Source organism: uncultured Rossellomorea sp., assembly GCF_947488365.1.
Taxonomy (GTDB): Bacteria; Bacillota; Bacilli; order Bacillales; family Bacillaceae_B; genus Rossellomorea.
This window is the reverse complement of record NZ_CANKZT010000002.1, coordinates 230,430-345,772: the sequence shown is the minus strand read 5'-3', so window position 1 is coordinate 345,772 and position 115,343 is coordinate 230,430. Positions and strand designations below refer to the sequence as shown.

Annotated in this window: 118 protein-coding genes, 1 tRNA gene, 2 riboswitches and 1 other annotated feature (2 of these 122 cut by a window edge); of the genes, 38 read left to right on the top strand and 81 right to left on the bottom strand. The window is 40.2% G+C overall.

Going from position 1 to position 115,343, the window contains the following annotated elements:
- From sigI to Q1B03_RS08640, 6 genes are all read right to left on the bottom strand, one after another.
- Positions 1-159, bottom strand: the start of a protein-coding gene (gene sigI / locus Q1B03_RS08665) for an RNA polymerase sigma factor SigI (RefSeq protein WP_299740413.1). Its footprint begins 597 nt before the window's first position; the window shows 159 of its 756 coding nt (coding positions 1-159); it begins with the start codon at positions 157-159; its stop codon lies off the left edge, out of view.
- A 200-nt stretch (positions 160-359) separates the two neighbouring features.
- Positions 360-1,532, bottom strand: coding sequence for a hypothetical protein (locus tag Q1B03_RS08660; protein WP_299740411.1), 1,173 nt, complete (start codon positions 1,530-1,532; stop codon positions 360-362).
- A 207-nt stretch (positions 1,533-1,739) separates the two neighbouring features.
- Entirely contained in the window at positions 1,740-2,531 is a 792-nt protein-coding gene (locus Q1B03_RS08655) for a TerC family protein (protein ID WP_299740409.1), read from the bottom strand.
- Between the two features lie 99 nt (positions 2,532-2,630).
- A riboswitch (yybP-ykoY riboswitch) is annotated at positions 2,631-2,727 on the bottom strand.
- 63 nt (positions 2,728-2,790) lie between these two features.
- Positions 2,791-3,252, bottom strand: coding sequence for a hypothetical protein (locus Q1B03_RS08650; RefSeq protein ID WP_299740407.1), 462 nt, complete (start codon positions 3,250-3,252; stop codon positions 2,791-2,793).
- A gap of 185 nt (positions 3,253-3,437) precedes the next feature.
- Positions 3,438-4,526, bottom strand: a complete 1,089-nt coding sequence (locus Q1B03_RS08645) for an SDR family oxidoreductase (RefSeq protein WP_299740405.1) — start codon at positions 4,524-4,526, stop codon at positions 3,438-3,440.
- Positions 4,527-4,657: 131 nt separating this feature from the next.
- Positions 4,658-7,747, bottom strand: a complete 3,090-nt coding sequence (locus Q1B03_RS08640; RefSeq protein ID WP_299740403.1) for an efflux RND transporter permease subunit — start codon at positions 7,745-7,747, stop codon at positions 4,658-4,660.
- Positions 7,748-7,940: 193 nt separating this feature from the next.
- Between Q1B03_RS08640 and Q1B03_RS08635 the strand changes: the two genes are divergently transcribed.
- Positions 7,941-8,813 carry a hypothetical protein gene (locus Q1B03_RS08635; RefSeq protein WP_299740401.1) on the top strand — a complete coding sequence of 291 codons (873 nt, stop codon included), beginning with the start codon at positions 7,941-7,943 and terminating at the stop codon, positions 8,811-8,813.
- Positions 8,814-8,879: 66 nt separating this feature from the next.
- Here the strand turns inward: Q1B03_RS08635 and nhaC are convergent, their stop codons facing one another.
- The 4 genes from nhaC to Q1B03_RS08615 form a co-directional block, all read right to left on the bottom strand.
- On the bottom strand, positions 8,880-10,286 hold the full coding sequence (gene nhaC, locus Q1B03_RS08630; protein ID WP_299740399.1) for a Na+/H+ antiporter NhaC: 1,407 nt from the start codon (positions 10,284-10,286) through the stop codon (positions 8,880-8,882).
- A gap of 512 nt (positions 10,287-10,798) precedes the next feature.
- Positions 10,799-11,827 (bottom strand): EAL domain-containing protein, encoded by a 1,029-nt coding sequence (locus tag Q1B03_RS08625; RefSeq protein ID WP_299740397.1) that lies wholly within the window; start codon positions 11,825-11,827, stop codon positions 10,799-10,801.
- A gap of 210 nt (positions 11,828-12,037) precedes the next feature.
- The gene (locus Q1B03_RS08620) at positions 12,038-13,606 is read right to left on the bottom strand and encodes a peptide chain release factor 3 (protein ID WP_299740395.1); all 1,569 of its coding nucleotides are present in this window, start codon (positions 13,604-13,606) and stop codon (positions 12,038-12,040) included.
- A 151-nt stretch (positions 13,607-13,757) separates the two neighbouring features.
- Positions 13,758-13,991, bottom strand: a complete 234-nt coding sequence (locus Q1B03_RS08615) for a YueH family protein (RefSeq protein WP_299740393.1) — start codon at positions 13,989-13,991, stop codon at positions 13,758-13,760.
- Positions 13,992-14,163: 172 nt separating this feature from the next.
- Here Q1B03_RS08615 and Q1B03_RS08610 point away from each other — a divergent pair, with 172 nt between their 5' ends.
- Complete coding sequence (locus tag Q1B03_RS08610; protein ID WP_299740391.1) at positions 14,164-15,381, top strand: NupC/NupG family nucleoside CNT transporter; 1,218 nt, start codon at positions 14,164-14,166, stop codon at positions 15,379-15,381.
- Positions 15,382-15,433: 52 nt separating this feature from the next.
- On the opposite strand, the gene Q1B03_RS08605 is transcribed toward Q1B03_RS08610, so the two are convergent.
- From Q1B03_RS08605 to Q1B03_RS08590, 4 genes are all read right to left on the bottom strand, one after another.
- A complete protein-coding gene (locus Q1B03_RS08605) occupies positions 15,434-16,486 on the bottom strand; it encodes a GGDEF domain-containing protein (protein ID WP_299740389.1) in 1,053 nt (350 codons plus the stop codon).
- Between the two features lie 121 nt (positions 16,487-16,607).
- Positions 16,608-18,083: a UDP-N-acetylmuramoyl-L-alanyl-D-glutamate--2,6-diaminopimelate ligase gene (locus Q1B03_RS08600; protein WP_299740388.1), complete on the bottom strand. Its 1,476-nt coding sequence runs from the start codon at positions 18,081-18,083 to the stop codon at positions 16,608-16,610.
- A 186-nt stretch (positions 18,084-18,269) separates the two neighbouring features.
- The gene (locus tag Q1B03_RS08595) at positions 18,270-19,325 is read right to left on the bottom strand and encodes a M42 family metallopeptidase (protein ID WP_299740386.1); all 1,056 of its coding nucleotides are present in this window, start codon (positions 19,323-19,325) and stop codon (positions 18,270-18,272) included.
- Between the two features lie 57 nt (positions 19,326-19,382).
- Entirely contained in the window at positions 19,383-19,625 is a 243-nt protein-coding gene (locus Q1B03_RS08590; protein WP_299740383.1) for a hypothetical protein, read from the bottom strand.
- 131 nt (positions 19,626-19,756) lie between these two features.
- On the opposite strand from Q1B03_RS08590, the gene Q1B03_RS08585 reads away from it, so the two are divergent.
- Entirely contained in the window at positions 19,757-21,148 is a 1,392-nt protein-coding gene (locus tag Q1B03_RS08585; RefSeq protein WP_299740382.1) for a peptide MFS transporter, read from the top strand.
- Between the two features lie 39 nt (positions 21,149-21,187).
- On the opposite strand, the gene Q1B03_RS08580 is transcribed toward Q1B03_RS08585, so the two are convergent.
- Together Q1B03_RS08580 and Q1B03_RS08575 are read right to left on the bottom strand one after the other, a co-directional pair.
- Entirely contained in the window at positions 21,188-22,000 is an 813-nt protein-coding gene (locus Q1B03_RS08580) for a YihY/virulence factor BrkB family protein (protein WP_299740380.1), read from the bottom strand.
- A gap of 169 nt (positions 22,001-22,169) precedes the next feature.
- Complete coding sequence (locus Q1B03_RS08575) at positions 22,170-22,724, bottom strand: GNAT family N-acetyltransferase (protein ID WP_299740378.1); 555 nt, start codon at positions 22,722-22,724, stop codon at positions 22,170-22,172.
- Positions 22,725-22,973: 249 nt separating this feature from the next.
- Here Q1B03_RS08575 and kynA point away from each other — a divergent pair, with 249 nt between their 5' ends.
- The 3 genes from kynA to Q1B03_RS08560 all read left to right on the top strand — a co-directional run bounded on the left by kynA (position 22,974) and on the right by Q1B03_RS08560 (position 24,778).
- Positions 22,974-23,813 carry a tryptophan 2,3-dioxygenase gene (gene kynA / locus Q1B03_RS08570; RefSeq protein WP_299740375.1) on the top strand — a complete coding sequence of 280 codons (840 nt, stop codon included), beginning with the start codon at positions 22,974-22,976 and terminating at the stop codon, positions 23,811-23,813.
- A gap of 215 nt (positions 23,814-24,028) precedes the next feature.
- Complete coding sequence (locus Q1B03_RS08565) at positions 24,029-24,229, top strand: cold-shock protein (RefSeq protein ID WP_034763568.1); 201 nt, start codon at positions 24,029-24,031, stop codon at positions 24,227-24,229.
- Positions 24,230-24,334: 105 nt separating this feature from the next.
- Positions 24,335-24,778: an SACOL1771 family peroxiredoxin gene (locus tag Q1B03_RS08560; RefSeq protein ID WP_299740371.1), complete on the top strand. Its 444-nt coding sequence runs from the start codon at positions 24,335-24,337 to the stop codon at positions 24,776-24,778.
- A gap of 52 nt (positions 24,779-24,830) precedes the next feature.
- Here the strand turns inward: Q1B03_RS08560 and Q1B03_RS08555 are convergent, their stop codons facing one another.
- Entirely contained in the window at positions 24,831-25,160 is a 330-nt protein-coding gene (locus Q1B03_RS08555; protein ID WP_299740369.1) for a DUF3243 domain-containing protein, read from the bottom strand.
- 171 nt (positions 25,161-25,331) lie between these two features.
- On the opposite strand from Q1B03_RS08555, the gene Q1B03_RS08550 reads away from it, so the two are divergent.
- Positions 25,332-26,798 (top strand): aldehyde dehydrogenase family protein, encoded by a 1,467-nt coding sequence (locus tag Q1B03_RS08550; RefSeq protein WP_299740367.1) that lies wholly within the window; start codon positions 25,332-25,334, stop codon positions 26,796-26,798.
- 37 nt (positions 26,799-26,835) lie between these two features.
- Here the strand turns inward: Q1B03_RS08550 and Q1B03_RS08545 are convergent, their stop codons facing one another.
- Together Q1B03_RS08545 and Q1B03_RS08540 are read right to left on the bottom strand one after the other, a co-directional pair.
- Complete coding sequence (locus tag Q1B03_RS08545; protein WP_299740365.1) at positions 26,836-27,873, bottom strand: ribonucleotide-diphosphate reductase subunit beta; 1,038 nt, start codon at positions 27,871-27,873, stop codon at positions 26,836-26,838.
- Between the two features lie 19 nt (positions 27,874-27,892).
- Entirely contained in the window at positions 27,893-30,139 is a 2,247-nt protein-coding gene (locus Q1B03_RS08540) for a ribonucleoside-diphosphate reductase subunit alpha (protein ID WP_299740363.1), read from the bottom strand.
- Between the two features lie 145 nt (positions 30,140-30,284).
- Positions 30,285-30,466: riboswitch (cobalamin riboswitch) on the bottom strand.
- A 668-nt stretch (positions 30,467-31,134) separates the two neighbouring features.
- Here Q1B03_RS08540 and Q1B03_RS08535 point away from each other — a divergent pair.
- Positions 31,135-31,911 carry a SurA N-terminal domain-containing protein gene (locus Q1B03_RS08535; RefSeq protein ID WP_299740361.1) on the top strand — a complete coding sequence of 259 codons (777 nt, stop codon included), beginning with the start codon at positions 31,135-31,137 and terminating at the stop codon, positions 31,909-31,911.
- 126 nt (positions 31,912-32,037) lie between these two features.
- A complete protein-coding gene (locus tag Q1B03_RS08530; protein ID WP_181778144.1) occupies positions 32,038-32,214 on the top strand; it encodes a hypothetical protein in 177 nt (58 codons plus the stop codon).
- Between the two features lie 44 nt (positions 32,215-32,258).
- On the opposite strand, the gene gndA is transcribed toward Q1B03_RS08530, so the two are convergent.
- On the bottom strand, positions 32,259-33,671 hold the full coding sequence (gene gndA / locus Q1B03_RS08525; protein ID WP_299740358.1) for an NADP-dependent phosphogluconate dehydrogenase: 1,413 nt from the start codon (positions 33,669-33,671) through the stop codon (positions 32,259-32,261).
- Positions 33,672-33,833: 162 nt separating this feature from the next.
- Here gndA and Q1B03_RS08520 point away from each other — a divergent pair, with 162 nt between their 5' ends.
- A complete protein-coding gene (locus tag Q1B03_RS08520; protein WP_299740356.1) occupies positions 33,834-34,694 on the top strand; it encodes a MurR/RpiR family transcriptional regulator in 861 nt (286 codons plus the stop codon).
- 46 nt (positions 34,695-34,740) lie between these two features.
- Here the strand turns inward: Q1B03_RS08520 and Q1B03_RS08515 are convergent, their stop codons facing one another.
- The 4 genes from Q1B03_RS08515 to Q1B03_RS08500 all read right to left on the bottom strand — a co-directional run bounded on the left by Q1B03_RS08515 (position 34,741) and on the right by Q1B03_RS08500 (position 38,323).
- Complete coding sequence (locus Q1B03_RS08515; protein ID WP_299740355.1) at positions 34,741-35,031, bottom strand: nucleotide pyrophosphohydrolase; 291 nt, start codon at positions 35,029-35,031, stop codon at positions 34,741-34,743.
- Positions 35,032-35,126: 95 nt separating this feature from the next.
- The gene (locus Q1B03_RS08510; RefSeq protein WP_299740353.1) at positions 35,127-36,281 is read right to left on the bottom strand and encodes a thiolase family protein; all 1,155 of its coding nucleotides are present in this window, start codon (positions 36,279-36,281) and stop codon (positions 35,127-35,129) included.
- A 14-nt stretch (positions 36,282-36,295) separates the two neighbouring features.
- On the bottom strand, positions 36,296-37,441 hold the full coding sequence (locus tag Q1B03_RS08505; protein WP_299740351.1) for an acyl-CoA dehydrogenase family protein: 1,146 nt from the start codon (positions 37,439-37,441) through the stop codon (positions 36,296-36,298).
- 114 nt (positions 37,442-37,555) lie between these two features.
- Complete coding sequence (locus Q1B03_RS08500; protein ID WP_299740349.1) at positions 37,556-38,323, bottom strand: 3-hydroxyacyl-CoA dehydrogenase; 768 nt, start codon at positions 38,321-38,323, stop codon at positions 37,556-37,558.
- 183 nt (positions 38,324-38,506) lie between these two features.
- Between Q1B03_RS08500 and Q1B03_RS08495 the strand changes: the two genes are divergently transcribed.
- Positions 38,507-38,632: a hypothetical protein gene (locus tag Q1B03_RS08495; RefSeq protein ID WP_299740347.1), complete on the top strand. Its 126-nt coding sequence runs from the start codon at positions 38,507-38,509 to the stop codon at positions 38,630-38,632.
- A 162-nt stretch (positions 38,633-38,794) separates the two neighbouring features.
- Here Q1B03_RS08495 and Q1B03_RS08490 read toward each other — a convergent pair whose 3' ends face one another.
- From Q1B03_RS08490 to Q1B03_RS08465, 6 genes are all read right to left on the bottom strand, one after another.
- A complete protein-coding gene (locus Q1B03_RS08490) occupies positions 38,795-38,995 on the bottom strand; it encodes a cold-shock protein (protein WP_034763533.1) in 201 nt (66 codons plus the stop codon).
- Between the two features lie 745 nt (positions 38,996-39,740).
- Positions 39,741-39,812, bottom strand: a tRNA-Val gene (locus Q1B03_RS08485).
- Positions 39,813-40,240: 428 nt separating this feature from the next.
- Positions 40,241-42,226 carry a TRAP transporter permease gene (locus tag Q1B03_RS08480; RefSeq protein ID WP_299740343.1) on the bottom strand — a complete coding sequence of 662 codons (1,986 nt, stop codon included), beginning with the start codon at positions 42,224-42,226 and terminating at the stop codon, positions 40,241-40,243.
- Complete coding sequence (locus Q1B03_RS08475; protein WP_299740341.1) at positions 42,213-42,731, bottom strand: DUF1850 domain-containing protein; 519 nt, start codon at positions 42,729-42,731, stop codon at positions 42,213-42,215. Before Q1B03_RS08475 ends, Q1B03_RS08480 begins: the two co-directional genes overlap by 14 nt.
- Before the next feature lie 120 nt (positions 42,732-42,851).
- Positions 42,852-43,844, bottom strand: a complete 993-nt coding sequence (locus Q1B03_RS08470) for a TAXI family TRAP transporter solute-binding subunit (protein WP_299740339.1) — start codon at positions 43,842-43,844, stop codon at positions 42,852-42,854.
- Between the two features lie 314 nt (positions 43,845-44,158).
- Positions 44,159-44,713: a phosphatidylglycerophosphatase A gene (locus Q1B03_RS08465; protein ID WP_299740337.1), complete on the bottom strand. Its 555-nt coding sequence runs from the start codon at positions 44,711-44,713 to the stop codon at positions 44,159-44,161.
- 151 nt (positions 44,714-44,864) lie between these two features.
- Between Q1B03_RS08465 and Q1B03_RS08460 the strand changes: the two genes are divergently transcribed.
- The 4 genes from Q1B03_RS08460 to Q1B03_RS08445 all read left to right on the top strand — a co-directional run bounded on the left by Q1B03_RS08460 (position 44,865) and on the right by Q1B03_RS08445 (position 47,512).
- Positions 44,865-45,590 carry an esterase family protein gene (locus Q1B03_RS08460; protein ID WP_299740335.1) on the top strand — a complete coding sequence of 242 codons (726 nt, stop codon included), beginning with the start codon at positions 44,865-44,867 and terminating at the stop codon, positions 45,588-45,590.
- 172 nt (positions 45,591-45,762) lie between these two features.
- Positions 45,763-46,281, top strand: a complete 519-nt coding sequence (locus Q1B03_RS08455; RefSeq protein ID WP_299740333.1) for a YjcG family protein — start codon at positions 45,763-45,765, stop codon at positions 46,279-46,281.
- A 3-nt stretch (positions 46,282-46,284) separates the two neighbouring features.
- Positions 46,285-46,707: a GNAT family N-acetyltransferase gene (locus Q1B03_RS08450; RefSeq protein WP_299740331.1), complete on the top strand. Its 423-nt coding sequence runs from the start codon at positions 46,285-46,287 to the stop codon at positions 46,705-46,707.
- 130 nt (positions 46,708-46,837) lie between these two features.
- Entirely contained in the window at positions 46,838-47,512 is a 675-nt protein-coding gene (locus tag Q1B03_RS08445; protein WP_299740329.1) for a DUF421 domain-containing protein, read from the top strand.
- Here the strand turns inward: Q1B03_RS08445 and Q1B03_RS08440 are convergent.
- From Q1B03_RS08440 to Q1B03_RS08395, 10 genes are all read right to left on the bottom strand, one after another.
- A complete protein-coding gene (locus tag Q1B03_RS08440; protein ID WP_299740327.1) occupies positions 47,509-48,405 on the bottom strand; it encodes an MBL fold metallo-hydrolase in 897 nt (298 codons plus the stop codon). The two genes, Q1B03_RS08445 and Q1B03_RS08440, sit on opposite strands and share 4 nt — an antisense overlap.
- Positions 48,406-48,520: 115 nt before the next feature.
- Positions 48,521-48,799, bottom strand: coding sequence for a hypothetical protein (locus Q1B03_RS08435; protein ID WP_299740325.1), 279 nt, complete (start codon positions 48,797-48,799; stop codon positions 48,521-48,523).
- 217 nt (positions 48,800-49,016) lie between these two features.
- A complete protein-coding gene (locus Q1B03_RS08430) occupies positions 49,017-49,277 on the bottom strand; it encodes a stage VI sporulation protein F (RefSeq protein WP_113970022.1) in 261 nt (86 codons plus the stop codon).
- Positions 49,278-49,680: 403 nt separating this feature from the next.
- Entirely contained in the window at positions 49,681-49,797 is a 117-nt protein-coding gene (locus Q1B03_RS08425) for a YjcZ family sporulation protein (RefSeq protein WP_082051146.1), read from the bottom strand.
- 80 nt (positions 49,798-49,877) lie between these two features.
- Complete coding sequence (locus Q1B03_RS08420) at positions 49,878-50,570, bottom strand: DUF421 domain-containing protein (protein ID WP_299740322.1); 693 nt, start codon at positions 50,568-50,570, stop codon at positions 49,878-49,880.
- 15 nt (positions 50,571-50,585) lie between these two features.
- Positions 50,586-50,942 carry a stage V sporulation protein AE gene (gene spoVAE, locus Q1B03_RS08415; protein WP_044337663.1) on the bottom strand — a complete coding sequence of 119 codons (357 nt, stop codon included), beginning with the start codon at positions 50,940-50,942 and terminating at the stop codon, positions 50,586-50,588.
- A gap of 18 nt (positions 50,943-50,960) precedes the next feature.
- Positions 50,961-51,977, bottom strand: a complete 1,017-nt coding sequence (gene spoVAD / locus Q1B03_RS08410; RefSeq protein ID WP_299740318.1) for a stage V sporulation protein AD — start codon at positions 51,975-51,977, stop codon at positions 50,961-50,963.
- Entirely contained in the window at positions 51,977-52,447 is a 471-nt protein-coding gene (spoVAC, locus tag Q1B03_RS08405; protein ID WP_299740316.1) for a stage V sporulation protein AC, read from the bottom strand. Before spoVAC ends, spoVAD begins: the two co-directional genes overlap by 1 nt.
- Positions 52,448-52,459: 12 nt before the next feature.
- Complete coding sequence (locus tag Q1B03_RS08400; RefSeq protein WP_299740314.1) at positions 52,460-52,927, bottom strand: sporulation protein; 468 nt, start codon at positions 52,925-52,927, stop codon at positions 52,460-52,462.
- Positions 52,928-53,191: 264 nt separating this feature from the next.
- A complete protein-coding gene (locus tag Q1B03_RS08395; RefSeq protein WP_299740312.1) occupies positions 53,192-53,542 on the bottom strand; it encodes a DUF1360 domain-containing protein in 351 nt (116 codons plus the stop codon).
- A 128-nt stretch (positions 53,543-53,670) separates the two neighbouring features.
- Between Q1B03_RS08395 and Q1B03_RS08390 the strand changes: the two genes are divergently transcribed.
- Positions 53,671-54,156 (top strand): CotY/CotZ family spore coat protein, encoded by a 486-nt coding sequence (locus tag Q1B03_RS08390; RefSeq protein ID WP_299740310.1) that lies wholly within the window; start codon positions 53,671-53,673, stop codon positions 54,154-54,156.
- 47 nt (positions 54,157-54,203) lie between these two features.
- Here the strand turns inward: Q1B03_RS08390 and Q1B03_RS08385 are convergent, their stop codons facing one another.
- The 5 genes from Q1B03_RS08385 to mgtE all read right to left on the bottom strand — a co-directional run bounded on the left by Q1B03_RS08385 (position 54,204) and on the right by mgtE (position 59,590).
- Positions 54,204-54,758 carry a CotO family spore coat protein gene (locus Q1B03_RS08385; RefSeq protein WP_299740308.1) on the bottom strand — a complete coding sequence of 185 codons (555 nt, stop codon included), beginning with the start codon at positions 54,756-54,758 and terminating at the stop codon, positions 54,204-54,206.
- A gap of 148 nt (positions 54,759-54,906) precedes the next feature.
- Positions 54,907-55,683 carry an enoyl-ACP reductase FabI gene (gene fabI, locus Q1B03_RS08380; RefSeq protein ID WP_113969974.1) on the bottom strand — a complete coding sequence of 259 codons (777 nt, stop codon included), beginning with the start codon at positions 55,681-55,683 and terminating at the stop codon, positions 54,907-54,909.
- Between the two features lie 81 nt (positions 55,684-55,764).
- Positions 55,765-56,250, bottom strand: coding sequence for a DinB family protein (locus tag Q1B03_RS08375; RefSeq protein WP_299740305.1), 486 nt, complete (start codon positions 56,248-56,250; stop codon positions 55,765-55,767).
- 112 nt (positions 56,251-56,362) lie between these two features.
- Entirely contained in the window at positions 56,363-58,225 is a 1,863-nt protein-coding gene (locus tag Q1B03_RS08370) for a monovalent cation:proton antiporter family protein (protein WP_299740303.1), read from the bottom strand.
- A gap of 21 nt (positions 58,226-58,246) precedes the next feature.
- Complete coding sequence (mgtE, locus tag Q1B03_RS08365; RefSeq protein ID WP_299741279.1) at positions 58,247-59,590, bottom strand: magnesium transporter; 1,344 nt, start codon at positions 59,588-59,590, stop codon at positions 58,247-58,249.
- Positions 59,591-59,869: 279 nt separating this feature from the next.
- On the opposite strand from mgtE, the gene prpE reads away from it, so the two are divergent.
- Positions 59,870-60,607 carry a bis(5'-nucleosyl)-tetraphosphatase PrpE gene (gene prpE, locus Q1B03_RS08360; RefSeq protein ID WP_299740301.1) on the top strand — a complete coding sequence of 246 codons (738 nt, stop codon included), beginning with the start codon at positions 59,870-59,872 and terminating at the stop codon, positions 60,605-60,607.
- Between the two features lie 82 nt (positions 60,608-60,689).
- Here the strand turns inward: prpE and Q1B03_RS08355 are convergent, their stop codons facing one another.
- Genes Q1B03_RS08355 through Q1B03_RS08340 form a run of 4 tightly spaced genes read right to left on the bottom strand, consistent with a single transcriptional unit; the run spans position 60,690 to position 63,471 of the window.
- Positions 60,690-61,583: an RluA family pseudouridine synthase gene (locus Q1B03_RS08355; RefSeq protein ID WP_299740299.1), complete on the bottom strand. Its 894-nt coding sequence runs from the start codon at positions 61,581-61,583 to the stop codon at positions 60,690-60,692.
- 21 nt (positions 61,584-61,604) lie between these two features.
- On the bottom strand, positions 61,605-62,402 hold the full coding sequence (locus Q1B03_RS08350; protein WP_034763479.1) for an NAD kinase: 798 nt from the start codon (positions 62,400-62,402) through the stop codon (positions 61,605-61,607).
- A gap of 21 nt (positions 62,403-62,423) precedes the next feature.
- Positions 62,424-63,077 carry a GTP pyrophosphokinase family protein gene (locus Q1B03_RS08345; RefSeq protein ID WP_299740294.1) on the bottom strand — a complete coding sequence of 218 codons (654 nt, stop codon included), beginning with the start codon at positions 63,075-63,077 and terminating at the stop codon, positions 62,424-62,426.
- Positions 63,078-63,096: 19 nt separating this feature from the next.
- Positions 63,097-63,471 carry a hypothetical protein gene (locus tag Q1B03_RS08340; protein WP_299740291.1) on the bottom strand — a complete coding sequence of 125 codons (375 nt, stop codon included), beginning with the start codon at positions 63,469-63,471 and terminating at the stop codon, positions 63,097-63,099.
- A gap of 653 nt (positions 63,472-64,124) precedes the next feature.
- On the opposite strand from Q1B03_RS08340, the gene Q1B03_RS08335 reads away from it, so the two are divergent.
- The 5 genes from Q1B03_RS08335 to Q1B03_RS08315 all read left to right on the top strand — a co-directional run bounded on the left by Q1B03_RS08335 (position 64,125) and on the right by Q1B03_RS08315 (position 67,408).
- Complete coding sequence (locus Q1B03_RS08335; protein ID WP_299740289.1) at positions 64,125-64,706, top strand: CYTH domain-containing protein; 582 nt, start codon at positions 64,125-64,127, stop codon at positions 64,704-64,706.
- Positions 64,707-64,759: 53 nt separating this feature from the next.
- Positions 64,760-65,401, top strand: a complete 642-nt coding sequence (locus Q1B03_RS08330; RefSeq protein WP_299740287.1) for a lytic transglycosylase domain-containing protein — start codon at positions 64,760-64,762, stop codon at positions 65,399-65,401.
- 273 nt (positions 65,402-65,674) lie between these two features.
- A complete protein-coding gene (locus Q1B03_RS08325; protein WP_299740286.1) occupies positions 65,675-66,076 on the top strand; it encodes a globin in 402 nt (133 codons plus the stop codon).
- Positions 66,069-66,935 carry a ClpXP adapter SpxH family protein gene (locus Q1B03_RS08320; protein ID WP_299740284.1) on the top strand — a complete coding sequence of 289 codons (867 nt, stop codon included), beginning with the start codon at positions 66,069-66,071 and terminating at the stop codon, positions 66,933-66,935. Before Q1B03_RS08325 ends, Q1B03_RS08320 begins: the two co-directional genes overlap by 8 nt.
- A gap of 284 nt (positions 66,936-67,219) precedes the next feature.
- A complete protein-coding gene (locus tag Q1B03_RS08315) occupies positions 67,220-67,408 on the top strand; it encodes a hypothetical protein (protein WP_299740282.1) in 189 nt (62 codons plus the stop codon).
- Positions 67,409-67,521: 113 nt separating this feature from the next.
- Here the strand turns inward: Q1B03_RS08315 and pepF are convergent, their stop codons facing one another.
- The 12 genes from pepF to Q1B03_RS08255 form a co-directional block, all read right to left on the bottom strand.
- Positions 67,522-69,345 carry an oligoendopeptidase F gene (pepF, locus tag Q1B03_RS08310; RefSeq protein ID WP_299740280.1) on the bottom strand — a complete coding sequence of 608 codons (1,824 nt, stop codon included), beginning with the start codon at positions 69,343-69,345 and terminating at the stop codon, positions 67,522-67,524.
- An 88-nt stretch (positions 69,346-69,433) separates the two neighbouring features.
- Entirely contained in the window at positions 69,434-70,621 is a 1,188-nt protein-coding gene (locus Q1B03_RS08305; RefSeq protein WP_299740279.1) for a competence protein CoiA, read from the bottom strand.
- Between the two features lie 89 nt (positions 70,622-70,710).
- Positions 70,711-72,216 (bottom strand): cardiolipin synthase, encoded by a 1,506-nt coding sequence (gene cls, locus Q1B03_RS08300; RefSeq protein ID WP_299740277.1) that lies wholly within the window; start codon positions 72,214-72,216, stop codon positions 70,711-70,713.
- A gap of 78 nt (positions 72,217-72,294) precedes the next feature.
- A complete protein-coding gene (gene mecA / locus Q1B03_RS08295) occupies positions 72,295-72,966 on the bottom strand; it encodes an adaptor protein MecA (RefSeq protein ID WP_299740275.1) in 672 nt (223 codons plus the stop codon).
- Positions 72,967-73,322: 356 nt separating this feature from the next.
- Positions 73,323-73,718 (bottom strand): transcriptional regulator SpxA, encoded by a 396-nt coding sequence (gene spxA / locus Q1B03_RS08290; protein WP_032089161.1) that lies wholly within the window; start codon positions 73,716-73,718, stop codon positions 73,323-73,325.
- Between the two features lie 302 nt (positions 73,719-74,020).
- Positions 74,021-74,593, bottom strand: coding sequence for a GNAT family N-acetyltransferase (locus tag Q1B03_RS08285; RefSeq protein WP_299740263.1), 573 nt, complete (start codon positions 74,591-74,593; stop codon positions 74,021-74,023).
- Between the two features lie 291 nt (positions 74,594-74,884).
- Complete coding sequence (locus Q1B03_RS08280) at positions 74,885-76,036, bottom strand: putative glycoside hydrolase (protein ID WP_299741278.1); 1,152 nt, start codon at positions 76,034-76,036, stop codon at positions 74,885-74,887.
- A gap of 271 nt (positions 76,037-76,307) precedes the next feature.
- A complete protein-coding gene (locus Q1B03_RS08275) occupies positions 76,308-77,243 on the bottom strand; it encodes an ABC transporter ATP-binding protein (RefSeq protein WP_299740261.1) in 936 nt (311 codons plus the stop codon).
- Positions 77,243-78,322 (bottom strand): ABC transporter ATP-binding protein, encoded by a 1,080-nt coding sequence (locus Q1B03_RS08270; RefSeq protein ID WP_299741277.1) that lies wholly within the window; start codon positions 78,320-78,322, stop codon positions 77,243-77,245. Before Q1B03_RS08270 ends, Q1B03_RS08275 begins: the two co-directional genes overlap by 1 nt.
- A gap of 10 nt (positions 78,323-78,332) precedes the next feature.
- Complete coding sequence (gene opp3C / locus Q1B03_RS08265) at positions 78,333-79,358, bottom strand: oligopeptide ABC transporter permease (RefSeq protein WP_299740259.1); 1,026 nt, start codon at positions 79,356-79,358, stop codon at positions 78,333-78,335.
- On the bottom strand, positions 79,358-80,287 hold the full coding sequence (opp3b, locus tag Q1B03_RS08260) for an oligopeptide ABC transporter permease (protein WP_299740257.1): 930 nt from the start codon (positions 80,285-80,287) through the stop codon (positions 79,358-79,360). The genes opp3C and opp3b overlap by 1 nt, the downstream gene beginning before the upstream one ends.
- A gap of 172 nt (positions 80,288-80,459) precedes the next feature.
- Complete coding sequence (locus Q1B03_RS08255; protein ID WP_299740255.1) at positions 80,460-82,115, bottom strand: peptide ABC transporter substrate-binding protein; 1,656 nt, start codon at positions 82,113-82,115, stop codon at positions 80,460-80,462.
- 509 nt (positions 82,116-82,624) lie between these two features.
- Here Q1B03_RS08255 and Q1B03_RS08250 point away from each other — a divergent pair.
- Together Q1B03_RS08250 and trpS are read left to right on the top strand one after the other, a co-directional pair.
- Entirely contained in the window at positions 82,625-83,008 is a 384-nt protein-coding gene (locus Q1B03_RS08250) for a DUF3899 domain-containing protein (RefSeq protein ID WP_299740253.1), read from the top strand.
- Between the two features lie 43 nt (positions 83,009-83,051).
- Positions 83,052-83,283 (top strand) — a binding site (T-box leader).
- 51 nt (positions 83,284-83,334) lie between these two features.
- A complete protein-coding gene (gene trpS, locus Q1B03_RS08245; protein WP_299740251.1) occupies positions 83,335-84,333 on the top strand; it encodes a tryptophan--tRNA ligase in 999 nt (332 codons plus the stop codon).
- Positions 84,334-84,459: 126 nt separating this feature from the next.
- Here the strand turns inward: trpS and Q1B03_RS08240 are convergent, their stop codons facing one another.
- From Q1B03_RS08240 to Q1B03_RS08220, 5 genes are all read right to left on the bottom strand, one after another.
- Positions 84,460-85,209 (bottom strand): YjbA family protein, encoded by a 750-nt coding sequence (locus Q1B03_RS08240; RefSeq protein ID WP_299740249.1) that lies wholly within the window; start codon positions 85,207-85,209, stop codon positions 84,460-84,462.
- Positions 85,210-85,293: 84 nt separating this feature from the next.
- Positions 85,294-85,515, bottom strand: coding sequence for a hypothetical protein (locus Q1B03_RS08235; RefSeq protein WP_299740246.1), 222 nt, complete (start codon positions 85,513-85,515; stop codon positions 85,294-85,296).
- A 150-nt stretch (positions 85,516-85,665) separates the two neighbouring features.
- Positions 85,666-86,427: a DUF2268 domain-containing protein gene (locus Q1B03_RS08230; RefSeq protein ID WP_299740244.1), complete on the bottom strand. Its 762-nt coding sequence runs from the start codon at positions 86,425-86,427 to the stop codon at positions 85,666-85,668.
- Between the two features lie 102 nt (positions 86,428-86,529).
- Positions 86,530-87,774, bottom strand: coding sequence for a beta-ketoacyl-ACP synthase II (fabF, locus tag Q1B03_RS08225; protein ID WP_299740243.1), 1,245 nt, complete (start codon positions 87,772-87,774; stop codon positions 86,530-86,532).
- A gap of 44 nt (positions 87,775-87,818) precedes the next feature.
- Positions 87,819-88,751, bottom strand: coding sequence for a beta-ketoacyl-ACP synthase III (locus tag Q1B03_RS08220; RefSeq protein ID WP_299740242.1), 933 nt, complete (start codon positions 88,749-88,751; stop codon positions 87,819-87,821).
- A 201-nt stretch (positions 88,752-88,952) separates the two neighbouring features.
- On the opposite strand from Q1B03_RS08220, the gene Q1B03_RS08215 reads away from it, so the two are divergent.
- The gene (locus tag Q1B03_RS08215; RefSeq protein WP_299740240.1) at positions 88,953-89,168 is read left to right on the top strand and encodes a hypothetical protein; all 216 of its coding nucleotides are present in this window, start codon (positions 88,953-88,955) and stop codon (positions 89,166-89,168) included.
- Between the two features lie 48 nt (positions 89,169-89,216).
- Here the strand turns inward: Q1B03_RS08215 and Q1B03_RS08210 are convergent, their stop codons facing one another.
- The 4 genes from Q1B03_RS08210 to Q1B03_RS08195 all read right to left on the bottom strand — a co-directional run bounded on the left by Q1B03_RS08210 (position 89,217) and on the right by Q1B03_RS08195 (position 91,966).
- Positions 89,217-89,405 (bottom strand): ComZ family protein, encoded by a 189-nt coding sequence (locus tag Q1B03_RS08210; protein WP_299740238.1) that lies wholly within the window; start codon positions 89,403-89,405, stop codon positions 89,217-89,219.
- Positions 89,402-90,370, bottom strand: a complete 969-nt coding sequence (locus Q1B03_RS08205; RefSeq protein WP_299740236.1) for a BMP family ABC transporter substrate-binding protein — start codon at positions 90,368-90,370, stop codon at positions 89,402-89,404. The genes Q1B03_RS08210 and Q1B03_RS08205 overlap by 4 nt, the downstream gene beginning before the upstream one ends.
- Positions 90,371-90,483: 113 nt before the next feature.
- Positions 90,484-91,200 (bottom strand): hypothetical protein, encoded by a 717-nt coding sequence (locus tag Q1B03_RS08200; protein WP_299740234.1) that lies wholly within the window; start codon positions 91,198-91,200, stop codon positions 90,484-90,486.
- A gap of 22 nt (positions 91,201-91,222) precedes the next feature.
- A complete protein-coding gene (locus Q1B03_RS08195; protein ID WP_299740232.1) occupies positions 91,223-91,966 on the bottom strand; it encodes a hydrolase in 744 nt (247 codons plus the stop codon).
- Between the two features lie 270 nt (positions 91,967-92,236).
- Here Q1B03_RS08195 and Q1B03_RS08190 point away from each other — a divergent pair, with 270 nt between their 5' ends.
- Positions 92,237-92,419 carry a DUF2929 family protein gene (locus Q1B03_RS08190; RefSeq protein WP_299740230.1) on the top strand — a complete coding sequence of 61 codons (183 nt, stop codon included), beginning with the start codon at positions 92,237-92,239 and terminating at the stop codon, positions 92,417-92,419.
- A gap of 38 nt (positions 92,420-92,457) precedes the next feature.
- On the opposite strand, the gene clpB is transcribed toward Q1B03_RS08190, so the two are convergent.
- On the bottom strand, positions 92,458-95,049 hold the full coding sequence (gene clpB, locus Q1B03_RS08185; RefSeq protein ID WP_299740228.1) for an ATP-dependent chaperone ClpB: 2,592 nt from the start codon (positions 95,047-95,049) through the stop codon (positions 92,458-92,460).
- 161 nt (positions 95,050-95,210) lie between these two features.
- A complete protein-coding gene (locus tag Q1B03_RS08180; protein WP_044337703.1) occupies positions 95,211-95,390 on the bottom strand; it encodes a YjzC family protein in 180 nt (59 codons plus the stop codon).
- Between the two features lie 204 nt (positions 95,391-95,594).
- Between Q1B03_RS08180 and Q1B03_RS08175 the strand changes: the two genes are divergently transcribed.
- Entirely contained in the window at positions 95,595-96,404 is an 810-nt protein-coding gene (locus Q1B03_RS08175) for an undecaprenyl-diphosphate phosphatase (RefSeq protein ID WP_299740225.1), read from the top strand.
- Positions 96,405-96,476: 72 nt separating this feature from the next.
- Positions 96,477-97,169, top strand: a complete 693-nt coding sequence (locus Q1B03_RS08170) for a Crp/Fnr family transcriptional regulator (protein ID WP_299740223.1) — start codon at positions 96,477-96,479, stop codon at positions 97,167-97,169.
- A 64-nt stretch (positions 97,170-97,233) separates the two neighbouring features.
- Here Q1B03_RS08170 and Q1B03_RS08165 read toward each other — a convergent pair whose 3' ends face one another.
- Together Q1B03_RS08165 and Q1B03_RS08160 are read right to left on the bottom strand one after the other, a co-directional pair.
- Positions 97,234-97,542 (bottom strand): metal-sulfur cluster assembly factor, encoded by a 309-nt coding sequence (locus Q1B03_RS08165; protein WP_044337705.1) that lies wholly within the window; start codon positions 97,540-97,542, stop codon positions 97,234-97,236.
- A gap of 85 nt (positions 97,543-97,627) precedes the next feature.
- Complete coding sequence (locus Q1B03_RS08160) at positions 97,628-98,401, bottom strand: prolyl oligopeptidase family serine peptidase (protein WP_299740221.1); 774 nt, start codon at positions 98,399-98,401, stop codon at positions 97,628-97,630.
- Positions 98,402-98,590: 189 nt separating this feature from the next.
- Between Q1B03_RS08160 and Q1B03_RS08155 the strand changes: the two genes are divergently transcribed.
- The 3 genes from Q1B03_RS08155 (at position 98,591) to Q1B03_RS08145 (ending at position 99,861) form a co-directional block, all read left to right on the top strand.
- Positions 98,591-99,406 carry a Cof-type HAD-IIB family hydrolase gene (locus Q1B03_RS08155; protein WP_299740219.1) on the top strand — a complete coding sequence of 272 codons (816 nt, stop codon included), beginning with the start codon at positions 98,591-98,593 and terminating at the stop codon, positions 99,404-99,406.
- A gap of 114 nt (positions 99,407-99,520) precedes the next feature.
- Positions 99,521-99,670, top strand: a complete 150-nt coding sequence (locus Q1B03_RS08150) for a hypothetical protein (RefSeq protein WP_181778135.1) — start codon at positions 99,521-99,523, stop codon at positions 99,668-99,670.
- Positions 99,670-99,861 (top strand): DUF3813 domain-containing protein, encoded by a 192-nt coding sequence (locus Q1B03_RS08145; protein WP_044337708.1) that lies wholly within the window; start codon positions 99,670-99,672, stop codon positions 99,859-99,861. Before Q1B03_RS08150 ends, Q1B03_RS08145 begins: the two co-directional genes overlap by 1 nt.
- Positions 99,862-99,904: 43 nt before the next feature.
- On the opposite strand, the gene Q1B03_RS08140 is transcribed toward Q1B03_RS08145, so the two are convergent.
- Positions 99,905-100,642, bottom strand: coding sequence for a BsuPI-related putative proteinase inhibitor (locus Q1B03_RS08140; protein WP_299740214.1), 738 nt, complete (start codon positions 100,640-100,642; stop codon positions 99,905-99,907).
- A gap of 54 nt (positions 100,643-100,696) precedes the next feature.
- On the bottom strand, positions 100,697-101,551 hold the full coding sequence (locus Q1B03_RS08135) for a YitT family protein (protein WP_299740212.1): 855 nt from the start codon (positions 101,549-101,551) through the stop codon (positions 100,697-100,699).
- Positions 101,552-101,738: 187 nt separating this feature from the next.
- On the opposite strand from Q1B03_RS08135, the gene Q1B03_RS08130 reads away from it, so the two are divergent.
- The 5 genes from Q1B03_RS08130 (at position 101,739) to Q1B03_RS08110 (ending at position 106,170) form a co-directional block, all read left to right on the top strand.
- On the top strand, positions 101,739-102,596 hold the full coding sequence (locus Q1B03_RS08130; protein WP_299740210.1) for a DegV family protein: 858 nt from the start codon (positions 101,739-101,741) through the stop codon (positions 102,594-102,596).
- Between the two features lie 57 nt (positions 102,597-102,653).
- Entirely contained in the window at positions 102,654-102,785 is a 132-nt protein-coding gene (locus tag Q1B03_RS08125; RefSeq protein ID WP_098353057.1) for a DUF3941 domain-containing protein, read from the top strand.
- A gap of 234 nt (positions 102,786-103,019) precedes the next feature.
- The gene (locus tag Q1B03_RS08120) at positions 103,020-103,511 is read left to right on the top strand and encodes a YajQ family cyclic di-GMP-binding protein (protein WP_299740206.1); all 492 of its coding nucleotides are present in this window, start codon (positions 103,020-103,022) and stop codon (positions 103,509-103,511) included.
- Between the two features lie 69 nt (positions 103,512-103,580).
- On the top strand, positions 103,581-104,933 hold the full coding sequence (locus Q1B03_RS08115; protein ID WP_299740204.1) for a CoA-disulfide reductase: 1,353 nt from the start codon (positions 103,581-103,583) through the stop codon (positions 104,931-104,933).
- A 367-nt stretch (positions 104,934-105,300) separates the two neighbouring features.
- Complete coding sequence (locus Q1B03_RS08110) at positions 105,301-106,170, top strand: SDR family oxidoreductase (protein ID WP_299740202.1); 870 nt, start codon at positions 105,301-105,303, stop codon at positions 106,168-106,170.
- Positions 106,171-106,236: 66 nt separating this feature from the next.
- Here Q1B03_RS08110 and Q1B03_RS08105 read toward each other — a convergent pair whose 3' ends face one another.
- The 5 genes from Q1B03_RS08105 to Q1B03_RS08085 all read right to left on the bottom strand — a co-directional run bounded on the left by Q1B03_RS08105 (position 106,237) and on the right by Q1B03_RS08085 (position 112,553).
- Positions 106,237-107,268 (bottom strand): LacI family DNA-binding transcriptional regulator, encoded by a 1,032-nt coding sequence (locus Q1B03_RS08105; RefSeq protein ID WP_299740200.1) that lies wholly within the window; start codon positions 107,266-107,268, stop codon positions 106,237-106,239.
- 146 nt (positions 107,269-107,414) lie between these two features.
- Positions 107,415-108,953, bottom strand: a complete 1,539-nt coding sequence (locus tag Q1B03_RS08100) for an alpha-amylase family glycosyl hydrolase (protein WP_299740198.1) — start codon at positions 108,951-108,953, stop codon at positions 107,415-107,417.
- Positions 108,954-108,991: 38 nt separating this feature from the next.
- The gene (locus tag Q1B03_RS08095) at positions 108,992-109,834 is read right to left on the bottom strand and encodes a sugar ABC transporter permease (protein WP_299740196.1); all 843 of its coding nucleotides are present in this window, start codon (positions 109,832-109,834) and stop codon (positions 108,992-108,994) included.
- A gap of 1 nt (position 109,835) precedes the next feature.
- Positions 109,836-111,122: a carbohydrate ABC transporter permease gene (locus Q1B03_RS08090; protein WP_299740195.1), complete on the bottom strand. Its 1,287-nt coding sequence runs from the start codon at positions 111,120-111,122 to the stop codon at positions 109,836-109,838.
- A 150-nt stretch (positions 111,123-111,272) separates the two neighbouring features.
- Positions 111,273-112,553, bottom strand: a complete 1,281-nt coding sequence (locus tag Q1B03_RS08085; RefSeq protein WP_299740193.1) for an extracellular solute-binding protein — start codon at positions 112,551-112,553, stop codon at positions 111,273-111,275.
- 292 nt (positions 112,554-112,845) lie between these two features.
- On the opposite strand from Q1B03_RS08085, the gene Q1B03_RS08080 reads away from it, so the two are divergent.
- On the top strand, positions 112,846-114,606 hold the full coding sequence (locus Q1B03_RS08080; RefSeq protein ID WP_299740191.1) for an alpha-glycosidase: 1,761 nt from the start codon (positions 112,846-112,848) through the stop codon (positions 114,604-114,606).
- Between the two features lie 112 nt (positions 114,607-114,718).
- Positions 114,719-115,343 carry the beginning of an MATE family efflux transporter gene (locus Q1B03_RS08075; protein WP_299740189.1) on the top strand. 731 nt of this gene lie beyond the right edge of the window, so the window shows 625 of its 1,356 coding nt (coding positions 1-625); its start codon is at positions 114,719-114,721; its stop codon lies off the right edge, out of view.

The window sequence follows — 115,343 nt, the reverse complement described above, 5'->3', positions numbered from 1 at the left end:
TTTGCAGACTGAAGATACCGTTTTTTTTATAAATGGCTTATAGTCTTCCAAGACTATGTTCAGTAATTGTTCATCACCATTTTGTATTCGTATCGCCATGTCTTCAAGCGTTTGTTTCTTCTTTTGTTTGGCTAGTAAAAATAGTAATACATTTAGCATCAGTCTCACTCCATCCTGCACACTATTATACTCATATGATGTTGATTTTAAAAGGATAATAGAGAGGAAGGGGTACTGCTTAAGTAATCTTTACAGATGCACTCGACTCAGCAAATGTGAAATCACTTTAAGTCCAGTATCCCCTTCGTGACTGACGGGTCATTAGAATACCAGCCTATCCTGAAGCTATTGCTCTTTACTTAGTCTTTATTGTGACCCTTGCCGTTTTCTTTACCGTTTTCACTGTTCTGACCGTGTTGTTCCTGCTGTTTTACAGCTGGCTGTTGTTGTTTCTTTTCTTCTTTAACATCATGACGAGCTTGTTTCTCCTCGTTTTTCACTTGTTTCCGCACTTCTTTTGCTTCTTTTTTCTCTTGCTTTTTTTGTTGCTTTAATACTTTTTCCGCTTCTTTTTCCACGTGCTGAACTTTTACTGGTGCGGTTTTTTCTGTTTCTTCTTTCACAGTTGGACTTGTCTCAGTTTTATTTCCATCTGTATTTTCATCAGACGATGTTTCGGTTGATTCTTCAACCCGAGTTACAGAGTCTTCCTTCATCGATTCATCGGATTCTGTTTCTTCTTTAGCATTTGCTTTTTTCGTCCATTTTTCTTCCAGCTTTGCAAGCTTTTCGGCTAATTTCTTATAGCTTTTTTCAATGTTATTATGAAGAGCTTCTTTCGCTTTAGGGTTCTTCACTTTTTCCATATTCGCTTTAAGTGAAATGATATTTTGTGACATTAATTCTTCCATTTCAGTCATTTCATCCGATTTTTCTTCGGAATCTGCTTCTTCTGGGGTGCCTTCTTCATTACTTTCTTTGGTTTGTTCAGTTTCACTGTTTTTCTCTTCAGTATTCGATTCTTCTGCTGTTTCGCCCTCTAACTCTCCCATTGAATCATCGTTAGAAGCTTCTTCATTCTCACTGTGTGGTAATTCATCTGAAGAGCGTTGAATCATTTCAATGGCATGGTTGATTGCTTCGATAGCTTCTTCTTCTTTTCCTTCTTCAAATAAAGTTTCTACTTCAGCAAGTCTTTCTGCTGCATACTCTGCAAGTAATTTCGCTTCTTTCGCATCATCCATCGTAAAGGCAAGCTTCACTTTCTCTAGAGCAAGCTTAGCAAAATAGAAGAAATCACCAGGAAGTAATGATGGGGTTTCTGTCTCTTCTAGTTTTTCAATTTCTGTTTTAGCAGAATCAATCATGGCTTCATCATTCACTGTAACTCCTGTACTACCCTTTTGCTCAATCGTAACCGTGTCAAACGTTTTTTCATCGTTATTCGCATAAGCCAATGAACCTGAAAAGCTAATAGATCCTGCTACTAATACAGCTAAAGATGATTTCATTAATTTGGAATGTTTTGTCATATGTACACCTCGGAAGTTGAATTTTTATTAGTCGATCGATCGCCTTACTAAAGGAGTTACGTTATGAGAATTTTTTTTGAGGGGGTTTATACAAATAAAAATTGAAAGTTCTTAAAAAGGACGTAATGATAAGGGGATGGTAGACATATGAATCCTCATGTAAAAAAGCTAACGTGAATATTTCTCACGTTAGCTTTCCATTTTTCTTTATTCCGCTTTGGCTTCTTTCTTGGCTTCTGCGTGTGCTTCTTCCTGCTTTGCTTTCTTTCGTGATAATAAATATCCTCCAACTGATAAGAGGATTAAAACGGTCCAGAAGACGAGCTTCCATGTTTTTGATTCAGGGAAATGATGATCCAGGATCGCAACATCAGGATGAGCAAGTGTAAATACAGCAAGCTTTACACCAACCCAACCGACGATTAAAAACGCTGCTGATTCTAAAGTAGGGTATTTCTCCAATAATTTAACAAACCAAGTTGCAGCAAATCGCATAATCACCAAGCCGATTATTCCTCCAAGGAACATGACGATAAACTGACCACCATCGATTCCACCTACATCAAACCATCCTGTTGGCTGCAATGTTACAGCTAGAGCAACGGCAGCTAACATGGAGTCAACTGCAAAGGCGATGTCTGCAAGTTCCACTTTCAATACGGTAGTCCAGAAACCTGAGCCCTTGTTTGACTCAGACTCTACAATTCCAGTGTCTTTCCTCTTTTTAACGAAATGGTGAATCGATACATAGAATAAATAGATTGCCCCGATGGCTTGAACTTGCCAAACATTCACTAAGAACGAGATGAGAAATAGTGCAGCAAATCTAAATACAAATGCTCCTAACAGACCATAAAAGAGTGCTTTCTTTCTTTGTTCTACAGGCAGATGTTTAACCATGACTGCCATAACAACTGCATTATCAGCAGCTAGAATTCCTTCAAGACCAACAAGGATGAGCAATACCCATCCATATTCCAGTAACATTGAAGCATCCATAAATGTAAGTCCCTCCTATTTACACAGTTAGTTTTCCAATAGGCAAGGATTTTTATAAAATAAAAAGACCCTTGCCTAAATAAGGCAAAGGTCTTGCTGAGCATAATCATTATGCCAACAAAGCCGATGGAATAATCCATGAACTGACGACTTTGTTTAGGTATGACACCTATAGCTACTCCCCTTTGACAGGTAGAAAACGTTTAAGTTGTATACCCATATCTTACCTCATGAATGAGGTTTCGTAAAGAGATAAAACTTAATGGATTCGGATGAGGATTGATCGAATAATTAGACCAAGTACCACTCCGGGGATCACAAACAACATCGGCAAAAAGATTGGCCCGACAAATTTACCGAATAAATATACCTTGGGAGAGTACATCAAGCCAACGGTCACCATATAAGCAGACATGACAAAAGGTAAGAATATATACGGTTCTTCCTTGGTTTGAGCAAGTTTATAAGCATCCCACATGGCAAACATATAGAGACATGGATAAAACATCAGCCATTGATAATCAATCACAGAAGCTGATTTATGGGTTTCACCTAAAAAGCTATACATAATTCCTTGATTGAAGTTACTTTGGACATTGATGATAATTTCAAGAAGTACAAATAACGTTCCCTTAAACCACAGTCCAACCAGTAATTGTGGAAAACCTGGGAGTGCAATACTCCATAGAACTCCCTCTAATTTTGTAATAGAAGTTTTCATGGGCATCCCAGCAATTGGCGATGAAGTGTATGAACGATAGGATATATGTACTGGGTCGGATTTTGCGTAAGGGAAAATGACATCTCGAGAATCCTCCTATTGATGCTTTCCCATTATTTTTACCATTTCCCTCCCAATTATTACGACGTTTAACACTCAATCCGACAATCATCGTGAAAACATCCTTAATTAATCTTCACATGGAATTTTTCGTTAGAGGAATGTTCTAGATAAAATTCAACCATTTTTCCAATTTGGCTTGACAGGGATGGGCATTGAATGTCAGATCCCTTCAGGTCTTCTTGAGCTTGGTGACAATGAAACCTTCCTTCAAGTGTAAAATAATCAAGCGCTTCGCGTTCAACCTTCAAATATTTTCGAATAAATCGAAAACCCAATGCCCAATTGGAAAGGAACAAGGGAACCTTTCCCCGCGGATGTTTATTGTACATATGCCATAAAATCTGTTCGTACACTTCCCTTACCGTTACTGGTTGTGGATCGGTAAGATGATAGGTTTTTCCTGTTCCGATCCCTTCATGGCCGAGGTGTATAGAAGCTCGAACGACATATTCGACGGGAACGATATTTATGAGGGAATTACCTTCTCCAAGAAATGGTATCCAAGGTAAAAAGGATAATCGCTTAAACATATTCATAATAAAATACGGTCCATCAAACTTAACCGTCTCACCCGTCTCTGAATTTCCTTTTACGATACCGGGACGGATGATCGTAATCGGCATGATGCCCTTCAGTTCATCAACTAATACCTCAGCTTCATACTTTGTCCGTTCATAGAAGTTATTAAAGCTAGTTGGATACTCCAACTCATACTCATAAATCTCTCCTTTACGTGTTCCCGCCACAAAGGCAGTAGAGAAATAAACATATCTCTTTAATCGGTGAAGAGTTTTACAGAAAGAATTAACGTTTCGTGTGCCCTCTACGTTTACTTTATGAGCAAGACCTTGAGGTACTGCGAGATCATAGATGGCAGCTAAATGCCAGACATACTCCACTTTTTCGCGTATTTCGCCAATTCTAACTTCCGTCATTCCAAGGTTGGGTTGTGTAATGTCTCCTTCTACTAAAATGAGGTCAGCTTTTGTATTCACTGTCAGCTTACCTACTATTTCCTCTGCTTCTGCAGCCATGGTACCTAAATGGAGTAAGTAGATTGCTGAAGCCTTGTCTTGAATAATTAATTCTTCCACAATGTTAAGACTTAAAAAACCTGGAAAACCAGTGATTAAATATATCCCTTTCTTCATACCGCTTCCCACCCCCGCCTAGGATTCCTTTCAAAAATGGGTATTAAAAAAAGCTAACCTACAAGCTAAGGTACCCGTTTGATACAAAGAGGTGACTACTTAGCTGTAAGGTTAGCTCCGTTCGATATTGGCTATTCTCTATTTCCGTATGCTTGGCGATTTCTCTTCATTCTTCTCGTTTCTTTATCAAAGAAACTGTACACAATCGGAATGACATAAATCGTTAAAAGTGTACTGCTTATCAAACCACCGATTACGGCTATACCCATCGGCTGATTGATTTCTGTACCTTCCCCGAGTCCCAGAGCCAGAGGTAATAGGCCAAGTATAGTAGTCAAAGCTGTCATTAAGATCGGTCTTGCCCGGTCTTGAACCGCTTCAACAATGCTATCAGAGCTATTGATTCCTGCTTCTTTACGCTGGTTAATGTAATCGACAATCACAATCGCATTGTTTACAACAATACCTGCCAGGACAATGACGCCAATGATCGCAGAAATGCTTATCGGTGTTTGAGTGACTGCCAGCGCTATCGCGACACCAATGACCATGAGTGGGACAGTAAACATGATGACAAATGGATATTTAAAAGATTCAAACTGTGCTGCCATCACCATATATACAAGAACAATGGCCAGTCCAAGTGCCAGTGCCATATCGTCAATGGAATCTTCCAGTAACTCTCTGTCACCACTGAATGAGACTAATGTCTCATTAGGGAGATCCAATGATTCTATCTTTTCATCCACAGCTTTCGAGATTGCTCCGAGATTGGTGGAAGATGAATACTTCAAGTTGAATTGAACTGCGTGCTGCTGATCGATTCTTTGTATACTGACAGGACCATCTTCTATGGAAAAATCAACGACGGAATTCAATTGAATGTACTTTCCTTGTCCATTAGGGATTAGTAGTTTTTTTAGTGAGTCCAAATTCTCAGTAATATTACGGTCATATTGTACGAACACATTTATGACATCAGACGTCTCTGTAACCATTTGGGTCGTCAATACACCCCGTGTTACATCCTGCACAAGCGTACCTATCTGAGCTGGTGCCAGCCCCTGTTCGAGAGCTTTGTCACGATTCACTTTCATTTGGATTTCTTTCACCGTTTCCATCTGATCGGTAGTCACTTCTGATACGTCATTCATATCCTTAAGAGAATTGAATAGTTTATCCACAGATTGATTCAACCTATTCGGGTCTGTATCTCTTAAATTGAATGTCAGGGTTTGAGGACTCGAACCTGATGTTGACTGAAGGTTAAAGGAAATTTCAGCAGAATCATTCACCTTTTTCGCAACTTTCTCGACCTCAGGTTTTACGTCATCTGCAAAAGTGAATATTGATCTCTCCCGATCCTCCAAAGGTTTCATCTTAACATAAACCTCGGCAATGTTCCCTTTCGAACTTCCTCTAAAGGACTCTTCCTGAGTTGTACCGACCAGGCTTACAAAAACATCAACTTCCTTTTCCTTTTCCAGCCTCTCTTCGATTGCATTCACGACTTTGTTCGTTTCTTCTACGGATGCTCCATTTTCTAATTCGACCCTCATGTTGAAAAATCCTTCATCCGTCGGAGGTAAAAACTGTGTCCCTACTGTTGTTAAACCGAGACCACCTGCAACTAAAGTAAGAGCAGTAATAAATAGGACGATGAATCGATGACGAAGGGCCCACTTGACAGAGCGGGTAAATGTTTTCCTGCCTTTTGAACGCCTGCGCTTCGCTTCGATATTCCCTTTAGGCTTCTTCAACAATCTGCTTGCTAACATCGGGATGACCGTTAAAGCTACAACGAGAGATGCTAATAAGCTAAAGGAAATGGTCAGGGCAAATTCGGTAAATAACTCACCAAGCAACCCTGAAATAAAAACAACTGGTAAAAACACTGCAACCGTTGTTAAAGTAGATGCCGTAATGGCTCCACCCACTTCTTTGGAGCCGATACTCGCAGCTTCTCTCGGTGTTTTTCCAAGTGAAAGATGCCGATAAATATTTTCAATTACAACAATGGCATTATCCACAAGCATTCCGATTCCAAGGGCAAGTGCTCCAAGAGTCATGATATTTAAGGTGAAATCAGCAAAGAACATTAAGACGAATGTAACGATGACAGAGTATGGAATCGCCACACCGATAATTAACGGACTCTTTACATTCTTCAGGAATAGAAATAGAACAAGCATGGCAAAAGCTCCACCAATTATCAGGGAGTTTGCAATATTCCCAATGGCTTGCGTAATATAGTCCCCTTGATCAAAGAGAATATCAGCTTTGATTGATTTGTATTGATCCTGTTGGAGTAAACGGTCAAGTTCCTCTTGAAATGCTTTGGAGACAGAAGCCGTGTTTGCGTCGGATTGCTGTAACACACTAAAAAGGATGGCTGATTCTTGATTAGCACGGGTGATCGTATTTGTATCCTCCTGCTTCTTCTCAACGTTCGCGACTTCTCCAAGAGTAATTTTCTTTCCAGTTTGAGGATTTACTTGAAGAACTAATTTTTTTAATTCATCGACGGACTGTAATTCACTCATAACGCGAGTGGTTAAGGTTTGGCCATCGGTTTCGATGGTATCTCCCGGTGAGGTTACATTATTTGCTCTAATGGTGTTTATAACGTCAGATTGACTCAGACGATTTTCTTTCAGCGTTTGCTGATTCAATTCAATGACCACTTCATCCTTGAGTGAACCAGAAACGTTTACATTTGCCACTCCCTCAACACGGGTTAATTCCAATTTCAAGTTTTCGGATAAAGTTTTTAAATTACTTTCCTTTCCTTCTTCACGCAACGAAAATTGAATGATCGGAAACTGGGCAGGATCGAATTTAAGAAACCTTGGGTTATCCGCACCATCCGGGAGTGGAGTCTGACCCATTCTTTGAAGCACATCGTTCTCAATGTCATCAATGGAGGTTGCCCATGAAAATTCAAGGAGAATAAAGTTTGAGCCTTCCCTTGAAGTAGATTGGATGTTTTTCATCCCTGGTAAAGTGGACAAGCTTTCTTCCAGTGGCTTTGTCACCTTCTCCACCACTTCTTCAGGACTCGCACCAGGATAATTGGTGACGACGACCCCCACAGGAGGATTTAAATCTGGAATGAGCTTTAACGGGATTCTCGAGAGGGAAACCCCTCCAAGAATAAGGATGAGTAGCATGGTGACAATGGTGAATACAGGGCGGCGTATGGAAAAATCACTAATTTTCAAACGGGCGCTCCCCTTTCATTATGTATGTTCACTACCGATCGGAAGCAGTTAATGTTAACTATAGTCTCTTCAGGAAGATCCTTCAATATTAAAGCTTCTACAATAGAAAATGTTCACAATTTATTCATCTTGATAAATAAATAAACCTATTCTGTAAACACTATTTTTATACTGAAACGTAAGGAGCATAAGCATGGCGAATTGGGTTCCATTTGTATCCCTTAGTCTTATCAGCATCTTCCTGTTAACCTTCATAGTGATTAAGAACCGTCATATTTCTGCTCAGATTTTATTGTTTTGGCTTTTCATTTCCGGATTAGCCTATGTATTCGAATATATCATCTTTGTTTTACTTAACAGCTATACGTATCATCCCCATATTTTATCGAATAATTACAATGATAGTGTATTGGGGTCGATTAGTTCACAGGCTTTTTCCGTTCCGATCGCCCTTACTTACATTGTTGTCTATCATTTGAAAATAACCCGGATTGCCTTGATCATTGGTTTATTCTTTCTCATTGAAATATGGTTCACCTATTCAAATTTGTACGAACACCATTGGTGGCAATCGTATTACACATCATTTTTCCTAATCCTTTCTGTCATACTGTCTAAGGTGTGGTGGAAGCTGCTCGAAAATGATCCTAATCACTATGTACTATTCATTACCTTGTTTTTTGCTCTGTCGACCGTCTCCCTTTCATTTGCCTGGATTCTTTCTTCCCTGTTGGAACTTTATATCCTCCCAATGAATCATTTCTCTAATCCTACACGGGACTTGATTGCGGGAAATGCGATATACATTTGGTTTACCACCTACTTTTATACACTGGTTATCTTCTTTAGAAATAAGGATAAGCCATATGCTCTGTTGACCATCCTTTTCCTGTTAACCATAGAAGTATTCATGGTCCAAGAAGGTGTGTTGCTATTAAAGAATCCAATCATGATGATGGTTCTTCCCCTTTTTCATTTTTCAATGATTACACTAGGCGGATATTATTACAATCATCATTTCCCAAATTATGTTGAAATCACACGAAAAGGACTGCCCTCTGGATAATTCATCTTTTAGAAAAAATTCGATGAATGACCAGGACAGTCCTTTTTATTTCCTCTTAATAATATGTTAGTTTGATGCAATTGGCTTCGGTTCAGTTTGTTCTTTTTCTATGGTCCAGCCGGTAAATCCATAAAGAATAGTTATAACTGGAGAAATGAGACAAAAGATTGCAAACGGTAAATATTCAAGCGTGGAGACACCTAATACATCGGTTAGGAAGATGCCGCATACACTCCATGGTACTAACGGGTTAATGACTGTTCCAGCATCTTCTAACGTACGTGATAAGTTTTTAGGATGTAACCCAAGTTTCTTATATTGTGATTGAAAGGCTTCTCCCGTCAATAGGATGGACAAATACTGCTCCCCGACAACCAGGTTGATACCAATGGCTGATAAAGCCGTTGAAAGGATCGTTCTTCTTCCTGATTGAATGATCGTTGAGACTTTATCAAGTAACACAGGAATAATGCCAAGCTTAAATAGTATTCCACCCAGGCTTAAAGAAAGGATAACAAGGGAAATCGTGAACATCATGCTGTTGACCCCTCCTCTAGTTAAAAGCGAGTCGATGGATTCCACACCCGTTTTTGACTCATACCCTGCAAATAACACCTGGAACAGTTCGTTCAGCTTCAAGGATCCATGTAAGAATGATATTCCGATCGAGACCGCTATATTGATTGCCAGTGTTAATAAGGCAGGGGTTTTAAATACGATTAAAACAATCAGCAATAATACAGGTATGAGACTATACCAATGAATGAGGCCGGTTTGACTTAAGCCTTCCTGTAGGGATTTCAGCTGTGATAAGTTGACATCACTTGTTTCCGGTGATAAGAATCCGAATACGATGAGCGTAATGATAAAAGCAGGAACGGTTGTCCAAGCCATATTGCGAATATGGGTAAATAAATCTACCTTTACAATAGAAGAAGCAAGATTCGTTGTGTCTGATAATGGGGACATCTTATCTCCAAAAAAGGCTCCTGAAACAATCGCTCCTGCCGTAATGCTCATGGATAATCCCATCGCTTCACCAATTCCGATAAGTGCTACACCTATGGTTGCCGCCGTCGTCAATGAACTTCCAATCACGATGCCGCTTAAGGAAGTAAGCAAAAAGGCAATCGCATAAAAATAGTTGGGAGTAACAAATTCAAATCCATAGAACATCAAGGTAGGAATGGTTCCACTGAGTAACCAGCTGCTCACAAGAAGACCAATGAAGAAAAAGAGTAAAATAGCCCCTAAGCCACCTTGTGCCCCAACAATCATTCCTTGTTCAATCTCTTTGAATTTAACTTTTCGAATAAGTCCATATATCATGAGAAAAAAGAGTGAAAAAATGATCGGAATATGAGGGACTGATTCGAGTACGATAATACTGACACTAATCATCCCCAGTATAGCGAGTAATACCGCTGATGCTTCTTTAACGGTTGGTTTGTTTACGCTTTGAATGTTTAACATAGTAACACTTCCTTCTCTAAGTTGAAATTGATGAATTGGAATAGAAAGAACAACAAAAAGAACCCTCCATCCCGAATAGGGACGAAGAGTTCTCCGCGTTACCACCCTAATTGGAATAAACCTATTGTCATACATTCCCTCAGCCCATTCATGACTATTCATGAATGTATGACAATCTATTATTCCCACTTCATAAAGGTTTGTCTCTGGATAAAGCCTCATTAACTTTGAGGGTTTATAAGCAATGTAATTCAGAAATAATGGACCTAAGCTTTCACCTGCCGCCTAGTCTCTGATTGCTGTCTACCTATTTCCTACTGCGTTGCTCAAGACAAAGATATGTGATTAAGCGCTAAGAATTAGAAAGGGCATCAAGTTCTTTCACTCTTAAACGCTTTTAAGCTTTTATGCACTAAAGTAATTATACTAGTATTTTATCATCGTCTAAAAATATGTCAACTACCTTTTTATAAAAAAAATGCCTCTCTTCGTAAAAGTGAGGTCATCTTTCCTTATACAAATAGAGAATCGGCAAATGGTTCTACTGCTTGTTGGGCCGGCTTTCCTATAAAATAACCTTGTGCATAATGAACACCGATTTCTTTACAAAATAGCAATTCTTCTTCCCTCTCTATTCCTTCTGCTAATACAAGGATATTTAACTCCTTAGCAATCTTCATGACTTTCCGTAAAAACTCCTGATTTTCAGCAAGTCTATCACAATGATTGATAAAGGATCGATCAATTTTCACATAGTCCGGTTTTAGGAGAGTCAGCATTTCAACTGTGGCAAAACCGGATCCAACATCATCAAGCGCCACTTTCATTCCTTCACGCTTATATACATCAAGGACGGATTTTAGATGCTCCACATCCTCAATCTTTTCTGTTTCAACCACTTCGAATACAAGATCCTCGGGATTCACACCAATTTCGTTCACAATCTGAAAGGTATGGCGTAAACAAAATTCAGGATTATAGATCGTGGAAGGAAGGAAATTAATAAAACTTTTAATACCTCGATTCACCTGACCTACACGGCATTCGATAGCCGATTTCCTTGCTTTCTGGTCTAACATGGAATGAAAGCCTGTGATGGCGGCAACTTCAAATAATTGTCCGGGATTAATTTTTTTTGACTGGTCCCCTGCCCGCAAAAGAGATTCATAACCCAAGAGACTGTAATCGCTTAAATCAATGATTGGCTGAAGATGACTTGTGAAATTTCCACCCTGAATCATCTCTATCATCTCTCTATGTTTCATTAACAGCATGAATTTGCCTACTGCCATGAATGGTCTGGGCTGATCTATATCATTTATGCTGCACTTCCATCCTTCCTCTTCCAGTAAATCCTCTACCCTCACAAGCTTTTCGTATAGTACATTCAGATTTTCATATAGAAAAACATATGTACCATCTTCTAATCGCGTCGAATATCCATTCAATGGCACGGAATGATTTTGATCATTATGTAAAAAAAAGCACCCTGCATCGAGATACTTCATGGTTACAGTGCAATTTGCACAAGCGATTTTCACTATCAACTCTCTCCCTTATATGAAATTATATCCTATATTTATATAATAAGGCTTTTTACCCAAAAAACACCACTAATCAACCTTTATATCAGGAGAAATTCACTAGATAATGGTACTAGCTCAAATGAATCCAGGCTTTACACGGAATTCCGAGAACCTAAAAACTAAAAGCACCCCTCCAGATCAAATTCTAGGGGGTGCTTACATAATTTACATTAAACTGTATAATCGTATATCAGGATTTTTATCATTGAACCATCTCATAGCAAAATCATTTTCAAACAAGAAGACCAGGTTGCCATGACGATCTTTCACCAGCATGCTTCGAGAGCTCGACATTGTTTCCTTAACATCTTCTTCATTTTCAATCCATCTTGCAATTTTTGATCCAATCGGTTCCATTTTGACATCAACGTTGTACTCATTTTTCATTCTGTGCTCGAATACTTCAAACTGAAGCTGCCCGACTGCACCAAGAATGATATCTTCCGTGCGAGTCTTATAATATTGAATGGCTCCTTCTTGTACCAGTTGAAGAATTCCTTTTTGAAAGTGTTTCTGTTTCATTACGTTCTTAGCTGTAACACGAACAAAAAGTTCTGGAGTAAATTGAGGGAGCTTTTCATACTGGAATCCTTGTTTTCCTTGCACTAGTGTATCACCGATTTGATACGTACCCGTGTCATATACCCCAATGATATCTCCACTCACAGCTTCATTTACAGTACTTCGATCATCTGCAAGAAATTGTGTAGACTGAGCAAGCTTAATGGATTTACCTGTGCGAGAAAGGTTAACAGTCATCCCTCTTTCAAATTGACCTGAACAAATGCGGACAAATGCAATCCGGTCACGGTGAGCAGGATTCATATTGGCTTGAATCTTAAATACGAATCCAGAGAATTCCTCTGCCGTCGGTTCAATCTCGCCTGCGTCAGAATTCCTTGGCTGTGGAGACGGTGCAAACTGTAAATATGTTTCAAGAAACGTTTGAACGCCAAAATTGGTTAATGCACTGCCGAAGAAGACAGGAGAAAGCTCTCCATTCGCTATCCGTTCACGGGAAAATTGGTTTCCTGCTTCGTTCAGAAGCAAAACATCTTCAAGCGTTTGGTCGTATAGATTGCTATCCTTAAGAGGATGCTGGCCTTCAATTTCACCTTCATCGTTTAAAGGTATAAAGCGATCTTCATCGTCTACACGGAATTGCTCAATTCGATTATGGAATCGATCATAGATTCCTAAAAATTCTTTCCCCATCCCTATCGGCCAATTCATCGGGTAGGATTGAATTCCCAATACTTCTTCAAGCTCTTCCAATAATTCTAAAGGCTCACGTCCTTGACGGTCGAGCTTATTAATGAAGGTGAAGATCGGTATCCCTCTCATGCGGCAAACTTTGAAAAGCTTTAAGGTTTGCGCCTCGATCCCTTTGGCTGAATCAATGATCATAACCGCGCTATCAACAGCCATCAAGGTTCTATACGTATCTTCAGAAAAGTCTTGGTGACCTGGTGTATCAAGGATATTCACCCGATAATCATCATAGTCGAATGCCATCACAGAAGAAGTGACCGAAATCCCTCTCTGCTTCTCAATTTCCATCCAGTCAGATGTTGCAAACTTTCCTGATTTCTTTCCTTTTACAGTTCCAGCTGCTCGAATTGCTCCTCCAAAAAGAAGAAGTTGCTCTGTTAATGTTGTTTTCCCAGCATCCGGGTGGGAAATAATAGCGAAAGTTCGTCTTGACTGAACTTCCTGTATAAAGTCTATTTTCATTCATAAAACCCTTTCTCGTCATTATCACTTTCTCATCATATTCGTTCTAAAGTGACAATGCAACAAAGAATCAAAACCCTGGTAAATTCGGTAGCTTTACTGATCATCTTCTATCAGTGTGAATGGGACCGTATTCGCCTTACATTATCTCTTACATCTCACGTGTCCACTGAACAATCCGGGAACTTAAGGTGGTTGCTGTCTCTCCTGAAACCCTCTCCTGTAATGAATGGAATAATTTTGTGTGTATATCTTCCTCTTCATAGGTAAAAGAATAAGACCATTGAATACACGGCACCGCAATTAATATGAGCTCTTCTTTCTTGTTTTCATATATATATACTTTTTGTTCCAAGCCTTCCAAAAAATTTTTTCTGATCTTCATAATTTGTATCCCCTTTCATGAAAACGCTTTATTGGCGCATACTAAAGACGATGTTGTCCGTACAACTTCACTAAATTCGTGTAATTGTAGGTTGTCAGACGTCTGAAAGAATTGTAAAATAAAAAACCGAAAGCATCAAGTTACAAACTTAAATTTTGAAGAGGTGAAAGAAGTGCAATATTTATGGGGTATCATGGGTATCATTGTCGTTCTGGGAATTGCTTTTGCATTTTCTACGAACAAAAAGCGTATTAATTTCAGAACCGTCCTTGGAGGACTAGCTATACAGTTATTTTTCGCTTTTGTCGTGTTAGAAACTTCTTGGGGTCAAAGTTCTCTTAAATGGTTGACTCAAGGTGTCAACGCTATAATCAATTATTCAAACGAAGGTATCACCTTCCTTTTCGGTGGTCTTTATACGGAAGAATCCAATATTGCGTTTATTTTTGCGTTTAATGTCCTTCCAGTCGTTATTTTCTTTTCTGCGTTAATTTCAGTCCTTTACTATCTTAAAATCATGCAGTTTTTCATCAAAATTTTAGGTGGCGGATTGGCAAAGCTTTTAGGAACAAGAAAGGCCGAGTCACTGTCTGCAGCAGCGAATATTTTTGTCGGACAAACTGAAGCCCCGTTAGTAGTAAGGCCTTATCTATCTAAAATGACTGAATCGGAACTTTTCGCAGTCATGACAGGTGGACTTGCTTCCGTTGCCGGTTCCGTATTAGTCGGGTATTCCTTACTGGGCGTTCCTTTGGAATATTTATTGGCAGCAAGCTTCATGGCAGCTCCTGCAGGACTCGTATTGGCAAAGTTATTTGTACCTGAGACAGATAATACACCTGAACCAAAAGAGCTTGATATGGAAGCGGATTCTGATTCGGCAAATGTCATCGATGCAGCGGCTAAAGGTGCCAGCGTCGGGCTTCAATTAGCTTTAAATATCGGTGCAATGCTACTTGCATTTATTGCACTCGTTGCCCTTATTAATGGTTTACTCGGATTTGTAGGTGGTTGGTTCGGTTTTGACAGCCTTTCACTTGAACTCTTACTTGGATATGCTTTTGCTCCACTTGCATTTGCGATTGGAGTACCTTGGAGTGAAGCAGTCATCGCCGGAAACTTCATTGGACAAAAGCTTGTCATCAACGAATTCGTTGCTTATTCCGCGTTTGCTCCTGAAATCGGGAACTTATCGGATAAAGCGGTAGCCATCATCTCCTTCGCTCTTTGTGGATTTGCGAACCTTTCTTCATTGGGTATTTTACTTGGTGGACTTGGTAACCTTGCCCCTGACCGCAGAGGGGATATTGCCCGATTAGGATTAAAAGCCGTCATTGCCGGTGCACTCGCTTCATTACTAAGCGCTGCAATAGCTGGTATGTTTGTATAATCGATTTGATTATTAAAGAAGCTGTCCTCTAGGTGGACAGCTTCTTTTCATTCTAGACTGCTGATGGAGTGAACAACTCATCATTTGACAGACAGGTTCTTCTTTTCCCTGATTTCTTTGCTGCATAAAGTCTTTGATCGGCGAGTGCGATAAGCTCTTCCGGGTCATTCGCTTCAGTCGTTTCAGCTTGACCGAAACTCATGGAAATCGGCAGAGGCTGTAAGGACTCCAACCGGCTGTATAACTCTTTTAAAAACTGATGGATAACATGGTCATCCATATGAGGCAATAGGATGACAAATTCTTCTCCTCCATATCGAAATGCCTGTCCCTTATATATCTCAGAGAGGGTACGAAAAACTTCCCCTACCTTTCGAATGACTTCATCCCCTGTTAAATGTCCTAATTCATCATTCACTTTTTTGAAATCATCGATGTCTCCAAGGAGTATGGTGAAGGATTCATTCTCATCCAGTTTCTTTCTAAACTTTTCCTGAAATGATAGCTGATTGAATAAGCCAGACAAATAATCTCTATGGGCGAGATGATGATAGGCTTCCTTTTGCGCATAATGAGCACGCTCCCGTAGCATGATCAACGCCCCAAAAAGACCGATGATCCAAAGGAAAAACAAATTAATAGAAAGAGTGAAATAATGTTGGAATTCGCTTAAGTTGACGGTCACGGTCCCCATCAAAAGATATGCCAGGCTAAATACAGCAAGGGAAATGAGGGCTCCTTTGGTTCTCCAATAAATCGTTGCATGCATGACAAACAATATTGAAATCGGGTAAAGCGGACTATGTATCCCTTCTGATAAAAACATCAGCCAGATTAATGCCAGGAAATCGAACATTATCCCCGCCTTTAAGATGAATTGGAGACTTCTTTTATCATCCCTGGCCCGAATAAGTGCAATTTGAGTCACAAGCATATAGATGACCCCGGATACTAATAAAAAGGGAAAGACCTCTTTATTGGTAGTGATATTATCAGAAAAGGGAGGTACGTAAAATATAAGAGTAGCGATCACAACAAACAGCCACCTCAAAGTAGAAAACAACTTCTCTGTTTCATAATCATTCAAGTACAACGAAAATCTCATTAGCTTCATTCTCTCATCATTTAATATATAGTTAAATTTACCAAAGTTTAAGAAAGTCGTCTATGTACATATAAAAAAGCAGACCAACATCTGTCATATTGGTCTGCTACTCCGTTTAAGATTATTCAGTTATACCGTACTTCAACTTGCTTTCTTCTATCGCAATATCCTTGTCACTATGAGGATATTTCGTATTTTCGATGATTTGATAATCCTCATGACCCTTACCGGCAAAGATGATAATATCCCCCGGTTCACTAACTTCCACTGCATGCTTAACCGCTTCGGCACGATCCCCGATTAAAGCGTACTGGTCATGCTGCATTCCTTTTTCAAGATCTTTTAGTATGCTATCGTACTCTTCATATCGCGGGTCATCTGTCGTTAAGATGACATAGTCTGCAAGTGATGCTTTTTCTGCCATGGTAGGACGTTTTGTCTTATCACGATTTCCTCCTGTTCCGACGAGGAAAATGATTTTGTTTTCCTTGAACGGCAGGACTGATTGAATGGCGTTTTCGATTGCATCCGGTGTATGTGCATAATCAATGTAAACGGAGAGGGGGGCATCCATTTCAACCTTCTCCATTCTCCCACTTACAGGTGGAAGGTCGCGAACAATTTCCACCAGTCTGGATACTTCCATCCCCCTCGCATACAGACAAGCCATAGCTGTAAGGACATTGTATACATTGAACTTTCCTAATAGCTTCATTTCCACCTTAAAGTTTCCTTCAGGAGAAGCCAGCGTGAACTTCGTTAAATCATTATAATACTCTACATCTTCTGCCTTAAAGTCAGCGTGCCCTTCTAGCCCATAGCTGATCACTTCATGAGGAGTCATATAGCTGTAGCGCTCATACCATTCGTCATCTGCATTAAGAACAACGTACTTTGGATCTTGTAAGTCTTGACCTAATTGTGAGAACAATAACCCTTTCGCATATCCATAATGTTCCATCGTCCCATGATAATCCAAATGGTCATGACTTAAATTGGTGAAAGCCACCACATCAAAGTCGATACCCCATAATCTCCCCAACGCGAGTCCGTGTGAGGATACTTCAAGGGTGAAATTCTGGATATCGCGATTGATTGCTCTTTGAAGCATCTGCTGGTTCGTTAAGTTGTCACAGGTTGTGTTTTCACTCGGTAGCAGTTCTCCATCTAGATTAAAGCCGATTGTGCCGGATAATGCGGAGCTCCGGCTGTCTTTTTTCAGGATGGAATGGATCAGGTTACTCACTGTGGTCTTCCCGTTTGTACCGGTTATACCGAAAACCGTTAACTTTTGTGAAGGGTAATCATAATACTTATTGGATAATTGAGCCAAGGCTTTGAATGAGTCTTTAACTACGACTAATGCCGCATGATTTAAATCAATATCTAATTGTTTTTCTGCAACAATCAGGGTGGCTCCTTTTTCAACGGCCATCTGTGCATAATCATGTCCATCCACTGTGTAGCCTCTTATACATACAAACAAGCTTCCTTCTGTCACTTTTCTGGAATCGACATGAATTTCGTTTATTTCTGAAGGCAATTCACCGTAAATGGTTTTTAATTTAATGCTGTCTAACAGGTTATATGTAATCATTTGCTTACCTCTTTTGTATTAATATTGTATCTATTTTATCTTATCATCTTCGCTTTGATAAGAGAAATACCTCCTATAATCAAAACAAACTTTTCTCACACAATTGTCACCATACCCCCATTCACGATGACTAAAACAAAAAAGCCTTTGATCACACCCATAATAAGGGTGATCAAAGGCTTCACTTTACTCCTCAACCATCTTTGATTGAACATATTGCCAAAGTAATTTTTCCGTATTGAGAATCGAGGATTCATGCGTTCGCTCATATGCATGAGAAGCATCGATCCCCGCACCGATCAGTCCATGAACGATGTCAAAGCCTGCACGGATCGCGGCTGATGCATCGGAACCATAGTAAGGATAAATATCGACTTTATATTCGATCCCGTTTTCTTCAGCTAATGAGACTAAGTGTTTACGCAATTCGTAATGATAGGGTCCACTTGAGTCCTTTGCACAAATAGATACGGTGTATTCATCCGTTGATTGACCATCACCGATTGCTCCCATATCCACTGCCAGATATTCAACGGTTTCGTCAGGAATATTAGAATTCCCGCCGTATCCTATTTCTTCATTATTGGATATTAAGAAGTGGGTCGTATAAGGAAGAGCGATTCCTTCTGATTTGATTTGGCGAATCAAGCAGAGAAGCATACCCACACTCGCCTTATCATCTAAATGGCGAGATTTAATAAACCCGCTTTCTGTAATTTCAGCACGAGGATCGAAAGAAACAAAGTCCCCCACTTCTATACCAAGCTCTCTTACTTCCTTGGCATTTCCGACCTTTTCATCAATACGAACTTCTATATTCGTTTCATCCCGTTTTGCTTCACCTGCATTTTTGTATACGTGAACGGATGTTTGATGCATAAGGATGGTTCCAGTGTAGGTTCTGCCTGAAGAGGTTTCAATCTGACAATTCTCCCCTTCGACTGCATTCCATCTGAATCCACCAATCATGGATAAACGCAAACGTCCATCACTCTTGATTTCCTTGACCATGGCGCCAAGAGCGTCCACATGTGCCGTCAGCATGCGATGTCTTTCTGTGTCTTCGCCAGGTAGCGTAATGATCAGTGCACCTTTTCGGTTTCTTTTCATTTCTACATTTAGGTCTGAAAGATATTCCTCAACAAAATTCATAATTTTATTCGTGTTTCCTGAAGGACTTGGAATTTCTACAAGCTCCTTAATTAATTGAAGAGTTTTCTTCGTATCTGGATATGTATTCATTTGACTCCCTCCCTTCCCGTATTATACCGTCATTTGCCAGATTACTACAAATCATGTTTACCGAATATTCCATCTAATACGATTGGATTTTTTAATCGCTTCTCTTTCAAATTTCTTTCTTATCTCTTTTTGAAACGGATGAAGATACCCACAGTTCTCACAGAAGTAAAAGCCAATATTCCCCCTGATCTTTTGTCCATGAGGCAGAATCGTAAACCCATCACCATATTCTTCCCTTAAGAATATTTCACTTTCCGTCAAATCAGGGTGACCACAATATAAACAACCATTAAACTCCATTTTTCCCACCGCCCCTTTTTGTACATGCCTATGAAGGGAACGGGAATACTATGAATGGATTCGTAGGAAGTTTACTGTAGCCCCTTAATCATTAACACAATAAAAAACATCAAAGAAACAGGAGTGATATAGTGAACTCATCAACACTGGACAATTTACCTCAAGGTAAGAAACATCCGAAAGGGTTATATCTCTTGTTCTTCACAGAATTATGGGAACGGTACAGTTACTATGGCATGAGGGCTCTTCTCGTCCTCTATCTAACAACTGCATTTGTAAGCGGGGGATTGGGTGTGGATCCTGCCAAGGCATTATCCATCTATGGAATTTATACCGGAAGTGTATATTTCACACCAATATTCGGAGGGTGGATGACAGACCGCTATATAGGATTGAGAAGAGCGATTACCATTGGGGGCATCACAATGGCATGCGGGGATTTTTTAATCTTCCTTACCCACTCCCAAACTGGGCTATATGCAGGATTAGCCCTTCTAGTAATCGGAAATGGATTCTTCAAACCGAATATCTCAACCCTGGTTGGTGAGCTCTATCCACGAAATGATAAACGAAAGGATGCAGCATTTACGATCTTTTATATGGGAATTAATCTGGGAGCATTATTCGCACCGCTTATTGCAGGGTTTCTCGCAGAGGATTTATTTCTCAAAACACTTGCGGATGGTACGATGCACTATGGATTTAAATGGGCTTTCCTTGCATCCTCCATCGGAATGGTTACTGGACAAATCATCTTTAGCACATTAAATAATAAGTATCTTGGAAACGTTGGATTAAGGCCCAATAAAGCACTGGCAGAAGAAGCGAACGAGAACCAGAATGTTCCTCTGTCGATGAAAGAAAAGCAGCGGACAAGAGCCATTCTAATCCTAGCCTGCTTTGTCGTTTTCTTCTGGGCTGGCTTTGAACAGGCAGGAAGCTCGTTCACTCTGTATACGAAAAATTTCATCGATCGAGAAGTGTTCGGCTATACTATTCCTGTCGCCTGGTTCCAATCTGTTAACCCCTTGTTCATTGTGATTCTGGCACCGATTCTTTCAAGTGTCTGGTTAAAGCTTTCAAGGTCAAATAGAGGCGACCTGAACATGACGACAAAAATGGGAATCGGAATGATTCTCCTCGGACTCGGATTTATGATCCTCATTCCCGCAGTCATGCAAACGGGTTCGGATGAACAGAATATTACCATGAAGGCAAACTTACTGTTTATCGTCTTTACTTACCTTCTGCACACCCTTGGAGAACTCTTTTTATCACCTGTCGGTTTGTCGCTCGTCAGTAAAGTAGCACCTGTTAAAATCGCATCCTTGCTGATGGGGGTTTGGATGGCTGCCATAGGGGTGGCGAGTCTTCTGGCCGGACAGTTAGCCTCCCTGACAGCCACACTGGGATATTTGGAAATCTTCGCTGTCATCGGTGCCACCGCCATTATCCTGGGCTTAGTCTTACTTGCCATTTCGAAAAAGCTTGTATTGATGATGAGGGAAGAAAACCAAACGTAATAGAAATAGGAAAGCCGCTGGACAATTTCAGTGGTTTTCCTATTTCACCTTTTTCTCAGCTGCACTCCCATTCAGTAATCCACCAATCAATAATATCGTGGAGGAAATGTAAAACCATACAACTAACGTAATGACGCTGCCCAGCTGGCCATAGAACTGGGAATAGTCATTCAGTTTAACATAGGTACCATATAACCAGGAAACCCCTTGCCAGCCAAAGGTTGCGAATAGTGCACCGGGAATGACATGTAGGAAGGAAATTCGTTTACTTGGAACAACCATATAAAGAAACAGGAAGAGTATGAACATAAAGATCGAGCTTAAACCCCATTTTCCAATGACCCACGCTTGACTCCATTCTCCGTTAATCTTCCCTTCTGCGAACCTTGCATGACGGATATATTCCTCAACTACAGGTACGATAAGGGAAAATGAAATAAGGAACATAAAGCCGACTGTCAATAATAAATCATATAATAACGCGATTAAAAAGGGTTTCTTCCTCTCGATTCTATACGCTTGATTCATTGATCTTACCATGGATTGGACGGCCATAGAGGAAAGCCAAAAGGTAAAGAAGATGGAAATGGACAATACATCTCCCCGTTGGTCATACAAAATACGATCAATATTATTTTGAATGATAGCGTATGATTTATCAGGTGCAAAAGGCTTAATCAGAAGCAATACATTGGTTTCCGTTATGGGCAGATAACTAATCAGCGAAAAGACAAAAATTAAAAACGGAAAGATGGATAATAATAAATAATACGCCAACTGTGCAGAATGATCGAAGAAGCGTTCCTTAAAAAATCGAACTGTCACATTCTTAGTATGATGTAAGATATTCATGGTTTTAAACTCCTAAATAGGAAAAGATATTCTTATTTTCCCCTTTCATGCAAAATTCAATCATTTTTGAACAGCTTTGCATTATCATTAGACCTTTCTCCATTTTCCCTGTCAAATGATAAGCGTGAGGAATTACTAAGAGGATATGGAATAGTCCCCGATCCTCACCTCATTCTGCATCCCCTTTTTTCCACTCATCCTCTAATAAACCAAATAGCAGAGAGTCTCTCCACCCATTTTTCATTTTCAGGTCTTGACGGATTCTTCCTTCTAACGTCATTCCGATTTTTGTTAACACTTTATGAGAGGCTATGTTTTGGGACCCACATTTCGCTGAGATTTTATGCAAATTCAACTCAGAGAACCCTCGCTCCACTAACGCTCTTCCAAGGAGAGTTCCGATTCCATTCCCCCAGTAATCAGGATGTAGTATATACCCGATCTCACCTGATTGATGAACGAAGCTCTTGATGATAATTTCTCCTGCACCAATCACACGACCGATTCTCTCATCGACCAAGGCATGAACATACCTTGTTTGTGGAACCACCTTTTCAGCTTTCAACACTTCCTCCACATACGCTAGTGTTTCCACCTCTGAATTCGGGCCCCATGGCTGATACTGAGACACAGTTTCTTGAGACGCATAGAGATGAACGTCCTTCCAATCTTCTTTCTTTAACCTGCGTATATATAAATGAGAAGAAAGATAAATCTTTTCCATGTCATTCACCCCACATGCATAATAAATTGAACTAATATTAACACAACTTTCTGTATTAGGATTAAATTTTTCTGAATGAATGTCACTATTGAACAAATAGACAAGATAAATAAAAAACCAACAATCAAAATTCACGAAAATACCCGTAACTAATAAAGGATTTCCCCCTCTCATTCAAGAAATCAATATATAGAAAGAAAATTTCTTGCATCACTGTTCGAAGCAGACGAAAGGAAAGGGAGAATTGATATGGTAAACAACAAGGAAACAATGGGGAATGAAGATGTATTCACAGACTTTATTAATAAAATGACCTATGGTGAGTATCTTGGTCTGGATACGTTACTCCATAGTCAGAAACGATTATCCGGTCATCATGATGAAATGTTATTCATTATCATTCATCAAGTAAGCGAGTTATGGATGAAATTGATTCTGCATGAAATCAAAGCTAGTATCACTTCCATTCAAAAAGGAGAACTTTCTCCTGCATTTAAAATGTTGGCACGTGTTTCAAAGATTCAATCACAAATCATTCATGCATGGGATGTCCTATCCACACTTACTCCTTCAGAGTATGTACAATTCAGGGACAGCCTTGGACAAGCCTCAGGATTTCAATCCTATCAATATAGAATGATCGAATTTGCTCTTGGGTACAAAACGAAACATGTACTGGAGATTTATAAGAAAGATCCTGAGTTATTAGCCCAACTAAAAGAGGCATACGAGGTCCCTTCCCTATATGATGTTTCCATCCATGCCCTATCAAAAGCGGGCTTAACCATTCATGAAGATGTACTTCTTCGGGACTACAAGAAGCCTTACGAGGAAGATCAGACTGTATTGGATGCATGGACAGAAGTCTATAAGCATCCCGATCAATATTGGGATTTATACGAATTAGCCGAAAAATTGATCGATATTGAGGATTGGCTTCAACAATGGCGTTTCAGACATATGAAAACCGTGGAACGGATCATCGGGCATAAAATGGGCACGGGAGGATCAAGCGGAGTAGGCTATCTAAAAAAGGTTCTGGACCACCGGTTCTTCCCTGAGCTGTGGAATGTGCGTACGAATCTTTAAAAATAAATGACGTAATATTCACACATTCTATCAGCGTATTTTTATTTCCATCATTCGTTAGGGTTGCCTTTTATATGGTTACCTGATATTATGTAAGAGAATTATTTTTGTTCGGAATGGAAGGATAGACAAAGTTTTTAAAGCTTTTCGCCTTGAAGTTACATGAGCAAGAATAGTAATACAATTGTGTGGAGAACACACGAGGAGGTAACATTATGTTAGAAGGTACAGTTAAATGGTTTAACGCAGAAAAAGGTTTCGGATTCATCGAGCGCGAAGGTGGAGACGACGTGTTCGTACACTTCTCAGCTATTCAAGGCGAAGGATTCAAAACTTTAGAAGAAGGTCAAAAAGTTTCTTTCGAAATCGTTCAAGGAAACCGTGGCGACCAAGCTGCTAACGTTACTAAAGCATAATTTATGCTACCCAGGAAGACCCTACTCTGTAGGGTCTTTTTTCTTTGCCCTTATCTATTAAGGCGTTTACAATAGTCTTATCTTTAAAACTAGGAGGCTATAATTTTGACTCGACACTCTTTTCATATCACGACTGATTGGCCAGGTTTACGAAACGATGTAGGAACCTTGAGTTCAGAAAATTTACATATAAACATATCCATCCCTCCAGAAATGGACGGCCCTGGGATTGGAACAAATCCTGATGAAATGCTTCTGGGTGCTGCAGCTACATGTTATATCATTACACTAGCCGCAATGCTTGAACGAAGCCACATCGGGAAAACTGGCTTAACGATGACATCTGAAGGAATTGTAGAAGTGGAAAAAGGCGTTATTACGTACAAAGAAATCATTCATCGTCCTGTCTTGACATTAATCCCCTCCCATACAGAAAAAGACATCTCCCTCGCTAAAAAACTGATGATGAAAGCCGAGCAGTCTTGTATGATCACCCGTGCAATCAAGGGAAATGTCATTGTTAGTGTTGATCCCACCCTTCTTCTATAAAAGTCAGAAAAAAGGGCACCCAAGCGGATGCCCTTACTTATATTCAATTCGATTATGATTCAGCGTGAACAAGCTTCACTAACATATGGGAAAGCATATGCTGCTCTTCCTCGTTACCCGCTTTCCATAATTCATATAATAACTTCTCTTCCCTATTCTTTGGCTCTTCATGTGCAGCAAGATAGTCTCCCACTTTTTGGGCTGCCTTAGCTTGCTGCTCTTCATTCATCCCTAACTTATCCGCTAAGGAAACTTTATTACCTAAGTATTGTTTGAAATGATCAAAGTTTGAAAGGATATCCTCTTTTTTGTCCTGAGACATATTGTCTAACGTACTGTCAACTTTCGACTCCATTTTTTCTTCTGTAGAATGATTTGCCATGTAAAACCTCTCCTCTCATTCAATCTAGTATGTATATTCCCACTACCGGGAGAGTTAAACATTTATTTTCATATTTTTGGTAATGGAAGCTCCAACTCTCTGCTTCTTGTTTAAGCAATTTCTCCAGAGTGTATACAATAAAGTGGAACTGAATAATGAGGAGGACGAATCATGAATACACAATTTGATAAACTATTCATTAATGGAGAATGGGTAAAAGGAAGCAGTGAGAATATGATTCCCAATAAAAACCCATTCGATGATACAGAGCTTGTTTCCATTAAAGCTGCCAGTAAAGAAGATCTCGACACCGCATATAAATCAGCACAAAAAGCACAAGAAAGCTGGGCGAGGGAACTTCCTCAAGTAAAAAGAGAAGTGATGGAAAAAGCTGTTCGAGTCGTCGAAAACAATCAGGAGTTGATCATCGATTGGCTCATTAAAGAGTCTGGCAGCACATACATGAAAGCGGCAGGAGAAGTGAAGGTTTCCATTAATAGTATGAAGGAAGCGGCAACCTATCCTTACAGAATGGAAGGGAAAATCCTGCCTTCTCAGGTGCCCGGGAAAGAAAACCGTGTCTATAGAGAACCGCTGGGGGTTGCGGGAGTAATCAGCCCATGGAACTTCCCTTTCCATTTAGCTGTACGCTCAATTGCAACGGCTTTAGCAACCGGAAATGGTGTTGTGGTTAAACCAGCTACCCACACTCCTGTGACAGGCGGACTATTATTTGCGAGCATCTTTGAAGAAGCGGGACTGCCAAAGGGATTACTTAATGTAGTCGTCGGAAAGGGATCAGAAATTGGGGATGATATCGTCACTCATCCGATTCCACGTTTAATCTCCTTTACAGGTTCCACTGAGGTGGGACGTCGGATAGGTGAGCTCGCAGGAAAGAACCTCAAGAAGACTTCTCTTGAGTTAGGTGGGAATAACGTCTTTATCGTCTTGGATGATGCAAATCTTGATCAGGCTGTTGAATCTGCCCTATTCGGTAAGTTCTATCATCAAGGACAAATTTGCATGTCCATAAATCGGATCATGGTTCAAAGAGGCATTTACGATAAATTTATCGAAGCTTTTGTATCTCGTGTAAAAGAACTAAATGCAGGAGATCCTTCACATAAAACAACCCATATCGGTCCTTTAATCGATCAAGATCAAGTAGACCGCATTCTGAAGGATATTGAAAGCAGCAAGGAACAAGGAGCGGAAGTTGTATTAGGAGGCAACGCTGATAAACACTTATTGCAGCCTACCGTATTAACCCACGTCACAAACTCGATGCCGATCGCGAAGAACGAAATCTTCGGACCTGTGGCCGCAATCATACCTTTTGAAGATGAAGAAGAAGCGATTGTACTTGCCAATGAACATCCTTATGGGTTGAGCGGGGCTGTACATTCATCCTCCATTGAGAGGGCGACGAATCTTGCACACCAAGTACAGACCGGGATGATTCATATAAATGATGAACCTGTGAATGATGAGCCTCATATGCCATTTGGCGGAGAAAAGGATTCTGGTCTTGGCCGCTTTAACGGAGAATGGGCCCTCGAAGAGTTCACAACCGTCAAATGGGTTGCCGTTCAGCACAAGAGAAGAGACTACGGGCCATTTATTGAAGAGAGATAATAAGAAAAGCGAGTCTTGATGACTCGCTTTCTTGTCTTTATAGTTCATCGAACCCATTAGCATCTGATGTCTTGGTATATTGCCTTGATTTTTGTTCAAAGAAATCGGTCTTCCCTCTATCCACTTCCTGATAAGCAATGATCCATTTTAGAGGATTCGATTTATACCCTTGGAATGGTTCTTCAAAGCCTAACTGTTTGGCTCTTTTATTCGCCATGAACTTAATATAATCTTCAAGGTCGCTCATTAACAGCCCATCAACGTGAGATCCGATGATTTCCCTTCCCCACTCTATTTCCAGGATAGCTGCCTGTTTGAAAGCATCATGTCCAAAGTCGCGCAGCTCTTCCGTATGATAAGAGGGGTTCTCGTTCAGTACTTCTTTAAATATTTTTTCAAATAAGCCAACATGCAGCTGTTCATCCCGATTGATGTAATTAATCATCGTAGAGGTCGCCACCATTTTTTGATTTCTGGCCAAATTATAGAAAAAGGCAAATCCGGAGTAAAAGAACAAACCTTCTAGAATCACATCATAAATGATCGATTTTAATAGATTCGCAATGGTAGGAGATTCTACGAAGCCCTTATACCCATTCGTAATAAATTCATTCCGCTTCTTTAAGATTGGATCGTTCTTCCAGAAATCAAACACTTCATCCTGTTTCTTTTTTGACACGATACTCGATAATACATAGCTATAGGAATGATTGTGTACAACCTCTTGCTGTGCAAGAATGATCATCAGCGCATTTAAGCTGGAATCCGTCAGATAGTCTGCCACTTTACCGGCGTAATCTGTCTGCACACTATCAAGTAGAGCCAGTAAACCGATGATTTTTAAAAAGGACTCCTGCTCTCTCGATGAAAGATTCGGAAATTGTTTAATATCCTTTGCCATATTGATTTCAAAAGGTGTCCAGAAATTCCCGAGCATTCTCTTATATTTCGGATATGCCCATGAGAACCTGACATCATCCCAGTTCAATATATTCGAACTTTTCCCATTTACGATACCTGTTGATTTATTTGGTGCCTCTGAATCTATTAAGATTCGCTTCTTCAATCCATTCACGTTATCATCTTCCTCCCGGTTAGCTATGGCAGCTTTCACATTCTTCAAAATTCGAAACAGATGTTGATCGCACATAGTAGGTCGTTTTCAACCCTGACTTCCATGCATCTAAATGAAGAGATAATAACTCTATCGCCTTGATATCATTTCGCACATACAAGTTAAACGATATTCCCTGATCTATATGACGCTGTCTCTTCTCATTTTGTTTAATACTCCAGTGCTGATCTACGTTATAGGCCGTTTTGTAATACCAGGTTGTCTTAGGTGATAAATCAGGGGCTGTAACAGGAATCTTATAATCTTTCTTTTCTTCTGAGTACTCTAATCTGAACAAAGGATCTATACTTGCTGTGGATCCGGCTATGATCGAGGTGGATGAATTAGGGGCGACGGCCATTAAATATCCGTTTCGTATCCCTTTAGTAGAAACTTCCTCCCTGAGTACATTCCACCTTGGTCCTGAATATCCTTTTTTGGAAAAATACTCTCCGGTGGACCAATCTGAACCGCTGAAATATGGATAAGATCCTTTTTCTATTGCTAATTCATGACTGGCTTTAATCGTGTAATAGGCAACATCCTCGTATAAGGAATCACAATAATCAACGGCTTCATCGCTCTCCCATTTCAACCCTTTTAAAGCAAGAAGGTGATGCCACCCAAAGGTTCCTAATCCAATCCCTCTATAGCGCCTGTTTGTCAGTTGGGCTTGCAGGACTGGAAGTTTATTTATATCAATGACATTATCCAGTAATCTTACTCCTATGGACACCACTCTTTCCAGCTCATCATCCATTACCGTTTTAGCTAAAGAAACAGATGCCAGATTACAGACGACATAATCTCCCGGAGATTTATAGGTAATGATTTTCCCGTCCTTTATGACCTCTTCTTCCATAATGGTCGCACTCATATTCTGGGCGATTTCCGTACATAAATTACTGCAGTAAATCATCCCCTTATGCTGATTGGCATTTAGCCGATTGACTGTATCTCGGTAAAACATATAGGGTGTTCCCGTTTCAAGCTGGGAAATCATGATCCGCTTGAAAATTTCAATCGCTGGGACCACTTCCCTTGAAAGGTCAGGGTTTTCTACACACTCCCAGTACTTATCCCTGAACGAGCCTTCTCCATCCTTTTCGTCATAGTAATCTTCCAGTGAAAAACCCATGCCTATTTTCACTTCATGAGGATCAAATAAATACCATTCCCCTCTTTTCTCCACTTGCTCCATAAATAAATCAGGTAAGCTGACACCTGTGAAGAGGTCATGAGTACGCTGCCTTTCATCTCCATTATTTAATCGCGTATCAAGAAAAGGAAAAATATCCTTATGCCATACATCTAAATATACAGCGATTGCTCCTTGACGCTGGCCTAATTGATCAACCGATACGGCCGTGTTATTTAATTGCTTCATCCATGGAATAACACCTGAACTTACACCCTTGAAGCCTTTAATATCACTTCCTCTGCTTCGGACTTTCCCTAAATAGATACCCAGGCCTCCACCGTTTTTACTTAATGTGGAAACATCTGTATTGCTGTCATAAATGCTCCTTAAATCATCTGCCACCGTATCAATAAAACAACTTGATAACTGACCATGACTTTTCCCCGCATTGGCGAATGTAGGGGTGGCTACCGTCATATACAAATTGGATAGTGCCCAATACGCTTCCTGAATGAGCGCCATCCGCTTATCACGCGGTTCGTTCATAAAGAGAGTCATGGCAATGATCAATAATCGCTCTTGTGGTAATTCAAGAATCTTTCCATCATGGGATTTTGTTAAATACCGCTCTGTTAATGTGACGATCCCTATGTAAGTAAACAATTGATCTTTAGATGAATCCATGATCGTTGCCAGGAAGTCTATATCTTCTTTTGTATAAGATTCGAGCAGGGCTGACGTATATAATTTCCGATCAGTCAACTCGTGAATTGATTTATTAAAGGAACTGTATAACTTGTCTTTTTCAATTCCCCTGGAATTAGCAACTGTACGATAAAGGTTTTTTAAATAAAGTGTTGCAGCCACATAGGTCCAATCGGGTTCATGGGCAGAAATACGTTCAACTGCAGTGAGAATCATGAAATGATAAAGCTTTTCTTTACTCAGTACAGACTGTCCGTTAGCATACATAAAAATCTTTTCATCGAATTCTTTAAAATGGAGCTGTGGAAAACGACTGTGGAGACTTGTTATAATCTCCTCTGCTTCCACTATTAGTCGCTGCTCTTGTGATACGATTGACATAAATATTCCTCCCAATTTATACAGTGTGGATAGGATTCAAAAAAGCCCATCCTTCAGAAGGATGGGCCTAATATATACGGAGATATGTACATAGACTTAAAGCCTATTACAATCCTCGCTTTATCCTCCCAATTCCCGAAGAAGATAACACGTGAATAAATAAGGCAGGTCTCCTGACTCATGCTTCACCCTACTCTAAGGCCTTCCCATCGTATAAGACAGTGGCAGTTCCTTATTTCGTCAGCACTTACAGTTGCGGGGACAGCTCCGGATTCACACCGGATTCCCTTTTAAGTCCATTCAGACACCCTATTCACAGGTTATAATCAATATATTGTTAAAATCATCAAACATAACACTAAATGTTGTGTTCTGTATCATCATAAACGATTAAAAATGAATTTACAAGTGGAACTATTCACTTTGTTTAGAAGTTGAAATCTTTTAATAGTATCACTCTATTACACTCGTAAAGTCAAGAGTTGTAATAAGTTGAACAGAAGGAAGGATAAATCCTTCCTATGAAATATGCTTATAATTATTATTTTCCATGAAAAGAATAGGAGAAGATTGAATACAACCTTCAAATGGACACTAGTCAGCCGACACCTTCCTACATGTTAGTTGAAGAAAATGTTCCCACTCTCTATAATTCAAATAGAAGGTTGTTTGACAGTATTCTTTGGTCCCCAATATTTTTTATTGGCTGTTTAAATGGAGAATGAACTCGATTTAAACAGCCTCTTTTTTTTAGTTCGGCTTTAATGTATGTGAAAATCCTCTTACAATTTCATTTCTACCCGGGAGCTTTCAGTTCAAATGTAACCGCATACACAATAGTGAAAGAGGGACCATATAAGCAATTTAATGTATTTCAACCTTATTACAATCAATACTTTTCAGCTTAAATACTTTCTTTTTACGGTTTTTTCATTTAAAATGCGCATTAAGTGATTTTTTTCGAAATCACACCTTAGTTCTGAAAGGAGTCTATTATGAAAAAATTATTAACGACTTTACTATTAGCATTACTAACGATTGGACTAGCCGCTTGCGGTTCGAACGAGGAGAGCCAAAAACAAGCTGAAGATAAAGCGAAGACAGAAGAAAAAAGCGATGGACAGGCTCAAGAGGAGCAAGCTAAGCAGATGGAAGAAATGCAGAAGAAAATGGATGAACAAAAGGTTGAAAAAGATAAGATCGTTGCCATTGTAAACGATGAAAAAATTAAAGGTGAAGATTTCAACAACGTATTGACTCAATCACAAATGCAGTATCAACAAATGGGTCAAGACCCGACAAGTAAAGAGGCAGCAAAGAAGATAAAAGAACAAACTATTGATAGTCTGGTTGGACAAACACTCCTTATGCAGCAAGCCGATGAAAAAGGATATAAGGCATCAGAAGATGAAATCAATAAACAACTGGAAGAAGTTAAAAAGCAGTACGGTGATGAAAAGAAGTTTGAAGATGCAATGAAAAAAGCCGGATTCACGATGGATGAGTTAAAAACTCAAATCGCTGAAAACATCAAATACACAAACTACGTTGAGAAAGAAATCAAAGTAGAAGAAGTCTCTGAAGAGGAAATGAAGAAGTTTTACGATCAGTACGCAAGTCAGCAAGGTCAGGGTGAATCAAAGGATGCACCAAAATTTGAAGAAGTTAAACCTCAGATCAAGACTCAGTTAGAACAACAGAAAAAACAAGAAAAGCTTGTTCAACACGTAGAAGATTTAAAGAAAAATGCTAAAGTCGATGTAAAAATCTAAAGCACCATTGTAGAAAGCCACCTGTATAGATAGGTGGCTTTCTTATGTTCTATTCCTCCCCGATGTTTTCCTCTCATCAAGAAGGGTATTGTACAACAACGACTCATTAAGGGAGGATGAAAGATAATGACAAAGAGAGCCAATGACAATCCAGAACAAATCAATAAAGATCATGACGGCATTCTTGATCAGCATGAAAGTGAGCAGAATGTGGACCCAATTCCCCTCGATGACTTAAAAAAAGAGCAGCGGGACGAGAAAAATAAACATCATACGAAAGATGACTCATCAAGCAAAGAATAATACGTTAATCAAAAGCCCTGTGGGATTCCCACAGGGCACTCTTCTTATTTAGATAACCAATCCGTATGGAATGTTCCTTCCTTATCCACTCGCTGATACGTATGGGCTCCAAAATAATCACGTTGGGCTTGAAGGAGGTTGGCAGGGAGTGACTCTGAGCGATAGCTGTCATAATATGCTAAAGCACTCGCTAGACCTGGTACAGGGATACCTAATTTAATGGCTGTAGCCACCACTTCTCTCGCTTCCTCCTGATAGTTTTCTACGATTTCCTTGAAATATGGATCAAGAAGTAAATTCGTTAATCCCGGTTCACGATCATAGGCTTTCTTGATTTCTTCCAGGAAGCCTGCACGAATGATGCATCCACCTCTGAAAATCATGGAAATCTCGCCGGGCTTCAGGTTCCAGTTATACTCATCCGAAGCAGATTGAAGCTGGGCGAAACCTTGTGCATAGGAACAAATTTTGCTTAAATAGAGAGCTTTACGAATCATTTCGATAAACTCTTCTTTGTTACCGGAGAACGTTTTATTCTTCGGCCCTTTTAAAATCTTGCTTGCTTTCACACGTTCTTCCTTCATGGCAGAGATGAAACGGGCAAACACAGACTCAGTAATGATTGATAATGGTACACCTAATTCCAGTGCAGAAATACTCGTCCATTTCCCAGTACCTTTTTGTCCTGCTGTATCCAGGATCACTTCAACAAGGGGCTTTCCTGTTTCTTCATCCACCTTGGTAAAGATATCCGCCGTGATTTCAATCAGGTAGCTGTCCAGCTCCCCCGCGTTCCATTCTTTGAATATCTCATGCAGCTCTGTTGCATTTAAACCTAAGACATTTTTCATGAGATAATACGCTTCACAAATAAGCTGCATATCACTGTACTCAATTCCATTATGGACCATTTTCACATAATGGCCAGATCCGTCAGGACCGATATATGTACTGCACGCGTCGCCTTTAACCTTTGCAGCAATCGCTGTTAAGAAAGGCTCGATTAAGTCATAAGCTTCCTTCTGACCGCTAGGCATAATAGCAGGACCGTATAAAGCCCCCTCTTCACCGCCGGAAACTCCTGCTCCAATGAAGTTGATCCCTTTCTCACCCAGCTCCTTATTTCGGCGAATCGTGTCTTCAAAGTATGTATTTCCTCCATCAATCAGTATATCCCCTTCATCTAAGTGAGGAAGTAAAGATTCAATGGCTTTATCGGTGATGTTACCGGCCGGAACCATGATTAATATTTTTCTTGGTGTTTCTAATGACTGGACGAATTCTTTTACATCGTGAGTTCCGACCATTTTCTTCCCTGTATGCTCTTCAAGGACTTCTCTAACCTTCTCATCAGATACATCATATATAGAAACTGAATAGCCTCTGCTTTCGAAGTTTAAGGCCAAACTCTTTCCCATCACTCCAACACCGGCAACCCCTATTTGTTGTTTTGTCATCTATTGATCATTCCTTTCAAATCGAGTAAATATATTTTCACCGTATATATTATAATACGAAATAAATTTCCCGTGGTGGATTTTTATGAAATAATATTTTTTTATTTTGTTATTTAGGTTAAAATTATTTTCATCAGTATCTAATGTATAAGGAGGTTATTCATGAATACCGATGATAATGTACAGCATTGCTTGCCACGAATCCGTTCCCATTACTCACAATTCAGTGAAAAAGAAAAGATGATTGCAGATTTTATTATTGCTAATCCTGAAAAAATTATCCACTCTACCATTAGTGGTGTAGCAGAGGACCTGGGGGTTGCAGACGCTACAGTCTTCCGATTCTGTAAGCGATTAGGCTTTAAGGGCTACCAGGCTATGAAAATTTCCCTGGCTTCTGACCTTGTAACGCCAATTAAAGATATTCATGAAACGATCAATGAGGAGGACTCTGAAGGAGTTATTGCCCAAAAAGTGTTCCGTTCTAATATTAGGACCCTTGAGGATTCTTCCCGTATGCTGGACGAGGGAATGTTCACGAAAGCCGTTCAAGGGATGCTGAGTGCCAGAAGAATTGAATTTTACGGAACGGGTGGATCTGGCTTTGTTGCCATGGATGCTCATCATAAGTTCCTTAGAACCGGGATGACCACTACGGCTTACAATGATTCTCATATGCAGCTTATCTCAGCTTCTCAATTAACAGAAGAAGATGTGATTGTATTTATCTCTCATTCTGGATCGAACAAAGATCTATTGGAAGTGTTGGACGTAGCGAAGAAGAATCGGGTAACGACCATTGCCATTACTCACTTGGCCAAATCCCCTTTGAGCAACGGGGTCGACATTCCTCTTTTTACAGTATCTCAAGAAACCGAATATCGATCTGAAGCACTTGCTTCAAGAATCAGTCAGCTCAGTATTGTGGATGCCCTCTACGTCAACACCATGATGAAAAGAAAAGAACTGTCGAAAGACTCTTTGCTAAAAATGCGTGACGCGATTTCCATTAAGAAAATATAGTAAGAAGTAAAGGGACGTACCTTTACTTAAGGTCCGTCCCTCATCATTACTTCGGATACTTCAGGGCATTCTTTTCAAGCTTTTTATACACCTCTTCTTCTAAGTCGATATCCATTTTATCAGCCAGTTGGACTAAATAAATCAGGACATCAGCCATTTCTTCTTTAATATTTTGATGTGTCGTTTCCACTGCTTCCCGGCTTGTTTTCCATTGGAAATTCTCCAGGAGTTCATTTGCCTCTAGTGAAATGGAAATGGCCAAATCCTTTTCGTTGTGATTGGCATCCCAGTTTCGTTCATCCCTGAATTCAATGATTTTTTCATACAGTTGTTTCATCTTGTCTCACCCATTTGCCTATGATCTTTTACCACTTCTTAACTATAACACGGGTGGCACAAAGATTGTGACAGGGAAAACCGACTTTCTTGAGCTTAAACTTCCAGTCTTTCAATGATTGTTGCATTTGCCATCCCATGGCCTTCACACATCGTTTGAAGGCCGTATCTTCCTCCAGAACGCTCCAGCTCATACATCATGCTTACCATGATGCGTGCTCCGCTGGCGCCTAATGGATGCCCCAGGGCGATCGCCCCCCCGTTTGGATTCAGTTTGGAAGGGTCGGCTCCTATCTCTTTTAACCAGGCAAGGGCAACAGGTGCGAATGCTTCATTCACTTCGAATATATCTATTTCCGCCAATGACAATCCTGCTTTCTCCAGGGCTTTCTTCGTTGCAGGTATAGGTCCGGTTAACATGAGGGTAGGATCAGACCCGACCACCACGCGGGTATGAACCTTAAATCTTGCCTTCAACCCTAATTCTTCAGCTTTCTCACGAGTCATTAAAAGAAGTGCGGCAGCCCCATCACTAATTTGACTTGCATTACCTGCATGAATGATACCATCTTCTTTAAATGCAGGTTTTAAATTTGAAAGCACATCCATCGACGTTTCCTTTCTTGGTCCTTCGTCTTTAGAAAACGGAATTACAGTTCCATCCGGAAGGTTAACCGTCAACTCATATATTTCCCGGTCGAAATAACCAGCCTCTTGAGCTTTTAACGCCTTTTGATGACTTAAAAATGCGAACTGATCAAGCTCTTCACGACTGAATCCGTACTCTTCAGCAATCCGTTCTGCAGATAAACCCTGGTGGATGATTTCGTGTTGACCTCTAAGTTTTTCACTAAAGGGAGCACCCTGATAGTTTGAACCGATTGGCGTTCTTGACATATTCTCCACCCCGCCAGCGATCACGATATCCATGTCGCCGGAAAGAATGGCTTGTGACGCAAAATGGACAGCCTGCTGGCTCGAGCCGCATTGTCGGTCGATTGTCGTACCAGGCACTTCGATTGGAAAACCGGCAATCAATGCAGCCACCCTGGCAATATCACCAGCCTGCTCACCTGATTGAGTAACACAGCCTAATATGACATCATCGATAAGCCCAGGGTCAATCCCGGCTCTCTTCACTAACCCATTCAGCACTTCCCCAGCTAAATCATCGGGCCTCATATCTTTCAACGAACCCTTTCGTCTGCCAACCGCAGATCGTATTCCTTCTACGATAACAACCTCTCTCATCCTGCTCTTCCTTTCTATAATCCAAGATTCTTCGCTATGATCACTTTCATGATCTCATTTGTCCCTGCATAAATACTGGCAACAGGAATATCCCTGTATCTTCTCGCAATTTGATACTCTTCCATGTAGCCGTATCCACCATGAAGCTGCATGCATTCAGTCGCGATTTGCCTTGCCATTTCAGTCAATTTATATTTGGCCATGGAAACCTTCGTCACGACATCTTTCCCATCCATATGTTCGGCGATCAAACCATCGAGGAATACCCTGCCCATCTCAATATCCGTCGCCATTTCCGCTATCTTAAATTGTGTATTCTGAAATTCACCAATTGCCCTTCCGAACGCTTGACGGCTTTTCACATAATCCATCGTAAGAGAGAACATTTCTTCTGAAGCAGTCTGAGCAGCAATCGCTACGATAAGACGTTCTTGCTGGAGCTTATTCATCAGATATTGAAATCCTTTGCCCTCTTCCCCAATCAAATTATCTTTCGGCACCTTGCAATCCTCAAAGATCAGCTCGGCTGTATCTTGACAGTGCAAACCAACTTTCTCAAGCTTCCTTCCCCTGGAGAATCCGGGTGCATCCCTTTCGATAGCCAACAAACTAATACCCTTGTGAGGCGGACTGATAGTGGTATCTGTTTTACATGCCACAATCACTAAATCCCCCTGTATACCATTTGTGATGAAGGTCTTTTGACCATTCACAATATAGTGGTCCCCCTCAAGCTTAGCCGTCGTTTTAATCCCGGCTAAATCAGATCCTGTACCAGGTTCTGTCATGGCAATGGCGGTTATCATGTTTCCACTCGTGCATTCAGGAAGCCACTTTTTTTTCTGTTCCTCACTTCCATATTCAGATATATACGGGACTACAATGTCACTGTGCAATCCTATCCCGATCAGACCAGAACCCACCCGTTCCAATTCTTCATTGATAATGACGGAAAATCCCCAATCCACTCCGCTTCCACCGTACTCTTCGTCAACGTCGGGACAAAGAAACCCTTTTTCTCCCATTTTCACCCAAAACGACCTGGGCACCATTCTGTTTTTCTCCCAATCATCATAAAAAGGATAAGCTTCTTTAAGTAAAAATTTTCGAAGTGCCTGCCTGAATATGCTATGATCCTCCGTTAAATAAGGATGTTTCATACTTACTCGACCTCTTTTCATACGGGATGCCCTTTATTAAGCGTTTTCATTTACATGAAAATGAATGAACATGCATTCACTTAGTGGTTTACATTTCCCCATAGTTTCAAATGGTTACTTAGGCTGCATTCTAATCGCCCCGTCCAATCGGATCGTTTCACCGTTCAGCATTGGATTTTCGAGTATACTCTTCACTAATTGAGCATATTCAGAAGGGTAACCGAGCCTTGGGGGAAAGGGCACCATTTTCCCAAGCGAATTTCTTGCTTCATCCGGCAGAGTGTCAAACATCGGGGTATGAAATAACCCTGGCGCAATCGTCATGACTCTGATACCATCCCTTGCAAGCTCCCTGGCAATCGGAAGTGTCATCCCGACCACTCCCCCCTTTGATGCACTATAAGCAGCCTGACCGATTTGCCCGTCAAATGCCGCAACTGAAGCTGTATTGACGATAACTCCTCTTTCCCCATGCTCGTTTGGAGTATTTCCCATCATCCTCTCTGCAGCCAAACGAATCACATTGAACGTACCAATTAAGTTAATCTCAATTACCTTGGAAAAGCGATCAAGAGAGTGAATCCCTTTTCTTCCAACCACTTTCCCTGGTGGAGCAATCCCTGCACAATTCACTACTGTATTAAAACCGCCAAAAGCCTTTATCGACCCTTTCAAGGCTTTTAACACCTGATCTTCCTTTGTAACGTCTGTTTTATAAAATCCAATGGATTCTCCATACTCCTCTTTCAAGGCAGTTGCTCTCTCTTCATTGAGATCCAGTATATACGCCTTACCACCTTCCTCAATGATCCTTCTTACTGTAGCTTCCCCCAGTCCGGATGCACCACCTGTCACTAAGGCGACTATTTCTTTCATTTCCACTATCAATCCCTCCACTCATGTAAAGCATATATTATAATTTTAGCGTTGTATGGAGAAAAAAGATATAATGTTTTTAAAATTCTGTCTACTCAAAACCCCTTCCCTTACTTACCAAGGATAACGAAATATCACTTGTAAAGAATAAGAATGAAACAACCATTAACAATTTAGGAGGAAACAACGATGACTAATAAAAATGATAATCGTGAACGAAAAAATAAATACCCAAACAACAAAAAAAGCGATACTGAATTCTCGAAAGAACTCAATATTCGCAGTGAAATGACAAAGAAAGATTTAGGAAAATAAATAGCAGGAAATGTGAAGGAAGCTGTTTTTACAAGTGTCCGGTTTCATTGGGGCATACCCGACTGACGTGCATCGGTTCTTTTATTTAGCCCGGGTCATTTAAATATCTCCATAAAAAAACAGACTCACGAATGAGTCTGTTTTTGGAGTTGTAAAGTTAGATTATGCTTTACGTACGTTAGCTGCTTGTGGTCCACGAGCACCTTGTTCTACGTCGAAAGATACTTCTTGACCTTCGTCAAGAGATTTGAAACCTTCACCTTGGATCGCTGAGAAGTGTACGAATACGTCGTCTCCACCTTCTACTTCGATGAATCCGAAACCTTTTTCTGCGTTAAACCATTTTACTTTACCATTTTCCATGTTTGTTGCCTCCTAAAGTGCGTTACACACAATGTATTACTATTCTTGCGATATCAGGTGAAAACCAAATCTTGTTCTTCCCTCGTATACCGGACAAAAATAATTCTTCTATAGAATAACAGTAATGAAACAAATAAGCAAGTTCTTCAAGGAGAAGTTTTGAAAGTCAGACCTCTTGAGACAAACTTCCCCCATCAAAGGGTTTCTTGGTATGACTAATGAATACTGCCCTTATGCCCTTTAAAGCGCTAACAATATTTTTATCAAGATTTATCACTAATGGGAGTCTAAAATGCAGGGTAACCTGTGGTATAATAAGAGAATATGAAAGGGAGTGCCCAATGAAATCCACAAAAAATCGGTTTAGTAATGGCGCAATGGTTACGATAAAGGAAACTGGCGAAACAGTGACAATATTGAAATGGCAATACGTTAAAAACATGAAGCGATACTCATATATCGTAAAAGAACATCCCGGCACGTTTTATTTTGAGGAAGAATTAGAAGTCAATTAAAAGAATTGATCATATCATAATATGATTTTGGCAAGGACTCTTACGTGAATTCCAACAGAGTCCTTTTTACTTGCCTCTTTTCACAATATTTGTGGTAGTTGATTTCCGCTGCAGGAAGCTCGCTTTCCTCGGCGCTGACCTTTAACTCTGAGAGTTCTTTATAAAAGACTGATCTACATATAAAAGAAGAAAGCCTGCACCTTAAATAAGGTGCAGGCTTTCTTTATGTATGACCTGTGAGGGATTCGAACCCACGACCCCTTCCCTGTCAAGGAAGTGCTCTCCCACTGAGCTAACAAGTCGCAATGGAAGGTATATATTAAATTATAGTCATAATGGGAAAAATGTCAATCATTTTTTTGTTCTATACATTTTTCTTCTGGGAATCCATGTATAGAAGAACATTCGTTCGCATATACTATGAGTATACTTCCAGGAGAGGAGTTCAAAAATGTATACGGTATTACATCGCTCATTCATGGACCAACGCCCCATTGAAATAATCTATATGAATCCTGAGTCCATTTGTACGAAAAGAAAAATCATAGTAAAAAAAATCGATGGGGACATTATTCTGGCCTATTGCTTTTTACGAGAAGCGTTTCGCCGATTCAGACTACATGATATTTTGGCCGCTTATCCCCTTCTTTGTTATGAGAAACGAACTATATCCTAGTTGGTAACTAAAATACAAGAGGCTGACCCTATAAAGGGCCAGCCTCACGTTTGTTTATGCTGTTGCTTTCGTTGGTGTTTTGTCTTCCCTTTTAATGAAGAATTGTAAAGCCAACATTACACCGAACAGGATTAATCCTAAGATATCTGTCATGCCCTCTGGATAGATCAGCATTAATCCAGCTGCTACACAAAGAAAACGTTCTATAATATACACTCTTCGGTACCAATATCCAATCATACCTGCACCAATGGCCATCATTCCCGTAATGGCGGTAAATACAACCCATAATAATTCAGGGATTGTTGTATCAATCATAAGCAACTCAGGAGACAGTACGAACATATACGGAATGATAAAGGCGGCAATCGCTAATTTGGCAGAATTGACCCCGGTCCGTATCGGCTCCCCTCCTGATACCCCTGCGGCGGCAAATGCTGCAAGAGCCACTGGTGGCGTGATATCTGCGATGATACCAAAGTAAAAGACAAATAAATGAGCCGCTAACTCAGGTGCACCTAACAGGATGATCGCAGGTGCCGCGATTGTGGACGTGATTACATAGTTGGCCGTTGTTGGTGATCCCATTCCCAACACAATCGATGCAATCATCGTAAACACCAATGTCAGGATTAATTTACCTTCTGTTGAATTTGTTAAGTCTGCAGCAAGGTCAACCAAACCATTCGCAAGTGTAAGGCCTAATCCGGTTTTCGTCACTACCCCGACAATCATCCCTGCAGCAGCAGTCGCTACAGCTACGGAAAGAGCAGTCCGAGCACCATCTACTAGTGCGTCGACTGCATCTTTAAAGCCAATCCTTGTCTCTTTTCGAATCGCACTAATCACGATTGTAGCAACAATTGACCAAAGTGCTGCACGCATAACACTCATACCACTGACTAATAAAATAATGACCGTAAGAATCGGCATTAATAAGTAGATTTTCTTTAAAACTTCTTTACGATTCGGCATTTCTTCGTCTGAAAGTCCCCGAAGACCGATGCGCTTCGCTTCAAAATGAGTCATAATCCAAATTCCTGTGAAATACAAAAGAGCAGGAATGGTGGCAGCCTTTGCAATATCCCAGTAAGAGATACCACCGATGAATTCAACCATTAGGAATGCTGCAGCTCCCATGATTGGGGGCATTAACTGGCCACCCGTTGATGCTGCTGCCTCTACTCCACCTGCAAACTCTTTACGATAGCCAAGCTTTTTCATCATTGGAATCGTAAAGGAACCAGATGTTACAACGTTCGCAACGGAACTTCCGCTGATCGTTCCTTGCAATGCACTCGAGAATATGGCAACCTTTGCAGGACCACCAGTGCGTTTACCGGCGATCGCAACAGCCAGATCATTAAAGTATTGACCCACGCCGGTTTTAACGAGGAAGGCACCGAATAACAAGAACAGGAAGATGAAGGTTGCTGAAACATATAATGGCGTTCCAAGAATCCCTTCACTTGTGAAGAACATCGTTTTAACGATATCGTCCCAATCATAGCCTCTATGTGCCAGGAATCCAGGCATCAATCTTCCATAATACATATAGAGAATGAATGAAGAGGCAATAATGGTGATGGGCAAGCCGACAGCACGACGGGTTGCTTCTAATACTAAGATCATCGCAGCAAAACCAACATAAAAATCAAGCGATGTCATTAATCCGACTCTGCTGACAATGTCGTCCTGCATAATCGGCCAATACGCTCCAATTCCGACAGATATGATAGAGAGAACGACATCATACCAAGCCACTTTATCTTTACGTAAATTTTTCTTTCTTGCCGGGAATAACAGAAAGACAAGTGATAAAGCGAACCCTAGATGTATGGATAATAATAATTGTCTAGGGATGAATTGAAAGATTGATGCTACTAATTGAAATAATGAAAATGCTAATAAACCAAAGAATATAACCCATTTGAACAGTCCATGATGCAGCTTTCTCGTTGATGATTCAGGATCATATTTTTCTAGTAGTTCTTGTTGTTGTTCGGAGGTTAATGATTCGAATTCTTTATCTTTTTCCAACAACAGTCACTCCTTTCCACTGATCATAAAGTGATTGTTTCTTTAATTGTACCCGAACGACAGACCCTTTATCGAAATAGTCGGCTAAAGGATAGGCCTTACCATCAACCACGAGTCGATGATTGGCAACTACTTGCCCGATTCGGATATCAATGTACGGAAACACTTTATTCATATTTGAAATTAAGTATTTTCCTTCCTTTGTTACTTCAAAGTGTTCATTTCCTTCTGCATTTGCAGGCATGCCAATGGCAGTATCCTCATAAAGTAGCTTTGTTTGTTGAATTTGATCTGTAGATTGGCGATAAAACTCTTCTACTTCTGAGAGATGGATAGAATGAGTGTAACGAACCGAAAAAGTATGATCATCAGGTAGTCTGAAATTGACAGGATCACCCTCCGTACTCCTCGGTTCGATTACCAGATATGTTTGAAAGGGAATAAAAGTGATGAATAAAAGAGCAAGAATAATGAGAATTGTTCCTATGAATGTAATTTTCTTCATAACAAAGTCCCCACCATTCCATTTACGACTGCTTTACTTACCATATTTTTAGCCTATACCAAAACAAAAGAATAGACCGTTTTACGCGGCCTATCCCTTCGTCTATCTGCTGGTGTGGATCTATTCCATTGAAACGCCTTTTTCATCAAAGTATTTCTTCGCACCAGGATGTAATTCAATTCCCATACCCTTCAGTCCATCTTCAGCCTTGATTAACTTACCTTTGGCATGAGTGATTGCATCTGTATTTTCAAAAATGGCTTTTGTAACATCATAGATTACATCTTCGGAAATATCAGCATTTGTTACTAACATTGCACGAACAGCAACTGTTGTAACTGCCTCATCGACTTTACTGTACGTCCCAGAAGGAATTTCGTCCTCGGAGTAGTACGGATATTTTTCGATCAGCTCACTGATTTTGCCGGATTCAACTGGTACGATTGCGATGTCTTCCGTTGCTGCTAACCCTTCAACCGCTCCTGTTGGCGTACCTGAAGTGATGAACGCTGCATCGATTGTACCATCTTGGATACCTGTTGTTGAATCATCAAATGATAAGTTACGAGCCTCTAAATCTTCTAAAGTGATTCCGTGAACTTCCAGGATTTGTTTCGCATTAAGTAAAGTTCCTGATCCTGCTTCACCGACTGAAACGACTTTACCCTTTAAATCTTCAACTGACTGGATACCTGAATCCTTTGTTGTAACGATTTGAATCGTTTCAGGATAAAGAGTAGCAATTCCACGTGCATTTTCTACCTTGTTATCGCTGAACATTTCTGTTCCTTCAGATGCATAAGAAGCGATATCTGTTTGTGTAAAAGCGATTTCAGTTTTTCCATCTTTAATAGATGCCATATTTTCCGCAGATGCACCAGATGTTGAAGCAGATGCTTTAATTCCTGTTTCATCTTGAATGATTTTAGCAAATGTTCCGCCTAACGGGTAATATGTACCCCCTGTTCCACCTGTAGCAATTCCAATGAAGTCAACCTCTTTGTTACCTTCACCCTCAGATGATCCTCCACCTGATCCGCCGCCACATGCAGCAAGAATGACAGATAGAACTAGAAGTAGTGCAGTGCTTAGAAATAAACTGCGTTTTTTCATATTCTAATTCCCCCTATTAAATTTTATACGTTAACGAAATAATTGTAACACAGTCTGTAACAATCTTGTCAAATCAAATACATAAACCTTTAACATTTTTCATAAAAAAACTATCTTCACACCCCATTTTGCGATCGGGACCTGTAATGTGGCTTGTTCCAATCTTGTCAGTCATTTCACAAATGTATAGAGAATGTATAAAGCGGTTACATTTCCCGACCCTTTTTTCATCCATCACAGATATTTGTCCATATAAAAAAGACTGAAAAAGAATCATTCCTCTTCAGTCCATCTGTTATATATCAAAGTACATTCTAACCTATTAACTCTTCATCCTCAAACTTCATCTTATCTTCTTCCGAGATATTTTCTTCACGATCCCTCAAGCTATGTGCAATTCTTGAAGATGCATTCGCCGCAATACTTGCCACGATATCATCTAAAAAGGTATGTACACCCTTCCCGTTCTTCGTATCCAAGTCGCGGATGATGCCAATCTTATTTTTGTCAAGATGACCAAAAGTGGTAACAGCGATGCTTCCATAACCAAGTGCTGCACCCAATGCAATGGTCTCGTCTACTCCAAATAAGCCCTCATCTGATTCCACAATCGATTGAAGGGGCTCGGAAAGCTTCTTCTCCTCAGCAAGTTGATCTAATTCCACCCCTACGAGGATCGCATGCTGAATCTCCCTTTTCAACAACACTTTCTTCACACTGTCGATACAATCTTCCATATTTAATCCATTATTATATGGATACTGCATTTCATAGACGATTTCAGCAATATCCTCTATTAATACGCCCCTATCTTTCAGCCTTTGTAAGGCAGCTTTGGTTACATCTCTTGAATGTACAGGTTTGCTCATTCTGATACCCCTTTCTAAACAGTCCATCAACTTACTTAAATTATAGCATTGTTTTGAATTTTCGTATTGCAATCCGCTTTAGGGAATTATCCTAGAGAATATGATACAATCTTTCTGTAAACGTTAACACTGATTATAGGAGGCTATCGTCATGACAACCGCAAGAGGAACTGTAACCGAATTAAACCTCTTTAGTAAAGAATTGAATGAAGAGATCAAGATGCTCGTATACCTTCCAGCTACTTTTTCTCCCCTCTATAAATATTCACTCCTGATTACCCAGGATGGTAAAGACTACTTCCAACTTGGAAGAATACCTAGATTAGTCGATGAACTTCTCGGGAATAGGGAAATTGAAAACATGATCATCGTCGGGGTTCCTTATAAAAATGTTGAGGATCGCAGAAGAAAATATCACCCGCACGGTGAAGAAAATGATGCTTACATCCGCTTTTTAGCACATGAATTGGTCCCGTATCTGGATGAGCATTATCCTACCTATCATATGGGGATGGGACGTGCCCTGGTTGGTGATTCATTAGGAGCGACCGTTTCACTAATGACCGCATTGAAATATCCAAATACATTTGGCAAGGTTCTTCTTCAGTCACCTTTCGTCAACGAGAAAGTGTTAGAAGCAGTGGAAAACTTCTCACAACCTCACCTATTAAGCATTTACCATATCATTGGTCAGCAAGAAACAGAGGTGAAAACGACGGACGGGAAAGTCAAAGACTTCTTAAATCCAAACCGTCAGCTTCACGAAACATTCGATCATAATGGATTCTCTTCCTTTTATGATGAATTTGACGGGGACCACACCTGGAAACACTGGCAGCCTGATCTAAGACGTGCCTTAAAGATGATGTTCAGCTAAACAATTGTTCGTTCACCTCTTTCAAGCATACTCATCAAATGAACGGAGGGAAGCTATTTTCTGCATATTGAAAAGTACCTTCCCTCTTTCGTTCGCCCTATATTAAATTTTTGAAAAATTTGCTATACTATACATATTACAAAGATAGTTAAATAGAGGAGGATTGAAGAAAATGAATTATGGTATAGTCATTTTCCCATCGAAAAAGCTACAAGATATCGCAAACTCTTATAGGAAACGTTATGATCCTCATTATGCTTTAGTTCCACCACATTTGACATTAAAAAATGTCTTTAGTGCAGATGATGATCAAATCAAAGATATCGCTAATAAATTAGCTGCTATTTCAAAGAAATATGATCCATTCAATCTTAAAGTGTATAAAGTAAGTTCTTTTCAGCCTGTGAACAATGTAATCTATTTCAAGGTGAACTCCACTCCTGAACTGCAAGGGTTACACGATGACATGCATAGTCAAAACTTCATGGGTGACGAGCCGGAATTCGCTTTCGTTCCTCACATAACTGTCGCACAAAAGCTTTCAAATGATGAACACTCCGATATTTTCGGATCATTGCGTATGCTTGGAATCGATCATGAAGAAACCATTGACCGATTTCACTTGTTGTATCAATTAGAAAACGGGTCTTGGACAGTATACGAAACCTTCCGTTTAGGAAAGGAAGAGTAAGAGTTGAAAGTCGAAGTTGCCAAAACAGAAGATCAAATCCAAGAGGTATTCAACATAAGAAAGACAGTGTTTGTGGAAGAACAAAAGGTTCCCCTTGAAGAAGAAATCGATGAATTCGAAAATGATTCCACACACTTTGTCCTCTATGATCAAAACCACGCAGTAGGTGCCGGTCGATTCCGTATTCTCGACGGAATCGGGAAAGTGGAAAGAATATGCGTTTTAGAGTCTGCCAGAGGAAAAGGAGCAGGTCGTGAAATCATGCTCGCCATCGAAGAATACGCTAAGCAACAGCCCTTATCTCAATTAAAATTAAATGCTCAAACATATGCAATCCCTTTTTATGAGAGCTTAGACTACAAAGTTACGTCTGATGAATTTCTGGACGCAGGGATCCCTCATAAAGCGATGAAAAAGGATATCTAAAAGGAACAAGCAATTAAGCAGATCAGCTTAATTGCTTGTTCCTTTTTTGCTTTATCAATTCCCATATAAAGAAGTATATTACATTATCAACTCGTCGATAATGAGATAGTGTATGGGAAGGGGGATCCTTATGGAATTCATGTCGATTGCCGTCGAGTTAATCGTAGGATATTTTGCCTTATTGATTCTTACAAAAATCCTTGGTAAGACTCAAATCACACAAATATCTGCTTTTGATTTCATTTCAGCACTAATATTAGGTGAACTTGTAGGTAACTCCCTTTATGATGGCAAAGTCAGTGTGCTTCCGATCCTTACAGCCATTTTCATTTGGGGCAGCTTGATCTTTTTCACGGAGTATTTCACTCAGAAATCGAGACGATTCCGCCATATGCTGGAAGGAACACCTGCATTGATCATTAATAAAGGGAAGATTAACTTTGATGAACTCAAGAAGAATCACTTAGATCTTAATCAGCTTCAGCATTTACTTCGTGCTAAAGATATTTTCTCAGTCAGGGAATGTGAATATGCCCTATTAGAGTCTGACGGTACACTAAGTGTCATTAGAAAGCCCCTTTATGAAATCGTTCAGCGCCAAGACCTGAATATCCCTGCGAAAACAGCTACTCTCCCACTATCTTTAATCGTGGACGGAGAAATCGTTTATGATAATTTAAAGCTAGCCGAGCAAAAAGAGGATTGGCTGTTGAAAGAAATAAAAAAACAAGGCTTCCTCTCTTCCGAAGACGTTTTATATGCCGAATGGGAAGAAGGAGAAAGCCTGTTAGTCCAAGGGTATTAATGGGGCATAACGATGAGTTCATTCTCTCTTATCGTGAAGGATAGGAGTTTCTTTCTTTCAAGACTGGTAAGATAAGCCGTCACCGACGTTCTGAACAAGAGCCATTGCCCCACATTCGATACAGTTATTTTATGTAACTGCAAATACTCTTTTACTACTTTTTCAAAGGAACAACCTTCTGAACTCTCATTCACAAGTGTGAGAAGTGAGTTCATTCGTTCTTCATGAAGATCGATATTCTCTTGGACCGTTTCAACATAGCTCTCTTCATAGTTTCCGTGACCTGGAATTGCTCCTTTGCATGTAATGTGAAGGAGTTTTTTTAATGAATCCAGGGTTTGATCCGCATCCACAATAAACGGAACAACATGTTTTTCCAACGTCTCCCTGCCAAAATAACTGTCCGCCGCATATAAAATACCATCCATAAGGAGTCCCACCTGACCATATGAATGTCCCGGTAAGTCAATTGCTTCGAAAATGAAAGGGCCAATGCTATTTTCACCAACATTCAATTCATCATCAACGGCCACTGATTGTCCTTCTAGAAATTTATTTCTCAAATCTTTTATGGGATTTGCTCCATTAAACAGATAAATGGGCTCCAATATCGAATTCTCTATAATCGCTTTTTCTATTTTAGGAGCAAATAATTGGATCTCGTATTTTTTTTTCAGGTAGTGAGCTCCGCCAAAATGATCTGCGTGGGCATGAGTGATCACACAATAATTCAGGGGCAGGCCTTCATTTTTTATTATTTTGATCACTTTCTTCATCGATGCATCATCCAGTCCGCAGTCTATGAGGAGACCCTTTCCTTCTTTCACGCAGTAACCTATCGTAACGCTTCCTGTAAATGCATAGCAATGCTCAGTAAGGCTTTGTAGTTTCAAGTTATTACCTCCAGATATGTCAGGAGCTCAAGATCAGTTAAATAAAAAAACCCTAAGGAAGGCTGCACCTTTTGGGATTTTTCAATTTGCCTATAAGTGACCCCCTTAAACTTCTTTATACATATTCGTTAAAATGGTTTCCTTTTCCTGTTAACTGGGCTAATAATTTTGACGGGATGGACGGTTTAGTGAATGCTTGGTATGAAGTTTTGCGTTGTTTTGATCGATATACATGATTGGATGTTCCTGTCTCTTCAGGATGTGCTTGAGATTTATTTTTCATGGGCTTCACTGATTGGACGGGGAGATAGGTGAACGGATGTTTTTCAACTTTTAATTCGCGCTCTTGATACTGTTTATACTGATGGTGAGGAATTGGTGCGATGTATCCCACTTTCATTACCTCCTTGGTAGTAGTTACCCATTTAAGGTTGTGCAATAAACTTTCTGGTGGCTTCCCGTTCGTATGCTGAGACTTTGCAGACCTATGTATAACGAACAACCTGGTGGCTTTGATTGTACTCTCCCAAGGCAAAAAAGAAAGGAGAATTAACATAAAATACGTGCCGGCACACATCTTTATGTCCATTCTCCTTTATTTATATATACCTTTATTTCTTCCCCTTATTTAACATATTGGAAATGGTTCCAAAGTCTAATTGCTTTCCATCATTCACAATCGACTGCACTATCTTATTTTCCATTTCCTTGTTTACAGGTTTATTGGCAATTTTGGATACGCGTTTAATGACGCTTCTGACCGTTGCTTCATCTTTGAAGTTTGCATTTTGTAATGAGTTCGCAAGCTCTAACACTTCGTTCATGTTAACGCCTGTCTTCTTCTCTAAATTCTTAAAAAAGTTATTATTCATTTCCTTAACGCCTCCTTTTAACTATAAGCATCATATGTAAAAAACCCAGGAGCGTGATTATGAATTGGTTTTTTTGAAGATTGAGGATGTTTTTATTTATTTTAGATCGTCTTTACACGATTTTTTTAGAGGACTCGTTGAAGGTTGAAAATCTCTTTGGTATTGTAATTGAATTTAGTGGCCATAAGAATGTTTATTATCGACTTTTCTGATTTATTATCGACTTCGGCCCTTTTATTATCGACTTCCTACCGGTACAACTTCACCACGTTTATTTTCATCTCACTTTCCATCACCTTTCCTGGCACTTCAAACGTATCCATAATCCTCAAAGTGACGCTTCCCCCAATAAAACAAAAAGACAAAATCCCTCCTGTGAGGATTCTGCCTTTTGTACCCCTTTCTAACAGAAGCTAGCTCCAACGATAATTAAAAGAATGAAAAGCACAACGATTAATACAAAAGTTGAACCATATCCGCCTCCGCCATAACCGCAGCCACCGTAACCATATCCATACATTTTAGTATCACCTCTCTTTTACCTTTAGTCTCTTATAACATATGTAAACAGAGAGGAATACGTATGGGCTTTTCAAGATATTATTGTGTGTTTGTCCAATTGTACAGGTCGAAGGTCAGATTTCCTTCACGGTCCAGCTGGGCAAGGAAAATGGATTCAACCTGTAATTGTCTTTTGGTTAGTTCTTTTTGTAACCAGGGCAGGGGAAACCCGACTTCTTGTAGAGCCGCTTCATCTATTTTCCCGTCTGAAATGACAGCCTGTGGAGGAGTGGTTTTTTGTGAGATTTTATATATATCTTCTCGAACAAGTGGCCTCTTTTCTTTTTTGAGCAAAACACTTAGATCACCATTGGTGTCCAGTGAAGCGAACTCGACATCTGCAGCACGGAAAACATCTTTTTTTCTTAATTGTTCCAACAGTTCGTCAACGGAATACTGTTCTTTCTTTAAAGCCTTCTCATCGATATTTCCATCTTTTATAAATACGGTTGGTTTTCCTTCAGCAAATCGTCTAAACCTAATGCTTTTAAGTGACAAATAGGAGAACAGGAGTGGGAACGTAAACCATAAGAGGATGCTCATAAGGCCTTCACTTAATGGCAGGCCCAGATCCATCGAGAGAGTCCCTGCAATGCTTCCAACCGTGATTCCTGTAATGTACTCAAAAAAGGAGAGTTTAGAAAGCTGTTTTTTCCCTAATAATTTTGTAATGGCGAATAGGGAAAGTAAAATGAATATACTGCGTAATGCCACCTCTAAGTACTCAGGCATCAATCTTCACCTCTATTATCCTTTTGGCTTAAAAAGGAGAGCTCCAATGAAACCGAATATGATTGCGGAGGAGATCCCGGAGCTTGTCACTTCAAACATGCCTGTAAGGACTCCCACTATCCCATGTTCCTGTGATTCCTGCATAGCACCATTGACCAGTGCGTTACCAAAGCTCGTTATTGGGATTGTCGCCCCTGCTCCGGCAAAATCTATGAGAGGCTCATATAACCCAAAACCTGAAAAAACCGCTCCTGCCACAACCAGTAAGCTGAGTGTATGGGCTGGGGTTAATTTAGCAACATCAAACAGCAATTGACCAATCACACAAATGATCCCGCCTATTGTAAAGGCCCAAAAAAACATTGCTAACACTTCGCTTCCTCCTTTCCTTTACATATATTCGATGGAAACCGCATGAGCAATACAGGGGATCGTTTCCCCTTGTTGAAATGTCAGAGGTGATAACAAAGCTCCCGTCGCAATAACTAAAATGCGTTTATATGTTCCTTTTTTCATTTCATTTAATAGGTGTCCATAAAGGACTGTAGCTGAACACCCTGGGCCACTGGCTCCAGATTGGACTGGCTGATCATTTCCATATATCAGCATTCCACAATCTTGAAACTGATGTTCTGAAAAGTTATATCCCTTTTCCCTTAACAGTTCAATAGCCGTCTTCCGACCGATTTTGGCGAGATCTCCCGTGATGATCAGGTCGTAGTATGAAGGATCTCTGTCCAGATCTTGAAAGTGCCCCGCAATCGTATCCACTGCAGCTGGTGCCATGGCACCTCCCATATTAAAGGGATCTTTCAATCCCATATCCATCACCTTGCCGATGGTTGCAGATGTAACTCTCGGTGCAGGGGTCGTGACTGATGCTCCTTCTCCGATTACCGCATACCCCGCACCTGTTACTGTCCACTGTGCAGTCGGAGGCTTTTGACCTCCATATTCAGTCGGGTAGCGGAACTGTTTCTCTGTTGCGGAATTGTGGCTTGATGCCCCAGTCACAATATGATGAGCACCATGATAGTTAACCAGGAATGCAGATAATGCCAAACCCTCCATGGACGTTGAGCATGCTCCGAATAAACCGAAGTAAGGGATTCCGTTGGTTCTGGCAGCAAAACTTGATGGGGTAATTTGATTAATAAGATCCCCCGTTAAGAAAAACTGTACATCGCTTTTTTGGAGAGACTGTTTTTCCAGGGCTATTTGAACGGCATCTTCAATGAGTGTTCGATTGGCTTTTTCATACGTATTCTGGCCCATCCAGAGGTCATCATAAAACTGATCGAAGTCGGCAGCTAAGTTCCCTTTCTTTTCAAAGGGGCCGCCAACGACACCGGTAGACAGGATGACAGGATGTGAAGGAAATACCCATGACCTTGAACCTTGAAGCATTAAATCACCCCCAATTGAATTAAGATCGTCTTGATTAATGCAACGACAAAAGCAGAAAATACTCCGAAAACAATAACAGAACCCGCCAATTTAAATATGTTACCGCCTACCCCTAAAACATATCCTTCCGTTTTATGTTCAATGGCTGCTGCAATAACAGAATTTCCGAACCCTGTTACCGGAACCGCACTACCAGCTCCGGCAAATTGGCCAATATGATCATAGACTCCAAATCCGGTCAGTAGCATCGCTATGAATACCATCGTTGCAACGGTTGGATTTCCTGCCGTCTGCTCAGTAAAGTTGAAGAAATAAATGTACATATACGTAATGGCCTGCCCAATTAAACAGATGAAGCCCCCAACAAAGAATGCCTTGATGATATTTTTCAGGAGGGGGCGCTTTGTTTCATATTTTTTTTCTAATTGCTCATACTTTTTCTGTTCGGGTGTTTTTGGTACTTTCCCCACAAAACATTCCTCCTACGTCTTTTCCTTTTGAAGCTTTACAATCTCCTGAAACTTTTTTTCCGCATCCTTCTTTGAAATTGAACCTCTCTTTAGTTTTTCCTTTAGGCGGATCGTTTCAAGGAATATCTTGTAATCACTGGATAAAATAAAGTCTTCACCTGAGTACTTATCTTCTAGATATTGATCCATCTTTTTTTCGATTTTCTTCATATGGAATCTTTGTAAGTGCTTTACCTTATATACAACGAGCGTTTCTTCTTTTCCTTGAATAACCGCTACGTCATAAAGCTCTTTCATTTTCGATATTTCTCGCTTTATGGCGTGACCGTAGCTATCTGTTTCAGGATTATCCACTAATTCAATGGGTGGTGGATCGGTTTTCTTCATAAGCGCAATCTTGCTATCGTTTCCATCTTCCTTATTGGCGCATCCTATTAAGACCAGTAAAGTAATTGGAACGATGATTCGTTTTTTGTTCATGACATATCCCTCTTTTGTTTGTACTCACCTTTTATTTTTTTCTTAAAGTCAGATTTTATGAAAAAAAAAAGACTGCCCAATATGAGCAGCTTTATCTTTTCTTCGCTTTTCCACAACCGCATCCTTTTTTCTTAATGGGAGTGTTGGTTGGTTTCTTGGTATTTACAGAAGTATTCTTCATCATAATCGACCTCCTTTACCATCCCCCTTACATTCATTGTATGTGAAATAGGGTAAGCTTGTTTCCACTAATTACCTAATTATTTATTCCCTTATCCAACTTTGGACAGCCGCCTCTATTATGGAAGCAACACCAGCAACTGCCAATACTGTTATAAACGGGTTAAAAAACACAGGAATGAAAATATTTCCTACATATAGAATTACAGCAACCCACATACCTGTACACCAATAACACGATATTAGTTCCCCTACAAACCCTTTTACTCCACCCTTTTTGGGTAAAAGGAAAATTTCTTCCACCCCATCTTTTGACATTTCGGGTACTTCATCGAAAAATGGAGATCTCAAAAATTCAGTTATTTTGTCAAAAACGATGAGGTGAGTCATTCTAAACACAGCAAGCCCCAAGATAATGATGTCAAGTATTCCCATACTTCCACTCCTTTTTTAAACTAATATCCAGCCCAATTTAGTCAAAAGGGGCATTTGTCCGTTACCCAAATTCCTCTTCTACAATATGTTATTAATGTAGTGAAAATTATTTAAGGAGGAAAATTCTTATGGGTTGCGGAAATTACAGAAAAGATGACATTGCAGGTGCAAGAGACCGCGGTTGTGTATGCCTTGCTGTTCGTGCTATTAAAGATGTTCAAGATGCAGCAGATCAAGACTGTTTTGATTGTAAAAATGATTGTTTTCTTGAGCCATTAGGATCTTTAGTAAGTCCAGTTGGAAATGCACCAAATACTCGTGTTTTCAAACTCTATAATAAAAAAGGAGACCTATTTAAGGTACACCCTAAACATTATTGCTGGAAAACACCTTACTTCCGTGTGAAGAACGTATTTGACGACTGCTGTGCAACACTTCAAGTATTGAAGAAAGTTCACGTTACAGGTGCAGACGTAGAATCAGAAGACGAATTAATGGGGTTAAACAATAACTTCGTCTACGAATTGACTGGAGATTGTATTACAGTTGATCTGGATTGCTTCTGTGCTATCCAATGTATCGATGATGTTAGAGTAGAAGGCGTTTGTGACTAATCAGTAACGAGAATAAAAAGCCAGTCGGATATTCCGGCTGGCTTCTTTCATTTCAAACCTATGATTTTAATCGCCTTTATAGAATTTCTTTTCAAAGTGATTTCTTCACCTTGAAACGTTTTTATATCAATGGATGCGCTATCTGCACTGGTTAATACACCACGATACACCCCTTCTTCTGTTTGAAACGCACATGGAAATGGGGCTCTCCCCATTATGCTCTGCTGCATATATTCTATTTTCCCATCCAGATCCAGGTCCTTAAAAGGAGTAAGTGGTTTAAAGTAACTGTCATGTGAAAGCTCTTGCCCTAATTCACTGTGAATGGTTTTTGGTTCTTCACTCTTAGGTGACTCTTTTTTTATGGGTTCAGTTTCTCTTTTTACAATAGTATGATATTCAGGCTGTTTTAACTTCCCTAAAGGGGCAGCTTCAAATAACTCAGTGCTTTTCCTTTCAACGGGCCGGACATTTCTTTCTACTTGTTTAGGTTGAACGTTTCTTGACGATGATCCTCTATATACTTCTTGCATGCTGCTGCTGTTCACATCATTTAACCTGGGCTGATGTATATATAATAGTGGCTTTTTCTGTCTATTCAATCCTATCCCTCCATTCATTCTACATTTATATGTATGCAGGATGCGCCTATGAGTTTCTTCTTAGATTCTTGAAAATACTATCAAAACATAACAAAAAGAACCCAGGCTACAAGAAAGTTCTGCAACCTGGGTTCTGTCATTTTTATTTTTAGCCTAATACATGATAACCGGAGTCTACATGCAGGTTCTCACCTGTGATGCCTCTTGAATAATCACTAAAAAGGAATACAGCCGTATCACCGACTTCTTCTTGTGTGGTATTGCGGCGAAGTGGAGCACGTTCTTCGATTTCTTTCAGGATGCTGTTGAAGTCACCTACACCTTTAGCAGATAAGGTACGGATTGGTCCTGCAGAAATGGCATTCACTCGAATACCATGCTTACCAAGATCACTGGCAAGATACTTCACACTTGCTTCAAGAGATGCTTTCGCTACACCCATCACGTTGTAGTTTTGCATCACTCTCTCCCCGCCAAGGTACGTCATGGAAACGATACTTCCACCCTCAGTCATAAGATCCTTTGCCACTTTAGCAACCGCAGTCAATGAATAAGAGCTGATGTTGTGAGCCAGAAGGAAACCGTCTCTTGTTGTGTTCATATAATCTCCAGCCAGCTCTTCTTTATTGGCAAATGCAATACAATGAGCCAGTCCGTGGATCACGCCGACTTCTTCTTTGATGGTTGCAAAGCATTTTTCAATGTCTTCATCACTTGTTACATCACAAGGCAGAACAAGTGAATCTTCGCCGCCTTCTAATGTCCCGGCGAGATCTCTAACTCCTTTTTCAAAACGCTCCCCTGCATATGTAAAAATCAACCGTGCACCGGATTGATGTAATGATCGGGCAATTCCCCATGCTATACTGCGTTTATTTGCAACTCCCATAACGACATATGTTTTACCTTTTAATGAAAGAGTCATTATAATCCTCCTAATTTATACATGTTATTAGTACCTACTACTAATTCTACAGTAATCCATCACAAAAGAAAAGAAGAATTCCTACAGGATTCGCCTTTTAACTTCTTCGATTTGAACTAAATGCCTCTGTTCATGTTTACCGAGAAGCTCTAACACTTGCCATATGGGCATATTTCCAAATCGATGATGATTCATGGATCGACTTTTCAAGCCCTCTTTCGTGTATAACTCCAGGAAGCGTGTAGTGAGTGACCGGGATTCATCTAAGGCTAAAATCAATGCTTCTTTTTTTTGAGGCTCAGAAGTTGGTTCGATTGGTGCCTTCAATTTTTTAGATGGATCATCAAACACGGATAAGTCAGCTCGATTTTCACTTGATCCTGATTGACTCTCCGCTGAATCGAGAGCCAATGTTAAAAATCTTTTTTCAGCTCCAGCCAGATGGAGAACAATTTGAGCTATGCTCCATTCCTCTGGCGAAGGCTGTTCGTTCAACTTCTCTACAGGTACATCCATGAAACTCCCTTTCACCTTTTCCCTGATTTCAATTACTTTTGTTTCCCACATATACTTACCTCCATTTAGTATATCTCTCTTATTAGATATTAGTGGTAAGAGAGTAAACTCCTCTAAAAAATAAAACTTCCCAAGAAAAAATTCTTGGGAAGTTGGTTATTTCTTAGCAATACTCACAGAATTCAAGCTCGCGTTTAAGTTCATCTACATATTCTTTAGAACCGGTCACAATCAAGCGGTCGTTCATGTGCAGTTCTGTATCTCCGTGAGGAACAATGGAGTCTTTCCCTCTAAAGATCCGAACAAAGATAACGTCTCCCGTGAATGGAAATTTCCTGAGTGTCATACCTTCGAACTGACTGTTTAACATCCGGATTTCATATAGGGATGTTTCTTGGTTAGTAAGGATATTCATCACAGAAGGTGACTCGATCAGCGCACGTAATAAGGCTTTCGTTGACAGAAACACGGAATATACTTCAATGTCCTGTTCACGCAGAGTCTCATGTAAGTCTGGACTCTCAACCCTTACAATGACACGATTGACACCATATTCCTTAGCAGTGACGGCAAGTGTTGCATTTATTTCTTCATCACCTGTTGAAATCACTATGATATCAGAGTCAAAGATGTTGTTCTCTTCAAGCGTGTCTATTTCGTAATTATCGATTTCGTTGATGGTAAATAAAGAATCGGCGATATTACGATCAGACTTATCTTGTTTTGTATGATATAAGACCGGCTCATAAAGGGAGGAATGAAGTTCCCTGGAAACCGGCATTGTAAGCTGATTCGCTCCCAAGAATGTAATCTTAAGCTTTTTCTCTTTTGCACTTTCCCTTGGGAAGAGCTTCTTAAAGAATATAGGTGTAATAATACATGTAATCACCGCTACTAAAATGAGCGTACCACTCATTTGTGGTGTGATAATTTCTATTCTCTCCGCGATTTTCGCAGCAGCAATAACGAGTGACAGTGTCGATGTTAATAAGAATGCTGAAGCAATCGTTGTTTTCGTATCATACCAGTACTTCAGCAAGTAAACAGGAATGACTTTCGAAACCAGGAATGCAAGAAGCAGTAATGGAATTAACAGCAGCATCTTTTTATCGCTGAGCAGCGATCCAAGATCCAACTCAACCCCGACCATCACGAAGAATATGGGGATCAGGAATCCATATCCAAAGGAATCAAGCTTATGGACCATTTCCTGATTCGGTGCTAATAATGATACAAGTACACCGGCAAGGAAAGCTCCCAGAATGTTTTCGGCTCCAACCGTCTCAGACACTGCAACCAATAAGATGATTAATGTAAAAACGGCACGTGTACCGATTTGAACGGTTCCTGTTGATAAACTCTTGATGAAGGAGTTGTTCTTTAATCTCTTCGCCAGGAAATATAAGAGGACCCCAACACCAAATAGGATCAGAAGAAGCCACATGTTTCCATGACCTTCACCGTAAAGGGACACAAATACAGCCAGTAATATCATTGTCACAAGGTCGGCAATAACCGCTACAAGCAAAATGATTTGACCAATGGCCGATTTCATTATATGTGCTTCTTTTAGAGTAGGAACGACTACTCCCAGTGAAATCGTTGAAATGATCAAGGTCATTAAGAATGCATTATTAATAAGTCCGAATAAGACGAATAGATAAGACAGTCCAAGTGAAACAAAGAAAATCCCAATAAATATAATGGTGGCTACCTTAAGACGATTCGGTTCTTCTTTTCCATTAGGTAACCGTTCTTTTTTCTTTTTCCCTCCTGAAAAAGCAGTGAAATCAATTTCCAGTCCGCTTAAAAACATAAGAAAAATAAATCCTAAAGTAGACAGTGTTTCTAACCACATGTCCTGGTGAACGATATTAAATCCGCTCTTACCTATTATTAAACCCATAATAATTTCAGCGATTACAACAGGGATAAAATTCAGTTTAAATCGATGTAGCAATATGGGAGTTAAAAATGCTACTAGAATAACAATGACAAGTGATGTAACAGATGCATGTTGTTCCATCTATTCCTCCCCCTCTTCTCTCTATATTAGGTATTTCATAAACAAAGTGGCTAATCCAAAATAAATCAGGATACTGATAATATCATTTATCGTCGTAATGAAAGGACCAGAAGCGACGGCTGGATCCACTTTTAGTTTGTGCATAAGTAAGGGTACTAATGTACCTGCCAATGTCGCAACAAATAATGAGACTAAAACGGAGACTCCCACAAGGACGCCTAAGAAGAATTCACCTTTCCATACATAGACAACAATGCTGACGACTATCCCGCATGTGGTTCCTGTAATAAGTCCGGTTCCCGCTTCACGGATGACAAGGGACATCTTGTTTTCCTTCTCCAGATCACCTGTTGCAATCCCTCTTACGGCTACGGCAAGGGCCTGGGTTCCCGTATTACCAGCCATCCCTGCAATCAACGGGATAAATACAGCAAGAATTGCTACTTTATCTAACGTATCTTCAAATCTCCCGATGAGGCTTGCCGTGAACATTCCAAGAAATAGTAATGCAATTAACCACGGAAGACGCTTTTTCGCTGCATTAAATGGACTTCGGTCGATGGAATCCAAATCGGCGATACCAGCTAACTTTGAGTAGTCATCAGATGCCTCTTCTTCCATGACGTCCATAATATCATCCACCGTGATGATCCCAAGTAAGTGATGCTGAAAATCGACAACTGGCAAGGCAAGGAAATCATAATCCTTCATTTGTCTCGCGACAGCCTCCTGATCTTCGCTGACGCCTACAGCCATAACACGATCACTCATGATTTCCCCGATCATTACCTCATCATGGCTGATGATGAGGTCCCTTAAAGAGATGACCCCGACCAGTTTTTTATCATCATCCACTACATATATGTAGTAAATCGTTTCAGCATTCGGGGCTTCATTTTTCAAAATATACATGGCCGACCGGACGGTCTGATTCTTTGATATGGCGACAAACTCAGTGGTCATGATACTACCGGCTGTATACTCTTCATAGTGCAGTAATTCTTTAATTTCTTTGGCTGATTCATCATCCATTATGGTTAAATAACTAACAACCTGATCTTTATCCAACTCATTCAATACATCTACCGCGTCATCGGCATACATATTGGATAGCATTTCAGCAGCATATGTAGGATTCATCTCGGCTAATATATCCTGATAATCCTCTTCATCTATATCCAGACTTTCAAACAGCTCTGCCATCTCTTCCGGAGAAAGATAATGGTACAGGCGGCTTCGTAAATCTTCTTCTATTTTAGAGAAAAATTTCGCTTGGTCATAAGAGTGTAAATGTACAAACTCTGAACGAAATAAATCCAGATCTTCTTCTTGAAGGGCTCTAATGAGTAGGTCTTCATCATACATTACTTTTTCCTGCTTATCTCTTTCCTTTTCTTGATCTTGAGTTACTTCAGACATCATATACACCCTCCTTCTTATCTTAAATTGTATATAGTCGTAATAATACTAGCAAATCTTAAGACGATTGTCTCTCATGAAATGAATTGGATACGGATTGGTTTAGAAACAAAATCGTTTGGTACAATATGAATAAACATCCGCTCGATATGAAAGACTGAAACATTAATATGGCATAAAATACGTGAAAAGAAAAGAAAAATGCCACAGGAAAGCGGGGATCCGATGAAATTAGATATAATTGGAGACATTCATGGGTGTTTTAATGAATTCAAAGAATTAACGATAAAGTTAGGCTACGATTGGTCAACCGGTCTCCCCGTGCATCCACAAGGAAGGTTGATTGGGTGTGTCGGGGATTTGACCGACCGTGGCCATCACTCACTTCAGACTATTTCAACGGTCTATGATCTATTTGAAAAAGGATCTATATACTATGTTCCTGGAAACCATTGTAATAAACTCTACCGATACTTCCTGGGTAACAATGTAAAGATCCTCCATGGACTCGAAACAACAGTAGGGGAACTAAGTGCCCTTCCACAAAGTGAAAGAGAACACTATAGAGATATGTTTATCTCCTTGTATGAACGATCCCCCTTGTATCAGGTGTTGGATGACGGCAAACTGATCATTGCTCATGCAGGTATCAAGGAAGAGCTGATTGGAATGCAGAATAACAGGGTGAAAACATTTGTCTTGTACGGTGACATCACAGGTGAGAAGAACGAAGACGGTACGCCGGTCAGAAAAGATTGGGCATTGGACTATAAAGGTGACGCCTGGATTGTATATGGCCACACCCCGGTAAAAGAAGCGCGGATCGTTAATAAGACTGCGAATATTGATACAGGGGCGGTCTTTGGCGGGAAGCTGACTGCCTTGAGATATCCTGAAATCGAAGTGGTTAGTGTTGAATCTTGTATGCCTTTTGTAGAGGAGAAATTTCGGAGGTTTGAATAAGTGAGCTGGTAGGTGTGTTTGTTCCCTCTCTACACACCAAAAAGAGATTCTCTTCAGTTTAACTGAAAAGAATCTCTTTTTTTCATTTTCTTTCAAGCAACATCCGCATATCCCGAGGCATCACTGTCTCCAAATGCACCCATACTTTTTTAACGGGATGAAAAAAAGACAGCTTTTTACAATGTAGTGCCTGCCTCCCTATCAATGCCACACTGCCTCCATACAAATCATCCCCTGCCAGCGGGTGTCCTATAAATGACATGTGCACCCTGATCTGGTGGGTTCTCCCCGTTTCCAATCTCAATTCAATATGAGCGAAATCCTGAAACTGCTTTTTCAATCTATAGTGAGTCAGGGCATATTGGCCATCCTGGCGCACTTCTCTTTCAATGATACTATCCGGTTTCCGGCCGATGGGCTCTTCGATCGTACCAGTGTCCGAGTCCAGCCGGCCTTCTGCAAATGCTTCATACGTTCTCTTTATTTCCCGCCCCTTCTGCTGAAGACTGAATAAATGATGAACGTGGCGGTGTTTTGCTATTAGAACCAGCCCGGATGTATCCTTATCCAATCGAGTAACGATATGAACCGTTGAACAAATACCGACCCTGTCATAATATCCGGCTATGGCATTGGCGAGACTTCCAGTCGGCTCTTTCTTAGTCGGTATGGATTTCATACCCCATGGCTTATTTACTACGAGAACATCATCATCCTCATAAATGATTGACAATGGGACCTCTTCCGGAACTAATGACTCACTCCCTTTTTCTTCAGGGAACCTCATCTCAAGAATATCCCCTTCTATAAGGTGATATCGGACACTTTCTTCCTTTCCATTAACGGTTATTGTTCCTCCATCAAACTTCACAGCAGTCAGAGTACGCTTTGAAATCTGCTGATCGATTAGAAACTCTCTCATCAGCTTCCCGTCATAAGAAGCAGGGATAATCCATTTCAATGTATAGAAATTCATCGTAAACTTCCCAGCCTTAAGTCATTCATCCGCAACAAAGGAATCATGCACCCTTTTCCAGAACGGAAACGGTCGGAAGCGGGCAAAGCGAATTTTCTCATCAGCGACACGATATTGAATGCTCTTTACATCTTTATGAAGAAGAGATAGATGGTCGATGGTAACCAGAAAATCAGGCCCATTCACCGGTTTAAGCATACATGTATGATGAGCAGGTAATATCAAAGGTGATCCGATCGTACGAAAAACACGATTATTGATGGATGCCATTTCAGCGAATTGAATAGCAGGAAGAGACGGATGAATAATTGCTCCACCTAATGCCTTGTTATACGCCGTACTGCCCGAAGGTGTGGATAAACACAGTCCATCTCCTCTAAAGCGTTCAAAGTGCTGCCCCCTGATTTCCACATCCATGACAAGGGTCCCTTCTACGCTTTTGACCGTCGATTCATTCAATGCTAAGTAACGGGTTTCTTTCCCCCCATGCTGGTAGCGGATAATCGTTTCTAATAATGGGTATTCGATAATTTGATAAGGTGTTTTCGCAATGGCGATCACAAGCTTCTCAATCTCTTCCGGCACCCAATCGGCATAGAAGCCGAGATGTCCTGTATGTACACCAACAAATGCGGTCTTATCTAACCGGGATCTGTAGCGGTGAAATGCATAAAGCAGCGTCCCATCTCCTCCAACCGATATGACGATATCCGGTTGGTCATCATCATAAGTCAAATTAAAATCCTGGAGATAGGTTCTCATTTTGTGCATCAATGTATTTGATTTCGAATCACCTTTTGATGTAATCGCGAACTTCATTCGTTTACCCCCTTCAAGTCACTACTGATTTGGTTTAGAGCTTTTACCCCGTTGGTCTTTTTCCTTTTTGTTTGTAAAAATGACTTGGGCTTCCTGAATTTCTTCACGAATCAAGCTCATTTCTTCATCCAGTCTGAATGCTGCTTCAGCAGCGCCTGCAAGACGAAGACGGACTTGTTCCGGGATTTGTCCACTGTACTTATAATTCAAAGAGTGCTCAATCGTCGCCCAAAAATTCATTGAAAGAGTTCGGATTTGAATTTCTACCAAAATGTTTTTTTCCCCGTGAATCGTTTGAACAGGATATTCAATGACAATATGATAGGATCGGTATCCACTTTGTTTCTTGTGGGTCACGTAATCTCTTTCTTCTATAATAGTAAAGTCATTTCGCCCTCGAAGCTTTTCCACAACGACATGAATATCCTCCACGAATTGACACATCATCCGCAGTCCGGCTATGTCTTGCATTTCTATTTCAATATTTGATAGCTTAATCCCTTTTTGATTTGCTTTATCAAGAATACTCGCAATTGGCTTGACTCTTCCAGTCACGAATTCAATGGGAGAATGAGTGTTATGAAGTTCATATTCTCCCCTCATCCCTTTAAGCTTAATCTTTAATTCGTCAACCGCTTGCTTGTAGGGAGCTAAAAATTGTTCCCAGTGATTCATTCTCCTCACCTCTACACGCCTACTTTTCAAGAAATGCGTTCTCTACCTTTGTAACCATTTCTTCACCGTAGTTCCCATTTCCTTCAATGTTGCTTACAAGATAGTCCAGCTCTTCGTTGAATCGATCCAATTCAAGTGAGTAATCACCGCTTTTCGCAATGACTGCAGCCTTATCTTGCAGTGCCTTTTTCAACTCAGCCCAGATTGACTCTTCCAGGTATAAGTAAACATATTCCTCTTCGTTTTCTGCTAAGTATACGAATGCATATCGATCAGAGTCTGCAATGATTTGGCCGGCTGCAGTCGTTCCTTGCAACAGGTCCGCTTGGTCCGTATGTAAGTATAATGTACCGTTTTCAAATGTTGTTTGTTTAAATTGAACAATTTTCCTCATGCTTTTCTTCATCCTTCCATAAAACAATCAGTATCATTTTAACATAAGAAAACCATTTCATCTAAATATTGAAGTTGTGTTTTATTAAAGGACTTTTCGTAAACTTTGTTCCTTTTGAAAAAGCGAGTAGTGGTTGATTTCCGCTCCAGGTGCTCGCTTTCCGCGGGGCGTGAGTTGAGCCTCCTCGGGCTATCCCCTGTGGGGTCTCAACTTCCCCGCTATTCCCGCAGGAGTCGAGCACCTTCCGCTTCAATCAATTTACTAAGTTTCCGTTTCTTACTATAGACAAATATAAAAATCATAAACGTTTAGAATACAACATTTTTCAAAGTGTATAGTCGGCTTTAGCTTGTATAATAGAAATACTATTTCTTTCAATTGTTTTTTTGCATAAGATCTGTCACTAAAAACTCTTATATATGGTGAGGGGAACTGTGTAGACTCCTGCGGAAGAACGGTCGTGCCGAGACCCCGTTCGGCTAATCTGAGGAGGCTCCGCCAAACGCTAGCTGCAAGCGAAGCAGTTACCCTCACCATCAAGCACACACTGATTGACAGAGCCAGAGCAGCCCCCATGATATAAAACAATCTTTGCGAAAAAAGCCTATAAAAGAGATAATAGAGGGACAGTATGCAAGGAAAGGATGCTTTTCATGGCACAGGAAATTGAAATTGAATTCAAGAATCTAGTAACTCAAAATGAATTTACGCGATTAACCTCACATTTTCATATAAAAGATGAGGATTTCATTTCTCAAGACAATCACTATTTTGATACGCCGTACTATCAATTAAAGGATAATCATTCTGCCTTAAGAATTCGGGAGAAGAACAGGACTTATACGTTAACCTTAAAAACACCTTTAAATGACGATCTCTTAGAAACGAACCAGAAGTTATCGAAAGAGGAGTCGGTATCTCTTTTACACCAAGGGGTATTTCCTGATGGAGAAGTCAAAGATGTTCTGGATTCCCTTCAAATCCCCATTCAATCCCTTCAGCATTTCGGTACGCTTTCGACCAGCCGTGCTGAAATCGACTATAAAGACGGACTTCTTGTCTTTGACAAAAGCTCTTACTTACAAAAAGAAGACTATGAGCTGGAGTATGAAGTAAAGGAGCGTAAATCAGGAGAATCTATATTTCTTGACTTACTGAAGGAACTAAACATTCCGCTTCGAAAAACCGATAATAAAATCAAGCGATTCTACATGGAAAAATTAAAACAGGACTGACATGAACCGATATAGTATATGAATAAATGTTTTCCAGAAGAGGAGTTATACTCATGAATGTTCAACTGTTGAAAACGATGATGGATTTACAAGCTCTAAACAGTTTGGGATCAGTATCTTCTGTTCAACAAAACACTCGCCGATCCAGTGAGTTATTTCATCAACTATTAAATCAAGCACTACACACTGAGCAGAACAACTTAAATATGAATCAAACATTAGGTTCCGTTAAAGAGGCGCTTGGAACCAAAACAACCTTCTCGGTTTCATCACCTCTTCGTGAACTTTCAGCTGTGAACAAACCGAACTGGAATGCTCCCCAAGAGATTGATGCAATGATATCTCGTGCAGCCGATCACTTTGGCCTGCCTAAAAAACTGATTCAAGCAGTAATAAAACAAGAATCCAACTTCAACCCTAATGCAGTCAGCCCTGCAGGTGCATCAGGTTTAATGCAGCTCATGCCGAGTACAGCACGAGGGCTCGGTGTGAAGAACATCTTTGACCCGGAAGAAAACGTTTTTGCCGGAACGAAATACTTGAAGCGAATGCTCGATAAATACAATGGGGACATCCCCCTGGCTCTTGCAGCTTACAATGCAGGTCCCGGAAATGTCGACAAATATAACGGCATCCCACCGTTTAAAGAAACCACTGCTTATGTAAAGAAAGTGACCGATCGATATTTCACCTAAATCCCAAAAGATGGCTGACCTTTATCTCCTGGTCAGCCTTTTCTTCTGTATTTTCGTATTCAGACGTAAGACAAAGACCTATAGTCTGATAGCCCTAGCTCCTCTTAAATTCACCTGAACCATTCCTGCAAATTTCTAATAAATCAGGATATACACCAGAAAGAAGGCTACACTAATTTAGGAATAATAAGTTGATGTAAGGCGATTTGTTTGAGATATAAATGAATGCTTGCTAGAATAAACATACAATCTAAGTAAAAAGGAGTCATTCTTATGGTCGAGAAACCACAAATGCCTTATAATCTTATCGGCGAAAAGAAACTCTCCATGCTCGTTGAAGCTTTTTATAATAAAGTAGCGAATCATCCCAAGTTGGCACCCATCTTTCCGGATGATTTAACCGAGACAGCTCGCAAACAAAAACAATTTCTAACTCAATATTTAGGTGGTCCTGCGATTTACACAGAGGAGCATGGTCACCCTATGCTGCGTGCAAGACATCTTCCGTTTCCCATCACAGAGGAACGGGCAAAGGCTTGGTTAAGCTGTATGCATGAGGCAATGGATGAGGTCAATCTAGAGGGTCCAGTAAGGGATGACTTTTTTCACAGGCTGGTATTAACCGCCCATCATATGGTAAATACAGAAACACCAAAGGGCTCTGCCATTGAATAGAACAAATAGCTGGCATCACCTTAAAGGATGTGGACGTAACAAGAAACCTCTAGAAATATATATGTTTGTTGACCCTCTTTGCCCGGAATGCTGGGCGCTTGAACCAATCCTAAAGAAATTACACATTGAATACGGACAATACTTTCGTATCCGCTATATCTTAAGCGGACAGCTCGCCTCCTTAAACCTTGCAACTAAACGAAAGCAGGAAGATTTAGCTCAGCAATGGGATAAAACAGCGAGTCGCTCCGGAATGTCGTGTGACGGAAGCTTATGGATTGATAATCCGATTGATTCTCCTTACCTGGCTTCATTCGCCATTAAAGCAGCAGAGCTTCAAGGAAAGCATTCGGGAATTCGCTTTTTAAGATTTTTACAAGAACGATTATTCCTGCAGAAACAAGACATCTCGAACATTGAGGTACTAAAGGAATGTGCACAGGCAGCAAAGCTTGATCTAAATGAATTTATGAACGATATTAACTCCTCTTCTGCATCCAAAGCGTTTCAATGCGATGTCAAGATCACGTCAGAGATGGAAGTGGAAGAAATTCCGACGCTAGTCTTCTTTAATGAGAATATTGAAGATGAAGGTTTAAAGATCACGGGATTGTATTCTTATGAGGTCTATGTTCATATTATTGAAGAGATGCTTGCGTCAAAACCTGAAAAGCAGCCCTTGCCTCCACTGGAAGTATTCATGAAATATTATCGTGTTGTCGCATCGAAGGAAATAGCCGTTGTCTATGATTTATCTATAGAAGAAGTAGAAAAGCAAATGAAGAAATGGACACTTCAGCAAAAAGTAAAAAGGCTCCCTGCAAAACATGGGACCTTCTGGAAATATATAAGCGATTAATTATTTCAGTATATTAAAATAAGCCTATAAACAAGAAAAGCCGATGTTGTTTCCAACATCGGTTTTTCAATACGAACAAAGGGGATGGGAGAAATTTTTCACGGTCAAACAAAGGGGTATATGTTTGCTTGTGATCAACTTCACACTGATAATATATCACGCATCCACTTGTATTGGCAAGTTGTTTGTATGGTATTTCACAATATTGTCAAAATCCATACATGTTCCCCTCTACTCTTTCATATACATAGATACAAGACAACTTATCACCGGAGGGAAATGATATGGCTTTAAAAATGAAATACGCAGTCCTCCTGCTGTTGATCCTGATCAGCTTCTTCATAAACATACTCGGACTCATGCGTCTGGTTCCAATCTATATAACATCCCCCATTCTCTTTCTCTCACTCCTACTCTTCTTCCACTCCCTTGGAAACCGCAACCGCTTCAGGGGATTCAAATCATTGAAATGAGGGACGGACCTTCAACTTGCAAATATTTTTTACTATAAAAAACCCCCAGAGGATAAGGAATTCCTTATCCTCTGGGGGTTTTCATTTGGAACTGTATACTTACACCAATCTAATTATTGAAGTTTCTCCAGCAGTTCTTCCATTTCATTCAACTTTTCTTCAAAGACCTTGCACGCGTCTTCAACCGGCTTGGAGGTTGTCATGTCCACCCCTGCTTTTTTCAGGACTTCAATCGGGTAGTCAGAGCTTCCAGCTTTGAGGAAGTCGATGTAGCGTTTCACCGCCGGCTCTCCTTCTTCAAGAATTTGCTGACTGAGAGCTGTCGCTGCAGAGAATCCAGTCGCATATTGATAAACATAGTAATTGTAGTAGAAGTGAGGTATTCGAGCCCATTCCAATCCGATCTCTTCATCGATCGAAATGTCTTCTCCGAAATATTTCTTATTCAATTCATAATATTCTTTCGTCAAGAATTCAGATGTAAGAGCTTCTCCTTCTTGGGCTTTCTTATGAATGAGGTGTTCAAACTCTGCAAACATGGTTTGACGGAAAACGGTTCCCCTGAATCCTTCTAAATAATGATTTAGGAGGTACAGTCGCTTTTTCTCATCATCAATTGTGTTTAATAGATAATCATTCAATAGTGCTTCATTACACGTAGAGGCCACTTCAGCAACAAAGATGGAGTAATGACCATAGGTGTAAGGCTGGGCTTTCCGCGTATAATAGCTGTGCACACTATGACCGAACTCATGAGCAAGTGTAAATAGATTATTCACATTATCCTGCCAGTTCATAAGGATATACGGATTTGTTCCGTATGCTCCTGAAGAATATGCCCCGCTTCTCTTTCCTTTGTTCTCGACTACGTCCACCCAACGATTGTCAAAGCCTTCTTTCAGGACATTGGCATATTCATCACCCAAAGGCTTTAAGCCGTCAAGAATCATATCCTGTGCTTCATCATAGCTGATGTCCATCTTGACTTCTTTCACAAGAGGCGTATATAAGTCATACATGTGAACTTCATCCAAACCTAATACTTTTTTACGAAGCTTCACATACCGCTGCAGCAAATGAAGGTTTTTATTGACAGTATCAACAAGATTATCATACACCTGTTCAGGAATATTGTTATTTGATAATGCTGCATGTCTTGCTGAATCATAATGTCTTACGTTTGCCACAAAGTTATCTTTCTTCACTGCTCCACTTAATGTAGAGGCAAAGGTATTTTCGAATTTCCCGTATGTTTCATATACTTTCTTGAACGCTTCTTCCCGGACACGCCGATCACTGCTTTCCAGGAAACGGATGAAACGGCCATGTGTGATGTCAACTTCTTCTCCGTTTTCATCTTTAATGCTTGGAAACTCCAGGTCTGCATTGTTCAACATACCAAACGTATTGCTCGCAGCACTGAACACCTCAGAAGCCTGAGCAAGCAGTGCTTCTTCCTCTGCTGATAGAACATGTGGGCGCTGTAGATTAATTTCCTCTAAAGCATGCTTGTATTTCCTCAGATCTTCTTTTTCGTCAAGAAACCCTTGCAGCTTACTTTCCTCAATCGATAGCACTTCGGGTACTAAGTAGGCAAATTTACTTCCTAATTGTGTATAAAGACTTTTGGCGCGGTCATCGAGACCCTGATAGTAAGAATTCGTTGTATCCTGATCATAGCGCATATGAGAATATGTATAAACCTTACCCATACGTTCCATAATTTCATCCTGAAAGGCAAATGCTTTATATAGCTGATCTGCACTATCCCTTAATGTTCCTTTAAACTCGTCTGCTTTGTCGGTCAATTCTTTTATCTCTTTATATTCTTTTTCCCACGCTTCATCACTTTCAAATATATCTTCCAATCTCCACGTTAACTTCTCCTCTACCTCTTTTCTACCAGGCAGACTTTTCGTAGCTGTATCTTTTGACATATACATCCTCCATTCTGAAATCTACAGAAAATTCCTTATAGTTACATTCTCTCTTATCTAAGATTTTCCTGCAACAAAACAATCTTTGTTAGACCTTTTTTAATATATGCTTCCATTTAGGAAAAAAATCATGCTGATGCCGTTCGAAACCTGGGAAATTGTCTGGACACATCCATGGCGCCGATAGCTGAAGATCACCATTCTCCAACGTTCTAACAACCTTCATGTCTTCTAGCAGGGTCAAATAGCTTTTCACTATTTCCTCGAGCAGCCCCCCCACCCCTACTAAAGGAAGCGAACGAAACTCTAAATATCCTCTATCTATTCTCTTCTTTATCACCTCAACCACTCTTTCCTCTGAAAAAAAGAGTTCCTTCTTCATACAATCCTTCCATATATAATATTGCCATTCGACCGAATGATTCTTGAATTGTAGTCCATGAGGTAAGACCGGTATACCAACGAACAAAGGCAAATATAAAAAAGTATCCCCTTCTCGATAAACTTCCCGTAAAAATAAATCATCTTTTGCGTTACCATAATGAAGTTTATTATAGATCCACTTCATTCGGAATTGATTCCAATTTTTTAAAAGGTGTGGGCGATTGACTGTAGGATGTGGAATGGATAATGGAAGAGTGAATTCCTCAATGGGTATCCTGACTGGAGCGGCACTAATAAACGCTGATGCTGAAACAGGAATGAGATGAGTAAATAATTGGAATCTTCTTTCTTCAGGAGAAAAATGGAGGAGAAAGTAGTGTAATTGGGGCGAGTATCGGATAAATGCTTGCTGAAATGAAGGTAAATGCAAGTTTCCTTTTTTCTTAACTGGCTGGGTGAGAATCCATAGGGGAGTGATCTCTTCTCTTTGATAACCCTGTGTTCTGGAGAAGATATCGGAAATGGGAATAGAGGAACATTGGATTTCAACGGCTATTTTTTTCGATTCTGTTTTTACATATACATCAGCGATTTGCTGAAGATTTTTAATATAATGCTCAACCTTTACTTCTTTAAAATGCAATTTTAACCTGTCATATAAAAGTTGCTTACTGAGTAGATGTCGGGGAGACTCATGCTGCTTTCCTATCTTACAATGAGACTGTGGGTGATGAGCAAAATGTGGAACTTTCTGTTTTCCAATCCGCAGGTTCAACGGGGATAAGCAGTGGGGACAGCGGAATGGAAGACTCTTTTTTCGCAGACTTATCAATTCCTCTCTTGAATAATGAATGGTTGACAACACCTTCTCTTGAAATACAGCTGTTAACATAGAACACCTCCTCCTACAATCATTCGCCAAAAAAAGTGAAATTCCTGCAAAAAAACCTTCAAGTTAATAAATCACTTGAAGGCTTCTTCTTATAAAAGAGGTGACATTAAGCGGGAAGTGGATTCTAATAAGCGATAGCCAAGATGTCTTTTTTGAAACTCTTCCAACTGTAGTTCTTCTGCATCCTCTAGATCATGTAAATATTCTTTCACAAGTGAATTCGTGCTTTCTGTTTTATAAAGAAATGCATTGACTTCAAAATTCAAATGAAAACTTCTCATATCCATATTTGAAGTACCAATCGAAGCCATTTCTTCATCTACAATCACAATTTTGCTGTGCATAAAGCCCTTTTGATATTCGAAAATTCGGGCTCCTGCTTCAAGAAGATCGGGAAAATAAGACCTTGAAGCGTGAAACACAATTCGTTTATCAGGTTTATGCGGCACCAAAAGTCTTACATCCACACCACTTAAGGCTGCAATTTTCAGAGCTGAGAAAATATCTTCATCCGGTATGAAATAAGGTGATGCTACCCATACACTTTTTCTTGCAGAAGTGATCATTGAGAAGAAAATATTTTTCAGAACGCTCAATTCATTATCCGGTCCTCCTGCAATCATTTGAACTCCACCATCGTTCGTATTTTCCATTGGATCCGGGCTTAAATACCCTGGAGTTAAGAAATCATCATTCGTCATATAATACCAATCTTGAAGAAAGATAAGCTGCAGCGTCCTTACGGCTTCACCCCTTACAAATAGATGGGTATCCCTCCAAAAGCCAAACTGAGGATTCTTGCCTAAATACTCATCGCCAATATTAAGGCCCCCAACAAATCCAATACTTCCATCAATAACGATAATCTTACGGTGATTTCTAAAGTTGAACTTATTATTAAGTACAGGGATTTTTACGGGGCCAAACGGAACCACTTCTATCCCTGCATCTTTTAATTCAGCAATATAGTCCTTTGATAATTGCCAAGCCCCGACCGCATCATAAAGGAAGCGAATTTTCACACCATTATTCGCCCGTTCAATAAGAATATCCTTAATCTGATTTCCTATATCATCATGCCGGACAATATAATACTCCATATGAATATGATGCTTCGCAGTCTTTAACCACTTAAGGATTTCCCCGAATGTCTCAGTACCATTGGTTAAAAGTTTGGTTTCACTAGAAAAAGAAATGGCACTGTTCCCTATTCGCTGAGCAAGCTGAAAGTGCTTTTCCTGAAACATGCCAAACATATCAGCGTTCATTTCCTTAGGACCAGGCTCATATTTATTATAAGTTTCCTTGTCCAATATGTACTTCTTCTGATACATTTTCTCTTTCCTGTAGTTACGGCCAAACAATAGATAAAAGATAAAACCAAGTATGGGAAAAGCACCTAATACGACTAACCATGTTAATGTTTGAGTAGGATGACGATTCTCAAAGAAGATAAGGAATCCGATAACAATTACGGAGAATGTAAAGACCAAACTAATATACTTCACCATACCTGATAGGTATTGATCAAAATAAAGTATATAGCTTAACACCAGAACAGCAATAAATAGGAGGACTCTCACAGTATTTTTCATACCTCTAACACCTTCCACTGGCTTAATGATACAAATAAATAAAAAAATACCGATTTCTAAATGAAACCGGTATTGTCCTTACGAAAAGTGTCCACTTAATGTCTCAAACACATGTTCATTAATGACTACTTTTCCATACTCTTCAAGGCGATGAACGGTCATTCGTGACTCATCCGCATATTCAAGCAGTATACTTAACATATTGTCGATATTTTCTTCCGAGAAGTGCTCTTCTGAAAATTTGACGTAAATAAAATATTTATTTTCGAATGCAAGCAGCTTTGTTTCCAGATGATCTAATGGCATATCCTTCATCCGATGGGACAGAGAAATCGCATCTTCAAAATCATTAAATTTCAACGTGAAATCCAGTGCTACTTCTGCTTCTCCATCTTGATCTTGTTTGATTTGGAAATGCTGATCCAAAAGTTCTTCAATGCGTTCATCTACAGGAAGTTCCTTGAGTTTATCCTCTGGAATAGGTAACTCAAATCGCTGACCATCCTTTGAAACCTGAGCTCTTGTAACGAGTACTTCAAGCCCTTTATCTAACGCTTGAACTTGAATCCATAGCGGTCCTTCTATACCGAAATCTTCTTCTTGATGAACCTCATCCATCATTTCCCAGAAGAGTTCTTCACTTCTTTCGCGATTATACCAGATTTCCTCACGATCAAAGCCGCGATCTTCTATATCCCCATAGGAAATATAGAACTTGACGGTATTTTCATTAATGCGTTCGATTTCCATTTAACACCTCTCCCTTCTTGCATGATGTTAGTGAAGGGACTACACCCTCTGAGCTTTAAGCCCGATTGCTGGTGAAGATAGAAGATACATTTAGGTTAGTTTGTACCTTGTACTTCTATTTTATGATATAAACACTGAAAATGGAATAAAAATAACACCCATTTTTTTCTTCACAAATCACACTATTTAACGCGTTTTTGACATTTTAGCGAATATTTGCAGAAAATTCAAGTGTTAATACTTAATCTAATATAAAAGGGGTTGACCCCAAAGGATACGCAACGTTCCTTAAAGGGTCAGCCCCTTTTACTTATATATTCTCATACATAAAGAATGCGTGAGAAAGAAAGGATCCTTTAGTTTACCATTCTTTGAGCTTCTAGAAGTTGGAACGTACGAACCTTCCTTGGAAGGAATCGTCTGATTTCATCTTCATTATATCCTACCTGAAGACGTTTTTCATCCAATATGATTGGTCGTCTTAAAAGCCCAGGGTTTTTCTGGATAAGCTCGAACAGTTCTTGAAGTGGTAAAGTTTCTAAATCTACATTAAGCTTTTGGAATGTCTTAGAACGGGTTGAGATAATTTCGTCTGTTCCATCCTCAGTCATACGAAGGATCTCCTTGATTTCATCAATGCTTAATGGCTCAGAAAATACGTTTCGCTCTGTATATGGAATTTCATGCTCTTCTAACCAAGCTTTTGCCTTACGACAAGATGTACAACTAGGTGAAGTGAATAATGTAACCACGAATCATTCACACTCCCTTAAGGATTTTTTATTATATAGAGTATTTTATTTAAACAAAAGCTGTTAATTAAAATTAGTTTAAATAAGAAATCTCTATTATGTATTATACATGAATTACTGTCCCTTGAACATAGTTTTAACTAATTTGTCAAATTTCCTATACATAGGTTTAACATACGTCATATGATCTCTTTCTAATAACGCTTTACCCGGTTCAAAAAGAGAATAAACATGATATAGAACATTTCCATATTTTCATTTAGAAAACCTTATTGCGAATGAACAATAAGGTTCTTTTACATTTAGAGGTTTTTCAGTACATCCCCATCACGATCTTCATCTTGCTTCAAGACTTCTTCAACCGGCTGGTATGACGCTCCATAAAACTTCTTGTCATTATAAGTATGGATTAATTCATATGTTTTCTTCATAGAGTTGAAGATCAGGTCTTCTGACTCTTGATTCGGAACCCAATAAAGGATTTCCATTTCATTGATTTCGTTTGTAGCGAGAGAACGACGTGCATATCCTATACTAACAGCATGCTCGAAGCCTTCACGCTTGTAAAACTTCAAGCGCTTCTCCGTATCGCTGTCATCATAGTCCACGGGCTCTACCTCTAAAATGATGGCTTTGTTCTTTTCTTTTAACTTCTCAAGTAATTTATGACCTAAGCCTTGTCCCCGGGCATCCTTTGAGACAAAAAGATAATCAATAAAGATAAAGTCATCAAGTTCCGCATACATAAGTACGTGGTGTGGCCCCTCATCTTTATGATAGATGTCACTTCTTTCTTTGAGTAATGACTCAAGATGTTCTTTTGATTTCATTTCCTCTACCGGGAAATACTGATTTAACTTTTCATACCAATGCATGGATCTACTCCTTTAAAAGAATTTTGGATGACATTGACTAACGGGATACAATTATTTTTCTCAGAAAAAAAATGTTTATGTTAGATGTTAGTCTTATCCGTGGGATAAAAGTACGGAATCACAGGCTTGAACGCCTATGAAGAGGGTAATGTGGTTGAAAGCGGTTAATCTTACCAATATATTAATCATAACAATAGATGAGCATTTTTTCAAATCGAAAAGCTTAAATCATACATAGTACCAATGAAAACAGAAAAGCCTGCCCTGTAAATGACAGGGCAGGCTTGCGGCTTATGGTGTGTAGTCAACACCTTCTGTATACGTATTCCCCGCATCCCATAAAAGGAACTCTTTGATTCCTTGATCATTTAATGCTTTAATTTGCGCCTCAACCTCTGCCTTCCCGTAGGCTTTATAGTTTCCACTGCCTAACCAGGAAGCGGTAAAGTCCTGCAGCCACGGTCTTGATATAGGCGGGTTTTCCAATTCCGCTAATTTAGATTTTTCAAGCTTCGCATACTCAGAAACCAATTCATAAGGTTGTAAATCAGGTTTTGCGATTCCGAAATATGGCGTCCAATGACTCGGATAAATCATCGAAGAAATCACATCAACATTCTCAGATATTTTCGAAAAATTCTGCCCGATACCCGGTGCCTCTGGAAGAGTTGCTGTATACCCGAAGATATCGACAGAAACCTTTACGCCATAAGGCTTCAGCTTTTCACGGGCATACTCTACAAAATCCGTAACAGCATTCACACGTTTTTGTACGTTATCGGTATCATTACTTGCATACTCGCCTCCGTCGTACTTCAGCTCACCATCACGCTTCTCGAAACCTTCAGGGAAACGAACATAATCAAATTGGATTTCCTGGAATCCCATCTTCGCGGCTTCAATCGCTATCCCTACATTATAGTCCCATACTTCTTTCAGAAATGGGTTCACAAAGGATTCTCCCCTGCCGTTTTTCCATACCTGACTTCCATCTTTAAAGGATAATTCCGGTTTTTCGTTCGCCAAAATCGTATCTTTAAATACAACGACCCTGGCAATCGGGTAAATCTGTTTTTCTTCAAGTACCTTTAAGATTGCTTTGGGATCTTTGATATAGGGTTGCCCTACTTTAGCGTATGGTGAAGATTCTTCAGGTTCGTATGTAACATAACCGTGATCATCTTTAATATCAATAACCATGGCATTCAGATCCGTATCATCCATTAGTTTCGTTAAACTTTCAAATCTCGCTCCACCAGCAGAGTGACCTGTAACATAAACCCCTCTCACCGCATCAGGATATTCAAATGTAAAGCCGGAATCATATGCAAACCTTGGGGCGGGACTTGCTATCTCTTTCTTACTTAAAGAAAGACTTCTCTTCTCGTGGGCTGCCGCCCCGTCTCCTTCAGCACTCGCTGTTTGGAACGGCAATGCGCACATTGTGATTAAACATAAGGATGTCGCTACCTTACTCCATTTCAAAATAAACCTCTCCTCTATTAAATAAGCTATCTAGTAAAATATGTAACACCTTATACTATTCTAACAAGGAAATAACTTGAAAGAAAAGGGGTATTACTCCTAATCTGTCGAAATTTCCAAGGAAATTAAATATCTTCATTATATTGTATTATTTTCATGTACAAATAGAATACATCAAACATTCAATAAAAAAAGCTCCCCTCATTAAAGGGAGCTTTTAAAAAGAATTTTAGTTTTTGTACTGAGCTTTATATTGCGCAAATTCTTTGTCTGAGCAATATACGAAGTGTCCAGGTGCCACTTCACGCATTTCAAGATTATCTTCCTCTGTATAGTTGTGAACAGAAGGATTATACTCTTTTCTTCTGCGTGTGCGCTCATACTCAGGATCCGGTAATGGAATCGCTGATAATAGTGACTGAGTATAAGGGTGAAGAGGGTTTTTGTAAAGCGCATCACTTGGAGCCAATTCGACTAATTTACCATAGTACATCACTCCGATACGGTCGCTGATGTATTTTACCATGGATAGATCATGGGCGATAAATAAGTACGTTAAGCCCTTCTCTTTTTGTAATTCCTGCATCAGGTTAACAACCTGTGCCTGGATCGAGACGTCAAGAGCGGAAATCGGCTCATCGGCAATAATGAAGTCTGGATCCACCGCAAGGGCACGGGCGATCCCGATACGCTGTCTTTGACCACCTGAGAATTCATGGGGGTAGCGACCAGCGTGCTCTTTATTTAAACCAACTGTTTCAAGTAAATCATGAACCTTTTTCAAACGTTCTTCTTTAGAAGAAGCCAATCCATGAATGTCGATACCTTCTGCAATGATATCAGCTACCTTCATACGAGGATTCAAGCTTGCATAGGGATCCTGGAAGATCATTTGCATTTTACGGTTGAATTTCTTTAATTGTGAACGTGACTTTTTACCGTGAACGTCCTCACCATTAAATAGAACTTGACCGTCTGTGGCATTATACAAACGAATAATCGTACGACCAGTCGTAGATTTACCACATCCGGATTCCCCTACCAGACCAAGGGTCTCACCTTTATATATATCAAAGCTGATATCATCAACAGCTTTAACCATATTCGGCTTACCAGGGTTAAAGTACTGCTTTAAATTCTTAATTTCTAATAACTTTTCTGCCATTATGAACGAACCCCCTCAACAAGTACCGGCTCTTTGTAATTAGAAGGCATTTGTCTTTGTCTTAATTTAACGATTTCAGGTGGCTCAACTTTTGGAGCACTAGGGTGCAATAACCACGACTTCACATAGTGAGTATCAGAAACCTGATAATATGGCGGCTCTTGTTCAAAATCCACTTTTAAAGCATATTCACTGCGGAGGGCAAAAGCATCTCCTTTAGGTGGATTTAAAAGATCCGGCGGTGTACCGGGGATAGCAACTAATTCTTGTTCACCTTCAGTTTCTGTTGTAGGCATCGAACCGATCAATCCCCACGTGTAAGGGTGACGTGGATCGTAGAAGATTTCATCCACAGTACCTGTTTCTACGATTTGACCACCATACATAACCGCCACACGGTCAGCCACATTTGCTACAACACCAAGATCATGTGTGATGAAAATGATTGATGTATCAATTTTATTTTGCAGATCTTTCATCAGCTCAAGAATTTGTGCCTGAATCGTTACGTCCAATGCTGTTGTAGGCTCATCTGCAATCAGGATCTTTGGATTACATGCCAAAGCAATCGCGATGACGACACGCTGACGCTGACCACCGGAAAACTGGTGGGGATATTGCTTGAAACGTGTTTCCGGACTAGGAAGACCTACTAATTTAAGTAACTCGATGGCGCGTTTTTTCGCATCATTTTTACTCATATTTTGGTGTTTCACAAGCGGTTCCATGATTTGCTTACCAATCGTCATCGTTGGGTTCAGAGACGTCATTGGATCTTGGAAAATCATAGAAATGTCTTTACCGCGAATTTTCTGCATATCCTTTTCAGGTAACTTTGCTAAATCTTTACCCTCAAATAACATTTCCCCCCCTTTAATAAAGCCTGGAGGATTTGGAATTAATCTCATTAGAGCTTTCGTAGTAACTGATTTCCCTGAACCAGATTCACCAACGATCGCTAGTGTTTCACCTTTATCTAAATGAAAATCTACACCACGGACAGCCTGAACTTCTCCTCCATGCGTATTGAAGGAGACGTGTAGATTATTGACTTCTAAAATTTTTGACATATTCATAATCTCCCTTCCATTACTTACGCATTTTCGGATCTAGTGCATCACGCAATCCATCGGCCATTAAGTTAAAACTTAAGATGACTAATGAGATGACGGCTGATGGAACCAGCATCATATGCGGAAATGACTGGATTGATTTGTACCCATCATTAACCAATGATCCCAGTGATGCTCTTGGTGGAGCAATCCCCAATCCGATAAAGCTTAAGAATGCTTCTGTGTAAATCGCAGCAGGCACTGTGAACATCGTGGTAATGATAACAGGTCCCATTACGTTTGGAAGTAGGTGTTTAAAGATCAAACGGTTGCTCGTAGCACCAAGTGTACGTGAAGCTAGAACAAATTCCTGATTCTTCAACTGTAATACTTGACCACGAACGATCCGGGCCATACCGGTCCAACCGGTTATAACCATGGCCATGGTTATGGAGAATATACCAGGCTCGAATATCAAGATAAAGAGGATAACCACAATTAAGTTTGGAATCCCGACAAGAATTTCAATAATACGCTGCATGACATCGTCGACTTTCCCACCGTAATAGGCAGAAATCCCACCATATGAAATACCAATGATAAAATCGATGATCGCTGCAAGAATACCAATATAAAGTGAAATACGGGTACCGTTCCAAGTACGTGTCCATAGGTCACGTCCTAAATCATCTGTACCAAACCAATAGTTTTCTTTAACTTGTCTTGCTTCATATACATCAAAACCATCTGCATCTTTTCCGTCAAATGGTAACCAACTAATTCCTGAAAGCGCTTCAATTTTTGGTGGCAGCTTTGCATGCCGAATATTTTGATCGCTAAATTTATACTCGTTCATCATTGGTCCAAAAGCGGCAAAGAAGAAAATAATTGCCGTGATAATGATTCCAGCAATTGCTCCTTTGTTCTTCCGTAAACGAATCCATGAGTCCTGCCAGAAATTTAAGCTCGGACGCGAAATTTTCTCTGACTCGTCTTCCCTAGCCTTTTGAGGTTGGAAGAGGTCTGGACTAAGTTGATCTAGTTTCTTTTTGTTTGCTTCCATTATTTCTTCCCTCCAGCTAAGCGAATACGCGGGTCAATGATACCGTAAAGAATATCTACTAAGAATATTACACCGATGAATAATGCACTAAAGAAGAGGGTAATCCCCATAATAACGGTGTAATCATTTGTATTGATCGATAGAACGAATTGTTCCCCTAAACCAGGGACTGCGAAAATTCGTTCAACTACAAGGGATCCTGTCATAACCCCAACTGTCATTGGTCCAAGAATCGTTACAATAGGGATTAAAGCATTTCTAACAGCATGCTTTACAACAGTTGCCGTTTTAGAAATTCCTTTTGCTTTTGCTAGTAAAATATAATCGGAGTTTAATATTTCCAGCATTTCAGTACGCATAAAACGAGCAATGGTCGCTACTACGAATACTGTAAGTGCTAAGGTTGGAAGAATCGTATGTTTATATTCTCCCCATAGTGCCACGGGCAGCCATTCAAGTTTAACCCCGACGTAGTATTGCAGGAGTCCGGCAAATACGAATGAAGGAATCGATATTCCAATTACGGCTAGGAACGTCGAACCATAATCGAGCCATGTGTTATGTTTGATTGCTGCAATAATTCCAATAAGTAGCCCTAAGAAAGTACCTAATACCATAGCTTGGAATCCAAGAAGTGCGGAAGGACCAATACGATCTCCAACAATTTGTGTAACAGGACGATTATCGTATTGGAAGGACAACCCCAAATCTCCTTTCGCTAACCCGACCATATAGTTCACATATTGTTCTGGCAGCGGATCATTAAGACCGTATTTATCCATTATGATTTGTTGTTGTTCCGGAGTCAGCCTTTCTGCGTTTTGTAGTGGAGATCCAGGTAGGAGCTTCATCAGAAAGAAAGTGGCGGTTGCAATGATAAGCAAAGTGATGATCATATAAACGATACGTTGAATTGTATATCTGACCATTCTTTAGCCCCCCTTTTTTGTCTATTTTTTTCTACATTTTTAATTATATCGATTATCGACAAATTTTCAATGTATTTTTACTTTTTTGATAATTTTCGACATTCACTGGAAAAGGAGAGCATATGCTCATGCATACGCTCTCCCTTTTAAGGTTTTTCAATCGAGCCGATTATTACTCAATGTACGCCCATTTGTATGATGCATCTGCACCAAATGAGTGACGTAATAGACCTTTAACATATGGACGCTCTAGGAAAGCAGTTCCACGTTGGTACATCGGGCTGATCGCTTGATCTTCGAAAAGAATCTTTTCTGCGTCAACCATTGCTTGCCAACGAGCTTCAGGATCATCAAGAAGTTCACCTTTAGCTTGTTCAATTAACTTGTCATACTCTGGGTTAGAGTAAGCCATTTGGTTGTGTGCACCATCAGTTACGAACATGTCAACAAATGTCATCGGATCTGGATAGTCAGGACCCCATCCGGCGAATGAAACATCATAATCACCTTTAGATTCTAACTCAAGCTTTTGCTTGAATGGTTGTGCTTTGATTGAAACAGTTAAACCTTCTAAGTTTTGCTCTAATTGTTCTTTTAAGAATTCACCGATTTTCTTAGAGCTGTCAGAGTCATAGTTTAGTAGTTCTAATTCAATAGAATCTTTACCTAACTCTTCTTTCGCTTTAGCCCAATGTTCTGCAGCTTTTTCTGGATCGAAACCACCGAAATCACCTACAGCTTCACGGTACTCAGCACCGTCTGGGCCAGAAACGAAATCTTTTGGTACTAAGAAATATGCAGGAATTGAACCATTGTTAAGAAGAACGTCAACCATACCTTGCTTGTCATAAGCTGCATCAAATGCTTTACGAGCATTTACATTAGCCATAACTTCATTCTTTTGGTTTAAACGAAGGAAGAATACCGCAGTATCAGCCTTTGTTTTGAAGTTTTCATCTGATTTGTATTTATCTACGAATTCAGCTGAAAGACCAGCTACATCCGCTTTGTTTGTTTCATAAAGGTTTACACCAGTAGCAGTATCTTTAACGATGTTGAAGTTAACTTCTTTAAGCTTAACAGTTTCTGCATCCCAGTAACCGTCGTTCTTAGTTAATTTGAAGCTTTGCTCATGCTTCCACTCAGATAGTGTGAATGGACCATTGTAAACTGCAGTGTCAGCTTCAAGACCGAATTTATCGCCTTTTTCTTCAACAAACTTTTGGTTTTGAGGATAGAATGTTGCGAAAGAAAGTAAAGCTTTGAAATATGGAACAGCTGTTTCAAGCTGAACTTCTAGAGTTTTCTCATCAACCGCTTTAACACCTAATTCTTCAACTGGAACTTCACCAGCGTTAACTTTTGCAGCGTTTTTGATATCGTACATGATGTACGCATACTCTGCACCAGTATCAGGGTTTAAAGCTTTTTGCCAAGCGTAAACGAAGTCGTTAGCAGTAACTGCATCTCCGTTAGACCATTTAGCATCACGAAGTTTGAACGTGTAAGTTTTACCATCTTCACTGATTTGAGGTTCTTCAGCAGCCATACCAAGTACAGCCTCATCATTTTCACCTAAACGGTAAAGACCTTCAAATACGTTGTTCATTACTTTAAATGAAACAGCGTCAGTTGCTAGAGTAGAGTCCATTGATGGGATCTCAGAACTCTCTAGTAAGTTAAGTACCTGTTCTTTCTTTTCAGCAGACTCGCCGCCTTCACCAGATGCTCCTTCGTTGCCCTCAGTTTTCTTGTCGCCGCCACATGCAGCTAAGAAAGTACTTAGAGCCAGAAGAAGAACTAGCAAGAATGAAAACTTTTTCTTCATCTTGAAATTGACCTCCTCGTAAATCTCATATTTATTTATCTTCTAATTTTCAGAAGATTTGTTACTTATTATACATGATAGAGAAATTATTGCAATATGAATTTAACAGTTTTTTTGCAAAATTATCAGATTAATAGGCATATTGTTGTTAAAACCTTGATGTATAAGGGTTTTAACTGTTCATTTTAGAGAGTTTGTCCCATTACAATTGTTACAAACGTAAATTTTAATTACGGCAATTTCAATTGTATTGTGGAGGATCATTCCCCAACGCCCCCTCTACTTCTATTATAATTATAAGATTTACAGACTAAATATAAAAAATAGAATTTATACTCTATTCTCTTCAAGGATTTATGTGGAGTTAGGAGTTTCAAATGTATACGCACTATAAGGATTTCTGTCTCTTTTACCACACATTGCATGCTGAACTGAATATATATGAACGATGATTGAATTCTTCTTTACCCTTCATGTATACTTTTATAAAAAACAAATTAAGGAGTACTATGAAACGAATAAATTTTTTCTACATACCTACACTGCTGTTTTTCATCATCGTCTTTGCGACTGCTATTCTACAGGGGAAAAACCTCCTTCTTTCTATAATAGACAGTTTGTTCATTATCGGAATTACGTATGTTGCCATAGGAGCCCTCCTTTATATTTTTCAAAAAGGTTTTTTCAACGGAATCTTGTATGCTCTTAAGAGATTCAGAAACAGTACGAAACAAGGAAAATACATCTCCCAGTTTGATACACTGGATGAAACGAAGGATGCTCATGAAGAATACGGAATGCAGCGCTCTTATTCCATTACGCGATCATTTCTTATAGTCGGTACTATTTCGCTCGTACTTTCGATCACTTTGTCCTATCTCGTGTACACTTGAATTACGAACATTTATTTTATATAATAAATGTATATGAATGAGAGTATAAGCGTTGATGAAGAGTAGTACCTTTCATTATTGAATTATAGAGAGCTTGTGGTTGGTGAAAACAAGTATTCATGGAGAGGGAATGGACTTCTGAGCTTTATTTGTGAAATAGAGTAGCATATAACGGATCAACCTCACGTTAAAGAGGTTCCATGTTCACATGGACTAAGCTGACTCATTTGAGTACTTAGGGTGGCACCGCGGAAATGATCCCATTCGTCCCTATCTTCTATAGGACGGATGGGTTTTTATTTTGTTTATTTTGAGGAGGAAGTTAGATGAAGACAATCTTTAGTGGTATTCAACCGAGTGGTACGATTACGCTTGGGAATTACATCGGGGCAATGAAGCAGTTCACTGAGCTGCAGGAGGAATACAATTGTTATTTCTGTGTAGTGGATCAGCATGCAATCACGGTAGCACAGGATAAAATGGAGCTTCGCAAGAATATCCGCAGTCTCGCTGCACTCTATATTGCTTGTGGCATCGACCCGGATAAATCAACACTATTCATTCAATCGGAAGTTCCGGCCCACGCACAGGCAGGATGGATCCTGCAATGTGTGACGTATATTGGTGAACTTGAAAGAATGACACAATTCAAAGATAAATCACATGGTAAAGAAGCAGTTTCTGCAGGATTATTAACCTATCCCCCATTAATGGCAGCTGATATTCTTCTGTATGGAACAGACTTAGTCCCAGTTGGAGACGATCAGAAGCAGCATCTGGAATTAACGAGAAATCTTGCTGAGCGTTTCAATAATAAATACAACAACATCTTTACGGTTCCGGAAGTCCGGATTCCTAAAGTTGGGGCTCGTGTCATGTCCCTACAGGACCCATTGAAGAAGATGAGTAAGTCCGATGCAAATCAGAAATCATTTATCACGCTCCTCGACGATCCGAAGATGATTGAAAAGAAAATCAAAAGTGCTGTAACGGATTCAGATGGAATCGTGAAATACGATAAAGAAAACAAACCAGGAGTATCAAACCTCCTTTCTATCTATTCGATTCTTGAAGGCAGTTCAATAGAAGAACTTGAACAAAAGTATGAAGGTAAGGGCTATGGAGACTTCAAAGCTGACCTGGCTCAAGTCGTAATCAAGGCCATTAAGCCGGTACAGGACCGCTACTATGAATTGATTGATTCTGACGAGCTTGATGATATCCTTGATCGCGGGGCAGAAAAGGCTAACTTCGCTGCAAACAAAATGCTGAAGAAGATGGAAAAGGCCATGGGACTCGGGCGTAAAGAGAGAAAAAGAAAATAGTGATGGTGCCAAGAGCCTGCAAATTAGGCTCTTGGCTTTTTTATGGACATTCACATAACCACCTTTTCCCCCTACCCAAACAAAAAACCCCAAGCCCATCACGGACTCAAGGTTTTCGTTCACCAATTAATTTACCTTAGGACGATTCTCCACTTCCCATAGTTTTTCAAAAAAAGGTTGTCCTTTTATTAAGTTCTCGCAGAGAGTCAGATGCTTGTCCGACCAGCCATACTGTGTTTCTTCGTATAACATTTGCCAAATTTCTTCAAAGTCCATCTCTTGAATGGACCGATATCGCTGTGGAGCCCATTCCGTGTACCAGTATCGTATTTCTGCCGTGTTATTTGAGCTGTGAAGCTGATCCAGCGCCATAAATAATAATTGCTTCAACTGTCTTTCTTTTCTTGTCAGACCACTCATCATATAGGGACTCGGCGAGAGAATGTGGTATGAATCCTCTCTCTTTCCTTCAGGCTGAATGACGTACTGCATCGTTTCATGATTTTCTACCATTTCATAGACGAGTTGTTCCTGCCTTGGAATGAGCCTGCTTTTTCTGATTGGAACGGTATACCCGATTGTATCCACGGCAAGTATCCCTGTTCCATCTGTGACAATGAAGCAATAATCCAATTGAATTCGTTCATGGTTTTTTCGCAAGTATGCTTTTTGATAGACATTATTGAGCAGTTGTTGAGGTAACTCTGATAAATCATTCTCGATGTAATGAAACAGAACAGTGTCCACTTTAATGAGCGGAACTTGATCTAATAATTCAATAACGTCCTCTTTTCTCCACTCGTGAAAATGACAGACATTGTAGCCATTTTCTTCGCCTTCGAACCAATTTACCCATACATCATGAAGATATAACATGATTGACCCCTCGCTTTGCTACAATCTTATTTGTCAATCAGTATAGGCAAATCGGTGTAAATTTATTCCTGTTAAGCAAGTGTTTTATAGATAGTGATTATTTTTCCTTCGTGGAATATAGATTGAGATCGTGATGATGAGAATCCCTAAGAGAAATAAGTAGCATTCGACTCGGGTGGATACGAAGAGAATATAGTCTGTAAAGGTCATTCCAGTAGTGAGAAGGTTTAAATAGATGATTAAACTTACACCACCTGAAACAGCCAGTCCAAACCCTATAAATAATACAAACATTCGAAACACCATACCTTCCGCCTCTATCCTCGCATTAGAGATTTAGCTCGTCCATTCTTACTATAGTCTATGGAGTTCAAATGGAAGATATGACGATATAAAGAGCTTAATTTAATATCACCAGCACAGGAATCAGAATATGAATGGCTGATCCCCATTCTACTAAGATAAGAAGATCGATGAAGGTTTTCCTAATAGAGCTGTGGTAGACCTATCCTTTTGCTTAACATAATTTTGTACCAGGTAATAGCCGGCAGCATACCCCAGCATATTAGGGTAAGATTTCTGACCAAGAAGTAAGTAGTCGTGAAGGGGACTGCTTCGTTTCACATCCAAATTAGGCTTAATCCACTTCTCGAAATAAAGTGACATTTGTTTTTCCTCATAAGCCTTTGTCCAGGAAGCTACATACTTCTCCCCACAATACTCTCTGACAGCAAACTCTGCCAGCCCTTCAAAAATGATGGAATCTAATAGGGTGTATTGGCTATCTTTTTTGTTTAAGAGTTTCATTCTGACACAGTGATGGTATTCGTGAACAAATAGAGCTTCGTATTCTTTGGCATCTTCTTGATCTGCTACAAAGAAGAAAATTTCGTCTTTAAAGCATACACCTGATTTTTTCATTGAGGCTTGGAACATGCCTCTCTTTTCCTGAACGGGGAATAAATAGATTGGAACGTTCGGGCCATTCCATTTTCGTTTATACTTTTTTTCATAAAGGGAAAAACGCTCCCATATCTTACGTTCTTTCATTTTTGCATAAATATCCTCTGCGTGATGTGATGATTTATACATGCCATGCTTCATGAGGTATTGATAAAACGACTTTTGATCTTCTTTCCCGTTTATCGTTTTCTTTAGAAGCTCTAAAGGTTTATGAATCGAATCTACAAGCCATTCATCAGTAGGAGCAACAGTCACCTTCATCCCTCTTTCCCAACTTTTTATCATGTATATGTAATAAAAAGAGGGTTCACAACAAAAAAACGAGCCTGCTAGCATATTAGCAGACCCGTTCTCATTTTAATTGTTATACTTTTTAAAGACGATCGTAGCATTATGACCACCGAAACCTAATGAGTTACTCATCGCTACATTCACTTCCTGTTTTCTTGCTTCGTTCGCTACATAATCAAGATCACAGTCCGGATCTGGTGTTTCGATATTGATTGTTGGAGGCAGTACATTGTCTTTCATAGCTAATACTGTAAAAATTGCTTCAACCCCTCCAGCTGCACCAAGAAGGTGACCTGTCATTGATTTCGTTGAACTCATGGCTAATTTATAGGCATGCTCTCCGAATACTTCTTTTACAGCCATCGTTTCGTATTTGTCATTGTATGGAGTACTTGTTCCGTGAGCATTAATGTAATCCATTTGCTCGGGTAGGATTCCACCGTCTTCTAAAGCCATTTTCATTGCTCTCGCTCCACCTTCTCCAGCTGGTGCCGGAGCTGTGATATGATACGCATCACCTGTACAACCATAGCCTACGATTTCAGCATAGATCGGCGCTCCGCGTTTCAGTGCATGCTCAAGCTCTTCCAGAACAACGACACCCGCTCCTTCTCCCATGACAAATCCGTCACGATTTGCATCAAATGGTCTTGAAGCTTTCTCAGGATCTGTATTGGTTGAGAGGGCTGTATTTGCACAGAAGCCGGCTACAGACATCTTCGTGATTGGTGCCTCTGCTCCACCTGACACCATGACATCCGCGTCTCCACGCTGGATGACTTTAAACGCATCTCCAATGGAGTTAGTTCCTGTCGCACAGGCTGTTACTGTACAAGAGTTAAAGCCTTTAGCTCCTAGCATGATGGAGACTTGTCCAGCCGCCATATCAGGAATGATCATTGGGACGAAGAATGGACTTACTCTGCGATATCCACGTTTTTGGAAGGTTTCATACTGCTGTTCGAACGTTTCCATTCCACCAATTCCTGAACCGATCCATACGCCGACACGGTGAGCATTTTCGTCTGTAATGTCGAGCTTCGAGTCTTTGACAGCCATTAACGAAGCTGCAATCGCATAATGAGTGAAGCGATCCATTTTTCTTGCTTCTTTTCTCTCAACACCGAAATCCTCGATATTGAAATCTTTCAATTCTGCTGCCACTTTGGCTGGATAATCGTCTGCATTTAAGCGCGTTAAGGGACCTACACCCGTTTTCCCTGCTAAAATATTCGTCCACGTTGATTCGACATCATTACCTAACGGGGTAACACTTCCCAATCCTGTTACAACTACACGTTTCTTGTTCATTTATTCCATCTCCTTTGTCTGCAAGTTATAGAAGAGAGTTCTATTTATTTACCCCAGCGCATGATAATGGCGCCCCAGGTTAAACCGCCGCCGAATCCTACCATGACGACTACATCGTTTTCTTTCACTCTTCCTGCTTCTAAATCTTCAACTAAAGAAACAGGGATAGAAGCTGCTGAAGTATTACCGTATTTATTTACCGTTTTAGACATCTTTTCAATCGGCAATTCCAATCGTTGTCTTGCTGCTTCCATGATACGAATATTGGCTTGATGGGGAATTAAAAAGTCAACATCTTCCTTCTTTAATCCCGCTTTTTCAATTACATTTACGCTCGATTCGCCCATTTGACGAACCGCAAATTTAAATACTTCGCGACCGTTCATGATGATATTTTCTTCCTGGTACAGATGTTTTGCACCCGATCCGTCTGCACCTAATTCAAAGGCAAGTATTCCTTTGCCATCTGGAACAGGCCCAAGTACTGCTGCACCTGCTGCGTCTCCAAAGAGAACAGCTGTATTACGGTCATCCCAATCTGTAATTTTTGATAACTTTTCAACTCCTACAACGAGCACATGCTTATACGCGCCATTGTCGATAAACTGCTTTGCCGTAATCATACCATACATAAATCCGGCACATGCTGCACTTAAATCCATTGCTGCGGCTTTCTTTGCTCCTAATCTTTCTTGAAGCAAGCAAGCTACAGATGGGAATGGCTGGTCAGGTGTGACCGTAGCCACAAGGATCAGATCAATTTCTTCTGCAGAGATAGCTGCATCTGCGATGGCCGTTTTTGCTGCTTCATAAGCCATGTCTGATGTGTCTGTTTCATTATCTGCTATTCTCCTCTCTTCAATGCCTGTTCTCGTACGAATCCATTCGTCTGATGTTTCCACCATTTTCTCAAGATCTGCATTGGTTACGACTTTCTCGGGAAGGTAACGCCCAATTCCAATAATCCCTGTATTCATACTGGCATTCCCTACTTTCTTTTTTTATGTTTTTTCTCTTATACTTTAGTTTATTATCAATTATTATGACTTGGTACTAATTTTATCGAAGATTTCTACTTTCTGCAATTATTTTTTCTTTTCCATTTCTTCTACGCGTTTGACCATACTCGTACAACCCTTCTCCTCATAGGTTATGTAGTAGGCAGAGGGGGTGAGAATATGTCTGAAGAAAAAAAGCTGCATCCATTTGATCAGATGATGTACGGAGGAAGGATCCCTAAAAAAGAAGCGCATCCTTCTCAGGAGAAGCGTGTAGGCAAAAATGAAGAAGGATCATTACTTGATGGCGTTCATTCCATTATGAATTCCATCGATGAATTGAAACCACTCTATAAGAAAATCAGTCCACTATTAAAGCAATGGACTATAAAGTAATAAAAAAACGGTTCATTGATATCGTCAATGAACCGTTTTCCTCTACACTTACTTGTTATGTAAGGCTTCCTGTTTGCCTAATTCATAGGCTTCACTCATGACTTGTGTAAACAGTGTCATAAATGGTTGCAGCATCTCAGGAGAGAACTCAACACCCGCTTGATCAAGTTGCTCTTTTGCTTGCGGGAAGTACTTCATGGCAATTTGCATAAATTCCATCGTTTTGTCTTGATTCATTGCTTCGATTCCTTTCCATTCGGCAATTTGCCTGTTTCGATATAGGCTTGAACATGTTGCTTCATCTCAGCTTGAAAGTCTTTTGGAATGACAGGACTATATTTCCCCATGGAAATGACTCCGTCTTCAAAATCAAATTCAAGGTTTCCTGAATCGAGCTCGTCATTTGCGAACCTTTCTGCAACTACACCATACAGCTTATCTGCATGCTGCACCGTACTCGTTAAAACCGTGGATTCCCCTAAATCAGATTGATCAGATACATAACCAATGGCATAGAGTCCCTTTTCCTTCAGCTTTTCGATTACAGATACATTATAGCCGTCACCTGCCGGATAAACAACATCGACTCGCTGATTCAATAAACCCTCCAGCTTTTCAAAAGCAATGTCTTGATCGTCCCAGTGATTGGTATACTCGATAATGAGCTCAGATTCACTTTTTTGGAATTTCGCTCCATCAATAAACCCTTGAACTTCGGGCTGCCATTCAAAAGCAGCAATCACTCCGACTTTATTCGTTTTAGATTGATAGGCTGCTGTCATGCCTCCGAAGAAGCCCATTGCATAGCCTTTAAATTGTAGACTGGTTGTATTCTCCTCTGTGGCATTTCCATTAAAGCTTACAAAATGCATATTGGGATACTCACCGGAAAGGGTGTTAAATATCTTGGAATATTCACTTCCGTGACCAAACACTAAAGTAACTTCATCATCATTATATGCTTTTACCGCTTGTTTAATTGATGTATCATTCTTTATACTCTCTTTATAGAAGACGTCAGCATCATAATCGGATTGAATCTTTAATAATCCTTTGTATCCTTTTGTTCCCCAAACCCCATCGTCTACGGTTTCCGGAACCAGTAAACCAACTTTTTCTATTTCAGCACTGTTTCCTGCTGAACAACCACTTATTCCAATGAGGAATACAATCAAGAAAATGGTGTAAAATTTCTTACTCATTTGCAGCAACTCCTTTAAAGCCCGTGCAGCATCTATAAAAAGAATCAATAGAAAATGTTTACATCATACTTATTTTACCCTCATCCCTATCTACATGGAAAGAAAAAATTTTCTTATTCCTGAATTTCATGCAAAGTGATCCCTCTTAATTGTTCCTTCAATATCCTTTCATGAGACTTAGAAGGTTTGACAATAAGCTCTTTACCATTTGGTTCGGCATTCATGCGCGGGGGTGAAAAAGATCTCTTCGTCACATAAGATAAGGCTTCATTCCAGCTTTTGCTTGAGAGTGCTTTCACCGTATAGACTTCTGTATTGGATGAATGATTTACAATGGAACGGGCAGCGTCCTTCACATAGATCGCTCCACTTGGATCATCAATGTAATTGGAGTCAACATCTTCTCCAATCAAAAGTCGAGCAAACAGAAAGTCATTCGGCTGGTGAATTCCGTATAAAGTTGGAAGGTAAAATACGGTTCCTTCTTCCTTATGGTTATGATTTATCGCACTATTGGGATAAATTCGAATGATCGTGAGAGGTTGTTCATTTTTTGAAATCAGCCCTTCTACTTCTGACAAGTAACTCACTTTATTCTCTCTTACCTGATCATAATATGGAAGGAACACACGGCATCCAGATTGTATTTCCTTATCCCAGTCTTCATAAGGAACATATTGAATGTTTGAGTTCCTTCCAATTTCTAACCACTTATCCTTCACTTCTTTGTTTTCATCAATTGCGGTCACGGTCCATCCATTCTCAAGAAGGGCATCACATAGTTCAAATCCCAAGAACTGCTGAGCAGCAAAAACGAATGCATGATTCAAGTCAATCACTCCAATGTGTTTGTTATAACTCTTTCTCATGTAAAGAAAAGTATGAGGCAAATTTCCCTCCGAGAGAAGCACGCTTTTCAGGAAGTACAAAGAATAAATCCGTTGATGTTCCTTTTTCTAAACGCTCTGTATATATATCTTTTATGAGAGTGAATTGATTTTTATAACGATTAAGAGTCGTTGACTGAACAATATAAAGTGGAATCGAGATGTTTTTAAATACTTCGTAGTCCTTTGATTGTTGACTGATGAATGCTTCGCAGTCCTCCTCTTTCAATCGAAACGTGTGCGCTAGTTCTTTTATTATCTTTTTATAAAAGAATTTCTGTTCCTTCTCTTGTTCTAAATGATCATATAGTGACACACAGGGTGAGAGCATAACGGCACTTCTAATATCTAGTTCCATTTTTGGGTAGAGGTTTTTCAACACCAACGCTCCCATTCCTTCGGCCAATATATGAATCTTTCCATTAATGATTTCAGATCGTTTTACATGTTGATAAAGTCGCTTGGCTAACTGCACGGCTTGATCGCTACCCCAATTCGCTCCATAAAGATTACTATAATAAACAATATATCCTTTGGCGGTCAGCTCTTGAATCCACTTGTAGCGTGCCTCATGTTGTACCCAAAAGCTGCTCTTATCATCTACATAGTGATGGGAATCTCCTATAACCATTACAGCGAATCCATTTGGGCGTTCAGGATAATGAATCATGCACCACTCTTGCTCTAATTGAAACAATCGCTGATACATTAGAATTTCTCCTTTTACATAGTAAGTCATTATAGTTTATGTAAGGAGAAAACATTGGTCAGGGAGATAGCCCATAGAACCCCATATATTTGCAAATTTAGTCGGTTACCTCCATCGATTATGCATGAGTGGTATGGAAAGATGATAAGGGTTACATTTCACAGATTAGTCATTTATTATTTCCTGAAGCTGTGGTAAGATAAAAAAGATTGAAATTGGTTACAAATTGCTAATAAATTAGTTGATTACATAGGAATGAGGTGACTTGGCGTGAGATTTTTCTGGATGTTTTTCTGGGCATTTGCTCTTACTGAAATGTTAACTTACGTTGTAAGTTCAATGAATGGAACTGCTTTTCACTTTGAAACAGGATTAATTTTATCGGTTTGTGTAACGGTATTAGTATTCATTATCACGCTTGTTATTCCAAACGAGCCAGTCGAAAAGCACTAAAAAAAGCAGCCAGATCCGGCTGCTTTTTTTATTTGGTCCTAACTGATCAATAAGCCATTTTCCCCTGCCTCAATGGTGATGGTATCATTCGTTTTAATATTTCCAGCAATCAATTCTCTTGCCAGTTTGGTTTCTACTTCTCTCTGCAAATACCTTTTCAGAGGGCGCGCACCATAAACCGGATCATAAGCCGACTGTGCTATAAATTCTTTTGCACTCTCAGTCAATGACAGTGAAATATGCTGTTCTTCCACTCGTTTTTGTAAATCTTCCACCAGCTTATCGATGATCCCTTTTATATTCTCAATGCTCAATGGTTTAAAGAGAATAATGTCGTCGACCCTGTTAAGGAACTCCGGTCTGAAAGAGGAACGAAGCTGACTCATGACCAGGTTCTTCGTTTCTATATCCATTTCCTCTTCCCCCTTATTTCGTTCGAGGAGATGAGAAGATCCGATGTTAGAAGTCATAATGATCACCGTGTTCTTACAATCAACCGTCCTTCCTTGAGAATCGGTTATCCTCCCATCATCGAGCATTTGCAGAAGAATATTGAATACTTCTGGATGAGCTTTTTCAATTTCATCAAGAAGAATGACCGAATAGGGTTTTCGTCTAATTGCTTCTGTCAGCTGACCGCCTTCTTCATATCCTACATATCCCGGAGGTGCACCGATCAAACGTGAAACGGCATGCTTCTCCATATATTCAGACATATCAATTCGGATCATCTGTTCCTCACTATCAAACAACGTATGAGCAAGTGTCTTCGCAAGCTCTGTCTTCCCTACTCCCGTAGGACCTAAGAAAATGAATGAACCAATCGGACGATTCGGATCTTTAATCCCTGCTCTCGCACGTATAACGGCGTCACTCACCAATTGAACAGCCTCATCCTGCCCGATCACCCGTTCATGCAGAATACGATCAAGCTTCAACAGCTTCTCTCGTTCACCTTCTACAAGTTTAGTGACTGGTATCCCTGTCCATCTCGATACAATATTGGCTACTTCTTCCTCCGTTACTTCTTCTCGCAGCAGGCGTCCATCCTGCTCTTTCATCATCTCTTGCTCAACTGTATCAAGCTCTTTTTCCATTGCAGGAATCCTGCCATGACGAAGCTCTGCTGCTTTGTTGAGATCATAATCACTTTCTGCTTCTTCCAGCATGCGCCTGAGCTTCTCCAGTTCTTCCCGCTTCTCCTGAACAATCCCAATACTCTCTTTCTCTTGCTCCCATTTTAACTTCATCGCGGTCGCTTTTTCCTTCAGATTACTTAAATCTTCACGGATTCTATCGAGTCGTTCAAGGCTTGCCGGATCCTTTTCCTTATTTAGAGCTGCTTCTTCAATTTCAAGCTGCATCACTTTACGTGTGACTTCATCCAATTCTGACGGCATAGAGTCAATTTCGGTACGGATCATCGCACATGCCTCGTCGATTAAATCAATGGCTTTGTCCGGCAGGAATCGGTCAGAAATGTAGCGGTCAGAAAGTTTAGAAGCTGCCACAATGGCCCGGTCATGAATATTGACTCCATGATGAATTTCAAAACGTTCCTTCAAGCCTCTTAAAATTGATATCGTATCTTCTACATTGGGCTCCTGAACGAGAACTTGTTGAAATCGCCTTTCCAAAGCGGGATCCTTTTCGATGTACTTACGGTATTCATTGAGAGTCGTCGCACCTATACAATGCAGCTCTCCCCTCGCAAGCATCGGCTTCAAGATATTACCCGCATCCATTGCTCCTTCCGTCTTCCCTGCGCCGACAATCGTATGAAGTTCATCGATAAACAGAAGAATGCGACCCTCACTCTTTTTCACTTCCTGCAATACTGCCTTTAGCCGTTCTTCAAACTCTCCCCTGAACTTGGCACCAGCAACCAAAGAGCTCATATCCAATTCGAAGATGGTTTTATCCTTCAAGCCCTCCGGGACATCTTTTCTGACAATCCGCTGTGCGAGTCCTTCAACGATCGCAGTCTTCCCGACTCCAGGCTCCCCTATAAGAACAGGATTATTTTTCGTCTTACGGGAAAGGATACGTATCACATGGCGGATTTCACTGTCCCTGCCTATGACTGGATCTATCCTCCCCGACTTTACATCGGCAACAAGATCCCTCCCATACTTTTTCAACGCTTCATATTTTACTTCAGGGTTCTGTGTGTTCACCTTGCTCCCTCCTCTGATCGTTTCAATAATCTCCTTTAATTCTTTTTCTGTCAGATGATGTTTGGTTAAGTATGTCGTAATCGGGTGGTTCCTTTGGATGAATAACCCAAGGGCAAGATGTTCGACCGATACATAGTCATCTTCCCATTTAGTCTTTAAGGCCTCACTATCTTGCATAAGCTGATGAATATCTCTTGCGAAAAACTGTCCATACTGCAGCCCTTCTCCCTCCACAGCAGGGATATCGTTTAATCTGTCATCAATCCATTCTCTTAGGCCATCTACTTTTACCCCTCCACGGGCATATATCGTTCGAAGAAAACTGTTTTCTGAACCAAGGAGAGATTTCCACAAATGAAGCAGGGTGATATCTGTATGTAATTTTTCTTTAGCTGCCTCTCCTGCAGAAACCAATCCTTCTTGAATGCTGTGAGTCATATTATCAAATTTCATCGTGCTTCACCTCAGATTTTGACCTTTATTGACCTTTACATCTATTATATCCCTTTCGATGAAAAAAGGAAAAGAAAAAGGAACAAGGAGTGCCTCCGATAGACGTCACCATTCATGCTAAATAGTGAACAGTCGCCACGACATCCTTGTTCCTTATGGGGTTAAGGTTTTCTCATATACGTCCAAAGACGATTATGGTTGGAGTTTTCAGGAAATCGGTCTCCCGCTTTCAACCGTAGTTTTTGCGGATTTTTCACCATGCTTCCAGTTTCACCAATTTCTATATACTCTCCATTATTAGGTGCTTTTTCTCCAGCTTTAAATTGTCGTGACTGTCCCATTCTTACCCCTCCTTTTCGAAGCGATGCTTCCTTACTATTTTTCTACAAGGCCGAACATTCATGCATGCCAGATGAAGGATATCAGAATGCTTTATATGATAAACAAGTTACGGTTCGGTTAACATTTGGAAAAAGGCTTTACAGTCTTTCCCTTTATGGTGTTAAATTAAAAACTGTGGAGAAAAAAAGCTTGGAGGATACACAATGGATTTTTATCTGATTATGAAATACTTGTTTTTAGGGATTTTTCAAGGGTTTACTGAACCAATCCCTATTTCATCCAGCGGGCACTTATTGTTAGCCCAGCATTTCCTTGGTATAAAGGATGCCACCTTGACATTTGAAATCCTGGTTAATACAGCTTCATTAGTGGCTGTACTCATTATTTACCGTGAAGATATCATGCGTCTGATCGTGAATGGCTTAGGCTATTTCAAACATAAAACACCTGAAACGAAACGTGATTTTCATTTCATTGTTTACTTATTGATTGGTACGATCCCAGCCGGGGTGATTGGTGTATTATTCGGAGACGTGATTGAGGAACATTTAACATCTGTTATCACAGTAGGAATTACACTTATTATTACAGGTATTGCCTTATGGTTAATCCGTAACCTTCGAGGAAGAAAAAATGACGGTGACTTAAATGTCAAAGACGCCATCATCATAGGTCTTGCTCAGGCTGTGGCCCTTATTCCTGGAATCAGTCGTTCCGGTGCAACCATCGTAGCTGCAATGGCTAGTGGAATGAAGGCTGAAACGGCATTGCGTTTCTCTTTCCTCCTCTATATTCCAGTAAGTGTAGGGGTTATGGTATTCGGAATAAGTGATCTTATAGAGGATCCGAATCTTGCTTCAATGGCCATTCCATACTTAGTTGCGTTCATTGCATCACTTATTGCTTCATACTTCTCATTAAAGTGGTTCATGAATATTATGGCTAAAGGAAACTTGAAATATTTTGCCGTTTATTGTGCCGTTGTCGGAGCTGCTGTATTAATTTTCGCTTAATTCCCTTCTATCTGTCTGTTTCCTTTGGTAAGCTTTGAGTATAAGACATTATGATGGAAATGATGTGATCTCATGAGTGAAAATCTAGAAGTTCCTTCCGAGATTAAGCAACTATTTTTCGAGAAAAAAACGGTGAAAAATTTCAAAAAAGGATCCTTCCTGTTTCAAGAGGGAAGGCCTGCTCACGAGTTATATTTGATTAAAAGCGGTCGTGTCCAAATCAGCAAAGTGATTCCTGACGGACGGGAATTGTCTTTACGGATCTGTTCAAGTCATGATGTGATTGGTGAATTAACGTTATTCAGTAAAGATGCATACTACATGCTCAGTGCAAAAATGCTTGAGAATACGGAGATTTATGCGTTACCAAAAGAGGTCTTCGAAGAAAAACTATCCAATAACAGTAACTTGACCATCCAATGGCTAAAATGGATCCAAATTCAGAATCAACAAAACCAAACGAAGTTTCGCGATCTTATTCTTCACGGGAAAAAAGGTGCACTTTACTCAACGCTGATCCGTATGTCCAACAGTTACGGAAAAACAGTTGAAAAGGGCATTCTAATTGATTTTCCGTTAACCAACCAGGAACTCGCCAATTTCTGTGGTTCCTCCAGGGAAGTCGTGAATCGGCTGCTGAGTGAATTAAAGAAAGAAAACGTCCTTGTGTCGGAAAAAGGATATATCACGATTCTTGATTTGAACTACCTTAAAGATGAAATCGATTGTGAGAATTGTCCGGTTTCAATTTGTCGGATTGATTAAACGTTTCAACAAAAAATCCCCCTGAAGCAACCCTTGCCTCAGGGGGATTTTTTACATATCGGTATTATCTGATTCCCAATGCAATTTTCGCATAGCGGGACATGTTGTCTTTGCTCCATGGTGGATTCCAGACGATGTCTACTTCTGTTTCTTTTACTTCCGGAATGTCACTTAGAGCTGTTTTCACTTGATCGACAATGGTACCAGCGAGTGGGCAGCCCATTGACGTAAGGGTCATAGTGACCGTTGCTTTACCTTCTTCATCTAGATCCACGTCATATACCAGACCTAAATTAACAATGTCTATTCCTAATTCAGGGTCAACAACCTGTTCAAGTGCACCCATCAAATTATCTTTAAGATCCTGATCCATGCTAACTCTCCTTCCTCTATCCATGCTTGATGCTTATCTATTTTCACTACTCATCTTAACAAATTAACGTGCATAAAACAAAAGGTTAGGCTGATAAATGCTTCTCAAACCACTCTACCAGCTTTAACACGCCTTCTCTTGATACTTTATGATCTGCTTTATCGTCTTCAATAAATAACAGGTTGTCTTCCTGTGATTCATAATAAGGCAGGATGCTCTGGTAGAACTCTTGTGTAAGGTTAAACGGTACAACCTTGTCCCGTTTTCCGTGCCAGAACATAAGAGGTCTGCCCCCAAGTTTCTCAGGCTGAAGACTTAAGTCGTAGTGAGCGAGTTCATTTAACATATTTCCTATTTCTTCTTCACTGAATGGCAATTCATAACCTAACGATTCGACTTGAGCTAACTGGGCTTGAGCAAATTTCACATATGTAGGATTTCCCATTAACGAGACAGCAGATGAAATCCACTCATATTGAGTTAACGCTCCAAGTGTGACAATCCCACCCATAGAGGTCCCTGCAACCCCGATTCCATTTGGTACGAGCAATCCTTTTTCTTCGAAATGCCCTTTAAGAGTCGATAATTCATGAATCGTATGTAAGACGATCTTCCAGAAGACTTCTCCTAATTGATGCTCTGATTTGCCAGTAGATCGTTCTCCGTGCTCTAAACAATCGGGAAGGATGACTCTGAATCCCTTTTCAGCCAAATAATAGGCATAATGTAAATTATGCTCTTTCGCACTCGTAAATCCGTGAATGAAAAAGCAAACGGGTATTGGCTTATCTACATCCTCTTCCTTCACGAGATGAAGAAATGGAATGGTTTGAATGGTCGATTTATCAACTAAAATCATGTGTATTCTCTCCTTCCTGACTGCATTTCACTTTACTATGATATCCTAGATTTGGTAGTATGTATAATATTTAAATCGAAAGTGTTTGTAAACATTTATTAAATTAGTTGAAGCGGCAGTGGACAACTTTCATTGTCTAACGCTACACTAGAATTGCCTTAATACCAATTAGATTGGGGATTTGTATTCATGAGTTCACAAGAAAAACACTTGATCGTTCTGGATTTAGACGGAACACTTTTAACAGATGAGAAGAAGATTTCAACAAAAACCCGCGAAATACTAAAAAAAGCACGCCATAAAGGGCATGAAGTTATGATTGCAACAGGCAGACCTTATCGTGCCAGTGAATTGTATTATCAACAATTAAAGCTGACAACTCCCATCGTAAACTTCAACGGCGCATTTGTGCATCATCCCACTGATGATTCATGGGGGATGTTTCATGAGCCGATGGATTTAAAGGTGGCCAAACAAATTATTAATGCATGTGACGATTTTAAATTCCGTAACATTGTTGCCGAAGTGATGGATGATGTGTATCTGCATTATCATGATGAAAAGATTATAGACGTATTCATGATGGGCAATCCCTCCATTTCAACAGGGGATATCCGCAGTGTACTATCTGATCATCCCACTTCCATGCTCATTCACGCTGAAGAAGAAGATGTACCAGAGATACGTGCACATTTAGATGATGTTCATGCAGAATTGATTGACCATCGCCGTTGGGCTGCACCGTGGCACATCATCGAAATCGTTAAATCAGGATTGAATAAAGCTGTCGGAATTGAACGAGTTGCTTCATCTTTAAATATTCCGCAAGAACGCATTATTGCATTCGGAGATGAAGATAACGATCTTGAAATGCTTGAATATGCAGGCACTGGGGTTGCCATGGGGAATGCCATTGATCCCCTTAAAGATATTGCAAATGAAGTGACATTTTCGAATGAAGACGACGGGATCGGACGCTACCTGCAAAAACGTTTTAATCTTTAACCCAGAACGTATTTGGAAACTGTGGGTATATCTTCTTAATCTAATCCACCACCACTTTAGCCATACTAAATAGGAGCGCATCATGCGTTCCAACTTGAAAAAGGGGTGGTAGTGATGGGTAGAAATAAATCGAAACGATTTGTACAACAAGGTAAAATCGCAGTAACAAAACATGATGAACGTATTCCGTACCATCTGACGTATGCTGAAGCAGAAGCTAAAAAGCTTGCTTCACATGGCGAAGGGCCAGGGGGAATGGAATAATGAGTAATCCATTATTCCAACAGGCCCGTAACGCGGTTCATTCTGCCCAACAAGCATGCAGTACGGGAGAAAACGCTCAAATGTCCATTGATAAAGCGAAAAACGCGTTGTCATCTGCTTACGCTAACTCAAATGTCGAAGAACAAAAGCAGCTTCACGCTCTTCAAGATGAGTTAAACCGCCTGTCATAAAGATAAAAACAGGGTTTGCCCTTTACGGGCAAACCCTGTTTTCTTATGGAAGGGATACGACATATCGGTGAAGAATCTTCCCATCTTCATTATCCCGTTCATAAAGACTTAAGAAGAACTTGTCTTTACCCCCTGTCATCTGGGGGAGTATGATGGTAAATTCGGTCCAGTTAGGCGCTTCTTTATTAACCTTGAATAAGGTTTCTTTAAGAAGTACTCTATGTCCATCCTCCACATAGTAATAAAAACTCCCATCAGACACCCGCGCTTGTCCCTGGATGGTAAACCGCCCTTTCACCTCTCGTACCTTCACTCCCCTGAAAGATGGGTTTTCTTCAGGAACTTTGAATGAATACTCAGCCCGCAGGGGATGATCAAAACCACTTATATCCTCCCCCATCAGCCATGCTACAATCGTATATTTCCCTTCTGGGACACGTTTTCCTTCCTGCTTGTAATCCCAAATTTCTTTCCAGATCTTCGTTTCACCCTTCTTCAAAGAAATGGTTTGAAGCGCTTGAAGGAATGATTTACCCCGGCTGTACTGATAGACCACTTTTCCCGCATTATTTTTGATTGTAAAGTCAAATATTTGACTCGTGTTAAAGGTGATGTTCTTATCCCCTTCACTATTATTATAAAGAAGGAGCTGGATCTGAGCTCCTTCTTCTCCCGGAACAGCTGTTACAGTAAAGATCAGCGGTACCTTCTCAGCTTTCATGGTAGAAGGGAAACAAAAGAGCATGAAAGAACTTATAAGTATATAAACAACTGCCTTCAAGGTGATACCCCTTTCTATCTAGGTTCACCTGTAGTATTTGTTATTTTAAAGAATCTAATCTTTTCTAAAGAAACCGAATATCCCTGTCGTTTGCACGATATTGGTAAATGCATTAGGATCTACATCTTTAATGGTATGTTCAAGCTCATACAGTTCATAGCGTGAAATGACGATTATCAGCATTTCCTTGTCTTCACCGGAAAATGCCCCTTTTGCAGGCAGGGTCGTAATTCCCCTGACAAGCTTCGAATGGATGGCTTCTCTTAATTCATTGGATTTCTTTGTCACAATCATCGCTGTCAATTTCTCATGTCGTGTATGGATGGCATCAATGACACGCGTTGAAGCATACAACGTGACCAACGTGTATAACGCTTTCTCCCATCCATAAAGAAATCCTGCAGAAGTTATAATAACCGCATTCATAAGAAAGAAATAGGTTCCTACGGGCTTATCTTTCATTCTGGAAAGAATCATGGCGATAATGTCCATACCTCCAGTGGATGCACCCCATTTCAACGTGATTCCAACTCCCACCGCGGCAATGACCCCTCCAAAGACGGCGTTTAGCAGGATATCGGGCGATAATTTAATTACAGGGATCACTTCCAGGAATAAGGACGTCAGAAATACAGAAATGAAGCTATATACGGTAAAGGAACGGCCAACCTTAAGCCACCCCAGAATCGTTACAGGAATATTTAAGATAAATAATAAAATACCTGTTGAAATATTGAATGGCGCAAATTCTTTTAACACACTTGATAATAATTGAGCCAATCCTGTAAAACCACTTGCATAAACATTTGCCGGTATCAGGAAAAAATTCATGGCAATGGCCCCCAGCACTGCCCCTACTAACACTACGAAAAACTTCTTCGCTTCTAACTGAACATGATTTCTCGACATTGACAGACCTCCCACATCTAGTTGTTATTTTCTATGTTCCACAATTCATCTTAACTAAACTCCCCCTGATATTCACCCTTTAAGAGAACAATGATACTTTTTACCTTGAATTCATGCTCTATAGATTGTCATTTTCATGAAAAATAGCTAGACTAAAGCTATATAGAATAGTCAAAGGATGATTAGGATGACAGTAAAATTATTTGCTGATAGTGCAAGCGACCTTCCTGCTTCATATTTCAACCAACACAACATAGAGCTTTTGCCACTGAAAGTACATATTGATGGTCAAGATTATGAAGACTTGGTCACCATCGAGCCGAAAACCGTATTCAATAAAATCAGAGAAGGACATATGCCTAAAACGTCGCAAGTATCACCTGATCTTTTCCTGAAGAAGTTCACAGAGCTTGCAGAAGCCAATCAACCCGGTGTTTACATTGCCTTTTCCTCACAATTGTCAGGGACGTATCAAACCGCTGTCATGATTCGTGATCAGGTGAAAGAAGAGCACCCTTCTCTTGATTTGACCATCATCGATTCAAAATGCGCTTCCCTTGGCTACGGCTTGGTCGTAATGAAAGCCGCTTTACTTCTTCAGGAGGGAAGAAGTAAAGAAGAGATTATCAAAGCCTCCCGATTCCATTCAGAGCATATGGAACACCTATTTACCGTAGAAGATCTTGAATACCTTGCCAAAGGCGGAAGAGTTTCAAAGGCATCAGCTTTTCTTGGGGGACTGTTAAACATTAAGCCTCTTCTACATGTTGAAGACGGAAAGCTCGTCCCGATTGAAAAATTGCGTGGAAAGAAGAAACTTCTTAAACGAATTCTTGACTTAATGGAAGAACGCGGTGAAGATCTCTCAAACCAGGTCATCGCCATCAGTCATGGTGACGACGAAGAGCTTGCCCTTGAAATGAAAAAGCTCATTCAAGAAAAATTTTCACCAAAAGATGTATATATCAGTATTATTGGATGTGCCATAGGTTCTCATACAGGCACAGGCACCCTAGCCATATTTTTCTTAAACGAACACTCATAAACTCCCTTCCTCTTCCTCATACTATGAGAGAAGATGATACTCGAAGGGAGAATGACTATGCCACATACATCTGATAACGAAAAAAAGGCCAAGGATAACAACGCCCTGCGCCAGGAGAAGAATAAAATCAAAGAAGTGAACCGTAAAGCCGGGAAGAATCAGTATTCTAAGAAAACGGATCATTTGTAAGGGATTGCCGCGGGCAGTCCTGCGCTTTGATAGGAGAAAGTGCTAGTTCTTAATTGAGCTAGTGCTTTTTTTGTAGAGTAGACTGGAAAATAAGAAATGATCAGCAATAAATGTCTGATTATTGGTCAATGGTCGATATTTTTAAAAAAACTCTCCCATTCGTTTCGTAGAAGTTGTATGCACCTTCAAAGCTTGTCTATAATGAAAAGAGATAATACTATGGAGGGGTTACATATGGCGAAGGAAAGTTCATTTGATATTGTATCGAAAGTGGATATGTCTGAAGTGAGTAATGCGATTCAAATTGCGTTGAAGGAAGTTCAAACACGTTATGACTTTAAAGGAAGTAAGAGTGATATTAAATTAGATGGAGAGGAAATCGTCCTCGTTTCTGATGATGAATTCAAAATGAATCAGTTGAAGGATGTTCTTCTCAGCAAACTCATCAAGCGTAATGTTCCTGTTAAGAATCTTGACTACAGCAAGCTTGAAGGGGCTTCAGGCGGGACCGTTCGTCAGCGTGCGAAACTCGTTCAAGGAATCGATAAAGAAAATGCGAAAAAAATCAACACCCTTATCAAGAACTCCGGCGTAAAGGTGAAGAGTCAGGTTCAGGATGATCAAGTACGCGTCACTGGAAAAAGTAAGGATGATCTTCAAAAAATCATCGCTGCGATCCGTGAAGCAGACCTTTCAATTGATGTGCAGTACGTAAACTTCCGTTAATCCGGTTTTTCAAAGAAGTCTAATGGGTACAATATATCCATTAGACTTCTTTCATTTAGGAGGAAAAACATGAAGAAAAAAGTCATCATCATAGGGGCGGTCGGCGGCGGTGCCACCACTGCATCACAAATTAGAAAACTGGATAGTGAAATAGAGATCATTCTCCTTGAAAAGACATCCTATCTTTCATACGGGGCATGTGGAATGCCTTATTACCTGGGTGACGTCATTAAAGACCGAGAAAGTCTTTTTGCAGCCACCCCTGAAAAATTACATACGAAAAAAAACATCGATGTCCGCATGCATCATGAGGCGATGAAAATTGATCGGGATAAAAAATCTTTACTGGTGAGGGATCATGACAAAAACCAGGATTACGAAGAAGCATATGATTACCTCGTGATCGCAACAGGGGCTTCCCCCTTTATCCCTGACATACCGGGACTTGATAAAATCCCGGCTTTCCATCTCAGAACCGTTGAAGACATGGACAGGATCAAACAATTCGTTGAAACCTCAAAGCCAAAAGTCTGTACCATTATCGGCGGGGGTTACATAGGAGTTGAAATGTCCGAGAACTTCACTCATTTAGGGATGAAAGTCAACCTGGTTGAAAGATCGGAACATGTGATCAGTGTAATCGATGAAGAAACCGCCATCAAACTGCAAGAGCATATCACAGATCAAGGTGTGAATTTGTACACGAAGGATGGACTGAAAGAGGTACTGCCGGAGTGTACCCTGAAACTGGATAGCGGAGAGACGTTTCAGTCTGACTTCATTCTTCTTTCGGTAGGCGTAAAGCCTAATAACCTTCTTGCTAAAGAAGCCGGTTTATCTACAGGAGAGTCAGGTGGTGTCGTCAGTAATGAGTTTATGCAAACAGACGACCCTTCCATTTATGCAGTCGGGGATGTGGTAGAGTCCATCGATTTTATTGACGGGTCCCCTAAGCAGGTTCCCCTTGCATGGCCTGCCCATCGACAAGCTTACATTATCGCAAGACACCTATCAGGAAACCCTGTACCTTTCAAGGGCATGCTTGGTACTGCTATTGCGAAGGTATTCGACCTATCCATTGCCTCCACAGGATTAGGCGAGAAAGAATTAAATGAAAAGGGCTATTCGTATAAAACATCCGTGCATAAAGGAAAGTCACATGCAGGCTACTACCCCGGTGCTCATGATGTGTATGTGAGAGTCCATTTTTGTCCTGACACCGGAAAGATCTTTGGAGGAAATGTTGTGGGCGGCGAAGGGATAGACAAGCAAATCGACGTTCTTGCTACTGCCATTTATGGAGGCCTGACCATTACCGATCTCCAGGAACTTGAAACATGCTATGCCCCTCCCTTCTCTTCTCCAAAAGGGTTGTTGAATATGATTGGGTATAAGGGTGCCGGGTTAATGGAAAAGAAATAATTGTAGGCAGGCTTCTCTTGGAGGGCCTGTTTTTTGTATGAGTATGCACTTTTATGATGGATATTTCTGTTAAACGGCTGGATTTTTTGTGGAAATGGCCGGATTTTTTCCGATTCCGGCTGGATTCTCTTCAAAAACGGCTGGATTTTCCGGGAAAGCGGCCGGATTCCGCTAAAAATTGACTGAATTTCCTTCAATCACGGCTCAATCACATATCAAATGCCTTCGTCCCAAATCCACATAACTGCAGCACACGTCAAATCGACCGATAAATTTGATTAACCTCCCAAAAGAAACATGTTAATAATTATTTTTTCCGGGTAAACACTATCCTAAGATAACCCAAATCATCAAAGGAGTGTTTTCATTGTCACAACAACAAAACCAGAAGCAAACGTTTCCCCCACAGCATCAGGATCATCAGCCGGGTACTGTGGATGAGATGAACCCCCAACCGATTCATACGGATCAAAATTATAAAGGCAGTGGGAAGTTAGACGGGAAGGTCGCTCTCATTACCGGAGGAGACAGCGGGATCGGACGATCGGTCGCCTGGTATTTTGCCAGGGAAGGCGCCCATGTCGCCATTTCGTATTTAGATGAACATGAAGATGCGAATAAAACGAAGGAATTAGTGGAAGCTGAAGGCGTAAGATGTATCCTGCTGTCAGGTGATATCGGAAGCTCGACATTTTGTAAAGACATCGTGAACAAAACGATTTCAGAGTTCGGGAAGCTTGATATCCTTGTGAATAATGCAGCTGAACAGCATCCTCAACAAGGACTGACGGATATAAGTGACGAGCAGTTGGAGCGTACCTTTAAAACGAATGTGTTCTCTATGTTCTACTTAACAAGAGCAGCATTGCCTCATCTAAAAAAGGGGGCTTCCATCATTAACACGGCTTCCATCACAGCTTATAAAGGGAATAAGGATTTGATTGATTACTCTTCTACAAAGGGTGCCATTGTAAGTTTCACGAGATCCCTTGCAGAAAACATTGCATCTGATGGAATCAGGGTAAACGGCGTGGCACCTGGCCCGATTTGGACTCCGCTGATTCCGTCCACCTTCAGCTCTCAAAAGGTATCCCAATTTGGAGCCAATACTCCACTCGGACGTGCTGGACAGCCTTATGAATTAGGACCTGCATACGTATACTTAGCAAGCGAAGATTCAAGTTACGTATCAGGACAGATGATTCATATTAATGGCGGGACGGTTATTAACGGATAAAATGAAAGCGACTGAAACATATGATTCCCCATTAAGTGGAGATTCCAACGTTTCAGTCGCTTTTTATTATGATTTCACTTTTCGCTCACTGCAAGAGTATCTTGTAACGAGCTGATGTGGAACGATGATTCTCTTGATCGGCTCTTTCGGGTTTTCAATCTTTTGAATAAGACTTTTAGCCGCTTCGTTACCAAGATTAAATATATTGATATCCACTGATGTAAGCGGTGGACGGGACATTTCGGCCAGCAGTACATTGTTGAAGCTGACAATGGAGATATCTTCAGGCACTCGGATGCCCATTTCATCCAGTGTGTTCAGTACGCCTAATGCCATTAAGTCATCGGCCACTACCAGAGCCGTTGGAGGATCGTTTAATTGCATCAGCTCATTAATGGCTTCACGCCCTCCTTCACGGAGAAATTCTTCATGAATGATATACTCGTCCTTCATTTCAATTCCAGCATCCCGCAAAGCCTTCTCATAACCTAATAGACGCTCAACGGTTACAACAAGATTGAGGTCCCCCCCGATAAACCCGATACATTCATGACCCAGCTTCAGGAGATAATCGGTCACTTCCTTCGTTGCTCTGTAATTATCATTGTCTACATGGGTGATTTCTTCACAATACTTGTAAGGCTTACCTACAACAACAAAGGGAAAGTCGCGATCCTTTAAGTAGTTCATCACCTTATCTTCAACTTTCGAGTATAGAAGGATGATACCGTCTACTCTTCCCCCTTGAACCATTTGGACGACACCTTCGTAAATTTCTTCTTCAGATTGACCTGTGGACATTTGAAGTGCGTATTGTTTTTCCTGTGCCCCTTCACTTAGTCCTCTTAAAACTGTTGGAAAGAATGGGTTTTGTGAAAAAGTACTAGCTGAACCCGGTAATACAAGACCCAATACTTGAGTTGATTGATTCGCCAAGCTCCTTGCAATGAAGTTAGGATGATATCCTAATTGCTCCATCGCTTCTCTTACTTTTTGCTTTGTTTTCTCGCTGATTCTTGGATTATTTGCAATAACACGTGAAACCGTAGATGGAGCTACGTTTGCAAGCTTTGCAACATCCTTTATGGTGACCGCCATTCATTCCACCCCCCTCTTTAAAAAGCTTACCCTCTTACGTGTCGAGGGCTGCTTTATTCTATTTTATTAGAGAATTAAAACGCTTCCATTTTATTATTCTTAAAAATGTGAAAAAACAGGGCTCATAGATAGAGCCCTCGATGAAATTATGACTGCTTTTTCTTTCTTCCACGCTTCCATACAAGATAAATAAAGAGTAAGAAAAGGACATACACCGTGCCGAGTGCTAATAGATAAGGATAGTTCAATCCACTCTTCTGTTTAAGGGAATAAACCTCTGCTTCTTCACGATCAAGTACGACTGTATAATTTCCATCTTTATCACTACGAACCAGGTCTGCGGTTAGTAACCCTTTCAGCTCACTATTTTCCGCTAATTCTTCTTCACTCAATTGAACTTTTTTAGATTCACTAGTGTTGTTAATCGCGATTATGAGTGTTTGGTCACCGTAAGCACGCTTAAATATTCCCATCCCGTCTTTTTCATAGATGGGGTCAATGGTCCCTCTGGTCAGGGCAGGATAATCTTGACGGATCTTTCCTAATTGAGTGATATAATCGATTAATTCTTCATCTGCCCTGAAATTCATAAAGCGGCGATTATCCGGGTCATTTCCACCATCGACAGCGATTTCCGAACCATAATAAACGATTGGAACTCCGGGAGTTGTGTACATATACGTTAGAGCGAGCTTCCATCTGGTACCCGGGAAGATCTTCTCTTGAACGAGCAGTCTCGTAAAACGTTCCATATCATGGTTATCGATAAAAGTTCCCATTAAATAGGGATCGTCATAGTACGTTTCGTTGTATTTCCAAAAGTTAAATAAGCGATCCATCGAAGTATCCGGTTTTTGGAATACAGAACGCATTTCTTCTGCTTGAGGAAAGTTAACGAATCCATCAATGCCTACATCATTGTATTTCGCTATCTTCTGGGGATCACGATCGAACACTTCACCAAGAAGATAGAAATCTTCCTTGACTGACTTAACCTCATCGCTGAATTCAGTCCAGAATTCCTTGGGTACGTGACGAACAGTATCCAATCGATAGCCGTCAATATCCGTTTCTTCGATCCACCATTTCGCGGCGTCAAATAAGTAGTTTTTCACTTCGGGATTTTCTGTATTTAAATCGGGAAGATCATATAACCACGCATTTTGAACGCTTTCTTCATTATCAAAGTTCATCGGCTGATTTTCGTGAAACCAGTCCGCTTTCTCAGGGTCATTCACCCAAGGGTGTTCGGCTCCGACATGGTTTACAACAAAGTCCAACATCACTTTCATATCGCGCTTATGGGCTTCATCCACCAGCTTTTTGAACGTTTCCATTGATCCGAAATGTTCTTCTGTCTTATAGAAATCTGTAATCCAATACCCATGATAACCCAGCGGTTGATTATCAAAGACCGGAGTCAGCCATATGGCGGTGAATCCCATATCCTTAATATAATCCAGCTTATCGATCACACCTTGAAAATCCCCGCCCTGATAGGCTTTAGGGTCCTTCGTATCCACTTGTACATCATTGCTCGTATCCCCGTTATTAAAGCGATCGACCATTAGAAAATAAATGGTCTCATCCTGCCATCTTCGTTCTTCTTTTTCAACTGCACCTACCGGAAGGGCGTAAAAAAGAAGAAACGGGACTAAAATGAGAGATAATACTCTTCTTTTCATCTCCGCTCCTCCTAAAACTGTTAGTAACGCCTATAAGATTATCCTTTTGTACCCCCTGCCGTCAATCCTGAAACGAAGTATTTCTGGAAGAACAGGAATAATAGAGCAATTGGTACGGCAATTAAAACAGATCCAGCAGCGAATGTTGTAAATTCTGCTCCAAATTGTTTTGCTACCATATCATAAAGGGCAACCGGTAATGTATACATTGTTTCTGAACGCAACAAGATACTTGCAATGATAAAGTCCGCGAATGGTGCAATGAATGAAAACAGTGCAACTACCGCAATGATCGGTTTCGCAAGGGGCATGACGATTTGGAAGAAGATACGCAAATGTCCCGCTCCGTCCATTTTCGCTGACTCATCAAGCTCTTTCGGAATCGTATCCAGATACCCTTTCATTAACCATGTATTCATTGGGATCTGTCCACCAACGTATACAAGAATCAATCCAATATGAGTATCCAATAGATCTGTTAATAGTGCTAAAACGAAAATCGCAATCAATGCAGCAAAGTTAGGAATCATTTGTAGGATAAGGAATGTCATTAATCCATTCTTACGTCCGGCGAAACGGTAACGTGAGAATGAGTAAGCCGTTAAACTTACCAGTAAAACAGTAAGTGCCATTGTTGATAAACTTACTTTTAATGAGTTCCAGTACCAAAGCATATAATTACTTTGCTCCAGATCGAATAGTTCCTTATAATGTGCCAGTGTTGCATTCTTAGGAATAATGGATGAACCGGATAAACTTTGACCTGGGTTAAAGGAAGAACCGATGATCCATGCAACCGGGTATAGAATGATGGCAAACATTATTCCGATGGCCAGGTACGAAAATGTTAAGCGTATGAGTTTCTGTCTTTTCATATTCATATTACATCATATCCTCTTCTTGGAATGATTTCGTTCTCTTGAACTGCCAGATCGCTACTGTAATAACGATGATGGATAATAATAATGTGATGGCAGCGGCTTTCGAATACTGCGCGGATGTCATAGTCAAACTGTAGATCCAGGAAATCAGAATGTCAGTTCCACCTGCATTTTGTCCTGTCAGGGCAGGTCCTCCGCCATTGAATAAGTAAATAACGTTAAAGTTATTAAAGTTAAATGTGTATTGCGTAATGATGATTGGTGCTGTTGCAAAAAGCACAAGCGGCAGAGTTATGTTCTTGAACTTCTGGAAGGCTGATGCCCCGTCAACCGTTGCTGCTTCATAAAGCTCATCAGGAATCGATTGAAGAACTCCCGTTGTCATTGCAAAGATGAATGGGAAGCCTAACCAGGCTTGAATACCAATCAGGGCAATTCGTGTATACATCGGTTCAGTCATCCATGGTAAACCTTCAATGCCAAAGAATCCTAAGATGTCTCGGTTAATCGTTCCGAAAGATTCATTGAACATACCAGCGAAGACCAGTATGGAAACGAAAGCCGGGATGGCCCAAGGTAAGATGAACACGGTACGAATGATTGCTTTTCCTTTTAAATCCTTTTGATTGACCAGGATGGCAAGGAATACACCCAAGGCAACTTGAAGCGTTGTGGCACCAAATGTCCAAACAAGTGTCCAAGCTAATACGGTAATGAATGTTTCTCTCCAAATATCAATCTTGAAAATATCAACAAAGTTTTGAATTCCTACCCAGTCGACTAATTTAGCCGGTGGTGAGTGATACAAATCATAGTTTGTAAACGCCAGTAAGATAACAAAGATGATCGGGAAGATGACTACGAATACGAGTAATAAAAATCCAGGAGACATAATGAGATATGGAAAGCCATTGTCCACTAAATTTCTGTACTGTTCCCGAATCGTACTTAGCTTCTCTCCTCTGTCTCTCTTTTCTCCGTTTTTATATGCGTCCCGAAGATTAAATAAGTAGAATCCGATTCCGAAGATTAATACGATGATTGCAAGGATGCCGTATACCATTAAGAAAATGGAATGATCTCCGTATGAGATGTCTGTCCCAAGCGTTGTAATCCCCCATAATCCGTAGCCGATCAAATCTCTAAAGACAAGGATAAAAGCGGCTGTCATGATCAGGAAGAATCCGCCTTTTAGAAACTGTCTATGATACATCTGACCTAATCCAGGGATTAGGGAAAGGGCCAGTGCTGTTTTTCTATGTTTTGTTTGATAGGATTTTTGCTCCATCCTATATTCCCCTTTCTACGTTCACAATTTTGATAAGCTTCAAGAGCTTTTTAAGAAAAGAAGTGGTTATTTCCTTAAAAAGCCCTTGAATAGGTCTTTAAAAGGATAGCAGTACCTCTCAGGTTGAGAAGGTACCGCTATATTTATTCATTAGTTTGAATGATTTGCATCTATGTTTTCTTGAATTTGCTTTACAGCTGCATCAAGAGCCGCTTTAGGTTCTTGTTTGCCTGTCACAACGGTTTGAAGTGAGTCAGCCATTGGTCCCCAAACTTCTCCCATTTCAGGGATGTTTGGCATTGGAACCGCATATTGAGATTGCTCAGCAACTGCTTTAGCTCCTGGATTTTCTGCAATCGCAGGGTCGTCGATCAACCCTTGGTTTGTTGGAACTTCTTGAGTTTGTTCAAAACGTAATTTTGCATACTCATCTTGAGTGATGAATTCGATGAATTTTTGAGCCCACTCTTTATTTTCAGAGTATCCTGATACGTGCCAGCCTTTAACACCCATGAACGTTTTCATTGGCTCTCCGTTTGGAAGCTTAGGCATAGCTGAAATACCGATATCGATTCCTGCATCTTTATAACCTTGGAAAGACCATGGACCATTCATGACAGAAGCAACTTTCCCTTCGCCAAACAGACCGTCCATTGCAGATCCACCATTTTCACCAACGATACCTTTAGGGAATAACCCTTCTGAGTACCATTTTTGAATATATTCAGTACCTTCTACAGCACCTTCATTGTTTAAACCAAGATCTTTCGCATCTAATGCTCCATCCTTTTCAGCAAATACATATCCGCCGAATCCACCGATCGGTGCATGAGCGAAATAGAAGTTATCCCAAAGAGCTAAGAAACCGTAGTTCCCTTCTTTAGTGAAGTCTTTAGAGAACGTGTATACTTCATCCATTGTTTTTGGAGCTTCTTCCATTAATTCTTTGTTATAAACGAATACTGGAGTTTCAGAAGACTTTGGAAGACCATAAAGTTTTCCATCATAGCTCTCCGCTGTCATGGAAGACTCAGTGAAACGCTCTTCAACGTCTCCTTCAACTTCTAAAGCAGCGATATGACCGGCAAGAGCAAGCTCACCGATTTGGTCATGTGGTAATGTTAAAACGTCTGGACCAGTTCCAGCAGGACCGTCTAAACGTAATTGTTCTTTCATCTTAGTAGCCATTTCGACTTCTTTCACTTCAACTTTGATGCCAGTTTCTTCTTCGAACTTAGCACCTACTTCATCCAGCCATCCAGTTTTCTCTTGATCTTCCCAGACAACCAGTTTTTCAGGTTTGTTTGCATCGTCAGCTTTTTTCTCTCCGCTGTCGTTGTTCCCTGACCCTTCTTCACGATTAGGACCACAAGCAGCCAACGCCCCTAGTACAAGCATGATTACCATCAATAATGATAACGCTTTCTTCATCTCGACCCCTCCTAAGTATGGTAAAAAATATTGAGCTTTCCGTTAGACTGAACAAACGCTTGCACATACTATGACTTAATCTCTAAAGATATCGCTTACATTCTTTGTGAAAACGATTGCACAACCTACTTCTTATTATACAAACTAAATCTACTTTGACAATACTTTTTTGAAAATTTTTTATGTTAGCCCGAGAGGAAAGAAAACGCTTTACTAGATTATAGACCTATTATTGACAACATTGTTGGTTTAGAATACTCTTTAAATGGAATGAAAAAGAGGAGGATATACGATGCTACTGGAAGCCATCTATCATAGACCGAAAGATAATTATGCATACGCTTGCACAAAGGATGAATTACACATACGGATTCGTACGAAGAAGAATGATGTAGAAAACGTCACACTCCTGCACGGAGATCCTTATCAATGGGAAGACGGAAAATGGCAATTTGATCGTAAGGAGATGATTTTAACCGGAACTGATCACCTGTTTGATTATTGGTTCGCTCCCATCTCACCTCCTTTCAGACGTCTTCGTTATGGTTTCCTTCTGCATGACGAAACGGAAGAAGTCTTTTATGGAGAAAAAGGATTTAATGTGGCCCCTTCTACTGATATCGGGGATTACTTCTGCTTCCCGTTCTTGAATACCATCGATGTTTTTCAAGCACCGGCTTGGGTGAAGGATACAGTATGGTATCAAATCTTCCCTGAGCGATTCGCAAATGGGAATACTGAGAATGATCCTGAAGGAACACTGGCTTGGGATAGCACAGAGCCCACTCCAACCAATTTCTTCGGAGGGGATTTAGAAGGTGTGATCCAGAACATTCCTTATCTAAAAGAGCTTGGGATCTCTGGAATCTACTTTACCCCCATCTTTAAAGCGCATTCCAATCATAAATACGACACGATTGATTATTTCGAAATCGACCCACAGTTTGGGACGAAAGAAACATTGAAGGAATTAATAAAAGTCTGTCATGAGAATGATATTAAAGTCATGCTGGATGCTGTCTTTAATCATAGCGGCTTCTATTTTGACCAGTTCCAGGATGTACTTGAAAACGGTGAGGACTCTCCTTATAAAGAATGGTTTCATGTAAACGAATTTCCCTTGGATATAGAAAGTAATCCGCCTAATTATGATACCTTTGCATTCGAACCTTCCATGCCGAAGTTAAATACTGAAAATGAAGAGGTTCGCAATTATCTATTAGAAGTTGGCCGATACTGGATAAAGGAATTTGATATCGATGGATGGCGCCTGGATGTTGCTAATGAAGTTGATCATCAGTTCTGGCGTGAATTCCGAAAAGAAGTGAAGGGGTTAAAACCGGATCTATATATCTTAGGAGAAATTTGGCACGATTCAATGCCTTGGTTACGGGGAGATCAATTCGATGCTGTCATGAACTACCCTTTCACGACAAACCTATTGAATCTGTTCGCTCACCAAACAATCTCTGCTTCTCAATTTGTTGAAAACATGACTTCGGTTGTTCATATGTATCCTAAGAACGTAAACGAAGTGAATTTCAACCTTGTTGGAAGTCATGATACACCGCGTGCATTAACAGAGTGTGGCGATGATATCCGGCGAGCTAAACAAATCTACACTTTCATGCTCACCTTTACAGGCACACCTTGTATCTATTATGGAGATGAAATCGGCTTGACCGGTGACCAGGATCCTGGCTGCCGAAAGTGCTTCCCATGGGAACAAGATCAACATAATGAAGAGCTCTTCGGGCATATACAAAAACATATCTCTCTTCGTAAGGAATATCCACTGTTAAGTAACGAAGGAAATCTGACGTTTTTACCAGGTGACCTTCATGAACATTGCCTTTCCTTCACCAAATCAAACGGAGAGGAAACAATATTTGTTCTATTAAACTGCAGTGAAGAATCGACCACCTTCTCTCTTCCTTTCGAATTAAGAGGAAAGAAAATCACGAATCTGTGGAGTGGAGAAGATTTTGCCGCTGAAGCAGAGTCCATCGAAGTGGCACTCGAAGGGTATGGATTTGCCATCCTGAAATTTTAAAAAAACTTAGTTCGTGAAAAGTGGGACTACACCTTAACGGTTAGTCCCCTTATCTATTTAAATTGTAAAGAATGCCCAGGTGCATATCCCTGGCCAGCTAAAGGAGAAATCTATGAGCAAGAATCAAAAAAACATGACCCTCTTTGCCTTGACTTGGCCGATTTTCATTGAAATCTTTCTTCATATGCTGATGGGAAATGCCGATACGTTAATGCTAAGTCAGTACTCAGATGATTCTGTTGCAGCAGTCGGGGTTTCCAATCAAATCCTTTCTCTCATTATTGTCATGTTTGGATTTGTCGCTACAGGTACTGCCATTCTTGTTGCTCAGCATCTGGGAGCCCGGGAAGACCGATTGGCTGGAGAAGTATCCATCATTTCCATTGCCGTTAACTTAGGATTCGGTCTCTTCCTTAGTATCGCCCTTGTGTTTTTCAGTGAACCGATTTTGCTTTCAATGGATCTTCCCCGATCACTGATGGATGAAGCATCTTCTTATTTGAAAATCGTTGGAGGATTCGCCTTTATCCAGGCCTTGATCATGACAGCCGGTTCCATCATGAGGAGCTATGGCTACACGAAAGACGCCATGTACATCACGATCGGAATGAATATCATCAATGTGATCGGGAACTATTTATTTATCTTTGGTCCATTTGGTGTTCCTGTTTTAGGAGTGGAAGGGGTAGCAATTTCCACGATTGCTTCGAGACTCATCGGATTCATAGTGAGCATCA

What these genes read in the sequence shown, in the direction of transcription:
- Q1B03_RS08660 (WP_299740411.1), bottom strand. Translation starts at nt 1,532, where the DNA reads ATGACAAAACATTCCAAATTAATGAAATCATCTTTAGCTGTATTAGTA.
- Q1B03_RS08655 (WP_299740409.1), bottom strand. Translation starts at nt 2,531, where the DNA reads ATGGATGCTTCAATGTTACTGGAATATGGATGGGTATTGCTCATCCTT.
- Q1B03_RS08650 (WP_299740407.1), bottom strand. Translation starts at nt 3,252, where the DNA reads ATGAAAACTTCTATTACAAAATTAGAGGGAGTTCTATGGAGTATTGCA.
- Q1B03_RS08645 (WP_299740405.1), bottom strand. Translation starts at nt 4,526, where the DNA reads ATGAAGAAAGGGATATATTTAATCACTGGTTTTCCAGGTTTTTTAAGT.
- Q1B03_RS08635 (WP_299740401.1), top strand. Translation starts at nt 7,941, where the DNA reads ATGGCGAATTGGGTTCCATTTGTATCCCTTAGTCTTATCAGCATCTTC.
- nhaC (WP_299740399.1), bottom strand. Translation starts at nt 10,286, where the DNA reads ATGTTAAACATTCAAAGCGTAAACAAACCAACCGTTAAAGAAGCATCA.
- Q1B03_RS08620 (WP_299740395.1), bottom strand. Translation starts at nt 13,606, where the DNA reads ATGAAAATAGACTTTATACAGGAAGTTCAGTCAAGACGAACTTTCGCT.
- Q1B03_RS08615 (WP_299740393.1), bottom strand. Translation starts at nt 13,991, where the DNA reads ATGAAGATCAGAAAAAATTTTTTGGAAGGCTTGGAACAAAAAGTATAT.
- Q1B03_RS08605 (WP_299740389.1), bottom strand. Translation starts at nt 16,486, where the DNA reads ATGAGATTTTCGTTGTACTTGAATGATTATGAAACAGAGAAGTTGTTT.
- Q1B03_RS08600 (WP_299740388.1), bottom strand. Translation starts at nt 18,083, where the DNA reads ATGATTACATATAACCTGTTAGACAGCATTAAATTAAAAACCATTTAC.
- Q1B03_RS08595 (WP_299740386.1), bottom strand. Translation starts at nt 19,325, where the DNA reads ATGAATACATATCCAGATACGAAGAAAACTCTTCAATTAATTAAGGAG.
- Q1B03_RS08590 (WP_299740383.1), bottom strand. Translation starts at nt 19,625, where the DNA reads ATGGAGTTTAATGGTTGTTTATATTGTGGTCACCCTGATTTGACGGAA.
- Q1B03_RS08580 (WP_299740380.1), bottom strand. Translation starts at nt 22,000, where the DNA reads ATGAATATCTTACATCATACTAAGAATGTGACAGTTCGATTTTTTAAG.
- Q1B03_RS08575 (WP_299740378.1), bottom strand. Translation starts at nt 22,724, where the DNA reads ATGGAAAAGATTTATCTTTCTTCTCATTTATATATACGCAGGTTAAAG.
- kynA (WP_299740375.1), top strand. Translation starts at nt 22,974, where the DNA reads ATGGTAAACAACAAGGAAACAATGGGGAATGAAGATGTATTCACAGAC.
- Q1B03_RS08565 (WP_034763568.1), top strand. Translation starts at nt 24,029, where the DNA reads ATGTTAGAAGGTACAGTTAAATGGTTTAACGCAGAAAAAGGTTTCGGA.
- Q1B03_RS08555 (WP_299740369.1), bottom strand. Translation starts at nt 25,160, where the DNA reads ATGGCAAATCATTCTACAGAAGAAAAAATGGAGTCGAAAGTTGACAGT.
- Q1B03_RS08550 (WP_299740367.1), top strand. Translation starts at nt 25,332, where the DNA reads ATGAATACACAATTTGATAAACTATTCATTAATGGAGAATGGGTAAAA.
- Q1B03_RS08540 (WP_299740363.1), bottom strand. Translation starts at nt 30,139, where the DNA reads ATGTCAATCGTATCACAAGAGCAGCGACTAATAGTGGAAGCAGAGGAG.
- Q1B03_RS08535 (WP_299740361.1), top strand. Translation starts at nt 31,135, where the DNA reads ATGAAAAAATTATTAACGACTTTACTATTAGCATTACTAACGATTGGA.
- Q1B03_RS08530 (WP_181778144.1), top strand. Translation starts at nt 32,038, where the DNA reads ATGACAAAGAGAGCCAATGACAATCCAGAACAAATCAATAAAGATCAT.
- gndA (WP_299740358.1), bottom strand. Translation starts at nt 33,671, where the DNA reads ATGACAAAACAACAAATAGGGGTTGCCGGTGTTGGAGTGATGGGAAAG.
- Q1B03_RS08520 (WP_299740356.1), top strand. Translation starts at nt 33,834, where the DNA reads ATGAATACCGATGATAATGTACAGCATTGCTTGCCACGAATCCGTTCC.
- Q1B03_RS08515 (WP_299740355.1), bottom strand. Translation starts at nt 35,031, where the DNA reads ATGAAACAACTGTATGAAAAAATCATTGAATTCAGGGATGAACGAAAC.
- Q1B03_RS08510 (WP_299740353.1), bottom strand. Translation starts at nt 36,281, where the DNA reads ATGAGAGAGGTTGTTATCGTAGAAGGAATACGATCTGCGGTTGGCAGA.
- Q1B03_RS08505 (WP_299740351.1), bottom strand. Translation starts at nt 37,441, where the DNA reads ATGAAACATCCTTATTTAACGGAGGATCATAGCATATTCAGGCAGGCA.
- Q1B03_RS08495 (WP_299740347.1), top strand. Translation starts at nt 38,507, where the DNA reads ATGACTAATAAAAATGATAATCGTGAACGAAAAAATAAATACCCAAAC.
- Q1B03_RS08490 (WP_034763533.1), bottom strand. Translation starts at nt 38,995, where the DNA reads ATGGAAAATGGTAAAGTAAAATGGTTTAACGCAGAAAAAGGTTTCGGA.
- Q1B03_RS08475 (WP_299740341.1), bottom strand. Translation starts at nt 42,731, where the DNA reads ATGAAGAAAATTACATTCATAGGAACAATTCTCATTATTCTTGCTCTT.
- Q1B03_RS08470 (WP_299740339.1), bottom strand. Translation starts at nt 43,844, where the DNA reads ATGAAAAAACGCAGTTTATTTCTAAGCACTGCACTACTTCTAGTTCTA.
- Q1B03_RS08465 (WP_299740337.1), bottom strand. Translation starts at nt 44,713, where the DNA reads ATGAGCAAACCTGTACATTCAAGAGATGTAACCAAAGCTGCCTTACAA.
- Q1B03_RS08460 (WP_299740335.1), top strand. Translation starts at nt 44,865, where the DNA reads ATGACAACCGCAAGAGGAACTGTAACCGAATTAAACCTCTTTAGTAAA.
- Q1B03_RS08455 (WP_299740333.1), top strand. Translation starts at nt 45,763, where the DNA reads ATGAATTATGGTATAGTCATTTTCCCATCGAAAAAGCTACAAGATATC.
- Q1B03_RS08445 (WP_299740329.1), top strand. Translation starts at nt 46,838, where the DNA reads ATGGAATTCATGTCGATTGCCGTCGAGTTAATCGTAGGATATTTTGCC.
- Q1B03_RS08430 (WP_113970022.1), bottom strand. Translation starts at nt 49,277, where the DNA reads ATGAATAATAACTTTTTTAAGAATTTAGAGAAGAAGACAGGCGTTAAC.
- Q1B03_RS08425 (WP_082051146.1), bottom strand. Translation starts at nt 49,797, where the DNA reads ATGTATGGATATGGTTACGGTGGCTGCGGTTATGGCGGAGGCGGATAT.
- Q1B03_RS08420 (WP_299740322.1), bottom strand. Translation starts at nt 50,570, where the DNA reads ATGCCTGAGTACTTAGAGGTGGCATTACGCAGTATATTCATTTTACTT.
- spoVAD (WP_299740318.1), bottom strand. Translation starts at nt 51,977, where the DNA reads ATGCTTCAAGGTTCAAGGTCATGGGTATTTCCTTCACATCCTGTCATC.
- Q1B03_RS08400 (WP_299740314.1), bottom strand. Translation starts at nt 52,927, where the DNA reads ATGAACAAAAAACGAATCATCGTTCCAATTACTTTACTGGTCTTAATA.
- Q1B03_RS08395 (WP_299740312.1), bottom strand. Translation starts at nt 53,542, where the DNA reads ATGGGAATACTTGACATCATTATCTTGGGGCTTGCTGTGTTTAGAATG.
- Q1B03_RS08390 (WP_299740310.1), top strand. Translation starts at nt 53,671, where the DNA reads ATGGGTTGCGGAAATTACAGAAAAGATGACATTGCAGGTGCAAGAGAC.
- fabI (WP_113969974.1), bottom strand. Translation starts at nt 55,683, where the DNA reads ATGACTCTTTCATTAAAAGGTAAAACATATGTCGTTATGGGAGTTGCA.
- Q1B03_RS08375 (WP_299740305.1), bottom strand. Translation starts at nt 56,250, where the DNA reads ATGTGGGAAACAAAAGTAATTGAAATCAGGGAAAAGGTGAAAGGGAGT.
- Q1B03_RS08370 (WP_299740303.1), bottom strand. Translation starts at nt 58,225, where the DNA reads ATGGAACAACATGCATCTGTTACATCACTTGTCATTGTTATTCTAGTA.
- mgtE (WP_299741279.1), bottom strand. Translation starts at nt 59,590, where the DNA reads ATGTATGATGAAGACCTACTCATTAGAGCCCTTCAAGAAGAAGATCTG.
- prpE (WP_299740301.1), top strand. Translation starts at nt 59,870, where the DNA reads ATGAAATTAGATATAATTGGAGACATTCATGGGTGTTTTAATGAATTC.
- Q1B03_RS08355 (WP_299740299.1), bottom strand. Translation starts at nt 61,583, where the DNA reads ATGAATTTCTATACATTGAAATGGATTATCCCTGCTTCTTATGACGGG.
- Q1B03_RS08350 (WP_034763479.1), bottom strand. Translation starts at nt 62,402, where the DNA reads ATGAAGTTCGCGATTACATCAAAAGGTGATTCGAAATCAAATACATTG.
- Q1B03_RS08345 (WP_299740294.1), bottom strand. Translation starts at nt 63,077, where the DNA reads ATGAATCACTGGGAACAATTTTTAGCTCCCTACAAGCAAGCGGTTGAC.
- Q1B03_RS08340 (WP_299740291.1), bottom strand. Translation starts at nt 63,471, where the DNA reads ATGAGGAAAATTGTTCAATTTAAACAAACAACATTTGAAAACGGTACA.
- Q1B03_RS08335 (WP_299740289.1), top strand. Translation starts at nt 64,125, where the DNA reads ATGGCACAGGAAATTGAAATTGAATTCAAGAATCTAGTAACTCAAAAT.
- Q1B03_RS08330 (WP_299740287.1), top strand. Translation starts at nt 64,760, where the DNA reads ATGAATGTTCAACTGTTGAAAACGATGATGGATTTACAAGCTCTAAAC.
- Q1B03_RS08325 (WP_299740286.1), top strand. Translation starts at nt 65,675, where the DNA reads ATGGTCGAGAAACCACAAATGCCTTATAATCTTATCGGCGAAAAGAAA.
- Q1B03_RS08315 (WP_299740282.1), top strand. Translation starts at nt 67,220, where the DNA reads ATGGCTTTAAAAATGAAATACGCAGTCCTCCTGCTGTTGATCCTGATC.
- pepF (WP_299740280.1), bottom strand. Translation starts at nt 69,345, where the DNA reads ATGTCAAAAGATACAGCTACGAAAAGTCTGCCTGGTAGAAAAGAGGTA.
- Q1B03_RS08305 (WP_299740279.1), bottom strand. Translation starts at nt 70,621, where the DNA reads ATGTTAACAGCTGTATTTCAAGAGAAGGTGTTGTCAACCATTCATTAT.
- cls (WP_299740277.1), bottom strand. Translation starts at nt 72,216, where the DNA reads ATGAAAAATACTGTGAGAGTCCTCCTATTTATTGCTGTTCTGGTGTTA.
- mecA (WP_299740275.1), bottom strand. Translation starts at nt 72,966, where the DNA reads ATGGAAATCGAACGCATTAATGAAAATACCGTCAAGTTCTATATTTCC.
- Q1B03_RS08285 (WP_299740263.1), bottom strand. Translation starts at nt 74,593, where the DNA reads ATGCATTGGTATGAAAAGTTAAATCAGTATTTCCCGGTAGAGGAAATG.
- Q1B03_RS08280 (WP_299741278.1), bottom strand. Translation starts at nt 76,036, where the DNA reads ATGTGCGCATTGCCGTTCCAAACAGCGAGTGCTGAAGGAGACGGGGCG.
- Q1B03_RS08275 (WP_299740261.1), bottom strand. Translation starts at nt 77,243, where the DNA reads ATGGCAGAAAAGTTATTAGAAATTAAGAATTTAAAGCAGTACTTTAAC.
- opp3C (WP_299740259.1), bottom strand. Translation starts at nt 79,358, where the DNA reads ATGGAAGCAAACAAAAAGAAACTAGATCAACTTAGTCCAGACCTCTTC.
- opp3b (WP_299740257.1), bottom strand. Translation starts at nt 80,287, where the DNA reads ATGGTCAGATATACAATTCAACGTATCGTTTATATGATCATCACTTTG.
- Q1B03_RS08255 (WP_299740255.1), bottom strand. Translation starts at nt 82,115, where the DNA reads ATGAAGAAAAAGTTTTCATTCTTGCTAGTTCTTCTTCTGGCTCTAAGT.
- Q1B03_RS08250 (WP_299740253.1), top strand. Translation starts at nt 82,625, where the DNA reads ATGAAACGAATAAATTTTTTCTACATACCTACACTGCTGTTTTTCATC.
- trpS (WP_299740251.1), top strand. Translation starts at nt 83,335, where the DNA reads ATGAAGACAATCTTTAGTGGTATTCAACCGAGTGGTACGATTACGCTT.
- Q1B03_RS08240 (WP_299740249.1), bottom strand. Translation starts at nt 85,209, where the DNA reads ATGTTATATCTTCATGATGTATGGGTAAATTGGTTCGAAGGCGAAGAA.
- Q1B03_RS08235 (WP_299740246.1), bottom strand. Translation starts at nt 85,515, where the DNA reads ATGGTGTTTCGAATGTTTGTATTATTTATAGGGTTTGGACTGGCTGTT.
- fabF (WP_299740243.1), bottom strand. Translation starts at nt 87,774, where the DNA reads ATGAACAAGAAACGTGTAGTTGTAACAGGATTGGGAAGTGTTACCCCG.
- Q1B03_RS08220 (WP_299740242.1), bottom strand. Translation starts at nt 88,751, where the DNA reads ATGAATACAGGGATTATTGGAATTGGGCGTTACCTTCCCGAGAAAGTC.
- Q1B03_RS08215 (WP_299740240.1), top strand. Translation starts at nt 88,953, where the DNA reads ATGTCTGAAGAAAAAAAGCTGCATCCATTTGATCAGATGATGTACGGA.
- Q1B03_RS08210 (WP_299740238.1), bottom strand. Translation starts at nt 89,405, where the DNA reads ATGAATCAAGACAAAACGATGGAATTTATGCAAATTGCCATGAAGTAC.
- Q1B03_RS08205 (WP_299740236.1), bottom strand. Translation starts at nt 90,370, where the DNA reads ATGAGTAAGAAATTTTACACCATTTTCTTGATTGTATTCCTCATTGGA.
- Q1B03_RS08195 (WP_299740232.1), bottom strand. Translation starts at nt 91,966, where the DNA reads ATGTATCAGCGATTGTTTCAATTAGAGCAAGAGTGGTGCATGATTCAT.
- clpB (WP_299740228.1), bottom strand. Translation starts at nt 95,049, where the DNA reads ATGAAATTTGATAATATGACTCACAGCATTCAAGAAGGATTGGTTTCT.
- Q1B03_RS08180 (WP_044337703.1), bottom strand. Translation starts at nt 95,390, where the DNA reads ATGGGACAGTCACGACAATTTAAAGCTGGAGAAAAAGCACCTAATAAT.
- Q1B03_RS08175 (WP_299740225.1), top strand. Translation starts at nt 95,595, where the DNA reads ATGGATTTTTATCTGATTATGAAATACTTGTTTTTAGGGATTTTTCAA.
- Q1B03_RS08170 (WP_299740223.1), top strand. Translation starts at nt 96,477, where the DNA reads ATGAGTGAAAATCTAGAAGTTCCTTCCGAGATTAAGCAACTATTTTTC.
- Q1B03_RS08165 (WP_044337705.1), bottom strand. Translation starts at nt 97,542, where the DNA reads ATGGATCAGGATCTTAAAGATAATTTGATGGGTGCACTTGAACAGGTT.
- Q1B03_RS08160 (WP_299740221.1), bottom strand. Translation starts at nt 98,401, where the DNA reads ATGATTTTAGTTGATAAATCGACCATTCAAACCATTCCATTTCTTCAT.
- Q1B03_RS08155 (WP_299740219.1), top strand. Translation starts at nt 98,591, where the DNA reads ATGAGTTCACAAGAAAAACACTTGATCGTTCTGGATTTAGACGGAACA.
- Q1B03_RS08150 (WP_181778135.1), top strand. Translation starts at nt 99,521, where the DNA reads ATGGGTAGAAATAAATCGAAACGATTTGTACAACAAGGTAAAATCGCA.
- Q1B03_RS08145 (WP_044337708.1), top strand. Translation starts at nt 99,670, where the DNA reads ATGAGTAATCCATTATTCCAACAGGCCCGTAACGCGGTTCATTCTGCC.
- Q1B03_RS08135 (WP_299740212.1), bottom strand. Translation starts at nt 101,551, where the DNA reads ATGTCGAGAAATCATGTTCAGTTAGAAGCGAAGAAGTTTTTCGTAGTG.
- Q1B03_RS08130 (WP_299740210.1), top strand. Translation starts at nt 101,739, where the DNA reads ATGACAGTAAAATTATTTGCTGATAGTGCAAGCGACCTTCCTGCTTCA.
- Q1B03_RS08125 (WP_098353057.1), top strand. Translation starts at nt 102,654, where the DNA reads ATGCCACATACATCTGATAACGAAAAAAAGGCCAAGGATAACAACGCC.
- Q1B03_RS08120 (WP_299740206.1), top strand. Translation starts at nt 103,020, where the DNA reads ATGGCGAAGGAAAGTTCATTTGATATTGTATCGAAAGTGGATATGTCT.
- Q1B03_RS08115 (WP_299740204.1), top strand. Translation starts at nt 103,581, where the DNA reads ATGAAGAAAAAAGTCATCATCATAGGGGCGGTCGGCGGCGGTGCCACC.
- Q1B03_RS08105 (WP_299740200.1), bottom strand. Translation starts at nt 107,268, where the DNA reads ATGGCGGTCACCATAAAGGATGTTGCAAAGCTTGCAAACGTAGCTCCA.
- Q1B03_RS08100 (WP_299740198.1), bottom strand. Translation starts at nt 108,953, where the DNA reads ATGAAAAGAAGAGTATTATCTCTCATTTTAGTCCCGTTTCTTCTTTTT.
- Q1B03_RS08095 (WP_299740196.1), bottom strand. Translation starts at nt 109,834, where the DNA reads ATGAATATGAAAAGACAGAAACTCATACGCTTAACATTTTCGTACCTG.
- Q1B03_RS08090 (WP_299740195.1), bottom strand. Translation starts at nt 111,122, where the DNA reads ATGGAGCAAAAATCCTATCAAACAAAACATAGAAAAACAGCACTGGCC.
- Q1B03_RS08085 (WP_299740193.1), bottom strand. Translation starts at nt 112,553, where the DNA reads ATGAAGAAAGCGTTATCATTATTGATGGTAATCATGCTTGTACTAGGG.
- Q1B03_RS08080 (WP_299740191.1), top strand. Translation starts at nt 112,846, where the DNA reads ATGCTACTGGAAGCCATCTATCATAGACCGAAAGATAATTATGCATAC.